This window comes from Streptomyces sp. NPDC057702, from assembly GCF_042799315.1.
Taxonomy (GTDB): domain Bacteria; phylum Actinomycetota; class Actinomycetes; order Streptomycetales; family Streptomycetaceae; genus Streptomyces.
Genome location: NZ_JBHVJC010000034.1, coordinates 1 through 93432, shown reverse-complemented (window position 1 = coordinate 93432; position 93432 = coordinate 1). Strand labels below are relative to the sequence as shown.

Below are 93432 nucleotides of genomic sequence, written 5' to 3'. Positions count from 1 at the left end.
GGGCGGGCCCGGGCGCGGCCGGGGGGGCGGGCCCCCGGGGCGGGGGTGGCGCGCCCCTGAGCGGCGGGGCGGGGCGGCGCGGTGGGGCAGGACGGTCGGCGGGGCGGTGCGGGCGACCCGGAACGCCGCCGTGCGGCGGGGCGGCGACCCGGGACGGGTCGGCGGGGCCGGGGGCGAGTGGCCGGTGTGCCCCGGGCCCGTCCTCGTGGGTGGCCCGGGCCCGGGGGTGGTGGGCCCGGGCCGGGCGGCGGCCGGGTGGGTGGATGGCGGGAGGCGTCCGCCACCGGGCCGTCACGCCGTCAACAGGACGCCCGCGTACGAGACGCCGGCGATCACCAGCCACGCGCTCAGGCCGAGCGCGGCGACCCGGCCGCCCGTACGGGCCAGCGTCGGCAGGTGCACCGCGCTGCCGAGGCCGAACAGCGCGGCGGCCAGCAGGAGTTCCCGCGCGTGCCCGACCCCCTCGATGGCCCCGCCCGGCAGGACGCCGGTACTGCGCAGCGCGACCATCGCCAGGAAGCCGGCGACGAACAGGGGCACCAGCGGTGGCCTGCGGGCCCCGCCGGCGGCGGGCGCGGCGCCGTTCACCCTGGCGGGGGCGCTCGCGCGGGAGCGGGACCGGGCGCGTACGGACAGGGCCACGACCGCCACCAGGGGCGCGAGCATGGCCACCCGCATCAGCTTGACCAGTACCGCGTCGCCGAGCGCGGCGGGGCTCGCGGTCTGCGCGGTGGCCACCACCTGCCCCACGTCGTGCACGCTGGCCCCGGCCCAGCGGCCGAACTCCGTGTCGGTCAGCCCCAACGGGTGCTGGAGCAGGGGCAGGACGACGATGGCGAGGGTGCCGCAGAGGGTCACCAGGGCCACCGAGGTGGCCACGTCCCGCTCGTCGCTGTCGGACGCCTCGCTGACCGCGCCGATCGCGGAGGCGCCGCAGATCGAGTAGCCGGTGGCGATCAGCAGCGGCTGGTCACCGGGCAACCCGAGCCTGCGGCCGAGCCACAGGGTGCCGAGGAACGTCGCCCCGACCACGGCGAAGACCATGGCCACCGTCGCCCAGCCCAGGCCCAGCACGTCGCCCAGGCTCAGCTCCAGCCCGAGCAGCACGACGCCCACCCGCATCAGCCGCTTGCCGGCGTACGACAGGCCGGGGCGGCAGCGGCCCCGTACCAGGCCGCGCACGCCGCGCAGATGGGCCGCGACCACCCCGAGCACCACCGCGACGGTCAGCATCGGCACGGCCGGCAGCAGTCGGTGGGCCACCCAGGCGAGGGCGACGCCACCGGCGGCGAGCGCGAGTCCGCTCGCCCTGCCGTCGACCGGCCCGGTGCCGCCGGGGGCGGCGGACCTCGGGGGTGGCGGGCCGGCCGCCGGGGCGCCGGCGCGGGGCGGTGGGCCGGGGTGCGCGGGCGTGCGGCGCGGGGTGACGGGGTGCGGGACGGCGGGGTGCGGGCGCGTTCGCTGGTGTGGGTGGTGGGCCGTGCGCGGCCGGCTCACAGCTCGGCCGCGGGCAGCTCGTACACGCGGCGCACGCTGGTGCCCAGCCGCGCGATGTCGGCCCCGTAGACGTGGATCGAGATGGCGGTGTCCTGGCCCGCGTTGCGCACCCGGTGGATGTCGCCGGGGGGTGCGAAGCCGCACACCGAGCCGCGCGGGTTGGTGACGTCCTCCGTCGCCACCAGGCGCGCGGTGGCGCCGTCGGAGACCAGCCGGTAGCGGCGCTCGCTCTCCTGCCCCTGGTGCACGCCGGTCACGCACCAGGAGACGTGGTCGTGGATCGCGGTCCGCTGACCCGGCAGCCACACCAGGGCCACGACCGAGAAGCTGCCGTCCCGCTCGGCGTAGAGCAGGTGTTGGCGGTAGTGGTCGGGGTCGCCCGCGCGCTGTTCGTCGGTCAGCAGGTCGGGGTGGGCCAGGTGAGGGCCGAGCCGTTCGCCCACCAGGTAGGCCGTCAGGTCCGGCGGCAGGCCCCGGCCGACGGCCTCCCGCACGTCCTCGACGAGGGCGTCGAGACGCGCGGTCGTGCGTGCGGCCCGGAAGGGCGTGGGAGCGGTCGGAGTGCGCATGCCGGCAGCGTCACGCCGCCCGCCCCGGCCCGTCCAACAACAGTTCCTTGGCCGAACCCGGCCTCCCGCTTATGGATGCCGCGACGCCCGACGGGGCGCGGCGCGCGGCGCGTGCCCCGCGCCGGGAGGGGGGCCGTGGCGTACGGGCCCGGTGGCGTACGCCCGCTGGCGCCGGCGTGCGGGTCAGCAGCCGACGCGGCGCTCGGCGGCGGCCCGCAGCTCGTCCAGGACCAGCGCGGTGGCCGGGATGCGCAGGTGCTCACGGAGGACGTACGCCGAGACCTGCCGGCGCGAGGCCGGGTCGAGGGCGCGGCCGGCCACCTTGGGATGGCTGAGGAAGGACAGCACCAGGGCCGGCATCATGGCCGCTCCCACACCGGCCGCGACCAGGCTCTGGACCACCAGGTTGTCGTCCGAGGTGAAGGCGATGTCGGGCGCGAAGCCCTGTTCGGCGCACTCGTGCAGGAAGTTGGCCCGACAGCGCAGACAGCCGGCGATCCACCGCTCCTCGGCCAGGTCCACGAGCCGGACCGCGCGCCGCCGCGCCAGCGGGTGCCCCGCCGGCAGCAGGATCGTCAGCTGGTCCTCGAACAGGCGCACCTCCACCACCTCGTCCGGCACCTCCTCGTGCAGGCCGGGATAGGTGAAGGCGAGCGTGATGTCGCACTCCCCGCGCACCAGCCGCCCCAGCGACTCCGGCGGCTCGCCCTCCAGCAGCTCCACCCGCACCCCGGGGTGGCCGGTGGCGAGCCGCGCCACGACCTCGGGCACGAGCGTCGCGCTGGCGCTGGGGAAGGCGCAGACCCGCACCCGGCCCGCGCGCAACCGCGTGATGGCGTCCATCTGCTGTTGGGCCTCGGCGATGGTGTCCAGGATGACGTCGGCGTGCCGAGCCAGCGCCTCGCCCGCCTCCGTCAGCCGCATCCGCCGGCCGACGCGGGTGAACAGCGGGGTGCCGACGTCCCGTTCGAGGGCCTTCATCTGCTGGGTGATCGCGGGCTGCGTGTAGCCGAGGGAGCGGGCCGCGCCGGAGTACGAACCCGCGTGCAGGACCTCGCGGAAGGTGTGGATGTGCCGGGAATCGAACACGCCTTCATCATAAGCAGATGTTGGGGTAGAGCGGCAGATCCCCTCGTTCGACGAATAGACGACCCTACGACCCCCACCCCTCACGTCCCACCCGCACCAAGCCCCAGGCCGGGGCCGTACGCCCGACCGCGCGCACTCCGGCGCCCGTCCCCCGCCCGCCGGCGATCCCGAGCGCCGGCGCCGCGCCCGACGCCGCGCGTCGAGTCGACGCGCCCCGCGCACACGCGCTCGGGGGACGGCGCCCGGATGCGGCAAGCTGGACGAATGTCGCACGCCACCGCACCCCACGCGCTCGCCCCCGGCGCGCACCAGTACGCCTCCTACGACGGGGCGGAACTCGCCTACCGCGTCCTCGGCCCGCGCGACGGGGCCGCCGCGCCACCGCTGGTCTGCCTCGCCGGCGGGCCCGGCCGCGCCGCCGCCTACCTCGGCGACCTCGGCGGGCTCGACGCGCACCGGCCACTGGTCGTCCCCGACAGCCGGGGCACGGGCGACTCGCCGCCCGCGGCCGAGCCGAGCGGGTACGCCTTCCCGGGCCTGGCCCAGGACGTCGAGGCGCTCCGCCGTCACCTCGGCCTTGAGCGGTTCGCGCTGCTGGCCCACGACGCGGCGGCGGCCACGGCCCAGGCGTACGCGGCGGCCCACCCCGAACGCCTGACCCACCTCGTCCTCCTCTGCCCGGGAGCCCGTCTCCAGGGCGAACTCCCCGACGACGCCCGCGAGATCTTCGAGGCCCGCTCCGCCGAACCCTGGTGGGCGGACGCGTACGCGGCCGTCCAGGCCCTGCCCACCACCTCCGACCTGAGCGAGGTGCGCGAGTTGCTGCGGCGCGCGGCGCCGATGGCGTACGGGCGGTGGGAGGAGCCGCAGCGGGAGCACGCGGCGAGCGAGGGCGCGCAACTCGGCCCCGTGCCACGGGCCGGCTTTTGGCAGGGCGTGGACGAGGCGGCCCGGCTGGCGCTGCTGGAGCGGCTGCGGGCGGTGGAGAGCCCGGTGCTGGTGGTGACCGGTGAGCGCGACGGGGTGACGGGCCTGCGGGCCGGTGAGCTCGTGGCCGCGTCCTTCCCCCACGCCACCGCCCACCCGCTGCCCGAGGTCGGGCACTTCCCCTGGGTGGACGCGCCGGACCTGTTCCGCACCACGGTGGAGGGCTTCCTGCGGGCGGGGCACGCCGGGGAGTCGTCGGGCGACTGAGCCCGCGCCGCGACCTCCCGGGCCAGGCACCCGGGGGTGCCCGTACCCCGGGCGACCAGGCCAGGTCGCCGGGGGCGGTGCTCGCGATCAATCGTGGCGACCATGTTGCGGTCGCGTGGCAACCGCCGCGCACGCGTTGACCAACCCGGCCCGCACCCGCTTTAGTCATCTCAGCGACACCGCGAGAAACCCCGCCCAACCGCTCCGAGCCCCCTCCCACGGGGGAGCCCGGATCGATCGGCGGGCGCACGAGGGAGCGCGAGCCGGCTCGCCCACCCGCACCACCGAACACCGCGAGACGCACGACGAGCGAGACGAGCGCGAGCGGGCACGACGACAACAGAAGACGACAACAGAACACGCACCGACACGGCCGTGTGCCCGAGTGGTTTAGGGGCTCGCCTGCAAAGCGAGTTACGTGGGTTCGATTCCCGCCACGGCCTCCACCCGCCCCGCCCCCTGCCCGCAGGGGGCGGGGTTTCGTGTGTTCGCGCGGTACGCCGCCCGGCGGGTTCCCCACCCGACGACGCGAACACCGGTCCCGCCGCGTGGACGACCACGCCCCTCGCCCGTACCGTCGCGTCGCCGGCCCCGACGGGGGCCTGCGCGGGCGAGCCCCGTTCACGTCCCCGGAGACCAGAGCGAGGCCGTGAGCAGGAAAGCGGCAGGCCGTCCTCCAGGACACCACCCAGCACTTCGCGTTCGTCCGCACCGAACAGGCGGTCAGATGGCCGTTCCTCCCCGCACCGGCCATGGCCACACAGATCGACCGAATGAGCTCCCTCAGCCCGCTCCCCGACGTCCGGCTCGGCGGCATTCTCCTGGACGGACATTTCCCCGGGGCCCGCTGAACACCTTCACCGTCCATGACACTCGCCCAGCGACGGTGGAGACGAAGGCCGGGGCCATGGTGCTCCGCGACCGCCGAGACGTGTCGGCGTATCTGGCGGAGTTCACCGCGTACGAGAGTCGCGCGCTGTTCGGCGGGGAACGCGGGGAAACGCCTTTCCCGGTGGGCCGAGAGTTTCCGCGGCTAGTCCTTTACTCGATAACGGAAACAAGGGCCGGGCGGGCGAACAACACGGCGAATGCCGCCATGTGCGTACGGGCCTCGGTGCGATGCCGCGCCGTCATGCCCAAAGCCGCAGCGGCCACGGAACACCGCACCCCTGCGGCCGATCGCGCGAAACCGCTCGCACGCCTCGGCGGCGGCGCGTCCGGGGCCGGAGGCCCATCCGCCACTCCTGGCCCCCGTCTCGGCCAGTGGGGTGGGTGCGTGACGGGCAGGCCGCCCGCCCGGGGCGAAGGCGGGACCTTCCCGCGTGAACTCTTGGTGACCGTCGCGCATCGGCGGCGCGGCGCCGAAGGCCCGCTGGTCCGGGCGCTGGCGCGAAGGGCGCGGGATCGGGGGCGCTTCGTCGGGTGGGCCAGTACGGAACGCGACAACGCGGCGGCGCCCGCCGCCCTCCGCGCGGCGCTCGGAGGGGACGAAGCCGACTTCGCGGCCCGGAGGTGGTCGTTCCGGAACCCCCGCCGAAGCACGTTGACCGAAACACGAGCAATACAACGAGGGAATGGGAAATGTGGCCTACGCGGCACGTTCACCCACGCACGTCAAGCCATCAGTTACTACCCGTAACTGACACCCCTAAAGGACCCCCTATGACACCCCTAGTCGGGTATTCGACGAGATGGGCTCGCAAACTCTATTCACATGTCCGTCACGGAACAGTTTCACCATCCTCATAACATCAGGGGCCTTCGCCGACACCCCCTACGATGTGGCCGGAATCCCCTCTCCGTGGCCACCACCCGCATGGTCCGACTCCTAGGATCATGGTGCGGCTTACCAGGCGTCGTGGTGGCTGAACTTCGGCCAACGACCGGGCCGACTCCCTCCATTTCGCTAGCGCACGAGGTGAAAGTTTTGCGGTCTGAGACTCGCGAAATGCGACTCCCGTTGTCCAACGGCCAGAACGAGATCTGGTTCAGCCAGCAACTCGATCCGGACAGCACCCAGTTCCGGATCGGCGAGTACATCGAAATACACGGCCCGGTGGACGCCGGGCTCATGGAAAAGGCCGTGCGGCAGGCCGTCGCGGAGGCCGAGCCGCTGAACGCCCGCTTCGGCGAGGACGGCGGGATTCCCTGGCAGGTCCAGCGACCGATCACCGGGTGGGACTTCCCCGTCCTGGACGTGAGCGCCGAGGCGGACCCGGACGCGGCGGCCGAGGAGTGGATGCGCGCCGACCTGGCCCGCGTCCTGGACCTCACGCGCGACCCGCTGTTCCGGTACGCGCTGTTCAAGCTGGAGCCGGAGCGGTACGCCTGGTACCAGGGGCTGCACCACATCGTCACGGACGCGGCCGGCGGCGCCCTCGTCGCCCGCCGTACCGCCGAGCTCTACACCGCCCTGGCCACCGGGACCGACACGCCGCCCTCGCCCCTGGGCGCCCTGCGTGTCCTGCTCGACAAGGACGCGGAGTACCGGGCCTCGGACGCGTTCGGCACGGACCGCGCCTACTGGACCGAGCGCTTTCGCGACTACCCCGAGCCGGCCCGGCTCGCGGGCCGCCGCGCCGGCGTCTTCGAGTCCCGCATCCGCGAGACCGTGTTCCTCAGCGAGGAGGAGGCGGTACGCCTGCGGGCCTCGGCGCGCGCCGCCGGAACGCACTGGTCCGCGCTGATGATCGCGGCCACCGCCGCCTACCTGCACCGCCTCACCGGCGAGCGGGACGTCATCCTGAGCCTGCCGGTCGCCGCGCGCACCGACGCCGAGTCGCGCACCGTCCCGGGCATGTTCGCGAACCTGCTTCCGCTGCGCATACCGGTGCGCGGCCACACGCGCGTACGCGACCTGCTCAAGCAGGTCTCCCGCGAGGTGCGACAGGCGCTGCGCCACCAGCGCTACCGCAAGATCGACCTCGCCCGTGACCTCCAGCTGCCGGACGGCGGGCGCGGCTTCAACGGGCCGCATGTCAACATCATGTCCTTCGGCTACGACTTCACCTACGACGGGCACCGCGTCACCGCGCACAACCTGTCCAACGGGCTGGTCGAGGACCTGGCGATCATGGCGTACGACCGCTCGGACGGCACCGGCATCCGGATCGACCTCAACGCCAACACCGATCTGTACTCCGAGGCCGAGCTCGCCACGCACCGGCGTCGCTTCATCGCCCTGGTGACGGAGTTCGCCGACGCCGAGGCGCAGCGGCGCACCGTCGGTGAGATCGAGTTGCTGGACGCCGACGAGCGCGAGCGCGTCCTGTTCCAGTGGAGCGGCGGCACCCGGGCGACCCCGCCGGCCCCCGACGCCGCGCCCGCGACGACGCCGCCCCGCGCCACCACGGCGGACCCGACGGCCGGCGCGTCCCACCCCACCACCGGCCCCGCCGACGGGCCGAGGGCCCCGGGGACCCTCCCGGAGCTGCTCGGCGCGCAGGCGGCCCGCACGCCCGAGCGGCCGGCCCTGGTCGCCGGCGACGAGCGGCTGAGCTACGCGGAGCTGGACGCGGCGGCCACCCGGCTGGCCCACCTGCTCGCCGCGCGCGGCGCGGGGCCCGAGCGCACCGTGGCCGTCGCCCTGCCCCGCTCCAGCGACCTGGTGATCACGCTGCTGGCCGTGCTGCGGACGGGCGCCGCCTATCTGCCGCTCGACCTCGACCACCCGGCCGAGCGGCTGGCCTACCTGCTGGCGGACGCGGCGCCCGCCCTGGTCGTCACCCGCTCCGACAGCGCCCCCGCCGTCGGCCCGAGCCTCGACATCCCCACGCTCACCCTCGATGACAGCGATGTCAGCCGGGCGCTGGCAGCGGTGTCCCCCACCGCCGCGCTCCCGCCCGCCCCGCTGCCGCTCCACCCGGCGTACGTCATCTACACCTCCGGTTCCACCGGCCGGCCCAAGGGCGTGCCCGTACCGCACCAGGCCATCGTCAACCGGCTGCGCTGGATGCAGGACACCTACCGGCTCACCGGCGAGGACCGGGTGCTGCAGAAGACCACGGCCGGCTTCGACGTGTCGGTGTGGGAGTTCTTCTGGCCGCTGCTGACCGGCGCGACGCTGGTGCTGGCCCGGCCCGGCGGGCACCGCGACCCGGCCTACCTGGCCGAGGTGATCCGCGCACACGGCGTGACCACGGCCCACTTCGTGCCGCCCATGCTGGACGTCTTCCTGGCCGAGCCGGCCGCCGCCGCCTGCGCGAGCCTGCGCCGGGTCTTCTGCAGCGGCGAGGCGCTGTCCCGGGAGAGCGCCGAGCGCTTCCACGCGGTGCTGCCCACGGCGCGGCTGCACAACCTGTACGGCCCGACCGAGGCCGCCGTGGACGTGACGTACCACGCCGCCCGGCCGGGCGGGAGCGGCCCGGTGCCCATCGGCCGGCCGGTGACCGGCACCCGGCTGTACGTCCTGGACGAGGGGCTGCGGCCGTGCGCGCCCGGCGCGCCGGGCGAGCTGTACCTGGCCGGAGTGCAGCTGGCCCGGGGCTACCACCGTCGGCCCGCGCTGACCGCCGGCCGCTTCGTCGCCGACCCGTACGCCCATCTGTACGGCGTGCCGGGCGAGCGCATGTACCGCACCGGGGACCTGGCGCGCTGGCGCGCGGACGGCGAGGTCGAGTACCTGGGCCGCACCGACCACCAGGTCAAGCTGCGTGGTTTCCGTATCGAACTGGGCGAGATCGAGGCCGCGTTGCGTGCCGCGCCGGGGGTCGGCCAGGCGGTGGCGCTGGTGCGCGCCGACACCCCGGGCGACCAGCGGCTGGTCGCCTACCTGACGCCGCGGGAGGCGGCCACGGCGGCCACCGAGGGGGGCGGGGCGTCGCCGCTGGACGCCCCGGCCCTGCGGGAGCTGCTGGGCCGCACGCTGCCGGACTACATGGTGCCCGCCGCGTTCGTCGTCCTGGACGCGCTGCCGGTGAACGTCAACGGCAAGGTGGACCGCGCGGCGCTGCCCGCGCCCGAGGTGAGCGTCAGCGCCGCCGGCCGCGCGCCGCGCACCCCGCACGAGGAGTTGCTGTGCGGGCTGTTCGGCGAGGTGCTGGGGCTGCCGACGGTCACCATCGACGACGACTTCTTCCACCTGGGCGGGCACTCGCTGCTGGCCTCGCAGCTCGTGAGCCGGGTCCGTGACGCGCACGGCGTCCAGCTCACGATCCGGGACCTGTTCGCCGCGCCGACGCCCGAGCGGCTGGCGCCCCGGCTGGACGCGGCGCTGGCCGCCGGGGCGGGCGCGCCCCAACGGCACGGTCTGGAGCCGCTGCTCGCGCTGCGCACCGGAGGCGAGCGGCCCCCGCTGTTCTGCGTCCACCCGGGCGGCGGGCTGGGCTGGCTCTACTCCGGGCTGCTGCCGCACCTGGGCGTGGACCAGCCCGTCTACGTCCTGCAGGCGCGCGCCCTCAGCGACCCGGGCGCGCACCCCTCGGCGGTGGCGGAGATGGCCGCCGACTACCTGGCGCAGATCCGCGCGGTGCGGCCCCACGGCCCCTACCACCTGCTCGGCTGGTCCTTCGGCGGGCTGGTGGCGCACTCGATGGCCGCCCAGCTCCAGCGCGAGGGCGAGGAGACGGGGCTGCTGGCCGTGCTCGACGCGTACCCCGACTACCGGCACACCTTCGACGACCTGCCGCCGCTCAGCAAGCGGCAGTGGCTGGGCCTGCTCCTCGACGACGTCGGCGGGCGCGATCTGGCCGCGCCGGGGCCCGAGGCGGCGGGCGCTGTCGGGGAGGAGGAGCTGGCGGCCGACCTGAGCCGCGAGACGGGGCTGCCCGTCCACCTCCTGGAGGGCCGCGACAGCTTCCCGCTGCTCGACATCTTCCGCAACGACCTGGAGCTGATGCGCGCCTTCACGCCCGAGCCGTACGCGGGCGACATGCTGCTCTTCACCGCCGAGCTGGACATCCCCGGCTACCAGCGCGATCCCGCGCACGTCGCGCGGGCGTGGGAGCCCCACGTCGGCGGGCTGCTGGACGTGCACCGCGTGCGGGCGCAGCACTACCACCTGATGCGGCCCGAGCACGTCGCGGTCATCGGCCCGGTGGTGGCCGCCGCGCTGCGCAGCCCGCGCACGCTGCCCGACACCGCCGCCGCGACGGGCCAGGCGGCCCTGACGCACTGACCGTCCGCCCCACCTCCTGGAAGGATCCCCTCGTGACGAACCCGTTCGACGACCCGGACGCCCGCTATCTCGTCCTGGTCAACGCCGAGCACCAGCACTCCCTGTGGCCGGCGGCGATCGCCGTGCCGCCCGGCTGGACCGTGGCCCACGCCGAGGACGACCACGCCGCGTGCGTGGCCTACGTCGAGGAGCACTGGCAGGACCTGCGGCCGGCGAGCCTGGCCCGCGCGATGACCGACTGAGCCGCGCGCCACACGCACGGGCGGGCCGGGTCGCGGTGGCGACCCGGCCCGTTCGTGGCTCCGCGCGGGGCGCGGGCGCGCCGGCGGCGCTCGTCGGTGCGCGCTAGCGGCGCTCGTCGGTGACGACCGCCGCCTGCGGGCGGATCGGCAGCCGACCCACCGGGCGGCCGGTGGCCGCGCGCACGGCGGAGGCGATCGCCGCCGGTGAGGTGACCACCGGCGCCGCGCTGACGGCCTTGGCGCCGAACGGCGCGACCACGTCCCGCTCCTCGATCAGCCGCACGATCCTGATGTCGGGCACGTCCAGCGCGGTCGGCAGGGCGTACCCCGTGAGGTCGGGGTGGCGGACGATGCCGCGCGAGGTGCGCAGGTTCTCGCTGAGCGCCGCGCCGAGGCCCTGCGTGACGCCGGCCTCGATGCGCGCCCTGAGCTGGCGCGGGTTCAGCACCCGCCCCACGTCCTGAGCCACCGCCAGCTCCACCACGCGCACCAGGCCCAGTTCCACGTCCACGTCCACCACGGCCCGGATCGCGCAGAAGGAGAGGCCGACGAACGCGTCACCCTGCCCCGAGTCGTCCAGCGGCTCCGTCGGGTGCGGGCGGCACTGCGCCGTGGCCCACAGCTCCTTGCCCTCCAACGCCTCGGCCACGGTGGTGCTGAGCACCCCGTCGTACGAGGTGATCTTGCCGTCGGCGATAGTCAGGAGCTCCGTGGACATGCCGAACTTGTGCGCCAGGGGCTGGAGGAGCTGCGTACGGACCATGCGCGCGGCCCGCTCCACGGCCCCGCCCGACACCCAGGTGTGCCGGCCGCGCGCGGCGGGCCCGGCCGGTGGCTGGTCGGTGTCCACGGGCGCGAGGTGCACCTCCTCGACGCCCAGGACCTCCTGCACGATCTGCCGGGCCAGCGTGCTGAAGCCCTGCCCGGTCTCCACGGCGGCGCAGACGACGGTGGCCACCGAGCCCTGCACCTTGACGGTGGCCGTGGCCACCTCGTCGGCGCCCTCGGCGCCCAGCATGTGCACCATGCCCACGCCGTAGCCGACGCCCCGGCGCACGGCCGAGGGGTCTCCCGCGCCGTCCGGGCCGCCCGGCAGCGGCCAGTCGTCGGCGTCCCCGTCGTCGCCCGGCAGCGGAGGCAGCGGCTCCTCGCGCACGGCGGTCAGCAGGTCGGCCACGGGCGCCGGGCAGGTGACGGTCTGCCCGGTGGGCAGCAGGTCCCCGGTGGCCATGGCGTTACGCAGGCGCAGTTCGGCCGGGTCGAGGCCGAGCTTGGCCGCGAGCTTGTCCATCTGGCCCTCGTACGCCGCGCACACCTGCATCGCGCCCTCGCCGCGCACGTGGCCCGACGGCGGGTTGTTGGTGCGCACCGCCCAGCCCTCGACGAAGGCGTGCGGAACCACGTACGGGCCGCAGGCGAAGGAGACGGCGGCGGCCAGCGCCTCGCCCGAGGTGTCGGCGTAGGCGCCCGCGTCGAGCAGGATCTGCGCCTCGACCTTGAGCAACGTGCCCTCGGCGTCCGCGTGGTGGCGGTAGCGCAGCAGCGTGGGATGGCGGTGAACGTGGCCGAGGAAGGACTCCTCGCGGGTCGCGGCGAGCTTGACGGGCCGCCCGGTGCGCAGCGCGAGCAGGCCCAGCGGCAGCAGCATGCCGGCGTCCTCCCGCTCGCCCATGGCACCCGGCACGCCGGTGACCACGACCTTGACCAGGTCGGTCGGGAGCCCGTAGCAGGCGGCGGCCAGGTCGCGGTCGGCGTGCGGGTCGGTGGAGGCGGTGTAGATCTCCACGCCGCCGTCCGGGCGGGGCACGGCGAGACCGGCCTCGGCGCCGATGGGCGCGGGGTCCTGGCGGCCGATGCGGTAGACGCCCTCGACGACGACGTCGCCGACCACGCTCGGGTCGCCGTAGCTGAGCGGGATGTGGCGGATCAGGTTGCCGTCGGGGTGCAGGGGTTCGGCGCCGAACGCCTGCTCCGGGTCGGTGACCGGCTCCAGCACCTCGTACTCGACGGCGATGGCCGCCGCCGCGAGGCGGGCCGTGTCGGGGTGGTCGGCGGCCACGGCCGCGATCGGCTCGCCGTGGTGGCGGACCCGTTCGGCGGCGAAGACCGGCCGGTCCACGACGCCCCGCCCGTGCGCGCCGTCGCCCGGCACGTCCGCGTGCGTGACCACGGTGCGCACCCCCGGCATGGCGGAGGCGGCGGTGGTGTCGATGGCGGTGATGCGCGCGTGCGGGTGCGGGGAGCGCAGCACCGCCGCCCACAGCAGACCCTCGGCCCACAGGTCGGCGGCGTACGGGAAGACGCCCTGGGTCTTGGCGATGGAGTCGAGTGGCGGCACGGAGGCGCCGAGCCCGCGCGGTGCCGGCGGCGCCGAGGCCGCGCCGCCCGCCGTCGCAGGCACGGTGGTGGCGCCGAGGCCGTCCGCGGTTCCCGTCATGCCGTGTGCCTTCCGCTGCCGCCGTCGTCGTGGAGTCCCCCGTCGCCGTAGGCGACGCCCTGGCCGTCGGTGCCGTAGCCCGCGTAGTCGGGCGCGGGCTGGCCCACGTCCGGGACCAGCGGGTGGCCGCCAGTGTCGTACGCGCCGGGCGCCGGATAGCCGACCGGGTACGCGCCGGGGTCGGCCGCCGGGTCGGCGGGGTGCGCGGCGGCGGGGTGCGGGGTGGCCTGGTGCGGGAGGTGGCCGGCGGGTCCGGCGTCGCCGGGGGCGCTCTCGTGCGCGGCGGCCTCCTCGGCGGCGGCAGCGGCCTCGCGGCCGGCCACCACCTCGCTGACGGCGTCCAGCACGCCCCGGTAGCCGGAGCAGCGGCACAGGTTGCCGCAGATCGCCTGCCGGGTCTGCCGCTCGGTGGGCGCGTGGTTGCCCTCCAGCAGGTCGTGCACGGTCATCGCGAGACCCGGCACGCAGAAGCCGCACTGCACGGCGCCCGACGCGGCCAACGCCCGCTGCACGTCGCTGGGTCGACCGTCGGTGCCCAACCCCTCCACGGTGCGCACCTCGGAGCCGGCGGTGGTCGCGGCCGGCACCAGGCAGGAGGCCACGAGCCGCCCGTCGACCTGGACGGAGCAGGCCCCGCACTCCCCCTGCGAGCAGCCGTCCTTGGCGCCCGCGAGGCCGAGCCGCTCGCGCAGCACGTACAGCAGCGACTCGCCGATCCAGGCGCCGGTCACCGGTCGATCGGCGCCGTTGACCCGCAACACGTAGGAGGCCAGCGGGTGTTCGGCGTGCGGGTCGCCCTCGGCGGGGGGCGCGGTGTCGGCGGCCACGCCTTCGGCGGCGGCCAAAGCGTGGTCGGCGAGCGTGCCGTCGACGGCGTGCGGGCCGTGGTCGGCCGGCGTCGTGTCGGCGGCGCCCTCGGCGGGGCCGGTGTCGGCGGCCGGGGCGTGGTCGGCGCCCGGTACCCCGTCCCGCTCGTGCGGGGCGGAGTCCGGCGGGCCGACGGTGGTCGGATCGGCGGGTGTCGGGCCGACGGGGAGCGGGCCGGTGGCGGCGGGGTCCGCCGCGAGGTCGGCCGGTGCGCCCGGGGCCGCGCCGTCCGGGTGCGGACGACCGGCCGCGGTGTCCCCGTCGGGCGCCGCAACCGGGCCCTCGACGAGCCCGGCGTCCCCGTCCGGGGCGCCGGCCCCACCCGGGGCGGTGGCGGCGGATCCCGGGGCGCGCGGACCCGCTGGCCGGGGATGGCTCGCGGACGGGTCGGTGGCGTTGGCGTGCGCGTCCGGATACGGGCCGGCCGGGTGCGCACCCGGCGGCTGGGGGCCGTCCACGGGCGCGGCGACGTCCTGCCCGACGGCGGGCGCGGCGTGCGGGACCGGGTCACTCGCGTACGAGTCCTCCGGTCGCGGGCCGTTCGCGTGCGGGTCCGGGTACGTGTCCGGGTGCGGCCCGTCCGTCGACCGGTCGGCGTCCGTCTCGGCGCCGGCGTGACCGGAGGCGGCCCCGGCCTCGCCGTGGCCGGGCGCGGCGTCGACCGGGGCGGCGCCGGAGCGGGCCTGACCGGTCGGGTCGGCGTCGGTGGCGGGCTGGCCGGCGCCGTCGTGGCGCGCGTCGACCGGCCGGGCGCCACCGTCGGCGTGCGGGAGGGCGTCGGCGTGCGCGGGGGTGTCGGTACGGGACGCGGCGTCGCCGGCCGGGGCGGCCCCGGACGCGGCGGTGGTCGGACCGGGGCCGGCCGATCCGGCGTCCGTCGGGTGGGCTAGGGGCGGGGCGGTCGGGCCGGTACCAGCGGGGTCACCCTCGGCGGGGCCGGCGTCGACGGGGCCGTGGGTGTCGCTCGGACCGTGGGTGTCGCTCGGACCGTGGAGGGCCGGGCCCGCGGCGTCGGCGGGGCCGAGGGCGATCGGCCCGACGGCGAGGGGCGTGCGCTCGCCGGTCGCCTCGGCGGCCTCGTCGACGCCGGGCGTACCGGCCTGGGTGTCCGTCCCTGGCGAGGCGCCGTGCGACGGGTCCGTCGCGGGAGCGGTGGGGTCCGGGCCGACCGCACCGTGCGGGGGGGTGCCGTGCGCCGGCGTGCCGTCGCTGGGTGTGTCGTGCCACGGCACGCCGTGGCCGGAGGTGTCGTGCCCGGAGGCGTCGCCGTCGAGCGCGCCCCGCGTCGGACCGCCCTCAACCGGCGCACCGGGTACGGGAGTCGCCTCGGCGGCAGCACGCGCGGACGCGTCGCGCGCCGGGTCGTGGTCGGCCGGCGCGCCGGGGGCCGGCACGCCGTGTGCCGGGGTGCCCTGTCCGGGCGCGTCGTGCGCGGGGGCGCCCTGGGTGGGGGCGTCGTAGCCGTGCGCGTCCCGCGCCGAGGCGCCCTCGTCCGGCGCGCCGTCGGGCCCGGAGGGCGCGCCGGCGACGGCGTGCGTGGGCGCGCCGCGCCGGAAGCCGTCGCGACCGGCCTCCCCGGGCGCCGGCACGTCCCCAACTGGCGTACCGGAGGCGGGAGTTGACTCGACCCCCGGAGCAGTCTCACGCGCGGACGCGCCGCGCGCCGGGTCACTGTCGGTGGGCGCGGCGGGCGTCGGGACGTCCGGGCCGGGCGCGCCGGAGGTGGGCGTGACGCCGTCGGCGGGCGTGCCGGGCGTGGGCTTGCCGGGCACCGGGGCGCCTCGCACCGGCGCGCTGGGCGCGGACGCGCGCGGGGCGCCGGTCTCCGACGCGCCGGCGTCGGGGTGGCCCTCGGTGGGCGCTCCGGGTCGCGCGAACTGGTCGGTCTCGCCGCTCGGTTCGCCGTGCGCCGGCGCGGCGTCGGCGTCGAGCGGCGCGCCGGCCGACGTGGTGGCGTCACCCCCGACGCTCTCGGGCTCGCCGCCGAACGCGGAGCCTGGCGCGCTCCCCGGCGGTTCGGCGCCCTCGGCGTGTCGCCCCGCCTCGTCGACGCGCGCGGGCGCCGGCGTGGCCGACCGGACGCCGTCGGGCGCCCGGTGGTCCGGAGCGGCGGACGCGTCACCGTGCCGTGGGGGCGCGTTGGTCGCGCCGCCGTCGGAGTCGGGACGTGTGGGGGCGGGGGCCGGGTCGGCCGTGCGTCGCGGGGTGTCCGGCGCGCTGTCCGACGGCGGTCCGGCGTGCTCCGAGCGCTCCACCTGGTCCGCCGGGGACGGCTGGTCGCCGTGCGGCGGGTGGGACGCGTCGGGGTCGGCGGGGGCGTACGCCCGCTCGGGGTAGCCCTGACCGGTGTCGTCCCGCCCCCGGTCGCCCTGCGCCGGCACCCAGGCGCCGGACTGCGCGGCCGGGCCGGGCACGGAGGAACTGGGCGCGGAGGGGAAGGCGAACCGCCCCGTACCGCCCGGCGGTTGGCCTTCGGGCGCGGGCCACGGGACGCGGGCGGCCGGTACCTGCGCCACACCGCCGTCGGGGCCCTGCCCCGCGGGCGCGGCGTCGGCCGGTGCGGCGGGGCCGTGTGCGGCGTCCTCGTCCGTGGTGTCGGCGGGGTCGGTCGGGTCTGCGGGCTCCTCGCCCGCGCGGCCCGCCGGGTCGGCCTGGCCCTCGGGCGCGTCGGGATGCTCCGTGCCGGGTCGCGTCGGGTGCCCGACCGGGGCCGGGGCGTCCTCGGGCCGCCGCTCCGCCGCCTCACCGCCCGCCCACCGCCGCGCCGGGGCCGGGGCGTCGGCGTGCGGGTGCTGGTCGGCGCTGTCGGGGTGTTCGGCGCTCTCGGCGTGCGCGGGGTACTCCGGGTGCCCGGTGGGGCCCGGGTGTTCGGCGGACGGCGTGGGGCGGGGGCGGTACGGGGCGACCAGCCGGTCGGCCAGCGCGTACGCCTCCGGCGCCTGGTGCGGCGCGGACGGCGCGCCGCCGCGCTCGGTGGCGTCCTCGACGGGCCACTGTCCGGTGCTCGCGTCGCCGGCCGGCGGCGTCGGCCACTGGGGAACGCCCTGAGGGCGGTGCGGCGCGTGCCCGTCGGGGCCCCGGCGCTGGTCCGGCAGGCCGGGCCCGTCCTGGACCGGGAGCGGCGCGCCGGTCTCCCGCGACGGCCCGCCGGTGGCGTACGCGTCCCGCTCGGGGCCGCCGTGGGGGTGGCCGGGTTCCGGCTGGTCGGTGCCGGGGCCACCCGGCGTCGGGTACCCCGCCTCCGGGAGCGGCGCCTGGCCACGGTCGGGCTCGTGGCCGTACGCGACGGGGCCGGGCGCGGTGTGGTCCGGCGACGTGTCACCCGGGCCCCGGGGAGCGGGTGGCCCGACCTCGTGCGGCCGGTCGGCCCGTGGGCCCGCCGGGTGCGGGGGCAGCCCGAACCGGTAGGCGCTCATGGTGTACTCGCCGGTCTCCTCGACACCCTCGTCGCCGACGGTGGGCAGCGTCCACTGTCCCGTCCCACCGAGCGCGGAGGGCACCGGCCACTGCGCGGTCGCGTGCGGGTCGTGCGGCTGGCCCGGCCCCTGGGGGTCACCGGCGTGCGCGCCCCCGTCCGCGTACGCGTCGTCCGCCGGCTGTCGGTCGGGCCGGCCGTGGCCCAGGTCGCGCCGGGCGGGGCGCTGTCCGTAGCCGGCCGCGTGGTGCTCCTCCAGCGGGAACTCGCCCGCCTCGTCGGGGCCCTCGTCCGCCGCCAGCGGGATCGACCACTGGCCGGTCGCGGCCGGCCCCGGGCCGCCCACGTCCGTCCCGCCCGGGCCGAGCGGCAGCGACCACTGGCCGGCGGCGGCCGGATCGCCCTCGCCTCGCGACGCCCCGTCACCGGCGGCGCCGTGCTGCCCGTACGACGGGTCGTACGCGCCCGCGTACGACTGCGCGCCGTCAGCCGGCCCCGGGGCCGGCCGGGGTGACGTCGACTGGGCGTGCCAGTGGGCGCCGGGCGGCGGCGTGTAGCCGGTGCCGGGCGCGGCCAGCGGGTCCCAGCCCTGCGGCAGCGGCACCGACGGGTCGGCCAGCTCGGGCGGCAGTTGCACGAAGGCGGTGCCCTCGGCGTCGTACTCCGGACCGGTCGGCATCGGCTGCCACCCGGTGAACGCCGGTCCGGGCGCGCCGGGCGCCGCGTACCCCCCGTCGGGCACGCCGTGGTCCGGCTCCTGTTCGGGGCGCGGCTCGGCCTCGGGCCCGGCCGGGTGGCCGGAACCGCGCGGATGGTGTTCTGAGGTCATGCGAGCGCCCTCCCCAGTGCTCGGCGGGCCAGGACCGCCACCGTACGCCGCAGGTGGAGGGCGGCGGGCGGCAACGGGGGTGGTTCTTGGCCGCCGTCCTCGGCGGCCGGCGGGTCGGGAATGCAGGCGGCGGCCACGTACTCGCCGAAGGCCGCGCGCACTTCGGGGGCCAGCCCGCGCGCGCCGTCCCAGTCGATCAGCGAGGCCACCCAGGCCTCGGCGTCCAACGGGCGCAGCGGCATGGGGGCGACGGCGCCCACCGCGCAGCGCACACCCCGGCGCGCCGGGTCGAGCACCACGGCCACCGACGCGACGGCGCGCCCGGGCCCGGTGCGCCCGGTGGCCTTGAGGAAGGTCTGCGGGGCGTGCAGCAGCGGGACGCGGACGAAGCCGACCAACTCGCCGGGCCGCAGCATCTCGACGCCGGCCAGCAGGTGACTGACGGGGATCTCGCGGCTGCCGTCGGGGCCGACGATGACGAGCGTGGCCTCCAGCGCGGCGAGCACCGGCAGCGCGTCGCCGGTGGGCCCGCTGGTGACGACGTTGCCGCCGAGGGTGCCCGCGTTGCGGATCTGGGGTGGGCCGGCGGAGCGGGCCGCGGCGGCCAGGGCCGGGATCAGCGCGGCGAAGTCGGGGCGGCCCATGCGGGCATGGGTGAGTCCGGCGCCGAGCAGGGCGTGCCCGTCCTGGTACTGCCAGCCCCGGATCTCGCTGATGCGGCCGAGGCCGACCAGCGCGGCGGGCCGCAGGAGCCCGGAGTTGACGGCCGCCATCAGATCGGTACCACCCGCGACGGGCACGGCGGCGGGCATGGCGGTCAACGCCGCCACGGCCTCGTCGAGCGAGCCCGGCAGCGTCACCGTGTGCGCTGCCTGCGGTACGTGCGTGGTCAACCAGCTGCCCCTTCCCCGGTCCCCGGTGTCCCGGCTGCCAGCCGTACGGTACGTGCTGACGACCTGGACGTGGCAACTCTGGCACACATCGACGACCCGCCGCCGCGAGGGTCCACGAAGCGGGGTTCCATCCCAGAGATACGGATAGTTCGCTTTGACGAACTTTCCGGGGATTTCCGCTCGCTGGTGGCGGGCCGCGCGCGGGGCTCTGACGCGGCGCGCGCCGCGCCGGGGGCCACCGCCGGCGGGCGGCGGAGCACGGCGCTGCGCCGGTCGCGGGACTCACACGAACGGGGGCCGTTCCTCGCTCGGGCGTCCGAGCCGGTCCGGGCGACCCCGGCGCCGGCGCGCACCACCCCGGCACGTGGACCGCCGCACCACCTCACGACACCGGGCGCCACCCGGAGCCGCCACGGGGCCGCCACGGGGCCGCCGCGTGTCGGCGCCCGCTCCCGGGGCGGGGCTCGCCGCCGCGCCCCGGGCATGACCGCGGCCCCGCCCAGGGTGCGGGCGGGGCCGGCCGACCCCTCACGGGAGGGGCCGTCAGTCCTTCACCGCACCGCCCAGGCCCGACACGAGCCGCCGCTGGACGAGGACGAAGAAGACCAGTACCGGGATCGTCATGATGGTGGAGGCCGCCATGATGCCCCCCCAGTCGTTCCCCTCGTCCTTGAAGAACACCAGCAGCGCCATCGGGAGGGTGGAGTTCTCCGTCGCGCTGATGATGAAGGACTTGGCGAACAGGAAGTCGTTCCAGGTGGAGATGAAGGAGAAGACGCTGGTGGCGATGAGGCCCGGCAGCACCAGCGGGAACAGGATCTGCCACAGGAAGCGGGTGCGGCTGGCCCCGTCCAGGTAGGCGGCCTCCTCCAGGGACTCGGGGACGGCCTTGACGAAGCCGCGCAGCATCCAGATGGCGAAGGGCAGGGAGAAGGCGATGTGCGGCAGGATCAGCGAGCCGAGCGTGTTCAGGCCGATGCCGGGCACGCTGTCGCCCAGGTCGCGCATGAGGAAGAACATCGGGATGGTCAGTGCCTCGACCGGCACCATCTGCGCCACCAGGAACATGATGAGCACCGTCGTGCGCATCTTGAACCTGAAGCGGGTGACGGCCGTGGCGGCCAGGAAGGCGATCAGGGCCGAGGCGATGACCACGGTGCCGGCGACGAAGAGGCTGTTGAGGAAGTAGCGGCCGAAGTCCTGCTGGTCGAAGACGCGTCGGAACGCGTCGAGGGAGGGGTTCAGGGTCCACGGCCGTGGACTGGTGGACTGCACCTCGTTGGCCGGCTTGAACGCCGAGAGCACCATCCAGTACAGCGGGAAGGCGACGACCACGGCGATCAGCAGGGCCGCGGCCTCGGCGGCCAGCCGCCACGGCCGGCGCACCCGCAGCCGCGACCCGCGGCGGGCGCCGGCCTTCTTCACCGGGGCGGCGGGCCGTTCGGCGGGCGCGGGGCGGGCGGAGCCCGTGCCCACGGACGCGGGGCTCGCGGACGAGGGGCTCACAGCTCTTCTCCTTGCCTGCGCAGCAGCCGCAGATAGATCAGCGTCACGGCGAGCAGGATCAGCAGCATCACGATGCCGATGGCCGAGCCGACGCTGTAGTGCGAGGAAGCGAACGCCTTCTGGTAGGCGTACACGTTCAGCACCAGGTTCTGGCCGGCGATGCCGCCGCCGTTGGTCATCACGTAGATCTGCGTGAACACCTTGAAGTCCCAGATGATGGACTGGATGGTGACCACGATGAGGATGGGCCGCAGCATCGGCGCCATGACGCTGCGCCAGGTGCGCCACTGGGAGGCGCCGTCCAGCGAGGCCGCTTCCAGCACCTCACCCGGAATGGCCTTGATGCCCGCGTACACGGTGACCATGACCAGCGGGAACGAGCACCACACGACCTCGAAGAGGACCAGGGCGAAGGCGCTGTAGCGGTCGTAGGTCCAGGAGAAGTCCTCGAAGCCGGACAAGCCCACCCAGACGAGCATCTTGTTGATCGGGCCGAAGTCGGGGTCGAAGAGGAAGACCCAGACCGTCGAGCCGGTGATGGCCGGGGTGGCCCACGCGCCGAGCGCGGCGAGCATCAGCGCCAGCCGGGGGACGGCGCGGATGCGGGTGAGCAGCACGGCCAGGGAGCAGCCCACCGCGAGGGTGGAGATCACGCAGGCGGCGGCGAAGATCAGGGTCGCCACCAGGACGTCCCAGAACTGCCGGTCGCCAAAGAGCTCGGCGTAGTTGGCGAAGCCCTTGAAGGTGGCCGGCTCGCCGCCGCTGACCTGGGCCTGGGTGTACTCCAGGAAGGAGATCAGGCCCAGTTGGTAGATCGGGTAGACCAGCAGCGCGGCCAGCACGACCAGCGCGGGCGCCAGGTAGAGCCACGGCGTCCAGCGCGAGGCGCCGCGCGACCCGGGACCGCCGCCGGACTTCGGGGCGCGCGAGCCCGCGCCGCCGCGCCCGCCCTTGACCACGGCGGGGACCGGGGTGGGGGCGGAGGCGGTGGCGAGCGGGGCGACGGCGCCCGTGCCGGGGGCCGGGGAGGAGGCGTCAGGGGACATCAGTGACTCACTCAGCCCGCGTCGGTGAAGGCGTCGTCCATCTTCCTGCGCGCCTCGCCGGCCGCCGCGTCCACGTCCTTACGGCCGGTGACGATCTGCTGGAACATCGTCGGCAGCACCAGGCCCGCGTCGATGGCCGCCCAGCCCGGCGAGGCGGGTACGAACTTGGCCACGTCCAGCGTCTTCACGAACGGCTCGGCGAACGGCTCGCGCGCCGCGACCTGGGCGCGCACGTCGGTGTAGGTGGGCAGGAAGCCCATCGCGTCGAAGAGCGCGTTCTGTGTCTTCTTGCTGGTCAGCGACTGCATCAGGTCAAGCCCGAGGGTGCGGTGCGAACTGCTCTTGAGCAGCCCGATGTTGTTTCCGCCCGCGAACGCCGGAGCGATCTCGCCGGCCTTGGTGCCAGGCAGCGGAACGACCGCGTACTTGCCCTTGACCTTGCTCGCCTCGATGGCCGGGTGGTTGAAGTTGCCGGCGATGGCCATGCCCGCCTTACCGGAAGCGAACGTCTCGACGTTGTCGTTGCCGCCCATCTCGGCGCACTTGTTGGCCGGGCAGTTCTGGTCGCCGAACAGCGAGGTGTACGCCTTGATGCCGGCCTGCGCCTTGGGGCTGTCGATGGCCGAGCGGTAGGAGCCGTCCTTCTCGGTGGCCAACTCGCCGCCGCTGGACCAGATGAACGGCATCGCGCCGTAGGTGTACGCGCCGCCGACCGCGAGCCCGTAGAGGTCCTTGCGCTCCGCGCGGACCTTCTTCGCCGTGTTGACCAGCTCCTCCTGGGTGGTCGGCGGCTTGAGGCCCAGGTCCTTGAAGACGTCGGTGCGGTAGTAGAGCGCGCGGACGCCGACGAAGAGCGGAGAGCCGTACGTCTTGCCCTGGACGGTCACCGACTCCTTGGCCGTCGCGTCGGTGTCCTTGCTCTGCGGCCACTTCGCGAACTCCTCGCTGATGTCCGCGAGTCCGCCGTCCTTGACGTAGCCGGCCGTGTCCGTGTTGCCGTACTCGATGAGGTCGGGCGCGCTCTTCGGGTCGTTGAAGGCCGCCTTCATCTTCTCGGCCCGGGTGTTGATCGGGATGTAGGTGACATCCACGTCAACGCCCTTGTGCCGGCCGCGGAAGTCCGCCACGGCCTGGTCGACGACCTTCTGCTTGGGCCCGTTGTCGACCTCCTGGAAGAGCCAGACGCGCAGCGTGCCGCTCTTCTCGTCCTTCTTCGCATCGTTGTCCGAGGTGGACGGCGCACAGGCGGTGGCGGTGAGGCCGGCCGCGACAAGTGCCGCCACCGGCGTGGCTATTCGAGCAAAGACGTTCATACGGAAAACCCCCACGCAGTGGCGTTGCGCTATGCGCAACGCCCGTTTCGCTTTGCACAATACGGAGGAGGTTAAGGGCCGTTGTCTGGCCGTACAAGAGGTCTCGACGAGTTCGTGACCGGCAAAAAGTCCGCGAGAGGTTTGAACGACGCACCGCGTGAGGTCGGCGGGCGGCCAGCCCGGGCGGCGGCGCGTCCGCCGAACACCACCGAAGCCACCCCGCACGGCGACGCCCCGCCCGGCCCCCGAACCCGCCACGGCGTCGCGCGGGCACGCGCGCGGGGGCACCCGGCGCGGCCCTCCGCACGGCCGCGCGACCGGGCACGCTGCGGGCGCCCGCCGAGCGCGCGCACGGCGCCCGTACGGGCACGGCGCGGCGCCCACCCGGGCAGGCGGAGCCCGAGGTCGACCCCGCGCGGGCGGGCCGTGGGGGGGGACGCGGCGGCGAGTGCGGGCCCACCCCGTACGGGACGCGACACCGGCCACGGGCGGCGGGTCGGCGGGTCGGCGGGTCGGCGGGTCGGGCGAGCCTCGGCTGGCGTGGCGGGGCCGCGAAGGGGGGCCGGAGAGGTGGGGCCGTGGCGGCGGTCGAAGCCGCGGCGCCCGGCCTCATGTCGTGGGCCCGACCCTCGGAGGTGGCTGAGCGGCGGAGACGGCGCCCGGCGGCGCTGCCCTCAACGGGGGCGTACGGGGCGGGGGCGGCGCGCGCGGCGGCGCCTGACCGGGGGTGGCGGTGGGGCGGGATGAGCCTGGCCGGGCCGGGCCGGACGCGCGGGCCCGAAACGGGCGGACGGTCGGCGGATTCGGGCGGACAGAGCGTCAACTTCCGCGTGCCGTACGCCACTTGCCGAGCTCTGGCGGGACGTCGGGGGCGGCGGTCACACGGCCCGGCTCCCCGCCGGGCGGACGCTCACACGAGAGCCCCGCGCCGGCGACGGCCCGTACGGACGGCGTGGCGGGACGGGTCGGTGGGCCGCTCCGGGCGCGGTCGGCGCGCTACTCCGGGAAGCGCTCGCCGGGGTAGGCCGGTTCGGGGAAGGGCACGGTTTCGAGACGGGCGCCGGCCTCGCCGAGTCGGGCGACCACGGCCTCCCAGTCCGGCCAGGACGCCCGCATCCGGCCCAGCAGTCGCGGGCTGGCGACCAGGACGACGTCACAGCCGGGGTCGTCGGCCCACTCCAGGAGCCTGGGCACGGACGCCTGGAGCACGGAGAACACGCTGCTGCCCACGGGCTGGTAGCCCCGCTCGGCGGCGAGTCGGCCGCACTGCCGCAACTGTGCGTCCCAGTCCTTGTCGAACTGGCTGAAGGCCGGCGAGCCCTCGTCGGACTCATCGACCTCCCGGGCCCCGAACACCAGATACGCCGCCCGCTCCACGCGCCCGCTCATGGCAGCGACCTTACTGCGCGGCCCACCCCCGACAACACCGCGCGCCCGGGCGGTGTCCACACGGGTACACCGCCCGGGCGCGCGGGCAGCCTCGGGGCGCGCGGCGGCGCGAGGGACCAGCGGCTACTTCTTGCCGCCGCCCTTACCGCCCTTGCCGTCCTTGTCCTTGTCGCCCCCGGCGCCCATGCCCTCGAAGATCTCCTTGCACATCGGACACACCGGGTACTTCTTCGGGTCACGGCCGGGGACCCAGACCTTGCCACAGAGGGCGACGACGGGCGATCCGGAGAGCGCGCTCTCCATGATCTTGTCCTTCTGGACGTAGTGGGCGAAGCGCTCGTGGTCGCCGTCGCCGTTCGACACCTGCGGCGTCGGCTCCACGAGGGTGCCTGTACCTGCCCCGCGCTCGGGCTCGGGCTGAAGAGGAGTGCTCATACGGCCCAAGGGTACTCACGCCCCGGGTGTGCCCGACGCCCCGCCGTCCCCCACGGCCGCGCCGCCCGGCGCCCGGCCCGCGTCCCGCGCCCCGGCGCCACCCGCACACGACACGCAGGCACTTCGCGCGCCGGCGCCACCCCGGGCCGACCCGGCCGTCACCGACGCCACGCCCCCGCCTGGCCCCGTACGCCCCGGGCCGGCGCGCCGCCCGGTGAGCGCGTGCGGCAGCAGGGCCAGGCCGACGGTCGCGGCGGCGGCCCAGGGCAGCGCGCTCCCGGGCAGGCCGGCCGCCAGCGCGAGGCCGCCGAGCGCGGAGCCGACGGCGCTGCCCAGGTAGAGGGCGGAGTTGTTGAGCGCGAGCGCCACCGTGCCGCGCTCCGCGCCCACCGCGAGCAGCCGGTGCTGCTGGGGCACCTGGAGCGCCCAGCCGCCCGCGCCCCACACCACCAGCGCCGCGCCCAGCAGCACCGGCACCCCGGCGAGCGGGGTCAGCAGCGCCAGCGCCACGCCGACCGCCACCAGGACGGCCGTCACCAGCGTCCGGGCCCGCCCCGTGCGGTCCACCAGCGGCCCGATCACCACGCTGCCCAGCACGCCGCCGGCGCCCCAGGCCCACAGGTAGGGGGTGATCCCGTGGATGTCGCCGGCCGACGCGAGCACCGGGGCCAGATAGGTGTACAGGCCCAGGCTCGCGACGGCGGCCAGGAAGGAGACACCCACCACCGGCGCCACGGCCCGGTCCGTGACGGCCCCCAGCCGCTGGCGGGCGGAGACCGTGGGCGCGGCCGGGACCTGCGGCAGCAGCGCGGCGAGCCCGCCGATGGCGACCGCCCCGAGCCCGGTGACCAGACCCATGGTGGCCCGCCAGCCCGCGTGCTCGGCCAGCAGCACCCCCAGCGGCACGCCGAGCACGGTGCCGGTGCTCATCCCGCCCATGACCAGCGCCAACGCCTTGCCGCGCCGCTCGGCCGGCACCAGCGCGGAGGCCGCGGCGGTGGACAGCGCCGCGTACACCCCGGCCCCGGCGCCCGCCACCACGCGGGAGGCCAGCAGCAGCGCGAGCGAGGGCGCCACGGCGGTGAGCCCGTTGCCCACCGTGAAGACGGCGAGGGCGACCAGGATCATCAGCCGTGGCCGGGCCCCCGCCGCCCACCCGGCGACCAGCGGCGCGGACAGCGCGTAGGCGAGCGTGAAGGCCGTGACCATCTGGCCGGCCAGCGAGACGGTGGTGTCCAGGTCGTCGGCGACCACGGGCAGCAGCCCGGCCATGACGTACGCGTCCAGGCCGAGGGTGAACGCCCCCAGCGCCAGCAGCAACACCTTGCGCACAGCGCGCTCCTTGAGGTTGACGGGTCGCGGTGGTCGGCTGACGCGGCGCGCTCGGCCGAGGCGGCCGGTGGGCCACGGGCCAAAAGCGTAGGCACTCTCCGGAACGCCGCGGAAATGCCCGCACACGGGCATTTATGCTTCGGTGGCATGAGTGGCGACACAGGGCGGCGGCGCGCGAGCGCACCCCCCACCGAGGGCCCCACGCGCCGCGCGCGAGGCGCCGACGACACGCGCACGGCCGCCGCCGAGGAGGCGACCCACGGCGCCCGGGACGACGCCGGGCCGAGCGGCACGGGGCCGCTCGGGCTGCCCGACGTGGAACTGCGGCACCTACGCGGCTTCGTCGCGGTGGCCGACGAGCGCAACTTCACGCACGCCGCGCACCTCCTGGGCATCGGACAACCCGCGCTGACCCGCACCGTGCGCGCCCTGGAGGAGGCCGTGGGCGCCCAGCTCCTGGAGCGCAGCACGCGCCACGTGGCCCTCACGGACGCCGGCCGGCGCCTGTACGCGGAACTCGGCGCGCTGCTGCCCCGTCTGGGCGACGCGCTCCGCGCCCCCTGCCGCCACGCCACGCTGCGGCTCGGCTTCACCTCACTGCTGCCGGTCGCCTGCGCCGAGCTCAACGCGGCGTTCGAGGCCGCCACCGGCGCCCGGGTGCGCCTGGTCCGCCGGGACACCCCGCTGGCCGGCCTGGACACCGGCGACTGCGATGTGGCGGTGCTCCGGGGCGAGGCGCCGAGGGACACCGTGCGCAGCACGGTCGTCGCCCACGAGGCGCGGGTGGCCGTTCTCGCGCGCGGCGTCACGGGGGCGGCGGCGACCGTGGCGGGCCGCCGGGTGCTGGACTGGGCGGAACTGGCCGACCTGCCGCTGGTGGTCAACACCGTCACCGGCACCACGCGCCCCGAGCTGTGGCCCGTCGACCGACGGCCGACGCCGACGTGCACCAGCGGCAACTTCGACGAGTGGCTGGAGGCGGTGGCCGCCGGCCACGGCGTCGGCGTCGCCCCCGCGTCGGTCGCCGACCGCCACACCCACCCCGGCCTGCGCTTCGTCCGCCTGAAGAACGCGCCCCCGGTCGCGGTGCGGCTGGCCCTCCCGGCCCGTGGCGCCCACCCGCTCGCCGCCCAGTACTACGCCATGACCAGCGCGAACTGGCCCCCGGACGACTGACCCACCCCCCGCCCACCACGCCGCCACCTCTGACCGGCCGACCCGGCCGCCTCGCCAGCGCCCCCACCGGGCGCGGGCCCCGGGGCGGGCGGTGCCGAAATCCGGTGGCGCGGCGCCGGCGAGGCCCCTACCGTGCTCGCGAACCGAGTCGTCCAGGTAAAGGCGTGCCGTTGTACACCGTGTGAGACCCACCCGAGAGCTGATCTGTCGCGCGTCGCGCTTGTGCGCCGCGCTGCTTTTTGCTGCGGACTTCTCACTGAAACCGGTGTACCTCTGTGCTCAACACCTGGGTGGTCATGCCCACCCGCCTACCTCTCGTGCGTCGCCACTGCCACACCTGCGCGTCCGACCGCTTCCGGGCGAGCGGCAAGTTCCGCGTCAACGCCCATCACAAGCTCGTCGACGTCTGGCTCCTGGTGCTCTGCGTCCAGTGCGGGGAGACGGCGAAGCTCACGGTCCTGGAACGGACGAACGTGCGCTCCGTACGACCCGAACTGCTGGACCGGTTCCACGCCAACGACCTCGGCCTGGCCGCCGAACTGCTCCAGGACCCGGGCCTCCAGCGGCGCGGTCGCGTCGCCCTGGACTGGGACCACGCCTGGCGGCTGGACACCGGCGGACGGGATCACCTGGATCGCGAGGTGCTGGACGTCTCCGTCCACTTCGCGGCCCGTATCCCCGTCCGACCGGTGCGGCTGATAGCCGAGGGCTGCGAACTGCCCCGGGCCGAGGTCGAGCGACTCGTCGCGGACGGCAGGCTCGTGTCGGCCATCCGGCTGAGCGGCAAGATCTCCGGCGACTTCACCTTCACGCTCAAGCGCTGAACCCTCGGGGCCGGGGCCTGTCCGGCGCGACCCGCCGGGCAGGCCCCGGGCCCCGGCCACCCGTACGCGCCACCGAGCCGGCGACTCAGTTCAGCGAGGCGTCGTCCGGATAGGTGGCCACCATCGCCAACTCGCTGCGCTGCCGGCGCAGCACGGACCGCCACAGCCGCTCCGGGTCGGGCGAGGACACGTCCCCCGGCTCCGATTCCACGACGTACCACGCGCCCTCGGCCAACTCCTCCTCCAACTGGCCGGGCCCCCAGCCCGCGTACCCCGCGAAGATCCGCAACGAGCCGACGGCGGAGGCCAGCAACTCGGGCGGGGCCTCCAGGTCGACCAGCCCGATCGCGCCGTGCACCCGACGCCAGCCGATGGGGTCGCCGGCGCGCACGCGGGCGCGGGAGCGCTGGGCCACCGCGTCGCCGGCCGGCGTGGAGCCCGCCGGGCGGGCCCGGTCGCCCTCGCCCGACTCACCCGGCACGACCGCGACGCCCAGCGCCGAGTCGAGCGAGACGGGGCCACCCTGGAAGACCACGCCCGGCTCGCCGGCCAGCGCGGCCCACGATTCGAGGATGTCGCCCACGCCGACGGGCGTGGGTCGGTTGAGGACGACGCCCAGCGAGCCCTCCTCGTCGTGGTCGAGCAGGAGCACCACCGCACGGTCGAAGTTCGGGTCGGCAAGCGCCGGTGTGGCGACGAGCAACCGTCCTGTGAGCGAGGACACCTCGGTCATGGGCACATGATCCCGCATTTCCGGCCCGCAGGGGGGCGGAAGGCGCGTAGCCGCCCGCAGCAGGCGGGGCGTACGACAGCAGCGACGGCGCACATCACACAGCGTCGAGAGATGAACACCCTGCGCGCACGCCGGGTGCGGGGGCGATGGCCGAGAGCCGATCGGCCTTACGGAGCGGACCCCGCTGGCCATTACCCTTTCCTTCTGCCCCCTTACTCACCAAGGCCCATCCATCCCAGGAACGCGAGACTTATGACCGGCACCGACGATGTACTCCTTGTCCACGGCGGCACCCCGCTGGAGGGCGAGATCCGGGCCCGGGGCGCGAAGAACCTCGTGCCCAAGGCCATGGTCGCCGCACTGCTCGGCAGTGGGCCCAGCCGGCTGCGCAACGTGCCCGACATCCGCGACGTACGCGTCGTGCGCGGCCTGCTGCAGCTCCACGGGGTGACGGTGCGCCCCGGGGAGGAGGCGGGCGAGCTGGTGTTGGACCCCTCACACGTGGAGAGCGCCAACGTCGCGGACATCGACGCGCACGCCGGCTCCTCGCGCATCCCGATCCTGTTCTGCGGCCCGCTGCTGCACCGCCTCGGCCACGCCTTCATCCCGGGCCTGGGCGGCTGTGACATCGGCGGCCGGCCGATCGACTTCCACTTCGAGGTGCTGCGCAAGTTCGGCGCGACCATCGAGAAGCGGGCGGACGGCCAGTACCTGGAGGCCCCGCAGCGACTGCGCGGTTGCAAGATCCGCCTGCCCTACCCGTCGGTCGGCTCCACCGAGCAGGTGCTGCTGACGGCCGTGCTGGCGGAGGGCGTCACCGAGCTGTCCAACGCGGCCGTCGAGCCGGAGATCGAGGACCTCATCTGCGTACTGCAGAAGATGGGCGCCATCATCTCCATGGACACCGACCGCACCATCCGCATCACCGGTGTGGACTCGCTGGGCGGCTACAACCACCGCGCCCTGCCGGACCGGCTGGAGGCCGCGTCCTGGGCCAGCGCCGCGCTCGCCACCGAGGGCAACATCTACGTCCGGGGCGCCCAGCAGCGTTCCATGATGACCTTCCTCAACACCTACCGGAAGGTCGGCGGCGCCTTCGAGATCGACGACGAGGGCATCCGCTTCTGGCACCCCGGCGGCCCGCTGAACGCCATCGCGCTGGAGACCGACGTCCACCCCGGTTTCCAGACCGACTGGCAGCAGCCGCTGGTCGTCGCGCTCACCCAGGCGTCGGGCCTGTCGATCGTGCACGAGACGGTGTACGAGTCGCGGCTCGGCTTCACCTCGGCGCTCAACCAGATGGGCGCCCACATCCAGCTCTACCGCGAGTGCCTGGGCGGCTCCGCCTGCCGCTTCGGCCAGCGCAACTTCCTGCACTCCGCGGTCGTCTCCGGACCCACCAAGCTGCAGGGCTCCGACCTGGTCATCCCCGACCTGCGCGGCGGCTTCTCGTACCTGATCGCCGCGCTGGCGGCGCAGGGCACCTCGCGCGTGCACGGCATCGACCTGATCAACCGTGGCTACGAGAACTTCATGAGCAAGCTGGGCGACCTGGGCGCGAAGGTCGAGCTGCCGGGGGCCACCCCCCGCTGACCCGCCACGGGCCCCGCTCCCCCGCCCCGGGCCCGTCCCTCACCCGCCGCCGCCCCGGCCCGCGCCCCCGCCCGGACCGGGGCGGCGTCGTGCGCCCCGCCGGCCCCGCGCGCCCGCCGCACGGCCGCACCGGTCCGACGGTCGCGCGACCGGCACCCGGCCCGCGCGGGAGCCACCCGCCCGCCACGGGGCGCACCACGCGCCACCAGCGCACGCGGCGGCCACGGCCGCGCGCCACGAACCGGCCAGCCGGGCACCGGGCCGCCGGACGCCCGTCGTCTCATCTGCAAATCCGCCGTTTGCCGTCGGCCTGGCGACGGGCGTCCTCGGCTGCCGTGCGGGGGCGGGAGCGAGGTGGTAGGGGCCGGCCCGGGACGCGTCCCGGGCCGGCCCACACGGGGCGGAGGAGAAGCCTCCACCTATAGATGATCATGGCCAGAAACGGCCGCTCGCCGACGCTCTCAGCGAATGATTTCAGCCAGCCTGTCGACCTGCTCCGGATCGGACGCCCAGCAGTACAGCATGACCTCATCTGCCCCGATTCGCGCATAGCCGTCGATGGCCGCGCGGATCTCCTCGGCCGTCCCCAGCAGCCCCTCGGCGGCGTGGTCGGCGAAGTCGCCGAAGCCGTAGTAGTCGCGTACGACGCGCCGGGCGTCGCGCACCACGGCGTCGGGTCCGATCGCCGCGTTGACCTGGGCGACGAGGTGGGGGCGACCGGCACGGCCGGCGCGCTGCCAGCCGTCCTCGACGGTCCGGAACAGGCCCGACATGTGCGCCGGCGGCAGCGACGCGCCCAGGAACCCGTCCCCCCAGCGGCCGACGCGGGCCAGCGCGGCGGGGGCGAAGCCGCCGAAGAGGATCTTCGGGCCACCGGCTCGGGTGGGCGCGGGGCCGACGGGCCCGGTGGCCGGGTCGCCCAGCCTGCTCTCGCCACCCGCCCACACCCGGCGCAGGACGGCGAGCTGCTCGTCGAGGGTGCGCCCCCGGCGGCGTACGTCGGCGCCGACGGCCTGGTAGTCGTCCTCCCGACCGCCGAGGCCGAGGCCGAGCGTGAACCGGCCGTCGGAGATCCGGTCGAGGGTGGCGGCCTGTTTGGCCAGCAGGACGGGCTCGCGCAGCGGGGCGAGCAGCACCTCGGTCTGTATCCGGACGCGGCGGGTGGCGCCGGCGATGGCGGCCAGGGTGACCAGCGGTTCCGGGTTGTCGTAGACCAGCCGATCGAGTAGGCCCAGGGTCGAGAACGGGCCGGCGTCAGCGCGCTCGGCCCAGGTCAGCAGGGTGATGGGGTCGCTGATCGGCAGACCGATCCCGACCGGTACGGCGGTGGTGGTGGACATGGTGCGGCAACCTCCGAAGGGGGCGTGGGCATGGCTGAGCGATGCCGCCCCCTCCTTCGTCCCGTGCGCGCCACGCGCCCGCCGACCCGCTCCCCATCTGCGGCGATACCTCGAGGGAGCGTGCTACGGAGTACGTCGATCGTCATCACCGACGCCATGGACCGCAACCGAATTTCCGCCCTCTCCCCCGGCCCCGCCCCACCGACGCGCGCGCCTGGTCCCGGGGTCGGCCCCGCCCCGCCTCGCCGCAGCCCGACTCCTTCGACCGGCCCGCCCCGCACTGGCCCAGCCGCCCACCCCGTGCCGCCGCGTTCGGCTGGGCCGGCGGAACGGGCCCGTCCGCAGCCGCTGGACGGCCCGCCGGACTCTGGGCCTGGGACCGCTCCGCGACCGCCGCACGCCGCCGTACAGGGCCTTCGCGTACGCCTTCCGTACGCCCGCGGGCCGCTGGAAGCACACCTTCCGCCGGCGGCGCCGGACGGCGGCCCGCCCGGGCGGCGCCAGGTGACGGGCCAGTGACGGCACGTGGCCGGCGCTCGTGGGGGCAAGTGGCCCACGTCACGAAGGGGTCGGGCGGGGAAGCGGAGGCGGACACACGGCAGGGGCGGCCACCCCGATACGGGTGGCCGCCCCTGCCGTGTGATGTGACTCAGCCCTTGGCGGCTTCCTTGAGCTTCGAGCCCGCGGAGACCTTCACGCTGTAACCGGCCGGGATCTGGATGGGGTCGCCGGTCTGCGGGTTGCGCGCGGTACGAGCGGCACGGTGGGTGCGCTCGAAGGTCAGGAAGCCGGGGATGGTGACCTTCTCGTCGCCCTTAGCAACGACCTCACCGACGGTCTCGGCGAGCGCGGCCAGCACGGCGTCCGCGTCCTTACGAGTCACCTCGGCGCGGTCGGCCAGCGCGGCCACCAGCTCACTGCGGTTCATGTTGTACTCCCGTGTTCTTCTTGCCAATGAGGCGTGAGATCGAAGCCGATGCTGCCAGGGCCCTCGGACAGTCCCCGGACCCGGGTCCGATCTTTTCGATCTTTCCGCGCCCTTGGGGGTCCCCCCTGGACGGAGTCCTCGGGGGAGCATCCTGCCCGCACCTATGGCGCGAAAGCCAATCCGGCACCCTGGGGAGTCACACGAAAAGCGCCACTGCCTCATTGTGATGACGCTCCGTCCGCTCCTGGCAGCACACCGCAGGGTTCGCTTCGCGTCTTGCTCAGGGGCTGCGGCCGTTGTGCTGCCCGCCACCCTACGGCCGCCTCAGCGACCCCCCGCACCGCGACGCGCCGTGCCTAGACCGCCGTGGTGCCGGTCACAGCCTTGGCCGCGTCCCGTACGGCGCCGGCCACGGCGCCCGCGACCTTGTCGTTGAAGACGGAGGGGATGATGTAGTTCGCGTTCAGCTCGTCGTCGAGCACCACGTCGGCCAGGGCCCGCGCGGCGGCCAGCATCATCCGCGTGTTCACGGTGCGTGACTGCGCGTCGAGGAGGCCACGGAAGACGCCGGGGAAGACCAGTACGTTGTTGATCTGGTTCGGGAAGTCCGAGCGGCCGGTGGCGACGACGGCCGCCGTCTGGCGGGCCACCGCCGGGTCCACCTCCGGGTCCGGGTTGGCCAGTGCGAAGACGATCGCGCCCGCGGCCATCGCGGCCACGTCCTCGCCGCCGAGCACGTTGGGCGCGCTGACGCCGATGAAGACGTCGGCGCCGACGACGGCCTCCTTGAGGGTGCCGGTGACGTTCTCCGGGTTGGTGTTGTCGGCGATCCAGCGCAGCGGCGAGTCCGGGTCGGCGTCCACCAGGTCGTGCCGGCCGGAGTGCACCACGCCGTGGATGTCGGCCACGACCGCGTGCCGTACGCCGGCGGCGATCAGGAGCTTGAGGATGGCCGTACCGGCGGCGCCCGCACCGGACATGACGACCCGTACGTCCTCGGTCTTCTTGCCGACCACGCGCAGCGCGTTGGTCAGCGCCGCGAGCACCACGATGGCGGTGCCGTGCTGGTCGTCGTGGAAGACCGGGATGTCCAGGGCCTCGCGCAGCCGCGCCTCGATCTCGAAGCAGCGGGGCGCGGAGATGTCCTCCAGGTTGATGCCGGCGAAGCCGGGCGCGACGGCCTTGACGATCTCCACGATCGCGTCGGTGTCCTGGGTGTCCAGGCACAGCGGCCACGCGTCGATGCCGGCGAACCGCTTGAACAGCGCGGCCTTGCCCTCCATCACCGGCAGCGCGGCCTTGGGGCCGATGTTGCCCAGGCCCAGCACGGCGGAGCCGTCGGTGACCACGGCGACGCTGTTGCGCTTGATGGTGAGCCGGCGCGCGTCCTCGGGGTTCTCGGCGATGGCCTGGCAGACGCGGGCGACGCCGGGCGTGTAGATCATGGACAGGTCGTCACGGTTGCGGATCGGGTGCTTGGCCGACATCTCGATCTTGCCGCCGAGGTGCATGAGGAACGTACGGTCCGAGACCTTGCCCAGGGCCACCCCCTCGATGCCGCGCAGCTTCTCGACGATCTCGTCGGCGTGCGCGGTGGAGGTGGCGGCGATGGTGACGTCGATCCGCAGCTTCTCGTGCCCCGAGGCGGTGACATCGAGGCCGGTGACCGAGCCACCGGAGGACTCGACGGCGGTGGTGAGCTGGCTGACCGCGGTCCCGCTCGCGGGGACCTCCAGCCGGACCGTCATCGAGTACGAGACGCTAGGCGCCGTTGCCATGGCCGACTTCCTCTGCTTTCCCTTGTTCCCTTGGAACGCGGCCACGCCGGGCGCGCCGCGCCTGTCGATGCTCCCACCTACCAGTCGGTACCCGGTAACCACCCCGCGTCAGGCAGATGACGGAAGTTCTATTTCACGATACGAGATCAATGCGGCCGTCCGGAAGCCCGCGTCGACTCCGTGAAACGGCATCCCGGTGCGGGATTGGCTTCTGCGCGGAGTTTGTTAGCCTGGACGTGGCGTCGGCCCGATCCAAGCCCCCGGGCCCAACCTTCGTCGCTACGAGCGACCACTTGCCGCGAGGCGAGCATGGCGGGTCGGCGTCATAAGCGTTCCGTTTCGGGCGCCTCACCCCAGGTGAGGCGCCCGACGCGCGTTCCGGCCCCGGTTCGCCCGCGGGCGCCAGGGGGCCACGCGGGCCCGGCGGGCCGGCCGGACCCGCCCAGCGGCGAAGGCTCCGGCGGCCGGGCCCGAGGAGCGGCCGGCCCGGCCCGCGCCGCCGCTAGTCGCGGAGCAGGTCGGGTACGCCCGCCGCGTCGGGGTCGTCCCGCTCGCCGGAGAGCACGGTCAGCCGCTGGGTGGCCCGCGTCAGCGCCACGTACAACACGCGCAGCCCGGCCGGGGACTCGTCGGCGATCTGGGCCGGCGAAACGACGACGGTGGCGTCGTACTCCAGCCCCTTCGCCTCCAGGCTGCCGAGCACCACGACCCGCCCGCCCGGCTCGCCCCCGCCGTCGCCGCCGGCCCCGGCGCCCTCGCCCGCCACGCCGCCGGCGCCCGTACGCGAGCCACCGGCGTCCCCACCCGTGGCCGGTTCGGGCCGCTCGACGTCCGCGTCGGTCCGCCCGTCCGGCTCTGTCAGCTCCGCCAGCCAGGTGGCCGCCTCGGCGCGGCGCGCCATCGCGACGACCACCCCGACGGTGCCGTCGACCTCGGCCAGCAGCCGCCGCACCTCCGCGCGCACCACCGCCCCCGGGTCCCCGCCCAGCGCCACGAAGCGCGGGGTGAGGCCGGTGGAACGGACGGCCGTGGGCGGCACGGTGCCGGGCATGGCCAGGGCGAGCACCTTGGACGCCAGTTCGGCGACCTCGGCGGGGTTGCGGTAGTTCACGGTGAGCTCGAAACGGCGCCGGGGCCGGGTGCCCAGCGCCTCGTCCCGGGCGGCGGCGGCCTCGTCCGGATCGGACCAGGAGCTCTGGGCCGGGTCGCCCACCACCGTCCAGGTCGCCTGTCTGCCCCGCCGGCCCACCATGCGCCACTGCATGGGCGTCAGGTCCTGCGCCTCGTCCACGATGACGTGGGCGTAGTCCGTACGCGCCTCGTCGCGCAGCCGCTCCAGCCGCTCGGCCCTGCTGGGCCGGGTGGCGAACCGGTCGGCGTAGGTGGTCAGCTCGTCCAGACCGGTGAGCTGGTCCAGCGGGTCCGCCTCGCGCCGGCGGGGCCGGGCGGGGGTACCGAGGAGGGTGTGCAACTCGTCGAGGAGGGCCACGTCGTGCACGGACAGCGGGCCGTTGCCCTCGGCGTCCAGGCGCCGCAGCGAGCGGGCGACCAGCCGCACCTCGCGCTGGGTCAGCACACGGCCCCGGCCGCCGCCGGCCGTGCCCGACCAGCGGGACAGCCGCTTCTCGTCGGCCATGGCGGCCAGCACCCGGCGCGGCGTCAGCTCGGGCCACCACGCGGTCAGGAAGTCGGTGAACTCCGACTCCGTGGTGATGTCCTCGTCGAACGCCTCCCGCGCCTCGGCGGCCAGCTCCGGGTCCGGGTAGCGGCGCGGGCCGCCCGAGGCCGACCACAGCGCGTCGAGCAGCAGCCGTCTGGCGCGCGGACGCATCAGGTTGACCGGCGCGGTGCCGCTGAGCACCGACTGCCGGATCTGGCGCAGCTTCCGCGCGTCCAGCTCGACCCGGGTACCGAAGGCCACCACGCGCAGCCGCTCGGGTACCCCGTCGCCGCGTCGGGGCGTCGCGTCCAGCCCGGCGAAGCTGAGCTGCCCCTCCTCGCCCTCGTCGTCGCTGGTCACCGGGGCGGGACCGGGCAGGGTGAGGGCGCCGCGCGCCGCCTTGCGCAGCACCTTCGCCATCCGGATGGAGCCCTTGACGCGGGCCACGGCCGGTTCGTCGTACGCCGGCGCCCCGCTCCCGCCGCCCCGCTCGGACGTCTCGGCCGCCTCCGCCAGGGAGCCGAGCGCCCGGATGGCGACCTGCCCCTCCTCGCCGAGCGAGGGCAGTACACCCTCGGTGTACGCGACGAGCAGCGGGGTGGGGCTGACGATGAGGATGCCGCCCGCGTACCGGCGCCGGTCCTGGTACAGCAGGTAGGCCGCGCGGTGCAGGGCCACGGCGGTCTTGCCGGTGCCGGGCCCGCCCTCGACCTCGGTGACGGAGTTCGCGGGGGCGCGGATCACCAGGTCCTGTTCGGCCTGGATGGAGGAGACGATGTCGCGCATCGTGTGGCCACGGGCCCGGCCGAGCGCGGCCATCAGCGCGCCGTCACCGATGATCGACAGCGGCTCGCCGTCGAGCGAGGCGGTCAGTTCGGGGCGTAGCAGGTCGTCCTCGACGCCGAGCACCTGGCGCCCCTTGCTGCGGATGACGCGGCGCCGCACCACACGGCCGGGGGCGACGGGGGTGGCCCGGTAGAACGGGGCGGCGGCGGGCGCGCGCCAGTCGATGACCAGCGGCGAGTACTCCGCGTCGAGCACGCCGAGCCGCCCGATGTGCAGCGTCTCGGCGATGTCGGCGTGCGGGTCGCCGGCCCCGTCGGTGCGTACGGCGTCGTCGGCGGGCTCGACGGAGGTGTACGCGCCGTCCGGGCCGCGCGCGCCGTCCTTGCCGAGCAGCAGGTCGATGCGGCCGAAGAGGAAGTCCTCGAACTCGTTGTTCAGCCGGTTGAGGTGGACGCCGGCGCGGAAGACCTGCGCGTCGCGCTCGGCGAGCGCGCCGGGCGTCCCCACCTGGCCCCCCTTGGCCGCGTCGTCCATCAGGTACTCGGCCTCGTGGATCTTCTCCTCAAGACGCCGGTAGACCCGGTTGAGATGTCGCTGCTCGACCCGGATCTCCCGGTCGCGAGCACCCTCGGTTCCGGACTCGGCGTGCCGGGACGTTGCGGATGCTGCGTGCGTGGCGTTGTGCGCGGCCACCCAGGCCCCCTTCTGTGTGCGTAGGGCAGCCGTCAACCGTACGCGAACCAGGGCAGTCCGCGCACGCCTGGGACCCCCACCAGATGGCGCGTGACCCCCGGACACCGCCCGCCGGGCGGGCGGAGGGCACGTGGCGGCGCGGGGGAATCGGGGATCGGGGGTCGGGCGTCGGGACCGCCGGGCCGATCCGGCGGGCTCGGGAGGCCGGTCGGGTCCGGACGGGCCGACGATCCGCCCGGCCCCCGCCCACGGTCACCCAGCCGTCGGACGAACGTCGCGCGGAGCCGGGGGACACCGCGCGGACGGCGGGACGCACGGCACAGGCGGCGGGCGGGGTACGCGGCGTGCGCGGCCAAGGGGGGCGTACGCGGCGGGGCGGCCCCGAACACGGGGGGCGAGCGGAGAGGTCGCACAAGAAGGGGCGTACGAGAGGGTGACCGGCGGTTGCCCACGCGGCGCGCGAGTCCGGTCGACTCGGGCCCCGGCCCGCCTTCACTTCCCGTCGCGCTACGGCCGCTCCACGGCTCGGGGCGGACAGGGCGTGAAGGCTCCCTCGGGTGATGCGCACAGGCCCCGGACCCCCGACCGGGGCCTGTGGCTCCACCACGTTCTCACATCAACTACGGTTATGCGTCTATTAATTGATGGCATATCAGGAATCTGGAAGTCCGTCTCGGGCCTGGTGCGCCGTTCGCCAGGTCAGCGCCGGGCGTCGACCGCGCGCCTGCGGTGCCGGGCCACGCGTTCCCGGTTGCCACACACCTCGCTGGAGCACCAGCGGCGGCGCCGACCGCGCGAGGTGTCCAGATAGACCAGCGCACACGTCTCGCCCTCGCAGCGCCGCAACTGCCCGCGCGCCCGTGGGTCGGTGAGCAGATCGACGGCGTCCCGAGCGACCTGGGCGAGCAGCGCGTCACAGTCGGGCCGGGTGGCGAGCGTACGCACCAGAGTGCCGTCGGCGGCCCGCACCGCCCGCAGCACCGGGGGCGCGGCGCTGGCCACCGCGTTCACCCGCTCCACGTCGGCATCGCCGGCCCGCCCTTCGAGTTCGGCGCACACGACGCGAAACAGCAGGTCCCGCAGGGCGTGGAAGCGAGCGAGCCAACCGGCGTCCACCGCGTCGAGCCGCAACCCCGGCGGCAACAGGCCAGCCCCGAGCAGCCACTGCCCGAGCCGGCCCGGACTGTCCAACCGCTCGACCGGCTCGTCACCGAACCGACCCCCCACCGTGGCCACCAGGTCAAGACAGCACCGACCGGCATCGAAACGCAGCTCGTACGAGGCCGAGACCGCCACCATGCGCCCCTCACTCCCTCAGTCCGCGAGCCCGCCCCTACGCCAACCCCGCGGGGAACCTCCCCTTCCAGAGTGCCGCCCCCGCCCCCTCCCCGGAACCCTCCGAACACACCCAAGCGCGGGGTGGCATTGCCGCGCGGCGGCGAGGGGGGCGCTGGCGCGCGGCGGCGAGGGGGCGCTGGCGGTCCATGGCCCGGAGGGCGCGGCGGCAAGGGGCGGGGGATGGCGCTGCCGCGCGGCGGCATCACGGCGGGTGGATGGCGCTAGCGCCCGGCGGCACCGCGACGGGCGGATAGCGCTGGCGCGCGGCCGCGAGGCGGACCTGGCGGTCCACGGCCCAGGGAGCACGGCGGCAAGGGGCGGGGGGATGGCGCTGCCGCGCGGCAGCATCACGACGGGTGGATAGCGCTGGCGCGCGGCGGCACCGCGACGGGTGGATAGCGCTAGCGCGCGGCCGCGAGGCGGACCTGGCGGTCCATGACCCAGGGAGCACGGCGGCAAGGGGCGGGGGGATGGCGCTGGCGCGCGGCGGCGAGGCGGACCTGGCGGTCCATGGCCCGGGGGGCGCGGCGGCAAGGGGCGGGTGGGGGGCGCTGGCGCGCGGCGGCATCACGGCGGGTGGATGGCGCTAGCGCCCGGCGGCACCGCGACGGGCGGATAGCGCTGGCGCGCATCGGCGAGGCAGACCTGGCGGTCCACGGCCCAGGGAGCACGACGACAAGGAACGGGGGGATGGCACTGGCGCGCGGCAGCATCGCGACGGGTGGGTGGCACTGGCGCGCGGCGGCATCACGACGGGTGGATAGCGCTGGCGCCCGGCCGCGAGGCGGACCTGGCGGACCACGACCCAGGGAGCACGACGACAAGGGGCGGGGGGATGGCGCTGCCGCGCGGCAGCATCACGACGGGTGGATAGCGCTGGCGCCCGGCGGCACCGCGACGGGTGGATAGCGCTAGCACGCGGCCGCGAGGCGGACCTGGCGGTCCATGACCCAGGGAGCACGGCGGCAAGGGGCGGGGGGATGGCGCTGGCGCGCATCGGCGAGGCGGACCTGACGGTCCATGACCCAGGAAGCACGACGACAAGGAACGGGGTAGATAGCGCTGCCGCGCGGCGGCATCACGACGGGTGGATGGCGCTGCCGCGCAGCGGCACCACGACGGATGGCGGGCGTGGGTCTCCGTGCGACGGTCCCCCGCTGACGCCCCCGGGAGTCGGCTCCCGTCCACGCCCAGGTCGGCCCCGCCCCCAACCCGGCCCGGGGCCGGGCCCCGTCCACGCCCCGGAGACGACGGCCGCACGCGCCCGGTCCGCCCCCACACACACCCGGCCCCAGGTCGGGCCCCCCGCCCGCGCCCAACCCCGGGTCGGGTCGCCCCCCCACATCCGGCCCCAGGCCGGGTCGCCCGCCCGCTCCCGACCCCGGGTTGGGTCGGGCCCCGTCCACACCCGGCTCCGGGGGCGCTACGCCTCGCCCGGCGGCGTGCCGGGTCGCGCGTTCTCCGGTGCGGGTGCCAGGCGGTACCCGCCGTCGGGGGTCGCCTCGATCAGCCCCGGCGTGCCGAGCGCGGCGCGCAGGTCAGCCAGCGCCGACTCGACCGCGTCCACGGCGTCACCTCCACCCGCGCCCGCCGCGCCGCCCGCGGCCACCACGTCATCCCCGCCCGTCACATCGCGCAGAACGCGGAGCAGGTCGGCCGGTGGGACGGGCTGGCCCGGATGGTGGGCCAGGGCGCGGAGGAGGGCGGACCCGGTCGGGGGCACCGGGCGCGGTTCGCCGTCCACGAGGGCCACGCGCCCGCGTACCGCCAGGCGGTGCCCTCCGACCGGCAGCGCCGGCGCACGCTCGGGCAGCTCACGGCACAACAGCTGCACCAGCGGGCCGAGCCGGAACCGTTCGGGCTGGCTCGCGGGCACGTCGTACGCCGCCAACGGCTGAGCGGTGACCGGGCCGACGCAGGCCACCAGCACGTCCCGACGCAGCGCGGCGACCAACGCGTCGCGCAGCCCGCGCTGCTCCGCCCGGTGCAGCAGGCTGGTGAGAGCGGGCGCGCTGGTGAAGGTGAGCGCGTCGACGGTACGAGCGACCACCGCGTCCAGCAGCAGGTCCAGCGGGCCCAGGTCCTCGGGGGGCAGCCACCGGTAGACCGGCACCCCGACCACCTCCGCGCCCGCGTCCCGCAGGGCCGCCACGAACTCCGTCAGCGGCTCGCCGTGCAACTGGACCGCGACCCGGCGCCCGGCCACGCCCTCGCCCAGCAGCCGGTCGAGTACCTCGGCCATCGACTCGGAGGCCGGCGCCCAGTCCTCGGTGAGGCCGGCGGCGCGGATCGCGCCGCGCACCTTGGGCCCACGGGCCAGCAGCTCCGCGCCCCGGAACCGGTCCAGCAGCGCGTCGCCAAGCCCCCAGCCCTCGGCCGCCTCGACCCAACCACGGAAGCCCACCGCCGTGGTGGCGATCACCACTTCGGGCGCGTGGTCGATCAACTCGTCTGTCGCGGAACGGAGTTGACCGTCATCGGCGAGCGGCACGATACGCAGCGCGGGCGCGTGCACCACCGTGGCCCCGCGCCGCTCCAGCAGCGCGATCATCTCCTCCGCACGCCGGGCCGCCGTCACGCCGACCGTGAACCCGGCCAGCGGCGTACCCCCGCGCCCGGACCCGCTCGCCTCCCCCGCCCCACTCTCCCCCGCCGCGTCCCGCACGACCGAACCACCGTCGCCGTCGCCGCCACGGTCGCCGTCGGCGGGCCCGCCCCCGCCGGTTCGTACGCCCGACGTCGCGGTCCGCTCGACCTCACCGCGCGGGTCCCCGTCGGTGGGCCGCTCGTCTCCGGTGGGCCGCTCGTGATCCGCCCGCATATGCCTCGCCCCGCTTCTGGCCGTCGTCCGTCGCGCGCCGCCCGGGCCGTTCCGGTCGGCGCGCGGAGATGGGAGCCCACCGGCACTCGGGGCGGGCTCGGTTCGCCAGTATCCCGGTCGCGGCGCCCTCTCCACCCGCCGTCCACGGACGCCCCGGCAGCGCTCGCACCCACACGCCGTCACCTACGGGAAGGCGTCCACCGACGACGACCGAGCGTTTCCAGCCGATGGCGCGATGTGACCAGGACGAAACCACACACTCACCTGCGGACCGAAGGCATCGTGAGCAACACTGTTCGCCGATCCATGCCATTCAGCCATATCGCGGGGGATTTCCATGAGCAGTTCGCATGTCAACGCGCGTTTCAACAGTTCGCCTCGCCTGTCCCACCAGGCACTTCATACGCACCTACATGCCGCCCCGTGGCCCCGACGGAGATGGCGCCGGGGGGCGGTGGCCGCGGCCGTCACGCTGTCGCTGGGGTTGGTGGGCGCGTGTTCCGGCGACTCGGACGGCGACTCGAAGGCGGTGAACCTGACGGAGCGTACGGTGCCCAACGCCGTCGCCGCGTTCCAGTCGGCGGAGCGGGCGGGATGCGGCGAGGGGGACTGCACGCGCCAGTTGCGGCGGCTGGTGGGGGACATCCGAGCCCTGGGCCAGGCGATGCGCGCGACGCCGGACGGCGAGGAGGCGTACGCGGAACCGCTGAGGACGGTCCAGGTGATGGAGAACGAACTGCCGGGCGACGAGTCGGCCGAGGTGGACGACTTCGCCCGCGAGCCCGCCCTGGCCGCCGCGAGAACCCTGAAGCGGTGGATCGAGACCCACCCCGACTCCCTCCGCGCGACCTGACCCACACCCCCGCGAGGCCCCCGCCCCACCCACACAAAGACCGAGCCCCACCAGCCCCCCACAGGCCGACCCGCATCGGCACAACAAAAAAGGCGAGGTCATCGCCCCAGGGCAACACCTCGCCATCCCCCACACACCCGGCCCAGCCGCGAGCCCCACTCACCAGACAAGCCCCCACCACCTCAAGAGACCAAGAAAACCCCACCCCGCACCACGCAGGGCGAAGCCCGCGCACCCCAGCGAAACGAAGCACCCACCCAGCCCCACCCAGCGCAGGGCGAAGCCCGCGCCAGGCCAACAAAACGAGGTGCCCCCACCCCGAAAAAGGGGGCCGCGGGTGGCGGAGCCCCCGCTCCGCGCGGACGAAGTCCGCGCAAAAACGACGAAGGCGAGGCGGCCTGCGCTTTCCGCAGGCACACCTCGCCTCTCGCCTTCGTGGAGATGGCGGGAATCGAACCCGCGTCCAACGGTGCGGAATCAGGGCTTCTCCGTGTGCAGTCCGCTGCGCTTTTCTCGGCCCCGGAGATCACGCGGACAAGTCTCCGACGGGCCCAGCCACTGTGTGGTTTCCCACCAGACCCCGTGGCCGGGCCTGGTGGTTGAGTTCCCTAGCTGATGCCAGGATCCGGGTCGGGAACACCCCCGGGCTGACACTTCGCAAGTCGCTACTTAGGCAGCGAGGGCGAAGGAATCGCGCTTGGAATTGGCGATTATTGGTTTCGGCATATGGTTAACGAGATCATTGCCGCTTCCTCGACACGCTTCCCCTGCTTCGACATCCGCTGTCGAAACCGATCATCCCCATGTGGTGTTGTCAATGCGCTCCCCTTGCGGGGCTGCCTCAGCTGCGTGAGGCGAGTGCCATCGTACGTGAACAGCGACCGTACGTGCCAGCCTATTCCCGCGTCACCGGGCGAAACGGAGCCCGGTCGGTGCGGTCAGGACCGCTGGCGGCGGCGTACGGCCGAGATGGCTCGCTGCGTCTCGCGCTGGTCCTGCTTCTCGCGCAGCGTCTGGCGCTTGTCGTACTCCTTCTTGCCCTTGGCCAGCGCGATCTCGACCTTGGCCCGGCCGTCCTTGAAGTACAGGGCCAGCGGGACGATGGTGTGGCCCGTCTCCTGGGACTTCGACTCCAGCTTGTCGATCTCCGCCCGGTGCAGCAGGAGCTTGCGCTTGCGCCGCGCCGAGTGGTTGGTCCAGGTGCCCTGCGTGTACTCGGGCACGTGCACGTTGTGCAGCCACGCCTCGTGACCGTCGATCTGCACGAAGCCGTCCACCAGCGAGGCCCGGCCCTGGCGTAGCGACTTGACCTCGGTGCCGGTCAGCACCAGGCCGCACTCGTACGTGTCGAGGATGTGGTAGTCGTGTCGCGCCTTCTTGTGCTGCGCGATCAGCTTGCGTCCCGTCTCTTTAGCCATAGCGCGCCCATTGTCGCACTAGGCCCCGCCCCCGAGGCCACTCAATACTGACTGGGCCCGCTGCTCGGCGTCGTCCTCGACGGCCAGGTCGGGGGTGATGCCCACGCCCTCGACGCCGCGTCCCACGGGGGTGCGGTAGTGGCCCACGGTCTCCTCGGCGACCGAGCCGTCCGGCCGCTCGGTCGGCATCTGCACCGAGCCCTTGCCGAAGGTCCGCGAGCCGAGGACGACGGCCCGCCCCCGGTCCTGGAGCGCACCGGTCAGCAGTTCGCCGGCGCTCATGGTGCCGCCGTCCACCAGCACCACCAGCGGGGTCTGCGTGTCGCCGCCGGGCTCGGCGTTGACGACGCGCTGGTCACCGCGTACGTCGTAGGTGGCGACCAGGCCGCCGTCGAGGAAGGCGGAGGCGGCGGTCGCGGCCTCGGTGACCAGGCCGCCGGAGTTGCCGCGCAGGTCGAGCACGAGCCCGTCGCCCTTGGGGGCGGCGCGCACCGCCTCGCGGACCCGCTCGCCGGTGTCCTTGGTGAAGGCGTCGACCTTGATCCGGGTGGCGTCCGGCTCGCCGTCGGTGAGTCGGCCCACGGTGACGTTCTCGGTGACGAGCCGGGAGCGGCGCAGTGTCTGCGTCCAGGCCCGGCCCGCTCGCTCCAGGCCGAGCACGACCGTGCTGCCGGCGGGCCCGCCCGTGGCGTCCGCGGGATGTGGCGCGCCGGCGGGCCGCCGGGTCGCGTCGGCGACCCCGCCGCGGTCCGCCTCGTCACGGGCGGCTTCCCCACCTTCGGCGGCGTCCTCGCCCGGCGTGCGGTCCCCGGCGTCGTCCTGCGGCGGCGTGGTCGCCGCGCGCTCGTCCGGGGTCCGGGCCTCGCCGCCCCGGCCGGGCTCGGGCTGGCCGGCGGTGGGCTCGCGGGGAGCGTCCTCGGGGGGCGCGGCGTCCGGCGTGGCGGGCCGGTCCGGCTCCGGCGCGTGGTCGGCGGCGGGCGCTCGGGGGGGCGCGGCGGCACCCCGGGGAGCCGGGTCAGCCGCCGGGTGCTCGTCGTGCGCGAGGTCGCCGCGCAGTCGGGCGACGACCTCGGTGACGGGGCGGCCGGTCACGGGCACGCCGTCAATGGATCTGAGTCGGTCGCCGGCGCGGACTCCGGCGCGCGCGGCGGGGCTGCCGGGCTGGACCCGGTCCACGGCGATGGCGCCGTCGGGCGTGCGCCGGGCCCACAGGCCGACGCCCACGTACCGGCCTTCGAGCCCGTGCTGGAAGCCCTCGTACTCGCGGCGCGTGTAGACCGAGCTCCACCGGTCGCCGCCACGGCTGACGTCGCGGGTCGCGGCGTCGTATCCGGGTGCGGACGGCGCGGGCGGGGTGGCCGCGCCCCGCGGGCCGGTGCCGGGACGGGGGTCGGCGGCCGGGTCGGCGGGGGCGCGGTGGCCGGGCGGCGCCGAGTTCGCCGAGGACTCCTGGTCCCAGGAGCCGGTGGCGGCGCCGGTCGCCAGGACGCTGGCGAAGACCAGGCCCAGGGCGGCCCCCCGGTGGGTACGACGGGGCCGCGGCTCGGCGTCCGCGAGCTGCCTACCGGCCGGAGCGGAGCGGAGCGGACGATTCATCCACAGGCCCGACATGTCGGCGAGTCTAGGCCACGACCGGGCGCCGCACGGGGTGTTGACCGTACGGCGCCCTGGTCGTACGTCACACCTTGAGGTACTTGCGCAACGCGAAGAAGGCGGCAAGAGCCGGCATGAGCAGGCCGATCGCCAGGACCAGTGGGAGCTTGGAGACCACCGCGTCCCAGCCGATGAAGTCGATGACGCTGATGTGGTCCGCGAGCCAGCCGTTGACCAGCACCTGCTGCCCGGTGACCAGCAGGACACAGGCGAACACGGCGCCGATCAGGCCCGCGATGGCGGCTTCCATGATGAAGGGCATCTGGATGTAGAAGCTGGAGGCGCCCACCAGCCGCATGATGCCGGTCTCGCGGCGACGGCTGAACGCCGAGACGCGCACGGTGTTGACGATCAGGAGCAGGGCGACCACGAGCATCAGCGCCATCACGCCAAGCGCCGCGAAGTTCATGCCGCTGAGCAGGTTGAAGAGCGGTTCGAGCACCGCCTTCTGGTCCTGCACCTCCTGCACGCCGGGGCGGGCGGCGAAGGCGCTGGAGATGACCTTGTACTGTTCCGGGTCCTTGAGCTTGACCCGGAACGACTCCTGCATCTGGTCGGCCGTCAGCGAGCTGGCCAGCGGGGAGTCGCCGAACTCCTCCTTGTAGTGCTTGAACGCCTCCTCGCTGCTCTCGAAGTGCACCGTCTCGACCAGGTTCATCCGCTCCAGCTCGGAGCGGATCTCCTTCTTCTGGTCGTCGGTGACGGCGCCCTTCTCGCAGTTGGGCGAGGTCTCCTTGTCGTTCTTGTTGCAGAGGAAGATCGATACGTTGACCTTGTCGTACCAGTAGCCCTTCATCGAGTCGACCTGCTCGCTCATCAGCAGGGACGCCCCGAACAACGCCAGGGACAGGGCCACGGAGACGATCACGGCAAAGGTCATCGTCAGATTGCGGCGGAGACCGACGCCGATCTCCGACAGGACGAACTGGGCGCGCATGGCGTCCTTTCAGTGCTGGTAGCCGTAGACGCCGCGCGACTGGTCACGCACGAGACGGCCCTTCTCAAGTTCGATGACGCGCTTGCGCATCTGGTCGACGATCTGCTGGTCGTGGGTGGCCATGACCACCGTGGTCCCGGTCCGGTTGATCCGGTCCAGCAGTTTCATGATGCCGACCGAGGTCTGCGGGTCGAGGTTGCCGGTGGGCTCGTCCGCGATCAGGAGCATCGGCCGGTTGACGAACGCGCGGGCGATGGCGACCCGCTGCTGCTCACCACCGGACAACTCGCCCGGCATCCGGTCCTGCTTGCCACCGAGGCCGACGAGGTCGAGCACCTCGGGCACGGTCTTGCGGATGGCGCCGCGCGGCTTGCCGATCACCTCCAGCGCGAAGGCGACGTTCTCCCCCACCGTCTTGTTGGGGAGCAGCCGGAAGTCCTGGAAGACCGTCCCGAGCTGGCGGCGCATCTGCGGCACCTTCCAGTTGGACAGTCGCGCGAGGTCCTTGCCCAGGACGTGGACGGCGCCGTGGCTGGCCCGCTCCTCGCGAAGCAGCAGCCGCAGAAAGGTGGACTTGCCCGACCCTGAGGAGCCCACCAGGAAGACGAACTCGCCCTTGGCGATCTCCAGCGAGACATCCCGCAACGCGGGGCGGGTCTGCTTGGGATAGGTCTTGGAGACGTTGTCGAATCGGATCACGAATGCACCACGGTCGACCTGAGTAGGGGGCACGGGCTGCCGCTGGCGCGGCTCCCGTCGGTGAGCGTGACCATACGCGAACCGCGCGCGGCCGCGCAGTCGGCGTCCTGGGTTGGTGCGTTTACCGCGCACCTCCTCGGGGGCAGAACGACGGCGGCCGGGCCGGTGCGCGCCCCGCGCGCCGGGCGACCCGCACGGAGCGCGCCGAAGCGGGCGGAAGCTGGCACAGTGGAAGAGGAACAAGCGCTCGCCTGGAAGCGTTGGGTGGGTGTATAGGCGGCGGCTGCGCCGCGTACGGGAGGAGGGAAGCGCATGACGTACGACAGGCTTGTCTGCGCCCATTGCGCCAGTCCCGTCAGTGAGGGTCGGTGCCCGGTCTGCCGGGCGCAGCGACGCACGCAGCAGGAGAGCCCGTTCGGCGGGTTGACGCCCGCGGCGCTGATCGCCCTGCTCGTGGCGTTGATCGCGGTGGCCGCGCTCGCGCACGAGATGGCGACCGTCTAGCGAAGGGCGCGACCCGCGCGGATCAGCGTGGCCAAGGCGTACACACCGTCCACCTTCCCATACGTTCTGTGACGTACGACTGTTGACGCATGCCCCTGCAGGGGCCGTCGACGCTTGCCCGGGCACCGGAGGGGCGGGGCGCCGGCGTACGGAGGGGCCCACGACGCACCTGGCGTCGTGGGCCCCTCGTGTGTGCCGCGATGCGGCGCGGGCCGTGCGGGGCGCGCCGGGTCAGTGCGCCCGGTGTGCCCCGGTCACCGCCTCGACGTCACCGCCGCGGGCGCCTCGCGCGCGATCAGGCCGCGGTGGCGCCACGGGTGATCAGGCGCGGCATGACGCGGAAGCCGATGCCGCCGGCGATCATCGTGGCCGCGCCGACGACCAGGAAGGTCGTCTCGGAGGCACCGGTCTCGGCCAGCTCCTCCTTGGGCTTGTTCTGCTGCACCGGGCGCGCGCCCGCGCTGTCGGTGTCGGTGTTGTCGTCCGCGCAGTCGACGCCGTCGGCACCGACCGGGCAGGTGCCCGCGTCGTTGCCGTTGTCGCCGTTGCCTCCGGAGCCGGCGCCCGGGGCGGTCGGCTGGTCGGAGGGGCTACCGGTCGGCCCGCTCGTGGGCTGGCCGGTCGGCGGGGCGGTGGTGGGACCGCCGGTGGGCGGCGTGGTCGTGGGACCACCGGTCGGCGGGGTCGTCGTCGGGCCACCGGTGGGCGGCGTCGTCGTCGGACCGCCGGTGGGCGGCGTGGTGGTCGGGCCACCGGTCGGCGGCGTCGTCGTCGGACCACCGGTCGGCGGCGTGGTCGTCGGACCGCCGGTGGGCGGCGTGGTCGTGGGACCACCCGTGGGCGGGGTCGTCGTGGGACCACCGGTGGGCGGCGTCGTCGTCGGACCGCCCGTGGGCGGCGTGGTGGTCGGGCCACCGGTCGGCGGCGTCGTCGTCGGACCGGTCGGGATGCCGGTCGGCTCGTTGGTCGGGTCGTCGTCGCCCACGGCGACGCGCGCCTCCAGGCCGTCCTTGTCGGCCTCGGCCTTGACCCCCACCCCGCCCACGTTGACGTCGATGCCGACGGCCGAAGCGGCACCCGCCGCGGTCAGCGACGCGCCAGCGGCGATCACCGTCCCCGCGACGATCCGCGCAACGCGCAACCGCGTCTTCTTGGTCATCTGCCTGCTACCCCCAGTAGCTGTACTCGTCAGTGGAGCAGCTATGCGCGGGGCCACGGTCCGGGGCTGCGTCTCGCGGCACGGGCCTCACAGCCGGCCAGCCGCGGGCCCCACTCACACGTGCCCCAGTTCATACGCATGCCGCGCGCCAGCTTTCCCACTAATCCCACCACCGTCAAGGTAGTTCCGCGCGGGATGCCCGCCTTGCTACGAGTTGACGGTCACCACGGGATGTAACCGTGACCTAAGAGCCGGCCGATGCGGGCTCTCTGACGGGGCGTCGACGGTCAGCGGGGGCGATGTGCGAGGCGGGGCGGGTGCCGTACGGGGGCGGGGGCGGGGGAGGGTCAGGGCACGCGAAAGCCCGCCGCCCCGGCGGGGGCGACGGGCTCGGACGTCACGTCGGGGTGCTACTTCTCCTGCTGCTTGCGCCAGCGGATGCCGGCCTCCAGGAAGCCGTCGATCTCGCCGTCCAGGACGGACTGCGGGTTGCCCACCTCGTGGCCCGTGCGCAGGTCCTTGACCATCTGGTAGGGGTGCAGGACGTACGAACGCATCTGGTTGCCCCAGGAGTTGCCGCCGTCGCCCTTGAGCGCGTCCATCTTGGCCTGCTCCTCCTGGCGGCGGCGCTCAAGGAGCTTGGCCTGGAGGACGTTCATCGCGGTCGCCTTGTTCTGGATCTGCGAGCGCTCGTTCTGGCAGGAGACGACGATGCCGGTGGGGATGTGGGTCAGCCGCACCGCGGAGTCGGTGGTGTTGACGCCCTGACCACCGGGGCCCGAGGAGCGGTAGACGTCCACCCGCAGGTCGGACTCGTCGATCTCGACGTGGTCGGTCTGCTCCACCACCGGGAGCACCTCGACGCCGGCGAACGAGGTCTGGCGGCGGCCCTGGTTGTCGAAGGGCGAGATGCGCACCAGGCGGTGGGTGCCCTGCTCGACGGAGAGGGTGCCGTACGCGTACGGCACCTGGATGGTGAAGGTCGAGGACTTGATGCCGGCCTCTTCGGCGTACGAGGTGTCGTAGACCTCGGCCTTGTAGCCGTGGCGCTCGGCCCAGCGGAGGTACATCCGCTGGAGCTGCTCGGCGAAGTCGGCGGCGTCCACGCCACCGGCCTCCGCGCGGATGTTGACCAGGGCCTCGCGGGCGTCGTACTCGCCGGACAGCAGCGTGCGGACCTCCATCTCGTCCAGCGCCTTGCGGACGGAGGTCAGCTCGGCCTCGGCCTCGGCGCGGGCGTCCGCGTCGTCCTCGGCGTCGGCGAGCTCGAAGAGCACCTCGAGGTCGTCGATCCGGCCGCGCAGCTCCTCGGTCCGGCGGAGCTGCCCCTGGAGGTAGGAGAGCTGGCTGGTCACCTTCTGCGCGTTCGCCGGGTCGTCCCAGAGGGACGGCGCCGCCGCCTGCTCCTCAAGCACGGCGATGTCGGCCCTCATCTTGTCCAGATCGAGGACCGCCTCGATCGACCCCATGGTGGAGGAGAGGGACTTCAGCTCTTCGGATACATCGACGACTGCCACACCCCCAGCCTAACGGTTAGCCGGGCCCGCCCGGCCCGACCGCGCGACCGCCCCCGCCGATACGCCTCTGAGCTGGGGCGATGTCGTGACGGGGGCGGGGTGACGGGGGCCGGCCGCTCCGTGGTCACCGGGGCGGCCGGCCCGGGTCACGGGGTGCGCTCGGACTGGTGCACGCCCGGGGCGTCCGGGTCCCCCTCGTCGTCGCCGCCGACCGCGAGGTAGCCGCCCACGCCCGCGGCGAGCAGCGCGGCGACGGCCGCGGCGCCCAGCCTGACCCGGCGACGGCGGACCACTTCCGGGTCGGAGCGGTGCCGGGCCGACCCGGCGCGGCGCTGCCCGCTGGCGCGCGGGGCGCGGGCCGTGCCGTGCGCGCCGCCGGCCAGCTCGGCCGAGGAGGGGGCCCGCATGCTGGTGTGGGTGTCGCGGCTGGAGTCGGCGACGGCCCCCGGCACCAGCGGGACGGCGCCGCGCCGGCGCACCTCGCCGTCGGGGCCGCGCTCGTGCGCGGCGTCCGGTCGCGGCGTGCCGTCCTCGTACGCCCCGTACCCGCCCTCGTACTCGCCCTGCGCCTCGTCGCCCGGCTCGTCGATGTCGAGCGGGGGCATGCCGGTCAGGCCCGGCAGCAGTTCGCGCAGCCGGGCGGCCAGCTCGGCGGCGCGCAGCCGCGAGGCCGGGGCCTTGGCCAGGCACTGGACCATCAGCTGCCACAGCTCGTCCGGGATGCCGGGCAGTGGGGCGACGGTCTCGGTGACATGGCGCCTGAGCACCGCGCCCGGGTGACCGCCGCCGAACGGGGTGAAGCCCGCGAGCAGTTCGTAGAGCACCGTGGCCAGCGCGTACACGTCCACGCTCGCGCGGGGCGGCAGGCCCTCGATGATCTCGGGGGCGAGGTAGTCGGGGGTGCCGATGACGCTGTGGTTGGTGGCCGTGCGGGAGCCGTCCTTGGCGCGGTGTCGGCCCGGCGCGTCCACCAGGCGGGCCACCCCGAAGTCGGTGAGCAGCGCGGGGTGGGCGCCGCCGGGGCCGAGCGGGCCCCGCATGTCGAGGAGGACGTTCTCGGGTTTGACGTCGCGGTGCACGATCTGCGCGGCGTGCGCTGCGGCGAGGCCGTCGGCGACGTCGGCGACGATCGCGACGGCCGCCTCGGGGGCGAGGCGGCGTTCGTGGTTGAGGCGGGTGCGCAGGTCGGTGCCCCGGATCAGGTCCATGACCAGGGCGAGGTCGTTGCCGTCGACCACGAGGTCGCGCACGCCGACCACGCGGGGGTGGTCCAGGCTGAGCAGCGCGGCGCGCTCGTGGACGAAGCGGGCGACGAGCTCCTGGTCGGAGGCGAGTTCCTCGCGCAGCAGCTTGATGGCGACCGGCCCGTCGGGGCCCTCGCCCAGCCACACCGTGCCGACGCTGCCGCGCCCCAGGACCTGGCCTGCGGTGTACCGGCTACCGATCTTCCGTGCCAAGGCTGCTCCGACTGTCTCTGACGGTGTTCAACGGTTCGGCAGTCGAGCGGTGCGGCGGCGAGCGGCAGTGGTCGGCCGCGTCCTCGCTTCAACGCCGTACGCGGTCTCGTCCGCGCTCCCCGGCGCGCATGGGCCGGGGTCAGCGACAAAGCTACGCGGCCGGTGGCCGGTTGCGGGGCCCAGAGCGGGCCAACTGTCCACTACACGGTGATTTGCACCCTTGAGGTGTCGACATATCGCCACAGTCGTGACCGAGTTTGGTATAGGCGCCCGACGGGCCACCCGGTCCCCGCCTCCGCGCGCCCGGGGCGGCGGAGGCGGGTCCGTACGTCGCGCGTCAGCTCGGGCCGCCCAGGTCCGAGATCCAGTCCTTGACCTCGGTGGTCCAGTCCTTCGTGGCCTGCCAGAAGCTCTTGCCGTCCGCGACCCAGTCCTGGAGCGGCGTCAACTCCCAGACCAGCCAGGCGCCGACGATCAGGATGACGATGACGAGCAGGCAGCCCTTGAGGCAGCCGAGACCCGGAATCCGCGTCGGGTTGGCGCTGCGCTGACGCGGCTCGCGACGCGGGGCGGCGGGCTCGGGCGCCGGCGGCGGGGGCGCGTACCGCTGCGGCGGCGGCTGTTGCTGCCGTCGGCGCGGCTGCTGCGGCTGGGGGTGCTGGGGCTGCTGCGGCGGCGCGTACGGGTCGGGGGCCGGGCCGCGCTGCTGCCGCGGTGGGTAGGGCTGCTGGCCGTACGGCTGCTGCGGGGGCTGCTGGCGCTGCGGGGGCTGCTGGGGCCCGGGGCGGCGCTGGGGGCGGCGGCGTAGCGGGTCCTGACTCGGGTCGAGGTACTGGACCTGGGTCTGGTCGTTGCGGTCGCGGGCCGCGCGCATCTGGTTCTGCCAGGGGTGGTCCCCGTCGGGCTGCTGGCCCGGAGGCACCGGCGGCATGGCCCGGGTGGCGCCGTCGGCGCCGGGCGGTCCGGAGCCGGCGGGCAGCACCTGGGTCGGGTCGGCGTGCGGGCCGGGCGCGCCGGTCTGGGGCAGCACGCTGGTCGCGGCGTTGGGGTCGAATCCGCCCGCGTTGGGGGTCAGGACCTGGGTGGCGTCGGCGTTGCCGCCGCTGTCGGGGACCTGCGCGGGGCTGGGGTCGGGCGCCAGCAGCGCGGCGACGCCCAGGGCCGCCTCGGCCTGGGCGACCGAGGCGTGCACGCCGACGCCGGCGGCGACGGTCCGCAGGGCACGGGCCAGGTTCTCCGCGCTCGGCCGCTCCTCGGGGCGCTTGCGCAGGCAGCGCTCTATGCAGGTCCACAGCGGCTCGGGCACGGTCGAGGGCCGGCGCGGCTCCTCGCTCAGGTGCCGGTGGAGCACTTCGAGGGCGGTGTTGCCGGCGAACGGGGGGCGCCCGGTGACCAGCTCGTACAGCAGGATGCCCGCGCCGTAGATGTCCACGGCGGAGGTCTGCGGGCGACCCTCGGCGGACTCGGGCGCCACGTACGCCGGGGTGCCGACGAACTCGTGAGTACGGGTCAGGCCCGGGGAGTCGGCCAGGCGCGCGATGCCGAAGTCGGTGAGCATCGGGTGCATCTGCTCGCCGTCGGGGCCGGTGGCGACCAGCACGTTGGCGGGCTTGAGGTCGCGGTGGACGACCCCGTCGGCGTGGCTGGCGGCCAGCGCGTCGGCGATCTGCGCGGTGAGCAGGGCGGCGGCCACCGGCGTGAACGGCCCGTTGGTCTGCAGGTACTTGTGCAGGTCCGGGCCCTCGACCAGGTCCATCACCAGGGCGAGCAGGTCGCCCTCGACGACCAGGTCGCGGGTGCGGACGATGTTGGGGTGGGTGAGCCGCAGGAGCACCGAGCGCTCGCGCAGGAAGCGCATGACGATCTCGGGGTCGTGCGCCAGCTCCTCCTTGAGGACCTTGATCGCGACGGTCTCGCCGGGCTGTCCGGTCACGGCGGCCTCGGCGCCCGCCGCCTCGCGCTGGCGGGCCCGCCAGACGGTGCCAGTGGCTCCGCGTCCGAGCGGCTCCTCTAGCAGGTACTTGCTGCCTACCGGCCGCACGTCATGCGCTCCCTGGTCGTGGTGAACCTGATCGTGGTCTGTTCCCAGCTCCGTGGCACGGTGCTCGGCCCGTTGGCCCACTCTAGTGCCGCGCCTCCGACCGCTGAGGAGCCGCTCGTCGCGCCGGGGCACGCCGGGCTCCGAGAGAAGACGCGTGAAGTGGCCGGATGGTTGCCACGACGACGGCCCGCCGCGCGCGAGGGCGGAGTGGCGGTACGCGGGTGACCTGCGGCCTTCCGCGCCGGAGCGCGGCGCGCCAGAGCGCGCGGGGCCGCCGTCAAGAGCGCGTGGTGGACATCCACGGCGGGCGGGAGCGGGCAGCGGGGCGGCTGGGCGGCGAGCCGGCCCGGGCCGCCGCGCGGGTGGCGGCGCGAGCGGCGCGCGGGCCGGTGGGCGGGCCGGTGGGCGGGCGCCGTGTCGGCGGGTGGGCGCGCGCCGAGTCGGCGGGAGGCGGAGCCGCGAGTGCGGGGCGAGAGCGGCGGGAGCGGGGCGAGAGGGACCGGGCGACGGGGCGCGGAGGGACGTGATCCGGCCAGCTAGCGGCACGGGGCTCCGGCGCCGCCGGCGCCGGCGGTCCGGGGGCGCGGCACGTGGTCCGAGGGGTGACCGAGCAGCGTGCCGGGCCGCTCGGCCTGTCGCCCGGCTGCCCGTACGCGGGCACTTTTGGCCAACTCCACGGCCGATCAAGATCACGAAGCGGCACTCGCCAGGCGCGTTGTCAGTCGTGGATGCGAGGATGCACGCAGCACATGGGGTACGGGAGGAGGGGCCCGTGATGTGTGTCCTGTACGTGCTGACGCGCCTGGGGGCGGTGGGGGATGCGGCATTCCCGCCGAGCGCCCGGGGCAGAAGGGACCGCTGGCGGCGATGCAGATCCGGTTGACCGTCCTCGGGCCGCGCAGCGGCCTCCCCGGCCACCAGGCGCCCGCCTGCGACGTCCTGGTCACGGCGCCCGTCGGCACCGCCCTGGCGTCGGTGACCAGCGGCCTCGCGGCGGCGCTCGCCGCCGTGGGCGCCGACGTGGGCGGCGGCACCGTGGCGGTGTACGCGGGGTCCGAGCGGCTGGACGCGCGGCGCTGCGCGCTGGGTGAGCCGCCGCTGGTGGACGGCGCGGTGCTCGCGCTCCAGGCTCCGGCCGCCCCCGACGCCCAGCCCCACCCCTATCCCGCGCTGTGCTCCGCCGCTCCTGCCCGGCTGCACGTCGTGGCGGGCCCCGACGCGGGCGGCGTGCACCTGCTGCACGGCGGTCAGGCCCGGGTCGGCCGCTCCAGCGGCGCGGACGTACCGCTGGACGACCCGGACGTCTCCCGGGCGCACTGCGCGGTCACCGTCTCCGAGGACGGCCAGGTCACGGTGGCCGACCTCGGCTCGACGAACGGCACGCGGCTCGACGGCGTGCCCGTCGGCGGCCAGCTGACGGCCCTGCCTCCCGGCGCGTTGCTGCGCATCGGAGAGTCCGCGCTGCGCCTGCACGCCCCGCCGAGCGGGCTCGCGCCCGACGCCGACGCGCGGGGGGCCGCCCAGCGGGGCGGCGCCCTCTCCGACACCCGCACCCCACCCACCGACGGCCGGTACGCGGCGCAGGCCGCCGGCTTCCAGGGCCTGGCCCCCGGCTGGGGCGCCGGCCCCGCGCCGCTGCCCACCCAGCCGGACGGCGAGGGCCACCTGCGCGTCGCGCCCGGCGGCCGGGAGGTCGCGGACCCGGCGGCGGAGCGGCCGGGCCCCCCCGGCGGCGCGGCCGGACGCCGGGGGGCGGGCACCGAACCCGCGGGCGCCCGGGCGGCCGACGGCGGCGAGGCGTGCGCGTACGGCACACCGGGACAGCCCCCGGCCTGGAGACCCGACGCGGGCCAGCGCCCGGGGGCGGACCCCGGGTGGGGCGAGGCGACCGGCGCGGACATAGGCGGCCGGCCCGGCGCGCCCCGGGCCGCGACGTCGACGGTGGGCCCGGACGGCCAGCCCGACGGCACCGAACCCACGGGGTACGCGACGGGCTCCGGCCATCCCGCGCCCGGCGACCTCGGCGCCACCCGGCGCACCGCGCGCCCCACCGACGGCCTCGGCCGTTGGCCGGGAGCCGGCACCGACGACGCGTACGACGTCCCGACGCACCCCGGCGACCCGCACTCCTCCCGCACCGAGCGGCGGCGTACGGGACTGGGAGCCTGGGCCCGTCGGCTCGCCGGCGGTGGCCGGGTCGTCGAGCGCGCGGAGTCCGACGGCGGTGGGGGCGCCGATCCGGCCGAGGTCGTGCGGGCCGCCGTCGCGGCGGCCGACGCGCTCGACCAGCGCTGGCCCGACCCGGCCGCCGTGTTGCTGACCGCCCTCGGCCCGGACGTACGCCTGTGGGAGCGCACGCCGTGCCACCCGGACGCGCTCGTGGTCCGGCTCGGCACGGCGGACGAGCCGCTGGCCGAGCTCGCGGGCACGCCGGGCGCGCCCACCGTGTTCGCGCCGGTCGCGGTGAGCCTGCGGGAGGCCGGGGCGTTGGGCCTGGCCGGGCCGCGCGCCCGGCTGGCCGGGCTCGCCCGGTCGGTGATCGCCCAGCTCGCCGCCGCGCACCCGCCCACGGCCCTGGAGATCGTGCTGATCAGCGCCGATCGACAGCGGCCCGTCGAGGAGCGCGTCGCCGCCTGGTCCTGGCTCGGCTGGTTGCCGCAGGTGCGACCGGCTCACGGCCAGGACTGTCGACTGCTGCTCGCCTTCGACCGGGACCAGACCTCGGCCCGGGTGAACGAGCTGGTGCGGCGCCTGGACGACGGCCCGCTCGGCCCCGGCTGGATCACCGCCGCGCCCTCGGCCGTGGCCGCCGCGGCCAAGCGGCACACCGGGCCGCACACCGTGGTGATCGTGGACGGCGAGCCCGGGCAGCGCTCGGTGCGCGAACGGATCGCCCGGCTCGCGGCCGGCGGCCCCGCCGCCGGCGTCCACCTCATCTGTCTGGCCGACGCGCCGCCCGCCGCCGCGGGCGCCCCACTGTCGGCGAGCTACGAGGCGGCGCGCTCGGCGTCCTCGCTGATCGCCGAATGCGGGGTCGTCGCGCTGCTCAGCGGCGACGTCGCGACCGAGCTCAAGGTGTTGCACCGGGGCTGGGACGGCGACCCGGGGCGGGCTCTGCCCCCGACACCGCCGCCCGCGCCCCAGCCCGGCCCGCACAGCGACTGGTACGTGGCCCACGGCCTGCCCGCGCAGCCCGCTCCCGGCTCCGGCCCCGGAGGCCAGGGCGGCGCGCGGCCCACGCCCGGCGCCACCGCGTACGCCGGCGGCCCCACCCATCTCGGCGGCACCACCCGCGCCGGCGCTGCCCCCTCGGGCGGTGGCGCCGGCCCGGAGCCGGTCGCGTCCGGCGCGGTCCGCACCGCGACGGTGGACGCCGTGTCGCTGGCGTGGGCCGAGCGGTTCGCGCGGGCGCTGGCCCCGCTGCGCCCCCTCGACACCGCCGCCGGCGGCCTCGGCGGCCCGGCCCGCGCGAGCACGCCTCTGCCCAACAGCACCCGCCTGCTCGACGAACTGGGCCTGGCGCGAGCCACCCCCGCCTCGCTGATGGCCCGCTGGGCCGCCGCGGCGGACGAGGGGGCGCTCGGCGGGCGCACGGTGGCGGTGCTCGGCGCCGGCCCGCGCGGGCCGCTCGCCATCGACCTCGCGGCCGACGGCCCGCACCTGCTCATCGACGGCGCGCCCGGCACCGGCAAGACCGAACTCCTGCGCTCGATCGCCGCCTCACTGGCCGCCGCCGAGCGCCCCGACCGAATGTCGCTGGTCCTGGTGGACGGCGGCGGCGTGGAGCGCGGCGAGGGGCTGCGGCCGTGTACGGAGCTGCCGCACGTCTCGACGTACCTGGCGGCGTCCGACCCGGTGCGCATGCGGGAGTTCGCGCAGGCGCTCAGCTCCGAACTCAAGCGGCGGGCCGAGGTGCTCGGCCACGACGACTTCCTGTCCTGGCACGCGCGCGAGGGGGCGAGGGCCCAGGTCGTCGCGCCGCGCAAGCCGGTGGACGCGCCCGATCCCGGTGCCGGCCCCTTCGGCGGCCCCGAGCAGGGCCAGCCCGGTGGGCGTTGGACCACGGGGTACGCGACGGACGGCGGCCTGGACAGCGCGCCGAGCGGCACCCTCACGCTGCGCACACACGGCGTCGACGGCGGCGCGGGCACCGGCACGCCCGGGGGCCTGGGCGCCGACGGCGCGGAGCGGCGGCCGGGCGGGGGCGAGCAGCCGGACCCGTACGGGCCGGGCGCGATGCCCCGACTCGTGGTGCTGGTGGACGACTTCGACGCGCTGGTGGCGCCGGCCCTGGGCAGCACGGGCCGGCCGTCGGCCGGTTCGGTGGTGCGCGCGTTGGAGGCTGTCGCTCGCGACGGCGCGCGCCTGGGCGTGCACCTGATCGCGGCCTCGGGCCGCCCGGACCGCACGGCGGACACGGTCGCGGTCGAACGCGCCGGGCTGCGGGTGCTGTTGGAGCAGCCGTCCGGCAGCGTACGCAGCGCGGTGGAGGGCCTGCCGACGCCCGGCCGGGGGCGGCTCAAGCGGCCCGACGACGGAGGCGTGACGCCCTTCCAGGCCGGCCGGGTCACCGGCCGCATCCCGCGTACGGCCACGGCCCGCCCCACGGTGGTCCCGCTGGACTGGGAGCGGATGGGCGACCCACCCACCCGCCGCCCCCTGCGTGAGCTGGGCAACGGCCCGACCGACCTGGCGCTGCTGGCCAGCGCGTTGCAGCGGGCGGCCCAGTCCACCGGCGCGGCGACGGCCCCGCCGCTGGTCTGACCCCCGGCGGGGCGAGGCCACCTCGAAACCGGGCCACCCCTGGGGAGGAGCCGACCTCGCGCCGGCCCGGGTCGAGCGGATTCCGGGCTCACCGCCGCGCTTTCCACGGGACGGCTGACCGCCGGGGTGACCAGCCGACTCTCGGCGGAGCCAGCCCCCTACGGCCAGGGGCCGACCAGCGCCCCCGGCCGGGCCGGAACCGCCCCGCGCCCGCCCTCACCCCCGCCCGACGCCAGCCCCGCCCCAGCGGCAAGCAAGCGGCGGCGGGCAACCAGCCGCGAGCGGCCAGCGTGCCGACCGGACCCGGCCCCAGACCACGCCGCCCTACCGGAACGCCGCCTTGCCCCCGGCTGGACCAGCCCCACACCAGCCTGAGTGACGACCAGGCCGCCCCCCACCACCAGGGGGCTGGCCTCCGCCCAACCGAGGCGGAACCGCTCCACGCCCGCCCTCACCCCCGCCCGACGCCTGCCCCGCCCCAGCCGCGAGCGGCGCTGCCAGCGATGCCGACCGTCCCCCGGCCCCAGACAGGGCTGGCCCGCCCCGGAGCTCGCGGCGCGCGGGCCGCGTGCGCGTCGGGAACCGGCCCTCGCCCGGGCCGCCCCTCCACCTCGCGCGCACCAGACCACTCCCCCACCAGACCGCTCCGCGAGCAACCAGCCGCGAGCGACCACCGGCCAGCGACCCGCGATCACCGCCCAGCGGCCAGCGGCCAGCCGCACGCGAGGCGGTGGCCACCGACCAGCGGCCGGCTAGACGCGAGGCAGCGGCCACCGACAGACAGCCGGCGGCGAGCAGTCAGCCGCGCGTAGTCGGCCAGCGCTCGTCACCGCCCCTACGCCCCGTGACCGGGGGGCGCTCCGCGCCGGCGGGGACGAGGGGGCGTGGCGGGGGCGCCTGCCCCTTCCCCCACCCGCGCAACAGTGGTTCTCCAGGGTCCCTCCAGCGGCAGGCGGCACGACAACTCCCCTGGTCAGCAGGGGATATGGGCTTAACGGGCAGGCCGGGCATCGAAGATCACGGCACCATCACGATCGGTGGTCCGACGCGGATGCACGTATTGCGGCTGGCGGTGACCGGGCGTAGGACTGTCGTCACGGGGCACGGTCGTACGTCGGAGCGTGCCGACGCACGACGGCCGTCCGTGGGGGCCGGGCACTCGGGGGACGGAAGGGACGGCGAGATGCGGCTAGCACGCCATGCACCACGACGCCAGGGGCGCACGGCAGTCGGCGATCGGCGAGCCGGGCGCGTGACGGCGCGCGGCACGGACAGCGCGCCGGCCCGCCACGCCGGCGACACGGACTCCGACGCTCGCGCCCGGCGGCGCGGCGCGTCCGGCGGTGGCCGACACCCGGCGACGCGCGGCGCGTTGGCGCTGGCCACCACGCTGGTCGTACTGGCCGCCGCGACCGGCTGCGGCAGCGACGACGAGGCCGAGGCGAGCACCGCGCCGATCCCCCAGACGGTCCAACTCCCCCGGCTCGACGGGCAGAAGCTCCAGGTCACGGCCGTGTGGACCGGCACCGAGCAGGAGAACTTCACCAAGGTGCTGAGCGAGTTCGAGCGTCGAACCGGCGCGAAGGTCTCCTTCGTGCCCAGCGGCGACGACATGTCGACCTTCGTCGGGTCGAAGGTCGCCGGTGGCCAGCCGCCCGACATCGCGATGCTCCAGCAGGTGGGCGTGTTGCGCGAGTTCGCCACCAAGAAGTGGATCAAGCCGCTGAACGAGGCCGCCGAGGCCGAGTTGCGGAAGAACTTCTCCCGTGGCTGGGTGGACCTGGGCTCGCACGAGGGCACGCCGTACGGGGTGTACTTCAAGACCAGCAACAAGTCACTGATCTGGTACAACACCCGCGCCTTCGACTACGCGGGCGCCAGGGAGCCCGCCACCTGGAAGGAGCTGATCCAGCAGGCCCGACTGGTCTCGGACTCGGGCGTACAGCCGGTGTCGGTCGGCGGCGCGGACGGCTGGACGCTGACCGACTGGTTCGAGAACATCTACCTCTCGCAGGCCGGCCCGCGAATGTACGACAAGCTCTCCGAGCACGAGATCAAGTGGACCGACCCGTCGGTCACCCGCGCGCTGACGACGCTGGCCGAACTCTTCGGCGACGAGGACCTGCTCACGGACGGCAACGAGGGCGCGTTGCGGACGGAGTTCCCGCAGTCGGTGACCAAGACGTTCGCGGGCGGCGAGCCCCGAGCGGCCATGGTCTTCGAGGCGGACTTCGTCGCCGCCAACGTCGCCGACGCGGGCGCGGAGCTGGGCAAGGACGCGAAGGTCTTCCCGTTCCCGGCCGTGGGGGCCAAACCCCCGGTGGTCACCGGGGGCGATGTGGCCGTCGCGCTCAAGAACACCAAGGCGGCGCAGGCCCTGCTGACCTTCCTGGCCTCGCCGGACGCCGCCAGCGTGTGGGCCCGCGAGGGTGGCCTGATCTCCGCGAACACCAAGCTCGACCTGGCCACCTATCCCAATCCCGAGCTGCGCGGCATCGCCGACGCGCTCGTCAGCGCGGGCGACGACTTCCGCTTCGACATGTCCGACCAGGCGCCCGCCTCGTTCGGCGGCAAGCCCGCACAGGGCGAGTGGAAGGCGCTCCAGGACTTCCTGAAGAACCCGAAGAACATCTCGGGCACACAACGCCAGTTGGAGGAGGACGCCGCCAAGGCGTTCTCGGACTGATCCGGCCGAGGGACCCACACCATGCCGACCCCACCAGCGGGCGACGCGGCCGAGCCGGGCCCGCGCCGCTCACCCACCCCGCACCCCGCCGCGAGCGACGGGCCCCCGGACGACAGGCCCCCGGGCGACAGAGCCCCGGGCGGAACGCCCCCGGGCGACGGGCCCGCGACCGACGAGCGACCCCAGGGCCGGCCGCCGGCCGGCCGACGCCCGGACAGCGACCGGCCGGGTACCGGCCCCACTCCCGGCGTACGCCGCCGGCGCCGTGGCGTGACCGGCGGCAACCCGTGGCTGGCCGCGCTGTTCCTGCTGCCCGCGCTGACCCTGCTCGGCGCGCTCGTCGTCTACCCGATCCTCTACTCCCTGCGCCGCAGCCTCTACGACGCGGCCGACCGGGACTTCGTCGGCCTGGACAACTTCCAGGAGATGTTCAGCGACGAGGCCATCCAGCGCGCCGTCACCAACAACGTCATCTGGATCGTGGTCGCGCCGCTGGTGGCGACCGCGCTCGGGCTGATCTTCGCCGTGCTGACCGAGCGCGTCCGCTGGGGCACCGCCTTCAAACTGGTGGTCTTCATGCCGATGGCGATCTCGATGCTCGCGGCGGGGATCATCTTCCGACTGGTCTACGAACAGGACCCGGACCGTGGCGTGGCCAACGCGATGTGGGTGAGCGTGCACGACACGTTCGCCGAGCCGGCGCCGTTCGCGCGCGCCAACCCCGGCCGACAGTCGCCGCTGACCGAGGCCGCCGACGGCACCATCAGCGACCCCCGGACGCTGCGCGCGGGCTCCCCCGTCCTCGTCCCGCTGGTCGGCATCCCGCGCGACCAGATCGACGGCGCGCGGCGGGCCGTGCCCGCCGAGCCGGTGGCCGGCCAGGTCACCGGCACCGTGTGGCGCGACTTCACCCGGGGCGGCAAGGGCACCCCGAACGCGGTCGACGCGGGCGAGGAGGGGTTGGCCGGCATCCGGGTCGAGGCGGTCAGGGACGGCTCGGTGGTGGCGAGCGCGAAGACCCGTGGGGACGGCACGTTCACGCTGCCGGGCGCGGCCGACGGGGCCACCCTGCGCCTGCCCGGCGCCAACTTCCAGGCCCCGTACAACGGCGTGGACTGGCTCGGGCCCACGCTCGTCACCCCGGCCATCATCGGTTCGTACGTGTGGATGTGGGCCGGTTTCGCGATGGTGCTCATCGCGGCCGGTCTGGCCGGGCTGCCGCGGGAGCTGCTGGAGGCCGCGCGGATGGACGGCGCGAACGAGTGGCAGGTCTTCCGGCGGGTGACGGTGCCGATGCTGGCGCCGGTGCTCGGGGTCGTCCTGGTCACGCTCATGATCAACGTGTTGAAGATCTTCGACCTCGTCTACATCATCGCGCCGGGCGCCAGCCAGGACGAGGCCAACGTGCTGGCCCTCCAGCTCTACAAGTCCTCCTTCGGCACCGATGTCAACCAGGGCGTCGGCAGCGCCATCGCCATCTTCCTGCTGCTCCTGGTGCTGCCGCTGATGTACGTCAATGTCCGCCGCATCCGAAGGGAGCGCCGTCGATGACCAGTACGGACACCGTCGTACGGGCCGAACAGTCGCTCGCCACCCGGATCGCGGCCCGGGCCGGGGGCGCGGGGCTGCGGATCTTCCTCGTCGTCATCGCGCTCTTCTGGCTCACGCCCACGGCCGGGCTGCTGCTGTCCTCGCTGCGCGACCCCGCCGAGGCGGACCTGACGGGCTGGTGGCAGGTCTTCACCCACCCCTCGCAGCTCACCCTGGACAGCTACGACGAACTCCTGCACAACGAGGTGGTCACCGACTCGCTGCTGACCACCGCGCTGATCACCGTCCCGGCCACGGCTCTGGTGGTGCTCATCGGCGCGCTGGCCGGCTACGCCTTCGCCTGCATGGACTTCCCCGGCCGCGACTGGTGGTTCCTGCTGGTGGTGGGGCTGCTGGTGGTGCCGGTGCAGGTGGCGCTGATCCCGGTCTCCAAGCTCTTCGGCGAGATCGGCATCTTCCAGACCACCACCGGCGTGGTGCTCTTCCACACCGCCTTCGGGCTGCCGTTCGCGGTCTTCCTGCTGCACAACTTCTTCGCGGAGATCCCCCGCGAGCTGCTGGAGGCGGCGCGCCTGGACGGGGCGGGCGAGCTGCGGCTGTTCTTCCGTGTGGTGCTGCCGCTGGCCGGCCCGGCCGTCGCGTCGCTGGCGATCTTCCAGTTCCTGTGGGTGTGGAACGACATGCTGGTGGCCCTGGTCTTCGCCGACAGCGGCGACCCGCCGATCACGGTCGCCCTCCAGCAGCAGGCCCGCCAGTTCAGCAACAACATCGACGTGCTGGGCCCCGGCGCCTTCATCTCGATGGTCATCCCGCTGGCCGTCTTCTTCGTCTTCCAGCGCCAGTTCGTCTCGGGCGTCATGGCGGGCGCGGTGAAGTAGCCACGGCCACCGCCCGGGGGCCGTGCCCGAGGAGGGCTCGGGCGGGCCTGGCCGGGCGGGTCGTCCCGGGCCCGGCGCGTACTCCGGGTCTGGGACGCGCCGGCGGCGGGGCCTGGCGGCGGGACGTACGGGGGCGGGGCGTGCCGGCGCGGTGCGGGGCGTAAATGGTGCGACAGCGCGCGCCGGCCGCTGTTAGCTTCACGCCCATGCTTGCGGTCGGTGAGAAAGAGATTCGCGCGTCCTTCGTCAACTGTTCCAAGGGAGAGGCCGGCCGGCTGAACCTGCCCCGGGACCTGGCCGAGCGGCCCTGGGCCGACCTGGACTTCCTGGGCTGGCGCGACCCGGGCGCGCCGGATCGCGGCTATCTGGTCATGCCGTACGAGGACCGACTCGCCGGGATCACGCTGCGGGCCCCGCAGGGTCCCCGCAAGAGTCTGACCAAGACCAACATCTGCTCGCTGTGCCTGACCTCGCACGCAGGTTCCGGGGTCACCCTGCTGGCCGCGCGCCGGGCGGGGGCGGCCGGGCGGCAGGGGAACACGGTGGGCGCGTACATCTGCGCCGACCTGTCCTGTTCGCTGTATGTGCGGGGAAAGAAGAAGCTGGAGCTCGCCCAGCGCTTCGAGGAGACGCTCACCCTCGACGAGCAGATCGAGCGCCTGGTCACCAACGCCGAGGCGTTCCTGGCCCAGGTCTTCCGCCAGGCGTAGCGGCCCCGCCGGGCGCCCTGTCACATCCGGGGCGCCGCTTCCGTCATACCGCCGACGGAACGCGACGGGAGAACGTGACCGATGGACGAACGTGAACGCCTGGCGCGGCGCTTCGAGGCCGACCGGCCCCGGCTGCGGGCCGTGGCCTACCGGATGCTGGGCTCGCTCAGCGAGTCGGACGACGCCGTGCAGGAGACCTGGCTACGGCTCCAGCGGTCCGGCGCCGACGGGGTGGACAATCTCGGCGGCTGGCTGACGACCGTGGTGGCCCGGGTCTGCCTCGACATGTTGCGGACCCGTACGTCGCGGCGCGAGCAGCCGCTGGAGCCCGACGGCCCCGAGCCGGTCGTGGACGGCGCGCGGGGCGTCGACCCCGAGCACGAGGCGCTGTTGGCCGACGCGGTGGGGCTGGCGTTGCTCGTCGTCCTGGACACGCTGACGCCGGCCGAGCGGCTGGCGTTCGTCCTGCACGACATGTTCGCGGTGCCGTTCGAGCAGATCGCGCCGCTGGTGGAACGTACGCCGGCGGCGGCGCGGCAGCTCGCGAGCCGGGCCCGGCGCCGGGTGCGCGGCACCGGCGTCGAGCCCGAGCCGGACCTGGACCGACAGCGCGCGGTCGTCGACGCCTTCCTGGCGGCGGCGCGCGGCGGCGACTTCGACGCGCTGGTCGCGCTGCTGGCCCCGGACGTCGTCCTGCGCGCCGATCTGGGCGCCGCGGCCGGCGGCGTACGCGAGACGCGGGGCGCGGCGGCGGTCGCCGGCCAGGCCCGTATGTTCGCCCGGTCCGCCGCGGTCGCGGTGCCGGTCCTGGTCAACGGCGTGGCCGGCACGGTCTCCCTGGTCGGGGGCGCACCCCACGCGCTGCTGAGCTTCACCGTCCGCGACGGCCGTGTCCAGCGCCTCGACATCCTCGCCGACCCGACCCGCCTGCGACGTCTCGACCTGGCCGCCGTGCGCACCGACGGGCCCGAGAGCTAGCGCGCCGGCGCCGCGCGCCCGTACGGGGAGGGGCGGCGGCGGACGGTGACGGCGAGGGAGCGGCAGCGAAGGGCCGGCGGGCAAGAACCCGGCGCGCCGGCGCGCGCCCGGCACGCCAACGACCAGGGGCGGTACGGGAATCCCGTACCGCCCCTGGCGCGTCCTACCGTCGCCGGCGCCCACCGGCCGTCAGCCGCCGGGCGGGCGCGCGGGCGCTATCCGTGCGAGCGCAGCAGCGTACGCATCGTGCGCATGGCCACCGACAGGTTGGCCAGGTCGTACGCGTCGGAGCCGTGGATCTCCTCCAGCGTGCCGCGGGCCCGGGCGAGCAGCGCCGCGTTCTTCTCCTCCCACGCCGTGAACCGCTGCTCCGGCGTCGAGGCGCCGTTGCCCACCGAGAGGATGTCGGAGGTCAGCGCCGCGTGCGCCGCGTACAGGTCCTCGCGGATGGAGGCGCGGGCCATGGACTGCCACCGGTCGGCGCGCGGCAGCTCGATGATGCGGTCCATGAGCTGGGTGATCCGCAGCCGGTCGGCGATGTCGTAGTAGACCTCGGCGACGGCCAGCGGGTCCTTGCCGGTGCGGTCCGCGATGGCCACGATGTCCAGCGTCGGGAACGCGGACGAGAAGGTCGCCACCCGCGACGCCAGCTCCTCCGGCACACCGGCCTGGATGAGCTCCTCGTTGATGCCCTGGTACCAGTCCAGGTCGGCGCCGCGCACCAGCTTCGGCAGGGCGGCCCGCACGGTGGCGACCCGCTCGCTGAAGAAGGCGATGGTCTCGGCGAGCTCCAGCGGCTGCGGCCGGTTGTTGAGCAGCCAGCGGGTGCCGCGCTCGACCAGACGGCGCGAGTGCAGCCGGATGCGGGTCTGCACGTCGGCCGCGACCACGTTGTCCAGCGCCTCGACCTCGTCCCACACCTCGGCGAGCCCGAAGATCTCGCGGCCCGCGGTCTGGGCGCGCACCACCTCCTCGGTGGAGGCGCCGGTCTCCTCGCGCATGCGGTGCAGGAACGTCGAACCACCGGTGTTGACGGTGTCGTTGACCAGCACCGTCGTGATGATCTCGCGGCGCAGCGCGTGCGCGTCGATCTGCTCGCCGAAGCGGTCCCGCAGCGCCTGCGGGAAGTAGGCGTGCAGCAGCCGTTGCAGGTACGGGTCGTCCGGCAGGCCCGTGGCGACGAGTTCCTCGGCCACCGTGATCTTGATGTAGGCCAGGATCACGGCCAGCTCGGGCTGGGTGAGGCCGCGCGAGGCGGCCAGCCGCTCGCGGATCTGCCGGTCGGAGGGCAGGAACTCAAGCTGCCGGTCGAGCTGGCCCTCGCGACCCAGTCGGCGCATGAAGCGCTGGTGGGCGTGGAGCAGGCTGGGCGCCTGGGCGACGGCGTTGGCCAGCGCGGTGTTCTGCGCGTAGTTGTTCCGCAGCACCAGCGCGCCGACCTCGTCGGTCATCTCGGCGAGCAGCTTGTTGCGCTGCTTGACGGTCAGGTCGCCGTCGGCGACCACCGCGTTCAGCAGGATCTTGATGTTGACCTCGTGGTCCGAGGTGTCCACGCCGGCGCTGTTGTCGATGGCGTCGGTGTTGATCCGGCCGCCGGTGGCCTGGCCCTCGGCGTCCCGGGGTCCGCCGACGCTGGCGAACTCGATGCGGCCGAGCTGGGTCAGACCCAGGTTGCCGCCCTCGCCGACGACCTTGACCCGCAGGTCCTGGCCGTCCACCCGGATCGCGTCGTTGGCCTTGTCGCCGACGTCGGCGTTGGACTCCAGGGACGACTTCACGTAGGTGCCGATGCCGCCGTTCCACAGCAGGTCCACGGGGGCCTGCAGGATGGCCTTCATCAGCTCGGCCGGGGTCAGCTTGGTGACGCCCGCCGCGATCCCGAGGGCCGCCCGCACCTGGGCGTTGACCGGGATGGACTTGGCGCTGCGCGGGTGGACGCCGCCGCCGGTGGACAGCAGCGAGCTGTCGTAGTCGGCCCATGAGGAGCGCGGCAGCTCGAACAGGCGGCGCCGCTCGGCGTAGGAGACGGCCGCGTCCGGGTTGGGGTCCAGGAAGATGTGCCGGTGGTCGAAGGCGGCCACCAGGCGGATGTGCTCGCTGAGCAGCATGCCGTTGCCGAAGACGTCGCCGGACATGTCGCCGACGCCGACGACGGTGAAGTCCTCGGTCTGGGTGTCGTGGCCCAGCTCGCGGAAGTGCCGCTTGACCGACTCCCAGGCGCCGCGCGCGGTGATGCCCATGCCCTTGTGGTCGTAACCGGCCGAGCCACCGGAGGCGAAGGCGTCGCCGAGCCAGAAGCCGTAGTCCACGGCGACCTTGTTGGCGATGTCGGAGAACGTCGCGGTGCCCTTGTCGGCGGCGACCACCAGGTAGGTGTCGTCCTCGTCGTGCCGCACGACGCCCTCGGGGTGCACGACCTGCCCGCCGACCAGGTTGTCGGTGATGTCGAGCAATCCGGAGATGAAGATCTTGTAGCAGGCGATGCCCTCGGCCAGCCACGCGTCGCGGTCCACCGACGGGTCGGGCAGCCGCTTGCCGACGAAGCCGCCCTTGGCGCCGACCGGCACGATGACGGTGTTCTTGACCATCTGCGCCTTGACCAGACCGAGGATCTCCGTACGGAAGTCCTCCCGCCGGTCGGACCAGCGCAGACCGCCCCGCGCGACCTTGCCGAACCGCAGGTGGACGCCCTCCACGCGCGGCGAGTAGACCCACACCTCGTACGCGGGGCGCGGCGCGGGCAGGTCGGGGATGGCCTGCGGGTCGAGCTTGATGGACAGGTAGCTGTGCGGCTGCCCGTCGGTGGCCTGCTGGAAGTGGTTGGTCCGCAGCGTCGCCTTGATCAGGGTGAGGAAGGCGCGCAGGATGCGGTCCTCGTCCAGGCTGGCGACCTGGTCGAGCGCGGCGTCCAGCTCTTCGAGGAGGGCGTCGGTCAGCTCGTTGCCGGCGCGCTGGCGGCGCGGCGCCATCCGGGCCTCGAAGAGGTTCACCAGCAGCCGCGTGGTGTGCACGTTGTTACGGAGGGTGTCCTCCATGTACGACTGGCTGAAGGTGGAGCCGGCCTGCCGCAGGTACTTGGCGTAGGCGCGCAGCACCATGGCCTGTCGCCAGTCGAGCCCGGCGCTCAGCACCAGCTCGTTGAAGTTGTCGTTCTCGGCCTGCCCGGTCCACACGGCGGCGAAGGCGTTCTGGAAGCGCTCGCGGGCGTCCTCGGCCTGGACCCGCTCCGGCATCCGCAGCCCGAAGTCGTAGATCCAGGCGGTGGAGCGGTCCGCGCTGCGCAGCTCGTAGGGGCGCTCGTCGACGACCTCGACGCCCAGGCGCTGGAGCACGGGCAGCACGGCCGACAGGGAGACCTGCCCGCCGCTGCGGTAGATCTTGAACCGGCGCTCGCCCGGCCCGGCGCCGACCGGCTCGTAGAGGCTGAGCGCGAACTCGCGCTCGCCGCCCGGCGCGGTCAGCCGCTCCAGGTGCTGGAGGTCGGAGACGGCGGCGCGCGGGGTGTGGTCGGCCTTGTACCCCTCGGGGAAGGCGTTGGCGTAGCGGCGCAGCAGCTCGGCGGCGTGTTCCTCGCCGACCTCGGCGCTCAGTGCCTCGGCGAAGCCGTCGGCCCAGGAACGGGCGGCCTCCACCAGCCGGGCCTCGATGCGGTCGGCGTCGGCGTCGGTGAGGTCGGCCAGTGTGGCGCCGGGCGCGACGCGGATGACGAAGTGCAGCCGGGACAGGATCGACTCGGTGTTCCAGGCCGTGAAGTCGACGCTGGTGCCGTTCAGCTCTTCCTTGAGGATGTCGATCAGCCGCAGGCGCACGCCGGTGGTGTAGCGGTCGCGCGGCAGGTAGACCAGGGCCGAGTAGTACCGGCCGTACTCGTCCTGGCGCAGGAACAGCCGCAGCCGGCGACGCTCCTGCAGGTAGAGGACCGAGGTCGTGATGGAACGGAGCTGGTCGACGGGCGTCTGGAAGAGCTCGTCGCGCGGGTAGGTCTCCAGGATCTGGAGCAGGTCGCGGCCGTCGTGGCTCTGCGGCGTGAAGCCCGCGGCGGACAGCACCTCGGCGACCTTGCGCCGGATGACGGGCACGCGGCGCACCGACTCGGTGTACGCGGCCGACGAGAACAGGCCGAGGAAACGGCGCTCGCCGACCACGTTGCCCTCGGCGTCGAACTTCTTGACGCCGACGTAGTCGAGGTAGGAGGGCCGGTGCACGGTGGCGCGGCTGTTGGCCTTGGTGAGGATCAGCAGCTTGTGCTCGCGGGCCTTGGCGCGGGCGTCGGCCGGCAGCCGGTTGAAGGACGGCGAGCCGGGGCGGCCGTCGCCGGGCGCGGCGTGGTTGCCGTCGGCGGCGTGCGCGGGGTCGGAGCGCAGGATGCCCAGGCCGGTGCCGGGCACGGCGGTCAGGACGTCCTCCTCGACGCCCTCCTCGCCGGGCGCGGCCGTCAGCTCGTACTCCCGGTACCCCAGGAACGTGAAGTGGTCGGCGGCCAGCCAGCGCAGCAGCTCCTGGGCCTCCTCCACCTCCTGCTCGCGCAGGTCGCTCGCGGTGGGCTCGGCGGGCAGCTCGTCGGCGATGCGCAGCGCGGAGTCGCGCATCTTGGTCCAGTCCTCGACGGCCTCGCGTACGTCGGACAGGACGCGTCGCAGGTCGGAGGTCATCTGTTGGAGGTCGCCACGGTCGGTCTCGCGGTCGGTCTCGACGTGGATCCACGATTCGGTGACCGCGTCGTGCGGCAGGTCACCGGCGGGCAGCACGGCGGTCGCGGTGGCCAGGCCGGCGGCCGTGCCACCGACCGCGTCGGGGCCGGTGGCCAGCGTGACGCTGGTCGCGTCGGCGCGCGGGCCGAGCACCTCGAGGAGCTTGCCGGTCACGTCGCGGCGCACCACGACCTGCGGGTGGATGACGACGTGGATGCCGCGGCCCTGGCGGGAGAGCTCGTTGGTGACCGAGTCGACCAGGAACGGCATGTCGTCGGTGACCACCTCGACCACCGTGTGACTGCACGTCCAGCCGTTCTCCTCGACGGTGGGCGTGTGGACGCGCACGTTCGCGGTGCCCTGCGGGCGCGTCTGCGCGAGCCGGTAGTGCGAGAGCGCGGCGCCGAAGACGTCGACCGGGTCCCGGCCACCGAGGTCCTCGGGCGCGGTATGCAGGTAGTAGCGCTGGAGGTACGCGCGAAGGGTCTCGGGGTCGAGCCCTCGCTCCGGTTGCTGTGTATGGGCGGGGCTCTGCTCAGCGACCCGGGCGGCCCGTTCGAGCAGCTCGGCCTTGGCTTCGTCCAGCTTGGTCTGCATTTCCTCTGCTCCTGTCGCGCGCCGTTGCGTGACATCGATGTGCGGTGGCATGACGTCGAGACGCGGGATCGCCGGTCACCTTCGACGTTATGCGGGAATGGGCGATAGCCGGGTCAGTCTTGACCAAATGTGGCCAACAACCCTGCGACAGCGATCCAGCGGAGACCCGGGCACTATGGTGCTCCGGGCGCTGGGGTCCCGCCTGACGAGTGCCAGGTGAGAGGGCAGCTCCGCCCTCGTGGGATATCGCGCTGATCACGCCGTAAGGCTATCTCCCCCGACCCGCCCGCCGTCATCGGCCGGATATGTACAAATCTGGGGCGTGGACTTTGACGGAACGGACTAAGGTGCGACGCGCACGGCAGGAAGTCGCCGACCGGGGCCGGAGGGCTTGGCACACAGCGTCCGGTGCCGCACGGCGAACAAAAAGGACAGTTCGGAGCTAGCGCCGCTCGGGCCGGCCCCGTCGGCGCACCGCGGAGGTAGGCGGCATGACGACGAAGATCCTCATCGTGACGGGCGACGCGGCGGAGTCCCTGGAGGTGCTCTATCCCTACCAGCGGCTTCGCGAGGAAGGGTACGAGGTGCACATCGCGGCACCCACCCGCAAGACGCTGCGCTTCGTCCTGCACGACTTCGAGGACGGCTTCGACACCTACACCGAGAAGCCCGGCTACACCTGGCCCGCCGACCTGGCCTTCACCGAAGTCGACCCCGGGCAGTACGCCGCTCTGGTGATCCCCGGCGGCCGGGCCCCGGAGTACCTGCGCAACGACGGCGAGCTGCGGAAGGTGGTCAAGGCGTTCTTCGACGCGGCCAAGCCCGTGGCCCAGATCTGCCACGGCCCGCAGGTCAGCGCCGCCACCGACAGCTTGCGCGGACGCCGGATCACCGCCTACGCCGCCCTCGAACCGGACCTGCGGGCGGCGGGGGCGAACTACCAGGACGCCGAGGTCGTCGTGGACGGCCCGCTGGTCTCCTCGCGCGGCTGGTCGGACCACCCGGCGTGGATGCGGGCCTTCCTGACGGTGCTTCGGGACAAGGCCCCGGTGACCTGACCGCCACGGCGGCGGGGGCCGGCCAGCGGTGGCGCGGCCCCGCCGCGCGGGCGACGGATGGCAGGCCATCAGGCCGTCAACGCCTCGGCCAGCTCGATCGCCTCGGCCAGCGTGTCGGCGATGGGCACGCCCACCTCGGCCAGGCTGGCCCGGCTGTGCGAACCACCGGAGTAGAGCACCGCCTGCGCCCCCGCGTGCCGCGCGGCCAGCGCGTCGTCCACCGCGTCGCCTATCACCACGGTCCGCGCCGCCCGCACCCCGTCGAGCTCGGCGAGGTGACGCACCATGTCCTCGGTCTTGCCTCCGCCGGAGGGCCCCGTACGCCCCTGCACGCGCACGAACCGCGACTCGATGCCGAAGCCGCGCACCAGCGGCACCAGGTGGTCGTGCTCGTACAGCGAGAGCAACGACTGCGTGCGCCCCGCCGTCTGCCAGCGTTCGAGCAGCGCCTCGGCACCGGCCGTGAGCTGGCAGGCGGCCCGCCGCTCCGCGTAGTGGCGCTGGAACGCCACGTCCATCCGGGTCCACTCGCCCTGGGTCGGCAGCCGCCCCATGAGCCGCTCGTAGAAGCGCGGTATCGGCACGCAGTACAGGTCCCGGTACCGCTCCAGGGTGATGGGCGCGAGGCCGATCTCGACGAACGCGGCGTTCGTCGCCGCGATCACTGCGTCGATGTCGTGGAAGAGGGTGCCGTTCCAGTCCCAGATGATGTGCGTCTCGTGCTGACCCATGCGAACGACGGTACCCGGCACCTCTGACAGCCGGCCCACACGTGCGACAACTCCCGCGAAACCGCAGGTGAGGGGCGCGCCCAGCGGCTCCTGGACCGCTTCGGCCCGCTCCCGTACACCCCGCCGCGGCCCGGTCGCGCACCGGCGGTGGGCCCGTGGGCCGGCCCCGTGCGGCGCCCTCGCTCGGTGGGGCCCTCGCAGGGCGGGGCCTAGCCGATCAGGTTCGGGATCTCCTGCGTGGCGAACCACAGCAGCTCGTGGTCCTCGGCCCCGTCCACCGTGAACTGGGCGTCGTCGTCGCCCTGGTCGGCCGCGCCCAGCGCGTCGGCGGCGGCCGTGACGTCGGCCTCCGCGTCCTCCGCGTCCACGTGCACGGCGGCGGCCCTGCTCAGCGGCACGGCGACGGCGACGCGCACCTCACCCAGAGCCGACTGGTCCAGCCCCCGGTCCGGGTCGGCGACGGCCTGCCCGTCGGCCACGTCCACCGCCACGACCACCCGGCGGCGCGGCGCGTCGGGGTCACCGGCGAGGCGGCGCAGCGAGGCCGCCGCGGCCCGGTTGAGCGCCGCGTACTCCAGCTCCTCGATGTCGTCCGAGACGTACCACTCGCGTAGCGCCGGGGTCACCGCGTAGGCGTCCAACGGGGCCGGGCCCAGCTCGCCCGCCTGGTGCGCCGCGGCGAGGCCGGGGAGGGTGAGGGGGACGTACACGCGCATGGTCGCCGCTTTCGTGAAGGCATGTTCGTAAGAGCACGTGGGGGCGTGCTGCCCGCAAGCATAAGCGCGCCCGTCCCCCTTTGAGGGAGGGTCCGCGACCCGCGCCGCACCCCGCGCGGCACGCCACCTGCCACGCGGGGGTTACCGCGCCGCTCATCCCGGCCGTCACCCGGATAGGTGATTACGCACCGCAAGGCCCATACCCCGAATTCGGCGTTGCCCGGGCGAGGAGGCCGCCGGTAGAAGTCACTCAACGAAAGCTACCGCCCGGTATCGATATCGGGCTCGGACGACGGGGGCGAGCGGCACATGGAGCGACGACACGACAGCGTGATCCCGAGGACACCGGACGCGACCCCACCCGCGAACCCGCCCAGGCCACTCAGGCCGCGACCGGCGCACCAGGCTCCGCCCGGAACGATCCGGCCACCCCGACCGAGGCCGGCCCCCTCCGTGCCGCCCCAGCCGGGACCGGCCCGCCCGGCTCCGGCTGGGCTCTCAGGGCAGACCCCACCGCGCGCCGAGGCGACCGGTGACACGATCCCGAGCGCCCGGGCCACGACGGGCCCGGCCGCCGGCGGGCCCCGGGTGCCGCGACAGGGTGGCGGCCCGCCGCGCCGGCGTGACCAGCGGCGGCCCGGCGGCGTGGACCTCGCGGCCCGCCAACGCCAGCGGCAGCGGCTGCCGCGCTACTGGTTCGCCCAGCGGCTGCTCCTGACCCTCAGCGGCCAGCGCCCCGTGCACTGGATGCTCGGCCACACCCAGGGCGCCGCGTACGACCAGCTGACCGCGCTCGCCCCACATCCGGCCCTGTGCCCCGCCACGCCCGCACCCCACTCGGCGCCCGTCCCGAGCCGTACGCCCGGCCGCCCACCCGGCCGCGTCGGCGAGGCCCGCCCCGTGCCGTGCGCCGCCCCGCACGTGGCGTACGCCGACCTGCCCGCGCCCTACGAGACGGTGCCCGCCAGGCCCGGTCCGGCCGGGGCGTCGGGTGTGCCGGACCTGGCCCGCCAGGCGGGCGGCGCGGCGCGCGCCGAGGCCGGACGCGCGGCGCGGGTCGCGCGTCCCCGGGCGTGGCCACCGGTCCTGTGGCACTGCGACGAGTTCCGGCCCGAGCCGTGGATCATCGAGGCGTTCGCCCGCATCACGGCCGGCGACCGGTTGCGGGCGCTGGCCTTCCGGCTCGAACAGGGCGCCGACGAGCGCTGGCGCTGCGCCGCGATCGACCTCGGCCCCACGCCCGACCGACCGGGGACCGGCTGACCCCCCGCCCGCCCCCGCGTCAGCACCGGGGGGAGGCAGCGGGAGGTAGTGGGACGTAGCGGCGGGACAGCGCGGGGACGGGCCCTCGCACGGGCGGCCCGCCCAGGCGACGGCACGGGCCCCGACCAGCGCCCCGCCCGCACCGGGCGACACCACGTCAACCAGTGAGGTGGCCCCACCTCACGCGCGGCACGACCGCGACCGACGAGGCGCCCCGCCCCCACATGCCGCGCGCCGGCGCACCACCGCGCCCCACCCGAAGGCGACCCGGCCGCGACGGAGGCCACGGCATGCCGGAGGCCCGTGAACGAGGGACGCCACGACACGACAGGGACGGCCACACGACAGGGACGGCGACGCGACAGGGACGGCCACACGACAGGGACCGCGACGGGGCCGCGACTGCGGCACGGCGGACGCCCGGGCGGGACACGGGAGCTCGCCCCGCGAGGGACGCCCCTGGCCGACGCCGCCGGCCCGGGGGGCGACCGGGGCCGGCGCACGGCGGCGGCCCCGACGGGATCGTGCGGCGATGACCCCACCGTGGAAGGGGCCCGCGCCGGAACCCGCACCACCACGCCATGGGACAGGCCCGCGCCGGAACCCGCGCCACGCCGCAGGCGAACGCACCACGGGCGAACACGTCGTGGGCCCGGCATCGTGACGATGCCGGGCCCACGGTGCGGGGCGGTTCACCCCGTGTCAGTGTCCTACTTCTTGCGGCGCCGGCCGCCCTTCTGGGCCTTGCGGCGCTCGGCGCGGGTCTGTCCGGTCACGGTGGGCGTCGACGCGGTGTCGCCACCGGCCGGGGCGTCGGTGGCGAAGTCACCCTCGACCACACCGCCCTCGCCGTCCACGGTCGGCGCCGAGAAGTGCAGCCGGTCCGGGCGCTGCGGCGCGTCCAGCCCCTTGGCGTGGATCTCCGGGCGGGGCGCGCCCGCGGCGACGGGTTCGCGCTCGCCCTTGTCCAGCGAGGGCGCCTCGTCCTGCACAGGGACCTCCTCGACCTGCTGCTCGACCTGGACCTCCAGGTTGAACAGGTAGCCGACGGACTCCTCCTTGATGCCCTCCATCATGGCGGTGAACATGTCGAAGCCCTCGCGCTGGTACTCGACCAGGGGGTCCTTCTGGGCCATCGCGCGCAGCCCGATGCCCTCCTGGAGGTAGTCCATCTCGTAGAGGTGCTCGCGCCACTTGCGGTCCAGGACGGAGAGCACCACGCGCCGCTCCAGCTCACGCATGATGTCCGAGCCGAGCTGCTCCTCGCGCGCCGCGTACTGCGCGTACACGTCTTCCTTGATCGCGTCGGTGATGAACTCGGCGGTGAGCCCGGCGCGGTCGCCGCCGACCTCGTCCTCCAGCTCCTCGATCGTCACCTTGACGGGGTAGAGCTGCTTGAACGCGCCCCACAGCCGGTCCAGGTCCCACTCCTCGGCGAACCCCTCCACGGTCTCGGCCTGTACGTAGGCGTCGATCGTGTCGTCCATGAAGTGCCGCACCTGCTCGTGCAGGTCCTCGCCCTCCAGGACGCGGCGGCGCTCGCCGTAGATGACCTCGCGCTGCCGGTTGAGCACCTCGTCGTACTTCAGGACGTTCTTACGCGTCTCGAAGTTCTGCTGCTCGACCTGCGACTGCGCGGAGGCGATGGCCCGGGTGACCATCTTGTTCTCGATCGGTACGTCGTCGGGCACGTTGGCCATCGACATCACGCGCTCGACCATCTGAGCCTTGAACAGGCGCATCAGGTCGTCGCCGAGCGAGAGGTAGAAGCGTGACTCGCCCGGGTCGCCCTGTCGGCCGGACCGACCACGCAGCTGGTTGTCGATACGCCGCGACTCGTGCCGCTCGGTACCCAGGACGTAGAGCCCGCCGAGGTCCTTGACCTCCTCGTGCTCCGCCTTGACGGCGGCCTTGGCCCGCTCCAGCGCGGCGGGCAGCGCGGCGGCCCACTCCTCGACGTGCTCGACCGGGTCCAGGCCCTTGTCGCGCAGCTCGGTCTCGGCCAGGTCGTCCGGGTTGCCGCCGAGCTGGATGTCGGTACCACGACCGGCCATGTTGGTCGCCACGGTGACCGCGCCCTTGCGGCCGGCCTGCGCGACGATCGTCGCCTCACGGTCGTGCTGCTTGGCGTTGAGGACCTCGTGCCGTACGCCGCGCTTGTTCAGCTGCTGCGAGAGGTACTCGGACTTCTCCACCGAGGTCGTACCGACCAGGACGGGCTGGCCCTTCTCGTACTTCTCGGCGATGTCCTCGACCACGGCGGCGAACTTCGCGGGCTCGGTGCGGTAGATCAGGTCGGCCTGGTCGATGCGGACCATCGGCCGGTTGGTCGGGATGGGGACCACGCCGAGCTTGTAGATCTGGTGGAACTCGGCGGCCTCGGTCATCGCCGTACCGGTCATGCCCGAGAGCGTGCCGTAGAGGCGGAAGAAGTTCTGCAGGGTGATCGTGGCGAGCGTCTGGTTCTCGTCCTTGATGTCCACCCCTTCCTTCGCCTCGATCGCCTGGTGCATGCCCTCGTTGTAGCGGCGACCGGCGAGGATACGGCCGGTGTGCTCGTCGACGATCATGACTTCGCCGTCCATGACGACGTAGTCCTTGTCCTTCTTGAACAGTTCCTTCGCCTTGATGGCGTTGTTCAGATAACCGACGAGCGGGGTGTTGACCGACTCGTAGAGGTTGTCGATGCCCAGCCAGTTCTCGACCTTGGTGACACCGGACTCGTGGATGCCGACGGTCCGCTTCTTCTCGTCGACCTCGTAGTCGCCGGTCTCCTGCTGCGGGTTGCCGTCCTCGTCCCGCTTGGTCGGGTTGGCGGCCTCGCCACGGGTCAGCCGCTTCACGAGCTTGGCGAAGTCGCCGTACCACTTGGTGGCCTGGTCGGCGGGGCCGGAGATGATCAGCGGCGTACGGGCCTCGTCCACGAGGATCGAGTCGACCTCGTCCACGATCGCGAAGTTGTGGCCGCGCTGCACCAGCTCGTCCTGCGACCACGCCATGTTGTCGCGCAGGTAGTCGAAGCCGAACTCGTTGTTCGTGCCGTAGGTGATGTCGCAGTTGTACTGCTCACGCCGCTGCGCGGGCGTCATGTTGGCCAGGATGCAGCCGATGGAGAGGCCGAGGAACTTGTGGACCCGGCCCATCAGCTCGGAGTCCCGCTCGGCCAGGTAGTCGTTGACCGTGATCAGGTGCACGCCCTTGCCGGACAACCCGTTGAGGTACGCGGGCAGCGTGCCGACGAGGGTCTTGCCCTCACCGGTCTTCATCTCGGCGACGTAGCCGAGGTGCAGCGCGGCGCCGCCCATGATCTGGACGTCGTAGTGGCGCTGGCCGAGGACGCGCTTGGCAGCCTCACGGACCGTGGCGAACGCCTCGGGGAGGAGGTCGTCGAGACTCTCGCCCTCCGCGTACCGCTCCTTGTACTCGTCCGTGAGAGCGCGCAGCTCTGCGTCGGAGAGGTTCAGGAAGTCCTCTTCGATGGAGTTGACCTGGCCCGCGATGCGGTGCAGCTTGCGCAGGATCTTGCCTTCGCCTGCACGCATGAGCTTGTTGAGGACGGACACGTAGGCTGGCTCCTTGCCGGTCGGACCTGGCACGGTTCGGGTGCGCTAGCGCGGCATTATCGGGGGCCACGGGGCCTGCCGCAACGGCCATCGTAAGTCAGGACCAGCCCGCCTCGGGAGGTCCGGCGGTACGAAGGCTCGCTATCGCCCTCTGTTCCCAACGCGCGAACCCCACCGAAGGTGCCTACCGGCCCCCCGGAAGGACGGCCACGACCACCACCGCCGCGACCACGTCCGCGGGCCGCACGAGGTGCCACGGGCCCGGACCCCCACCCCGCTTCCGGCCCCACCCCAAGCCGCCACTCGGGTCACGCCCGTCCCACCGGCCCCCGCGTGGGCGCTTCGCGGGAGCGCCGACACGGTCCGATTCGAGCCGCGCCACACCGTGTGGCCCGCCTCGGCGCCCGCCCCCGTCAAGCCCGACACCCCATCGCAACGCCCCGCGCGCCGATACGCCTTACGCCCGCGCCCCCGCTGCACCTCATTCGCTCACCCGCCCGCACCTCCCCTCCACGCCCTCCACCTGTACGCCCACGCTTCCGCGCGCCCGCGCGGAGACCCCGGCGGGGCCGAGACCGACCACAGCTGGTGCTTCCGCACACCCGGGCGGCGGACCGGCGTGCGGGGGCCGGGTGCGGGTGCTGAGTGCTCGGGTGCCGGTGCCGGGTGCCCGCGTGCGGGTGCCGGGTGTCCGCGTGCTGAGTGCTCGCGTGCGGGTGTCTCGTTGCCCGGGTGCCCCGGGTTGCCCGCGTGCCCGTAAGCCCGTGACGCGTGGGTCCGTGGGCTCGGCTGCCGGTGCGGAGACCGCCGCCACCGGTCGTCATCGCGCGGGCCGCCCGCTCAGCGGCTTCCCCGGTCGCCACCGGCATGGACACCACCGGCTCGGCCGCTTCGGCCGTCTCCCCCACTCCGACCCGCCCCCGGGCACCCGCGTACGGACCTGCCGTACCCCGTCCTCCCCCCTCACCGACCTCACCGCCGAACCGAGACGCCGAACGCCGGACCGGCGCCGGGTGGGACCGAACGCCGGACCCACCCCGGGTGGTCCGGCCCGGAGGCTGAGCTGGCCGGAGGCTGAGCTGGCCAGGGGCTGGGCTGACCGGGGCGCTGCGGGGCGGCAGGGCTGGGCCGGACCGGGCGGGCCGAGCCGCCGGCCGGGGCAACCGGCCAGCCGGGGCGGGGGCCAACCCTGGACCAGCCCTCGGTAGAGCTGACCCGCGCGCGAGCCCGGAGCTGGGCCGGGGGCGAGGGAGCTGGCCCTCCCCGCGCGCACCGGCCCGGGCTCGGTCCGAGAGAGCCACCCTCGGGAGAACCCGGTCCCGCTGGTCGAAGGGCCGCGCCGGCCGGATACGCGGCCCGACGGGAGTGGGCCCCACGCTGGACCCGGCGGCCGGGCACGGGGAGCGCCGAGGTACCAGAAGTGCCGAGACTCGGGGCCTGGAGCGGGGGCTCGGGGTCAGCGGAAGCCGAAGGCTGCGGAAGCTCGGGCCCCGAGAATGCTGGGCCCCGAGGGGTACGCGGCCCGGGGCAGCCAGGGGCCGGACCAGGCAGACCAGGCGGGGCGGGCGCCGGAGGCGGGGCCGGGTGGCCGAGCGCGACCCGTCCGGGGCGGCCGGCCGGGACGGGGCGAGCGCGTTACGGCCGAGCGGCGAAGCCGTGCCCGGGACAGCGAGGCGGAGGGTTTCGGGCGCCCGCCAAGGCTCCCATCAGCGGCTAAATGGTTTTCCCCGGCTCCGTCGAGCGACCACACTCGGTCCATGGAGCCCGTCATACTCAACACCCCCCGCCTCGTCCTGCGCCCCTTCGAGTCATCCGACGCGGACGCCGTCCACGCCGCCTGCCAGGAGCCGGACATCCCGCGCTGGACGAATGTGCCCTCTCCCTACACGCACGAGCACGCCCGCAGCTTCGTCAGCCAGGTCGTCCCGGACGGCTGGCGCTCCGACACCTCGTACAACCTCGCCGTGGTCAGCCGCGACGAGGGAACGCTGGTGGGCGCCATCGGCCTACGCGTCGCGCTCGCCGGCCCGGAGCGCCAGGCCGAGCTCGGCTACTGGACGGTCAAGGAGCACCGCGGCCGCGGCTACACCGTCGAGGCCGCGCGCGCCATGGTCGACTGGGCCTTCGGTGAACTGGGCGTGGAGCGCCTGGAGTGGTACGCCGAGGTCGGTAACGAACCCTCATGGGCCGTCGCGCGCTCGCTGGGCTTCCAGCGCGAGGGCACCCTCCGCGCTCGCATCCCGCACGCGGGCACGCGCCGCGACGCCTGGGTCGCCGCCCTGCTCCCCACCGACCTCGGCGTCCCCACCCCGACGCCGTACCTCCCGGGCCCCCAGTCCGCCTGACCCGCCGCCCCCGGGCGCGTGTCACGGGAACGCCGCCCACGGGACCGGGCCGCCCGCTTCGCCCACCCCGCACGAGCGAGCCCCGACCATCTCCCCCGCCCCGCCCTCCCCAGCCGTCCCCTTCGGACATCTCGGTGGCACACGCCCCGGAGTACGCCACCGGGCGGTACGGGCCCGAACGGCGCGGCACGAGCCGCGGCGGGGCGGGGCGGGGGGAGCGCCGCGCGGGGGCACGCCGCGCGAGGACGTCTCGCCACGCGGTGTCGGCCTCCGACGGCTGCCCGAACGGCCCGGCCCGCCCCATCCCGCCCGCCGTCTCCCGAGCGACACCCCCACACCGACGGCGTTGTCAGTGCCAGCGTTTACTGTGTCCGGCATGACAACTCCCCTGTCAGCGAGCCGTGTCGCGCGCACCCCCAGCGCGTCGGCATCCCGCGTACGCCCCGAGGTCACCCTGTCCGCCGACGAGGCCCGCCGCATCGCGCTGCGCGCCCAGGGGCTGCTGGGCGCGCGAGACAGGGAGGGCGGCGTGCACGGGGTGCTGCGCGCGCTGGGCGCGGTCCAGTTGGACACCATCTCCGTCCTGGCCCGGTCCCACGAACTGGTGCCGTACGCCCGACTCGGCGCCGTCGGTCGCGACACGGTGGAGACCGCGTACTGGACGCGTACGCGCAGCTTCGAGTACTGGTCCCACGCCGCCTGCATCCTGCCGATCGAGGAGTGGCCGCACTTCGCGTTCCGCCGCCGCGCCTACCGCGACCGGCCGCACTGGGGTCACGACCTGCCCGCCGGGGCGTACGAGAAGGTCATCGCGCAGTTGCGCGCCGAGGGCCCACTGACGGCCAGCGAGCTGGGCGGCGCCAAGAACGGCGGCGAGTGGTGGGACTGGTCGGCGGCGAAGATCGCCGTCGAGCGCGCCCTGATGCACGGCGAGGTCGTCTGCACCGAGCGGCGCGGCTGGAAGCGGGTCTACGACCTGGCCGAGCGCGCGATCCCGGCGAACCTGCTGCACGACGACCTCTCGGATCCCGAGTGCCTACGCCGCCTGGTCGCCCAGGCCGGCGCCGCGATGGGCGTGGCCACCCGCGCGGACCTCGCGGACTACCACCGGATCAGGAACGAGCAGGTGGACGCCGTCATCGCCGACACGGGGCTGACCCCGGTCACGGTCACGGGCTGGGACAAGCCCGCCTGGGCCGATCCGGCCGCCCTCGCGGCGGAGTCCGCCGGGCGCCGGGAGCGGCACCGGACGACCCTGCTGTCCCCCTTCGACTCGTTGATCTGGGACCGCCCGCGCACCCAGCGCGTCTTCGACTTCACGCACCGACTGGAGGCGTACGTGCCACGGCCCAAGCGGATACACGGCTACTTCGCGATGCCCCTGCTCACCGGCGGCAGGCTGGCCGGCCGTGTGGACCCGGCGCGGGAGGGCACGACGCTGGTGGCCCGCCAGCTCTCGCTGCGCGGCCCGAAGGACGTGGCTCCCATGGCGCGGGCCCTGCGCGAGGCCGCCACCTGGGTGGGTTGCGACACGGTGCGCATCGAGCGCGTGAACCACCCCGACCTCGCGGCCCCCCTCGCCGCGGCCCTCACCTGACCCGCCCCACACACCGCCTGGCCCCGACCGACCAGCACGCCAGCCGGCGTACCCTCGTCCCTCGGTCCGCCGAACGGCCCGAGGGAACTGCTCCGTTGTTCCCCCGCCCCCGCGGGCCGGTCAGCGGGCCGGTCAGCGGATTTCGAGGATCTTCTCCCGCATCGCGTACACCACGGCCTCCATCCGCGAATGGAGTTGGAGCTTCTCCAGGATGTTGCGGACGTGGTTCTTGACCGTGTTCTCGCTGATGAACAGTTCCTTGGCGATGTCGCGGTTGTTCATCCCGGTGGCCACGAGCTTGAGGACCTCAAGTTCGCGGTCGGTGAGCCGTGGCGCGGGCACCAGCCGGCGCTCGTCGGTGCGCTGGATCATCGACTTGAACTCGGTCAGCAGCTTCGACGCCATCGACGGACTGATCTGCGACTGCCCGTCGGCCACCGCACGGATCGCGGTCGCCACCTCGTCAGTGGAGATCTCCTTGAGCAGGTACCCGGTGGCCCCCGCCTTGATCGCGTCGTAGAGGTCGGCCTCCTCGTCGCTGATCGTCAACATGATGATCTTGGCGCTGGGGGCCACCTCCTTGATGGCGGTACACGCCTCGATCCCGCCCCGCTTGGGCATACGCACATCCATCAGCACGATGTCGGGGAGCAGATCGGTCGCCTTCTCGACGGCCTCCGCTCCGTCCCCGGCCTCGCCGACGACCTGGATGTCCTCTTCCTGCGCGAGTACGATCTCCAGCCCTCGGCGGAAGAGCGCGTGATCGTCCACCACGAGGACCCGAATGGGCTCCTTACGCGACTCTCCCCTGTCCGTTCCGACGTTGACGCTGGCTCCGTCGTCATCGTCGGGCACGGGCCCGAAGCTGTCTGCCATCGTTCCTCCCCCATGAAGGCCGTGGCCTTGCGGTTGCACCTAGCTCTGCGCGCCAACCAGTCCCCACCGAGCGCCGATTGACCACGCCGCCATGATTCCATGCCCGCGGGGTGGACCGGTGCTCCCGCCATCCGCACCGTAGTGCCCCGGAGGGTCGTCCCGACCCTCTCGGGGCACCACCTTCACCGTCGTACGAGACACGGCCGTCACCGCACCTCGTGGATCAATTCGCGTCAGCTCTCGTCGATTTCCGGGGTCGGCCTCGGTGAGCCGCACAACGGCTCTCGCCGTCGATGCCGAGTCTTCCCTCTATCGGCTCTGGTCAGCCGCCGAGCGCCCCTCCGGCGCCGCCCGGTTCCTCTCCGACGAATGCCTCTGTCTTGAGATGAATCACGCCATAGTCGTAACCGTGCCGCCGGTAGACGACGCTCGGGTGATTGGTGTCGGAGTCCACGAACAGATAGAAGTCATGGCCAACCAACTCCATCTCGTAGAGGGCCTGGTCGAGCGTCATCGGCGCCGCCGCGTGCGTCTTCTCGCGAACGATGAGTGGGCCCTCACCGCGCACCTCGAGCGGCCCCATCCTCGTGGTGGGCACGTTGTCCGCGGAATCGGCCTCGCCGGCGCCCGTCCCGTTGATCCGGGCCGCCTCCGGCACGGCGACGGCGACATCGCTCGCCGGAATGCGCCCGTTGCCGCGACGCGCGTGACGCTTGTCGTTCTGCTTGCGCAGGCGCTGCTCCAACTTGCCCTTGGCCAGGTCGAGCGCCGCGTACGGATCGGCGGCGGCGGCCTCCGCGCGGATCACCGGTCCACGGGAACGGAGCGTGATCTCCACCCGGTCGGAACGGTCGGCCTGGCGCGGGTTGTGCTCCTTGGACACCTCGACATCGAGGCTGATGACCTTGCCGTCGAGCTTCTGGATCTTCTCCAGCTTCAGCTTCTCGGCCACGTGCTTGCGGAACCGCTCTGGTACCTCTGTCTTGCGGCCCTTCACGACGATGTCCACGCAGAACTCCGTTCCCGGATTGCTCCGTTCACTGTTCGAAGCATCCGTTTCGCACTGGGCCCGTAGAGAATTCCAGGGCCCCCGACTCGGCGGCTTTCACCTCCTCCTCCCCCGCCATTGGGCTCTACACCCCAACGTCTTCATGTTTCTATGGAACACGGAAAGGCACGAAGCACGCCAAGCGGATATCAGCGCCATAGCGGCCCCTAGTCCTTACAACCGAACATAGCTCGCCCGGCTGGAAGTCGGCACCCCCTACTGGCACGTACCTCCGTTCAGGTACCTTTTCGCCGTTACTACCTGCAACGGCGCACGTTCCCCGTCAGTTCCGATTGCGTCCAAAGGCGCTAGAGGACGCGGCGATCACCGCAGCCCCCACCAGCCCGTCTCGTGCGTCACCCGCACCACGGCCACCGGCCGGGCCCACTGATCCGCCACCTCGACCATCGGGTGCCCGTGAAGCTCCGCTCCATGCGACACCGGCCGCCCCGCGTATGCCCGTGCTCCCCACGGCCCCAGCTCTCCCCCTGACAGCTCTCACACGCGCGTGCCGCCCCGCGCCCGCCCCCACACCCTCCGTGGCCGGACCCGTCGCACTCCGGCCGCCCGGCACTCCGTGGGTCTGGCCAGCCCCTCCTCGCCCCGTCGCGGCGCGTACCGCGCGGGCTGCCTCCGCCAGCGAGGCCCCGGTAGTCACCAGGTCGTCCACCAACACCACCGGACCGGCCCTGAGCAGCCGCTCCGCCCCAGGAACGACCCGCAGCGCTCCAGCCACATTGGCCGCGCGCCGCGCGGCTCCCAGACCCGCCTGATCCAGCACCGCCCGCCGCTGCCGCAACACCGGCAACACCCGCGCCGGCACCCCTCGCTCCCGCAACACCCGGGCCGCGCCCAGCGCGACCCGACGCGTTGGGTCGTGCCCCCGCGAGGCCACCGCCCGCCGCGCCGACGGGACCGGAACCAGCAGAACGGGCAGGCCCAGGCCCGAGGCGAGAGCTAGACCCCCGGCTACGTCCCCGTTCACGCCACCAGCGGCCACGGGCCGCGCGATCACCGGCCGATCCCCCACGTCCTCCTCGTCGCGCCGGAGCACCCACCGCCACAGCACCGCCCACACCGCCAGCGCCAGCGCGGCCCCCAACGGCCTCGCCAGCCGCAGCGCACCCCGCTCCTTGTGCGCGAGCAGCATCGACCTGCACTCCCCGGCGTACGCCGCCGCCGCGTACACCACCGGCAGGCCCGACGGCGTCGGACTCGGCCGCACCCGGTGCGCGCCGCCGTCGAGCAGCAGCCCCTGACACCGCGCGCACAGCACTGTCCGAGGCGCCCCGCACCCGGCGCATTCCACTGGCAGGACCAGCCCCGCCGCCTCTCGCCACCATCCCCGCATGCCTCCACTGTCCACCCGCTCCCCCAGGCCCGCCACCCCTGTGGATAACTCCGCCAGGCCCTCGTCTCCACACCCCAAAGGCCGGACAAAACCGCTGGTCAACATGGTGCAAGAGAAGTCGACGAGCATGCCCCCGCCGACACACACCGAGATCGGGCCCACCACCCCACACCGGCCCTGCCCCCGGCGCCGACCCCGGCCAGCACCCGAGAGCCACCTCGCCCCACGCCACGGCCGGATCACCGGCCCAGGCAAGCGACCACCAGGCCAGGCCGGGCCCGGCCCCAGACGCCGGGCCCCTCCTCGGAGCCGCCGTGACGCGACGACAGAACAGAATGGGCTCATGGACGCTGGACCGGCCGCCGTACTCGGCGCTGCCGTCGGCTCACTCACCACGCTGGGCGCGGCGACCGTGGGCGGGCGCATGGCGGCCCGCTCCCCGGGCGACCGGTGGCGCAGGGAGCATCGCGGGGACGCCTACGCGAACTGCCTCAGCGCTTCGCACGATCGCGACATCGCCATGGACGCGATCGTCGACGCGCTCCGGCCGCCCGGCCCTGACCTGCGAGACGTCGACGAGAAGGCCCAGCGCTTCGTCGCCCTGGCCCGCGAGGTGCACCGCACGGCCGAAGTGGTCGCCACCGAGGGGCCCTCAGCGGTGGTGAAGGCCGCCGACCAGGTGACCCGCGCGTCCGCCGACCTGTCCGAGGCGATGCGACGGATGATGCGGGACGCCCACACGGGAGACGCCTGGCGCAAGGCGGCGGACGTCGTGCTCGCCGCCGAGAGGGGGCACGTCCTGTACGAGTCCGTGAAGGGCGTCCGCTCGGCCGCCAAGGACGTCCGTGACAGCTCTGGCTGGCCACGCCCCGTACGTCAGGACGGCGAGCCCGGCGGGCGCGCCCAGAGCGAACGAGGCACTGAGGCCACCAAGCCCGAAGCCACCCCACACGCGGCGCGGCCAGCACCCCACCACCCGGGCCGCCTCACCGAACCACCCCGGGCGCGCCAGCAGCCGGAGCGGACAGGACAGCGGCACCCGGGCGACCGGGCGGGTCCGCCCCGCGCGAGAGGACGGCGAGCCCGCCACGAACGGTCTGGCCCAGATGGGCGCGGCCGGCCCTAGCCCGGGTACGCCGGTGCCGTTCCCTTCTTGACGACGGTCTTCCAGTTCGCGTCCGGAGGCAGCCGGACGATGCCGTCCGACGCCTTGGCGATCAGTGGCCGGTCCTCGTCCTCCGACGCCGCGATCTGCTCCACCTTGCCCGGACCAGGCAGCGCCGGGCTGTTCCCCGGGGAGCCGTCGGTCTCCATGTACCGCAGCTCCTGTACGCCGCCCGACTCGGTTCCGGCCACCACCAGCCGGCTGCCGCCGGCCCACGAGACGGCGTCCACGTCGTCGAGTTGCGGCGCGAGCGAGCGCAGGCCCTTCACGGACAGCGGCGGCTCCGCCGGGCTCGTGGCGCGTTCGAGCCGGCCGAGCCACAGCGTCGTCCGGCCGTCGCGCTCGATCAGCATGGCGATGCGCGTACTGTCGGCGGCGACCCGCAGCGCTACGATCCGGCCACCGTCGAGCCCGATGACGTTGACCTCCTCGGGCTCGCCCACACCACTGGCCAGCCGCAGCAGCCGCGGCTTGCCCGGGCTGCGGTCGGCCACCCACAGATCGCCCAGCCCGTCCCAGCTCGGCTGGGTCAGCCCGCCCTGGGGGCCGCCACTCGCACTGTGCAGCCGCGACGCGCCACGCTCCACGCCCGGCTTGAGATCGGCCACATACAGGTCACGGCCGTTTTGAGACACTCCCGCGGCAGCCCGCTCGTCCCGCGCCACGGCGATCGAGCTCAGGTCCGCGCCCTCCTCGCCGAACGGCCCCGGCGCGTGCTCCAGGTCGTCCCCGGTGTCGTCGACCTGGACGAGCCGGCGGTCCTGGTCGATGTAGTACTGGTTGCCCGCCTTGCCGTTGATGCGGTCCGGCGCGTACCCCTCGGCCTGCTCACGCGTCAGCGAACACAGCTCGACACCGTTCTCGTTCTCCAGCGTGACGCTGCCGACCTTGGACGTCGACAGGTCCTGCACGGTGAACAGCACCTGGGCCGCCATCTCGTGACAACGCAACTGGTCGACGCCCGACACCTCCCGGTTCAGGCGGATACGCAACCCGTTCGAGTCGTCGAGGCGCAGATGGTCGCTCTTGAGCTGGGTGCCGCTCGGGAAGGACGTACGGACCACCGGTTCAAGCCAGTTGGTGGGCCCGCCCAGCAGCGCCCGCACGGTCGAGGTGACGGGGTCCACCCACCGCCGCAGGTACACCGGATCGGCGACCAGCACGTCCTTGCCGACCGCCGACTTGTCGCCGTCGGGACCCAGTTCCGCGAAGTAGTACTTGTTGACGGAACGGTAGATGCGCTGGAAGTCCGACTCGCCGAGGACCAGGCCCGCGGGCAGCGAATCGATCCGCCACCGGGTGCCCGACCGCGCCACGTGCAGCCGCTCCTCGTAGGGCTTCTCGTCGGGCTCGTACGCGTGGTTGGCGTCGACCGTGGCGAGCTGCCGGCCCGACAGTACGACGTCGAAGCCCGTGTTCTCCCGGTCCGGACCACTCTCCACGCGCACCTTCGGCGACTGCGCGAGCACGGTCGTCTCCGCCAGCGGATTCCAGTCCGCGTTGGCCCGCTTGGTCAGATACAGGCGCGCCGTCTCGAAGCCGGCCTCGTCGCTCGTCGTCGCCTCCAGGAAGCCCAGCACCAGCTCCACCGGCCCTTCCCGGTTCCCCGGGCGCACCCCGTAGACCCGAACGGGTGAATCGGCGTCGGCGCGCGGCGTGGAGCCGACCTGACGTACGTCGCCGCTCTCGGGCATCGACGCGCAGCCGGCCAGCAGTAGCCCGCTGGCCGCGAGCGTGGCGCAGGCCCGCCGCGGCCCACCGAGCGCGCCCAGGGTGCGCTTCCGCCCTCGACGCCGCAGCACGCCGGCACGTGGAAGCGCCGCGGGGCGCCCATCGCGATGGCGCGCGCCCGCGCTGGCGAGGCCAAGGGACCGGATCAGCCTGGCGAGGCCCTTGCCACGGCCCTCAGCGACAGGTCGGACCGTGCGCTCGGCCTGGTCAGGCGCCTCATGCCCGGCGACCGCCGGCCGGCCCCGGTCGGTCGCCTCGCTACCCGGCGTCTCCTGGTCAGCGCACACGAGCGCGGCTCCCTCGTTCGCCGATCGCCATCACTCCGCCGACTCCTCTCGATCCGCCCGCCCGGCGCTCCCCGTCCGCCCGGCACCGTCGCCCCTCGCGGCGTTCCGGTCGGCGTCGGTCGACGCTCCGCCGCCAGCGCCGGTCGACGTACCACCGGCACCAGTCGCCTCGTCGTCCTCGACATCCCCGCCACCGACACCGTGCCCGGTGCCTTCGCGACCGCCCACCGCGCCGCGCGACACATCGCCCGCCGTCTCCTGCGAGGCCGCGTCCCGACCCGGCGCCGACACGGCACCCGACCGCCGCGACACGAGGACGGACGTGGTCACCCCGGACACCCGATGCGCCCCGGCCTCGGTCGTATCGCTGCCAGCCCCGGCCGGTGGCGACCCGTTGAACTCACCAGACCTACCGGACCCACGGGCCTCACCAGCCGCGTCGGCCCTGCCAGAGCCGCCGTCAGCCCCACCGTCGCTCACCGGGCCGCTCCGCTCCGTGGCCGTCCCGCCGAAGGCCCCACCAGAGGCCCCGACGGAGCCCGCTCCCGTACCTCCGGGCGCGCTCCCTCCGGCGGGCGCGCTGGTCGCGCCCGTGGCACCCGCGTTCGCTACCCGACTGCTACCCGCGCCGCCCGCGGCCTTCGCCGCGCGCAGCGCGCGCTTGCGGCGCGAGTCCTCGGGTTCGAGCGGTATGGGCGAGCCGCGCAACGCGTCGCCCGCCGCGCGCGGCAGCGTCAACCGGAACTGCGACCCGCCTCCGGGCTCGCCCCACGCCTGGAGCCAGCCCCCGTGCAGCCGGGCGTCCTCCTCCGCGATCGACAGGCCGAGCCCGGTCCCGCCGGTCGTCCGGGCCCGCGCGGGGTCGGCCCGCCAGAACCGGTTGAACACCCGCGTCGCCTCGCCGGGCTTGAGCCCGACCCCGTAGTCCCGTACGGCCACGGCGACGGCGCCGCTCTTCGCGGCGAGCCGGACCACCACGTCCTCGCCCTCGCCGTGCTCGACGGCGTTGACGACCAGGTTGCGCAGCACCCGCTCCACGCGACGCGCGTCCGCCTCCGCGATCACCGGCCGCGCCGCGCCACGAATGACGATCCGGCTGCCCTTGCGCTCCGCGAGCGGTTCGGCTGCGTCCACCACCCGCCTGACCACGTCGCGCAGGTCGATCGGCTCCGCCTCCAGCGCCGCCGCCCCCGCGTCGAACCGGCTGATCTCCAACAGGTCGGCGAGCAGCGACTCGAACCGGTCGAGCTGACCGCCCAGCAGCTCCGCCGACCGCGCCGTGGCCGGATCGAACTCGTCCCGCGCCTCGTAGATCACATCGGCGGCCATCCGCACGGTCGTCAGCGGCGTCCGCAGCTCGTGCGAGACGTCCGAGACGAACCGCCGCTGCATCCGCGACAGGTCCTCCAGCTGCTGGATCTTGACCTGAAGATTGTGCGCCATCTTGTTGAACGCCTCGCCGAGCCGCGCGATGTCGTCCTCGCCGGTGACCTTCATCCGCTCCTGGAGCAGTCCGGCCGCCAGCCGCTCGGAGATGCCGGCGGCCATCCGCACCGGCGTGACCACCTGCCGCACCACCAGCCACGCGATGGCACCGAGCAGCACGACCACGAACACCCCGGCCGTGGCCAGCGTGCCCTTGACCAGGCTCAGCGACTTCTCCTCCTGGGTGAACGGGAAGAGGTAGTAGAGCTGGTACGGCTCGCCGTTGATGTCGTTGAGCCGCTTGCCGATCACCAGCGCGGGTTCCTGCGAGCCGGCCGGGTCGCGCACGATGCTCGTGTACTGCTCGTACGGCCCGGTGCCCTCGTCCACCCGGGTCCGGAGCGTCTCGCTGATGCTGTCCTCGGGTTTGACGCCACCCGACGCGCGGGGGCCCCGCGTGCTGACGAACGGTTCCCCGTCCGCCTTCGAGCTGAGCGCCACCACCGAGTACACGCCCTGGCCGCCGCTCGCGAGCTGCTGCACGAGCGCGGTCAGCCACGCGCCGGCGTGCCGGTTCCCCCGGGCGCCCGAGCCGTCCTCGCTGTTGCGCGGGTCGTCGCTGTTCTCGGCGGCGTCGTCGGCCGCTTTGAACCCTCCGACGGCCTGGCTCTGCGCGGCGTTGCGCTTGGCGTCCAGCAGCCCGTTCCGCACCTGCCCGATGACGACCACGCCGAGAATCAGCACCACACCCAGCGACATGAGCAGCGTGGTGGCGACAACGCGAAGCTGGATGTTACGCCGGTAGAGCCGTATGGCCGGCAGCAGCGGGCGCCGCACCCATCGTCCGAACAGCCGCAGGACGGGATGTACGGGCGCCCCGGATGCCCCGTCGGGCAGCAGGTTTCCGCCTCGCCAAAGCCGCCCGAACAGCGATATGTCACTTCCCGGGGCCACAGGTCGCCCCGGGCCGCGACCGTCGGCCGGGCCTCCTACCGACGGGCCGCCCTGCCCCGTGGGCTCCGGGGCGGCCCCACTTTCCGACATCTCAGCTCGGCCCGGCCTTGTAACCCACTCCGCGCACGGTCACGACGATCTCAGGCCGCTCCGGGTCCTTCTCGACCTTGGAGCGCAGCCGCTGTACGTGCACGTTCACCAGCCGGGTGTCCGCGGCGTGCCGGTAGCCCCACACCTGCTCCAGCAGCACCTCACGGGTGAACACCTGCCACGGCTTGCGGGCGAGGGCGACCAGCAGGTCGAACTCGAGCGGGGTCAGCGCGATCGACTGGCCCTCCCGCTTGACCGAGTGTCCGGCCACGTCGATCACCAGGTCGCCGATGGTCAGCTGCTCCGGCACGGGCTCCTCGGACCGCCGCAGCCGCGCCCTTATCCGCGCGACCAGTTCCTTGGGCTTGAACGGCTTGACGATGTAGTCGTCGGCTCCGGACTCCAGCCCGACCACCACATCCACGGTGTCGCTCTTGGCCGTGAGCATCACGATCGGTACGCCGGACTCGGCTCGGATCAGCCGACAGACCTCGATACCGTCTCGTCCTGGCAACATCAAATCGAGCAGCACCAAATCGGGCTTGGTCTCGCGGAACGCGGCGAGTGCCTTGTCCCCATCGGAAACGAACGACGGTTCAAAGCCTTCGCCGCGCAGCACGATGCCAAGCATCTCTGCCAGTGCGGTGTCGTCGTCGACGACAAGGACGCGTCCCTTCATGTCGTCATCATCCCATTGTCGCACCCGGTGGCTAGACGCGGGCGATCACTCGTTCGCAGCATGTCGGTGTTCGCCCGGGAATAACGGCGATCCCAGCGTTGACGCCACACACCCGCGCCGCCGATCGCCACCGGCAATTCGGCCCACGCGTCCCTACGCGGCAAACCAAGCGAACGCCGACCGGCATGACGCGGTGAGAACGACCGAAGCCCCCCGCACGCGCTCCCGGACGGCGCCCCGGCCCTCACCCGGCGAGTGGCCCACCGCTCTGGCGGGAGCGCCCGCACAGCTCGGCCAGCCCTGCGGCGGTCACGGGCGAGACCACGCCGCCCTCGGTCACGATCGCCGTCACCAGGTCCGGCGGCGTGACGTCGAAAGCCGGGTTGTACGCCCGCGTGCCCACGGGAGCGATGGGCAACCGGACCGGCGCACCGTGCTCACCCACGCAGGCGCTGGGCACGGGAATCGTCGTCACCTCGTGCGCGGGTCGCTGCTCGATCTCGATCGCCGTTCCGTCGGGGGTCGCCAGGTCCACGGTCGTGCTGGGCGCGACGACGACGAAGGGCACGTGGTGGTACTTGGCCAGCACCGCCAGTGGGTAGCTGCCCACCTTGTTGGCCACCGAGCCGTCCGCCGCGATCCGATCCGCCCCGATCAGGACCGCGTCCACCTCGCCGGCGGCGAACAGCGAACCGGCCGCGTTGTCCGTCAGCAGCGTGTACGCCATGCCCGCCCGTGCCGCCTCGTACGCGGTCAACCGCGCCCCCTGGAGCAGGGGCCGCGTCTCGTCCACCCACAACTGCCTGAGCTGGCCCTTTCGGTGTGCTTCCCGCGCCACGGCCAGCGCCGTACCGGCTCCACCGGACACGAGTGCCCCCGTGTTGCAGTGGGTGAGCACACGGAAGCCACCGCCGGGCAGCAACTCCTCCAGCAGCCCGAGACCGTGTGTGGCCATCCGTTCGCTGGCCTCGGCGTCCTCGCGGTGCAGCGCCCGTGCCTCGGCGAGTACGACGGTGGCCGCCCGCTCGGCGCCGACGCCTTCGGCGATGGCTCGGTCATAGGCCCCGGCAGCGCGGCGCACGCCGTACGCGAGGTTGACCGCCGTGGGCCGGGCCTGCGCCAGGAGCGCCGCTGCCTCGGCGACATCGGTGCCACGGGCGGCGGCGAGCGCCACCCCGTACGCGCCCACGATGCCCAGGGCGGGCGCACCACGCACGGCGAGCGTGCGAACGGACTCCACGAGAGCGGGCACGTCCGCACACACCAACTCGACTTCCTCGGCGGGCAACCGTCGCTGATCGAGCAGGACCACCGCGGGCCCGTCCGCCATCGCCTCCCAACGCAGCGTGGGTGTGCCGTGCGATACGAAGCCGTCCGGTGCTTGCGCGTACTGATCAGCCATAGGGCCAGTCTGACGCGCGCGGCACCACTTGCTGAAGGGCGACTATGCGCCGCGCCTGGAATGGCCCTACAAAGCAGAAGAGCCCTGTTACGGACCAGGTCCGTAACAGGGCTCTCCCTGAAAAGTTGTTCGGCGGCGTCCTACTCTCCCACAGGGTCCCCCCTGCAGTACCATCGGCGCTGAAAGGCTTAGCTTCCGGGTTCGGAATGAGACCGGGCGT

The 93432-nt window shown here is 74.3% G+C and carries 56 protein-coding genes, 1 tRNA gene, 1 rRNA gene, 1 other RNA gene and 1 pseudogene; 21 read left to right on the top strand and 39 right to left on the bottom strand.

What is annotated here, in order from left to right; translation table 11 throughout:
* Positions 1-291: 291 nt before the first annotated feature.
* The 3 genes from ACFVFR_RS24910 to ACFVFR_RS24900 form a co-directional block, all read right to left on the bottom strand.
* Positions 292-1263 carry a YeiH family protein gene (locus ACFVFR_RS24910; RefSeq protein ID WP_383705419.1) on the bottom strand — a complete coding sequence of 324 codons (972 nt, stop codon included), beginning with the start codon at positions 1261-1263 and terminating at the stop codon, positions 292-294.
* A 230-nt stretch (positions 1264-1493) separates the two neighbouring features.
* A complete protein-coding gene (locus tag ACFVFR_RS24905) occupies positions 1494-2066 on the bottom strand; it encodes a cysteine dioxygenase (protein WP_383705417.1) in 573 nt (190 codons plus the stop codon).
* 183 nt (positions 2067-2249) lie between these two features.
* Positions 2250-3155, bottom strand: coding sequence for a LysR family transcriptional regulator (locus tag ACFVFR_RS24900; protein ID WP_383705415.1), 906 nt, complete (start codon positions 3153-3155; stop codon positions 2250-2252).
* Between the two features lie 264 nt (positions 3156-3419).
* On the opposite strand from ACFVFR_RS24900, the gene ACFVFR_RS24895 reads away from it, so the two are divergent.
* The 5 genes and pseudogenes from ACFVFR_RS24895 (at position 3420) to ACFVFR_RS24875 (ending at position 10706) form a co-directional block, all read left to right on the top strand.
* Positions 3420-4349, top strand: coding sequence for an alpha/beta fold hydrolase (locus ACFVFR_RS24895; protein WP_383705413.1), 930 nt, complete (start codon positions 3420-3422; stop codon positions 4347-4349).
* Between the two features lie 371 nt (positions 4350-4720).
* Positions 4721-4795 (top strand) — tRNA-Cys (locus tag ACFVFR_RS24890).
* A gap of 273 nt (positions 4796-5068) precedes the next feature.
* Positions 5069-5200 (top strand): annotated as a pseudogene (locus ACFVFR_RS24885) (XRE family transcriptional regulator); the annotation flags it as partial.
* Positions 5201-6297: 1097 nt separating this feature from the next.
* Positions 6298-10464, top strand: coding sequence for an amino acid adenylation domain-containing protein (locus ACFVFR_RS24880; protein WP_383705411.1), 4167 nt, complete (start codon positions 6298-6300; stop codon positions 10462-10464).
* A gap of 32 nt (positions 10465-10496) precedes the next feature.
* Positions 10497-10706: an MbtH family protein gene (locus tag ACFVFR_RS24875; protein WP_383705409.1), complete on the top strand. Its 210-nt coding sequence runs from the start codon at positions 10497-10499 to the stop codon at positions 10704-10706.
* 103 nt (positions 10707-10809) lie between these two features.
* On the opposite strand, the gene ACFVFR_RS24870 is transcribed toward ACFVFR_RS24875, so the two are convergent.
* The 9 genes from ACFVFR_RS24870 to ACFVFR_RS24830 all read right to left on the bottom strand — a co-directional run bounded on the left by ACFVFR_RS24870 (position 10810) and on the right by ACFVFR_RS24830 (position 26168).
* On the bottom strand, positions 10810-13143 hold the full coding sequence (locus ACFVFR_RS24870) for a molybdopterin cofactor-binding domain-containing protein (protein ID WP_383705407.1): 2334 nt from the start codon (positions 13141-13143) through the stop codon (positions 10810-10812).
* The gene (locus ACFVFR_RS24865; RefSeq protein WP_383705406.1) at positions 13140-18254 is read right to left on the bottom strand and encodes a 2Fe-2S iron-sulfur cluster-binding protein; all 5115 of its coding nucleotides are present in this window, start codon (positions 18252-18254) and stop codon (positions 13140-13142) included. The genes ACFVFR_RS24870 and ACFVFR_RS24865 overlap by 4 nt, the downstream gene beginning before the upstream one ends.
* Positions 18251-19147 (bottom strand): FAD binding domain-containing protein, encoded by an 897-nt coding sequence (locus tag ACFVFR_RS24860; RefSeq protein WP_383705403.1) that lies wholly within the window; start codon positions 19145-19147, stop codon positions 18251-18253. Before ACFVFR_RS24860 ends, ACFVFR_RS24865 begins: the two co-directional genes overlap by 4 nt.
* Before the next feature lie 543 nt (positions 19148-19690).
* Positions 19691-20572, bottom strand: a complete 882-nt coding sequence (locus ACFVFR_RS24855) for a carbohydrate ABC transporter permease (protein ID WP_383705429.1) — start codon at positions 20570-20572, stop codon at positions 19691-19693.
* A 77-nt stretch (positions 20573-20649) separates the two neighbouring features.
* On the bottom strand, positions 20650-21699 hold the full coding sequence (locus ACFVFR_RS24850) for a carbohydrate ABC transporter permease (RefSeq protein WP_383705401.1): 1050 nt from the start codon (positions 21697-21699) through the stop codon (positions 20650-20652).
* Positions 21700-21710: 11 nt separating this feature from the next.
* Complete coding sequence (locus tag ACFVFR_RS24845) at positions 21711-23012, bottom strand: extracellular solute-binding protein (protein WP_383705398.1); 1302 nt, start codon at positions 23010-23012, stop codon at positions 21711-21713.
* Positions 23013-24008: 996 nt separating this feature from the next.
* Positions 24009-24401 (bottom strand): hypothetical protein, encoded by a 393-nt coding sequence (locus tag ACFVFR_RS24840; protein ID WP_383705396.1) that lies wholly within the window; start codon positions 24399-24401, stop codon positions 24009-24011.
* A 123-nt stretch (positions 24402-24524) separates the two neighbouring features.
* Positions 24525-24836, bottom strand: coding sequence for a DUF3039 domain-containing protein (locus tag ACFVFR_RS24835; protein ID WP_383705393.1), 312 nt, complete (start codon positions 24834-24836; stop codon positions 24525-24527).
* 15 nt (positions 24837-24851) lie between these two features.
* Positions 24852-26168, bottom strand: coding sequence for an MFS transporter (locus ACFVFR_RS24830; RefSeq protein WP_383705391.1), 1317 nt, complete (start codon positions 26166-26168; stop codon positions 24852-24854).
* A 147-nt stretch (positions 26169-26315) separates the two neighbouring features.
* Here ACFVFR_RS24830 and ACFVFR_RS24825 point away from each other — a divergent pair, with 147 nt between their 5' ends.
* Together ACFVFR_RS24825 and ACFVFR_RS24820 are read left to right on the top strand one after the other, a co-directional pair.
* Positions 26316-27344, top strand: coding sequence for a LysR family transcriptional regulator (locus tag ACFVFR_RS24825; RefSeq protein WP_383705389.1), 1029 nt, complete (start codon positions 26316-26318; stop codon positions 27342-27344).
* A 275-nt stretch (positions 27345-27619) separates the two neighbouring features.
* On the top strand, positions 27620-28168 hold the full coding sequence (locus ACFVFR_RS24820; RefSeq protein WP_383705387.1) for a DUF1062 domain-containing protein: 549 nt from the start codon (positions 27620-27622) through the stop codon (positions 28166-28168).
* Between the two features lie 85 nt (positions 28169-28253).
* Here ACFVFR_RS24820 and ACFVFR_RS24815 read toward each other — a convergent pair whose 3' ends face one another.
* Positions 28254-28901 (bottom strand): YqgE/AlgH family protein, encoded by a 648-nt coding sequence (locus ACFVFR_RS24815; protein ID WP_383705385.1) that lies wholly within the window; start codon positions 28899-28901, stop codon positions 28254-28256.
* Between the two features lie 252 nt (positions 28902-29153).
* Here ACFVFR_RS24815 and murA point away from each other — a divergent pair, with 252 nt between their 5' ends.
* Positions 29154-30494, top strand: a complete 1341-nt coding sequence (murA, locus tag ACFVFR_RS24810; protein ID WP_383705383.1) for a UDP-N-acetylglucosamine 1-carboxyvinyltransferase — start codon at positions 29154-29156, stop codon at positions 30492-30494.
* 461 nt (positions 30495-30955) lie between these two features.
* On the opposite strand, the gene ACFVFR_RS24805 is transcribed toward murA, so the two are convergent.
* From ACFVFR_RS24805 to ACFVFR_RS24780, 6 genes are all read right to left on the bottom strand, one after another.
* Positions 30956-31834 (bottom strand): LLM class flavin-dependent oxidoreductase, encoded by an 879-nt coding sequence (locus ACFVFR_RS24805; RefSeq protein ID WP_383705381.1) that lies wholly within the window; start codon positions 31832-31834, stop codon positions 30956-30958.
* A gap of 649 nt (positions 31835-32483) precedes the next feature.
* Complete coding sequence (locus tag ACFVFR_RS24800) at positions 32484-32762, bottom strand: HU family DNA-binding protein (RefSeq protein WP_176161898.1); 279 nt, start codon at positions 32760-32762, stop codon at positions 32484-32486.
* A 356-nt stretch (positions 32763-33118) separates the two neighbouring features.
* Positions 33119-34540 (bottom strand): NAD-dependent malic enzyme, encoded by a 1422-nt coding sequence (locus ACFVFR_RS24795; RefSeq protein WP_383705378.1) that lies wholly within the window; start codon positions 34538-34540, stop codon positions 33119-33121.
* 502 nt (positions 34541-35042) lie between these two features.
* The gene (locus ACFVFR_RS24790; RefSeq protein ID WP_383705376.1) at positions 35043-37679 is read right to left on the bottom strand and encodes a HelD family protein; all 2637 of its coding nucleotides are present in this window, start codon (positions 37677-37679) and stop codon (positions 35043-35045) included.
* A 699-nt stretch (positions 37680-38378) separates the two neighbouring features.
* Complete coding sequence (locus tag ACFVFR_RS24785; RefSeq protein ID WP_383705374.1) at positions 38379-38978, bottom strand: CGNR zinc finger domain-containing protein; 600 nt, start codon at positions 38976-38978, stop codon at positions 38379-38381.
* Positions 38979-40440: 1462 nt separating this feature from the next.
* Complete coding sequence (locus ACFVFR_RS24780) at positions 40441-41682, bottom strand: uroporphyrinogen-III synthase (protein WP_383705426.1); 1242 nt, start codon at positions 41680-41682, stop codon at positions 40441-40443.
* 610 nt (positions 41683-42292) lie between these two features.
* Between ACFVFR_RS24780 and ACFVFR_RS24775 the strand changes: the two genes are divergently transcribed.
* Complete coding sequence (locus tag ACFVFR_RS24775) at positions 42293-42691, top strand: hypothetical protein (protein WP_383705372.1); 399 nt, start codon at positions 42293-42295, stop codon at positions 42689-42691.
* 433 nt (positions 42692-43124) lie between these two features.
* Here the strand turns inward: ACFVFR_RS24775 and ssrA are convergent.
* The 5 genes from ssrA to ftsE all read right to left on the bottom strand — a co-directional run bounded on the left by ssrA (position 43125) and on the right by ftsE (position 47398).
* Positions 43125-43494: a transfer-messenger RNA gene (ssrA, locus tag ACFVFR_RS24770) on the bottom strand.
* A gap of 135 nt (positions 43495-43629) precedes the next feature.
* Entirely contained in the window at positions 43630-44109 is a 480-nt protein-coding gene (gene smpB, locus ACFVFR_RS24765; RefSeq protein WP_383705369.1) for an SsrA-binding protein SmpB, read from the bottom strand.
* An 18-nt stretch (positions 44110-44127) separates the two neighbouring features.
* Complete coding sequence (locus tag ACFVFR_RS24760; RefSeq protein ID WP_383705423.1) at positions 44128-45705, bottom strand: S41 family peptidase; 1578 nt, start codon at positions 45703-45705, stop codon at positions 44128-44130.
* Positions 45706-45787: 82 nt separating this feature from the next.
* Entirely contained in the window at positions 45788-46699 is a 912-nt protein-coding gene (gene ftsX, locus ACFVFR_RS24755; protein ID WP_383705367.1) for a permease-like cell division protein FtsX, read from the bottom strand.
* 9 nt (positions 46700-46708) lie between these two features.
* Positions 46709-47398: a cell division ATP-binding protein FtsE gene (gene ftsE / locus ACFVFR_RS24750; RefSeq protein ID WP_176161906.1), complete on the bottom strand. Its 690-nt coding sequence runs from the start codon at positions 47396-47398 to the stop codon at positions 46709-46711.
* Positions 47399-47710: 312 nt separating this feature from the next.
* Here ftsE and ACFVFR_RS24745 point away from each other — a divergent pair, with 312 nt between their 5' ends.
* Complete coding sequence (locus ACFVFR_RS24745) at positions 47711-47902, top strand: hypothetical protein (RefSeq protein ID WP_383705365.1); 192 nt, start codon at positions 47711-47713, stop codon at positions 47900-47902.
* 295 nt (positions 47903-48197) lie between these two features.
* On the opposite strand, the gene ACFVFR_RS24740 is transcribed toward ACFVFR_RS24745, so the two are convergent.
* The 4 genes from ACFVFR_RS24740 to ACFVFR_RS24725 all read right to left on the bottom strand — a co-directional run bounded on the left by ACFVFR_RS24740 (position 48198) and on the right by ACFVFR_RS24725 (position 54076).
* The gene (locus ACFVFR_RS24740) at positions 48198-49061 is read right to left on the bottom strand and encodes an LPXTG cell wall anchor domain-containing protein (protein ID WP_383705363.1); all 864 of its coding nucleotides are present in this window, start codon (positions 49059-49061) and stop codon (positions 48198-48200) included.
* A 410-nt stretch (positions 49062-49471) separates the two neighbouring features.
* Positions 49472-50578, bottom strand: a complete 1107-nt coding sequence (gene prfB, locus ACFVFR_RS24735) for a peptide chain release factor 2 (RefSeq protein WP_383705360.1) — start codon at positions 50576-50578, stop codon at positions 49472-49474.
* A 146-nt stretch (positions 50579-50724) separates the two neighbouring features.
* The gene (locus ACFVFR_RS24730) at positions 50725-52035 is read right to left on the bottom strand and encodes a serine/threonine-protein kinase (RefSeq protein WP_383705357.1); all 1311 of its coding nucleotides are present in this window, start codon (positions 52033-52035) and stop codon (positions 50725-50727) included.
* A gap of 337 nt (positions 52036-52372) precedes the next feature.
* Positions 52373-54076: a serine/threonine-protein kinase gene (locus ACFVFR_RS24725; protein ID WP_383705354.1), complete on the bottom strand. Its 1704-nt coding sequence runs from the start codon at positions 54074-54076 to the stop codon at positions 52373-52375.
* A gap of 867 nt (positions 54077-54943) precedes the next feature.
* Here ACFVFR_RS24725 and ACFVFR_RS24720 point away from each other — a divergent pair.
* The 6 genes from ACFVFR_RS24720 to ACFVFR_RS24695 all read left to right on the top strand — a co-directional run bounded on the left by ACFVFR_RS24720 (position 54944) and on the right by ACFVFR_RS24695 (position 65643).
* Positions 54944-58840, top strand: coding sequence for an FtsK/SpoIIIE domain-containing protein (locus ACFVFR_RS24720; RefSeq protein ID WP_383705351.1), 3897 nt, complete (start codon positions 54944-54946; stop codon positions 58838-58840).
* A 1372-nt stretch (positions 58841-60212) separates the two neighbouring features.
* Positions 60213-61526, top strand: a complete 1314-nt coding sequence (locus ACFVFR_RS24715; protein WP_383705421.1) for an ABC transporter substrate-binding protein — start codon at positions 60213-60215, stop codon at positions 61524-61526.
* Positions 61527-61547: 21 nt separating this feature from the next.
* Positions 61548-63077, top strand: a complete 1530-nt coding sequence (locus ACFVFR_RS24710; RefSeq protein ID WP_383705349.1) for an ABC transporter permease subunit — start codon at positions 61548-61550, stop codon at positions 63075-63077.
* On the top strand, positions 63074-63955 hold the full coding sequence (locus ACFVFR_RS24705) for a carbohydrate ABC transporter permease (protein WP_383705347.1): 882 nt from the start codon (positions 63074-63076) through the stop codon (positions 63953-63955). Before ACFVFR_RS24710 ends, ACFVFR_RS24705 begins: the two co-directional genes overlap by 4 nt.
* A 206-nt stretch (positions 63956-64161) precedes the next feature.
* Positions 64162-64665: an FBP domain-containing protein gene (locus ACFVFR_RS24700; RefSeq protein WP_383705345.1), complete on the top strand. Its 504-nt coding sequence runs from the start codon at positions 64162-64164 to the stop codon at positions 64663-64665.
* Between the two features lie 81 nt (positions 64666-64746).
* Positions 64747-65643: a sigma-70 family RNA polymerase sigma factor gene (locus ACFVFR_RS24695; protein WP_383705342.1), complete on the top strand. Its 897-nt coding sequence runs from the start codon at positions 64747-64749 to the stop codon at positions 65641-65643.
* 215 nt (positions 65644-65858) lie between these two features.
* Here the strand turns inward: ACFVFR_RS24695 and ACFVFR_RS24690 are convergent, their stop codons facing one another.
* Positions 65859-70931, bottom strand: a complete 5073-nt coding sequence (locus tag ACFVFR_RS24690) for an NAD-glutamate dehydrogenase (RefSeq protein ID WP_383705340.1) — start codon at positions 70929-70931, stop codon at positions 65859-65861.
* A gap of 491 nt (positions 70932-71422) precedes the next feature.
* Between ACFVFR_RS24690 and ACFVFR_RS24685 the strand changes: the two genes are divergently transcribed.
* Entirely contained in the window at positions 71423-71989 is a 567-nt protein-coding gene (locus ACFVFR_RS24685; RefSeq protein ID WP_383705338.1) for a DJ-1/PfpI family protein, read from the top strand.
* A 68-nt stretch (positions 71990-72057) separates the two neighbouring features.
* Here the strand turns inward: ACFVFR_RS24685 and ACFVFR_RS24680 are convergent, their stop codons facing one another.
* Both ACFVFR_RS24680 and ACFVFR_RS24675 read right to left on the bottom strand, forming a co-directional pair.
* Entirely contained in the window at positions 72058-72720 is a 663-nt protein-coding gene (locus tag ACFVFR_RS24680; RefSeq protein ID WP_383705336.1) for an HAD family hydrolase, read from the bottom strand.
* A 209-nt stretch (positions 72721-72929) separates the two neighbouring features.
* Entirely contained in the window at positions 72930-73436 is a 507-nt protein-coding gene (locus ACFVFR_RS24675) for a DUF6912 family protein (RefSeq protein WP_383705334.1), read from the bottom strand.
* Between the two features lie 645 nt (positions 73437-74081).
* On the opposite strand from ACFVFR_RS24675, the gene ACFVFR_RS24670 reads away from it, so the two are divergent.
* The gene (locus ACFVFR_RS24670; RefSeq protein ID WP_383705331.1) at positions 74082-74699 is read left to right on the top strand and encodes an Rv3235 family protein; all 618 of its coding nucleotides are present in this window, start codon (positions 74082-74084) and stop codon (positions 74697-74699) included.
* A gap of 710 nt (positions 74700-75409) precedes the next feature.
* Here ACFVFR_RS24670 and secA read toward each other — a convergent pair.
* Positions 75410-78262, bottom strand: coding sequence for a preprotein translocase subunit SecA (gene secA, locus ACFVFR_RS24665; RefSeq protein WP_383705329.1), 2853 nt, complete (start codon positions 78260-78262; stop codon positions 75410-75412).
* Positions 78263-80019: 1757 nt separating this feature from the next.
* Between secA and ACFVFR_RS24660 the strand changes: the two genes are divergently transcribed.
* Both ACFVFR_RS24660 and ACFVFR_RS24655 read left to right on the top strand, forming a co-directional pair.
* The gene (locus ACFVFR_RS24660) at positions 80020-80607 is read left to right on the top strand and encodes a GNAT family N-acetyltransferase (RefSeq protein WP_383705327.1); all 588 of its coding nucleotides are present in this window, start codon (positions 80020-80022) and stop codon (positions 80605-80607) included.
* A gap of 376 nt (positions 80608-80983) precedes the next feature.
* The gene (locus tag ACFVFR_RS24655; protein WP_383705325.1) at positions 80984-82204 is read left to right on the top strand and encodes a winged helix-turn-helix domain-containing protein; all 1221 of its coding nucleotides are present in this window, start codon (positions 80984-80986) and stop codon (positions 82202-82204) included.
* A gap of 132 nt (positions 82205-82336) precedes the next feature.
* Here the strand turns inward: ACFVFR_RS24655 and ACFVFR_RS24650 are convergent, their stop codons facing one another.
* Both ACFVFR_RS24650 and hpf read right to left on the bottom strand, forming a co-directional pair.
* Positions 82337-83080 carry a response regulator gene (locus ACFVFR_RS24650; protein WP_383705323.1) on the bottom strand — a complete coding sequence of 248 codons (744 nt, stop codon included), beginning with the start codon at positions 83078-83080 and terminating at the stop codon, positions 82337-82339.
* A gap of 322 nt (positions 83081-83402) precedes the next feature.
* Positions 83403-84089, bottom strand: a complete 687-nt coding sequence (gene hpf / locus ACFVFR_RS24645) for a ribosome hibernation-promoting factor, HPF/YfiA family (RefSeq protein WP_383705321.1) — start codon at positions 84087-84089, stop codon at positions 83403-83405.
* Between the two features lie 1733 nt (positions 84090-85822).
* Here hpf and ACFVFR_RS24640 point away from each other — a divergent pair.
* A complete protein-coding gene (locus tag ACFVFR_RS24640) occupies positions 85823-86605 on the top strand; it encodes a hypothetical protein (protein WP_383705318.1) in 783 nt (260 codons plus the stop codon).
* Here ACFVFR_RS24640 and ACFVFR_RS24635 read toward each other — a convergent pair.
* The 5 genes from ACFVFR_RS24635 to rrf form a co-directional block, all read right to left on the bottom strand.
* On the bottom strand, positions 86602-88446 hold the full coding sequence (locus tag ACFVFR_RS24635; RefSeq protein ID WP_383705316.1) for an LpqB family beta-propeller domain-containing protein: 1845 nt from the start codon (positions 88444-88446) through the stop codon (positions 86602-86604). The two genes, ACFVFR_RS24640 and ACFVFR_RS24635, sit on opposite strands and share 4 nt — an antisense overlap.
* Before the next feature lie 246 nt (positions 88447-88692).
* Positions 88693-91131, bottom strand: coding sequence for an MtrAB system histidine kinase MtrB (gene mtrB, locus ACFVFR_RS24630; RefSeq protein ID WP_383705314.1), 2439 nt, complete (start codon positions 91129-91131; stop codon positions 88693-88695).
* Position 91132: 1 nt separating this feature from the next.
* Entirely contained in the window at positions 91133-91810 is a 678-nt protein-coding gene (gene mtrA, locus ACFVFR_RS24625) for a two-component system response regulator MtrA (protein ID WP_383705311.1), read from the bottom strand.
* 244 nt (positions 91811-92054) lie between these two features.
* Positions 92055-93212: an S-methyl-5-thioribose-1-phosphate isomerase gene (mtnA, locus tag ACFVFR_RS24620; RefSeq protein WP_383705309.1), complete on the bottom strand. Its 1158-nt coding sequence runs from the start codon at positions 93210-93212 to the stop codon at positions 92055-92057.
* Between the two features lie 127 nt (positions 93213-93339).
* A 5S ribosomal RNA gene (gene rrf / locus ACFVFR_RS24615) occupies positions 93340-93432 on the bottom strand; the annotation flags it as partial.

Bases quoted from the DNA above. Each gene is read 5' to 3' on its own strand.
- ACFVFR_RS24905 (WP_383705417.1), bottom strand. From the start codon at position 2,066: ATGCGCACTCCGACCGCTCCCACGCCCTTCCGGGCCGCACGCACGACC.
- ACFVFR_RS24895 (WP_383705413.1), top strand. From the start codon at position 3,420: ATGTCGCACGCCACCGCACCCCACGCGCTCGCCCCCGGCGCGCACCAG.
- ACFVFR_RS24880 (WP_383705411.1), top strand. From the start codon at position 6,298: ATGCGACTCCCGTTGTCCAACGGCCAGAACGAGATCTGGTTCAGCCAG.
- ACFVFR_RS24870 (WP_383705407.1), bottom strand. From the start codon at position 13,143: ATGACGGGAACCGCGGACGGCCTCGGCGCCACCACCGTGCCTGCGACG.
- ACFVFR_RS24865 (WP_383705406.1), bottom strand. From the start codon at position 18,254: ATGACCTCAGAACACCATCCGCGCGGTTCCGGCCACCCGGCCGGGCCC.
- ACFVFR_RS24850 (WP_383705401.1), bottom strand. From the start codon at position 21,699: ATGTCCCCTGACGCCTCCTCCCCGGCCCCCGGCACGGGCGCCGTCGCC.
- ACFVFR_RS24845 (WP_383705398.1), bottom strand. From the start codon at position 23,012: ATGAACGTCTTTGCTCGAATAGCCACGCCGGTGGCGGCACTTGTCGCG.
- ACFVFR_RS24840 (WP_383705396.1), bottom strand. From the start codon at position 24,401: ATGAGCGGGCGCGTGGAGCGGGCGGCGTATCTGGTGTTCGGGGCCCGG.
- ACFVFR_RS24835 (WP_383705393.1), bottom strand. From the start codon at position 24,836: ATGAGCACTCCTCTTCAGCCCGAGCCCGAGCGCGGGGCAGGTACAGGC.
- ACFVFR_RS24825 (WP_383705389.1), top strand. From the start codon at position 26,316: ATGAGTGGCGACACAGGGCGGCGGCGCGCGAGCGCACCCCCCACCGAG.
- ACFVFR_RS24815 (WP_383705385.1), bottom strand. From the start codon at position 28,901: ATGACCGAGGTGTCCTCGCTCACAGGACGGTTGCTCGTCGCCACACCG.
- murA (WP_383705383.1), top strand. From the start codon at position 29,154: ATGACCGGCACCGACGATGTACTCCTTGTCCACGGCGGCACCCCGCTG.
- ACFVFR_RS24805 (WP_383705381.1), bottom strand. From the start codon at position 31,834: ATGTCCACCACCACCGCCGTACCGGTCGGGATCGGTCTGCCGATCAGC.
- ACFVFR_RS24800 (WP_176161898.1), bottom strand. From the start codon at position 32,762: ATGAACCGCAGTGAGCTGGTGGCCGCGCTGGCCGACCGCGCCGAGGTG.
- ACFVFR_RS24795 (WP_383705378.1), bottom strand. From the start codon at position 34,540: ATGGCAACGGCGCCTAGCGTCTCGTACTCGATGACGGTCCGGCTGGAG.
- ACFVFR_RS24785 (WP_383705374.1), bottom strand. From the start codon at position 38,978: ATGGTGGCGGTCTCGGCCTCGTACGAGCTGCGTTTCGATGCCGGTCGG.
- smpB (WP_383705369.1), bottom strand. From the start codon at position 44,109: ATGGCTAAAGAGACGGGACGCAAGCTGATCGCGCAGCACAAGAAGGCG.
- ACFVFR_RS24760 (WP_383705423.1), bottom strand. From the start codon at position 45,705: ATGAATCGTCCGCTCCGCTCCGCTCCGGCCGGTAGGCAGCTCGCGGAC.
- ftsX (WP_383705367.1), bottom strand. From the start codon at position 46,699: ATGCGCGCCCAGTTCGTCCTGTCGGAGATCGGCGTCGGTCTCCGCCGC.
- ACFVFR_RS24745 (WP_383705365.1), top strand. From the start codon at position 47,711: ATGACGTACGACAGGCTTGTCTGCGCCCATTGCGCCAGTCCCGTCAGT.
- ACFVFR_RS24740 (WP_383705363.1), bottom strand. From the start codon at position 49,061: ATGACCAAGAAGACGCGGTTGCGCGTTGCGCGGATCGTCGCGGGGACG.
- ACFVFR_RS24720 (WP_383705351.1), top strand. From the start codon at position 54,944: ATGCAGATCCGGTTGACCGTCCTCGGGCCGCGCAGCGGCCTCCCCGGC.
- ACFVFR_RS24710 (WP_383705349.1), top strand. From the start codon at position 61,548: ATGCCGACCCCACCAGCGGGCGACGCGGCCGAGCCGGGCCCGCGCCGC.
- ACFVFR_RS24705 (WP_383705347.1), top strand. From the start codon at position 63,074: ATGACCAGTACGGACACCGTCGTACGGGCCGAACAGTCGCTCGCCACC.
- ACFVFR_RS24700 (WP_383705345.1), top strand. From the start codon at position 64,162: ATGCTTGCGGTCGGTGAGAAAGAGATTCGCGCGTCCTTCGTCAACTGT.
- ACFVFR_RS24695 (WP_383705342.1), top strand. From the start codon at position 64,747: ATGGACGAACGTGAACGCCTGGCGCGGCGCTTCGAGGCCGACCGGCCC.
- ACFVFR_RS24690 (WP_383705340.1), bottom strand. From the start codon at position 70,931: ATGCAGACCAAGCTGGACGAAGCCAAGGCCGAGCTGCTCGAACGGGCC.
- ACFVFR_RS24685 (WP_383705338.1), top strand. From the start codon at position 71,423: ATGACGACGAAGATCCTCATCGTGACGGGCGACGCGGCGGAGTCCCTG.
- ACFVFR_RS24680 (WP_383705336.1), bottom strand. From the start codon at position 72,720: ATGGGTCAGCACGAGACGCACATCATCTGGGACTGGAACGGCACCCTC.
- ACFVFR_RS24675 (WP_383705334.1), bottom strand. From the start codon at position 73,436: ATGCGCGTGTACGTCCCCCTCACCCTCCCCGGCCTCGCCGCGGCGCAC.
- ACFVFR_RS24660 (WP_383705327.1), top strand. From the start codon at position 80,020: ATGGAGCCCGTCATACTCAACACCCCCCGCCTCGTCCTGCGCCCCTTC.
- ACFVFR_RS24655 (WP_383705325.1), top strand. From the start codon at position 80,984: ATGACAACTCCCCTGTCAGCGAGCCGTGTCGCGCGCACCCCCAGCGCG.
- ACFVFR_RS24650 (WP_383705323.1), bottom strand. From the start codon at position 83,080: ATGGCAGACAGCTTCGGGCCCGTGCCCGACGATGACGACGGAGCCAGC.
- ACFVFR_RS24640 (WP_383705318.1), top strand. From the start codon at position 85,823: ATGGACGCTGGACCGGCCGCCGTACTCGGCGCTGCCGTCGGCTCACTC.
- mtrB (WP_383705314.1), bottom strand. From the start codon at position 91,131: ATGTCGGAAAGTGGGGCCGCCCCGGAGCCCACGGGGCAGGGCGGCCCG.
- mtrA (WP_383705311.1), bottom strand. From the start codon at position 91,810: ATGAAGGGACGCGTCCTTGTCGTCGACGACGACACCGCACTGGCAGAG.
- mtnA (WP_383705309.1), bottom strand. From the start codon at position 93,212: ATGGCTGATCAGTACGCGCAAGCACCGGACGGCTTCGTATCGCACGGC.